The sequence below is a fragment of the Aeromicrobium panaciterrae genome (genome assembly GCF_031457275.1).
GTDB lineage: Bacteria > Actinomycetota > Actinomycetes > Propionibacteriales > Nocardioidaceae > Aeromicrobium > Aeromicrobium panaciterrae_A.
The window spans coordinates 2,542,809-2,653,720 of the sequence record NZ_JAVDWH010000001.1 but is presented as its reverse complement, the minus strand read 5'-3'; the positions used below and the strand labels follow the sequence as shown (position 1 = coordinate 2,653,720).

General features: G+C 63.5%; 124 protein-coding genes and 3 tRNA genes (2 of these 127 cut by a window edge). 95 read left to right on the top strand and 32 right to left on the bottom strand.

The window, feature by feature from the left end; translation table 11 throughout:
• Positions 1-321 carry the 5' portion of a heme-degrading domain-containing protein gene (locus J2X11_RS13600; RefSeq protein WP_309971942.1) on the bottom strand. The gene continues 150 nt to the left of window position 1, outside the view, so the window shows 321 of its 471 coding nt (coding positions 1-321); its start codon is at positions 319-321; its stop codon lies off the left edge, out of view.
• 13 nt (positions 322-334) lie between these two features.
• The gene (locus J2X11_RS13595) at positions 335-889 is read right to left on the bottom strand and encodes a cysteine hydrolase family protein (RefSeq protein ID WP_309971940.1); all 555 of its coding nucleotides are present in this window, start codon (positions 887-889) and stop codon (positions 335-337) included.
• A gap of 54 nt (positions 890-943) precedes the next feature.
• On the opposite strand from J2X11_RS13595, the gene J2X11_RS13590 reads away from it, so the two are divergent.
• The 5 genes from J2X11_RS13590 to J2X11_RS13570 all read left to right on the top strand — a co-directional run bounded on the left by J2X11_RS13590 (position 944) and on the right by J2X11_RS13570 (position 3,564).
• The gene (locus tag J2X11_RS13590; RefSeq protein WP_309971938.1) at positions 944-1,972 is read left to right on the top strand and encodes a quinone-dependent dihydroorotate dehydrogenase; all 1,029 of its coding nucleotides are present in this window, start codon (positions 944-946) and stop codon (positions 1,970-1,972) included.
• Positions 1,973-2,033: 61 nt separating this feature from the next.
• Positions 2,034-2,106, top strand: a tRNA-Thr gene (locus tag J2X11_RS13585).
• Between the two features lie 51 nt (positions 2,107-2,157).
• Positions 2,158-2,231, top strand: a tRNA-Met gene (locus J2X11_RS13580).
• A 51-nt stretch (positions 2,232-2,282) separates the two neighbouring features.
• Positions 2,283-2,453 carry a 50S ribosomal protein L33 gene (rpmG, locus tag J2X11_RS13575; protein WP_309971936.1) on the top strand — a complete coding sequence of 57 codons (171 nt, stop codon included), beginning with the start codon at positions 2,283-2,285 and terminating at the stop codon, positions 2,451-2,453.
• Positions 2,454-2,493: 40 nt separating this feature from the next.
• Positions 2,494-3,564: a UDP-N-acetylmuramate dehydrogenase gene (locus J2X11_RS13570; protein ID WP_309971934.1), complete on the top strand. Its 1,071-nt coding sequence runs from the start codon at positions 2,494-2,496 to the stop codon at positions 3,562-3,564.
• On the opposite strand, the gene J2X11_RS13565 is transcribed toward J2X11_RS13570, so the two are convergent.
• The 3 genes from J2X11_RS13565 to J2X11_RS13555 are packed head-to-tail and all read right to left on the bottom strand — an operon-like array spanning position 3,561 to position 5,321.
• On the bottom strand, positions 3,561-3,944 hold the full coding sequence (locus J2X11_RS13565; RefSeq protein ID WP_309971932.1) for a DUF4190 domain-containing protein: 384 nt from the start codon (positions 3,942-3,944) through the stop codon (positions 3,561-3,563). The two genes, J2X11_RS13570 and J2X11_RS13565, sit on opposite strands and share 4 nt — an antisense overlap.
• Positions 3,945-3,969: 25 nt before the next feature.
• Positions 3,970-4,299, bottom strand: a complete 330-nt coding sequence (locus J2X11_RS13560; RefSeq protein WP_309971930.1) for a DUF4190 domain-containing protein — start codon at positions 4,297-4,299, stop codon at positions 3,970-3,972.
• Positions 4,296-5,321 carry an adenosine deaminase gene (locus tag J2X11_RS13555; protein ID WP_309971928.1) on the bottom strand — a complete coding sequence of 342 codons (1,026 nt, stop codon included), beginning with the start codon at positions 5,319-5,321 and terminating at the stop codon, positions 4,296-4,298. The genes J2X11_RS13560 and J2X11_RS13555 overlap by 4 nt, the downstream gene beginning before the upstream one ends.
• A 141-nt stretch (positions 5,322-5,462) precedes the next feature.
• Between J2X11_RS13555 and J2X11_RS13550 the strand changes: the two genes are divergently transcribed.
• The 20 genes from J2X11_RS13550 (at position 5,463) to J2X11_RS13455 (ending at position 28,595) form a co-directional block, all read left to right on the top strand.
• A tRNA-Trp gene (locus J2X11_RS13550) sits at positions 5,463-5,535 on the top strand.
• A gap of 36 nt (positions 5,536-5,571) precedes the next feature.
• Complete coding sequence (gene secE / locus J2X11_RS13545; protein ID WP_309971926.1) at positions 5,572-5,790, top strand: preprotein translocase subunit SecE; 219 nt, start codon at positions 5,572-5,574, stop codon at positions 5,788-5,790.
• Between the two features lie 18 nt (positions 5,791-5,808).
• Positions 5,809-6,726: a transcription termination/antitermination protein NusG gene (gene nusG, locus J2X11_RS13540; protein ID WP_309971924.1), complete on the top strand. Its 918-nt coding sequence runs from the start codon at positions 5,809-5,811 to the stop codon at positions 6,724-6,726.
• Between the two features lie 50 nt (positions 6,727-6,776).
• The gene (gene rplK / locus J2X11_RS13535; protein WP_309971922.1) at positions 6,777-7,205 is read left to right on the top strand and encodes a 50S ribosomal protein L11; all 429 of its coding nucleotides are present in this window, start codon (positions 6,777-6,779) and stop codon (positions 7,203-7,205) included.
• 82 nt (positions 7,206-7,287) lie between these two features.
• On the top strand, positions 7,288-8,004 hold the full coding sequence (gene rplA / locus J2X11_RS13530) for a 50S ribosomal protein L1 (protein WP_309971920.1): 717 nt from the start codon (positions 7,288-7,290) through the stop codon (positions 8,002-8,004).
• A 273-nt stretch (positions 8,005-8,277) separates the two neighbouring features.
• Positions 8,278-8,964: a 50S ribosomal protein L10 gene (rplJ, locus tag J2X11_RS13525; RefSeq protein ID WP_309971918.1), complete on the top strand. Its 687-nt coding sequence runs from the start codon at positions 8,278-8,280 to the stop codon at positions 8,962-8,964.
• Between the two features lie 53 nt (positions 8,965-9,017).
• Positions 9,018-9,410 carry a 50S ribosomal protein L7/L12 gene (gene rplL / locus J2X11_RS13520; RefSeq protein WP_309971916.1) on the top strand — a complete coding sequence of 131 codons (393 nt, stop codon included), beginning with the start codon at positions 9,018-9,020 and terminating at the stop codon, positions 9,408-9,410.
• 293 nt (positions 9,411-9,703) lie between these two features.
• Positions 9,704-10,663, top strand: coding sequence for an ABC transporter ATP-binding protein (locus J2X11_RS13515; protein WP_309971914.1), 960 nt, complete (start codon positions 9,704-9,706; stop codon positions 10,661-10,663).
• Positions 10,664-10,754: 91 nt separating this feature from the next.
• The gene (locus J2X11_RS13510) at positions 10,755-11,474 is read left to right on the top strand and encodes an MlaE family ABC transporter permease (RefSeq protein WP_309972380.1); all 720 of its coding nucleotides are present in this window, start codon (positions 10,755-10,757) and stop codon (positions 11,472-11,474) included.
• Between the two features lie 3 nt (positions 11,475-11,477).
• A complete protein-coding gene (locus tag J2X11_RS13505; RefSeq protein WP_463675075.1) occupies positions 11,478-12,323 on the top strand; it encodes an MlaE family ABC transporter permease in 846 nt (281 codons plus the stop codon).
• A gap of 3 nt (positions 12,324-12,326) precedes the next feature.
• On the top strand, positions 12,327-13,742 hold the full coding sequence (locus J2X11_RS13500) for an MCE family protein (RefSeq protein ID WP_309971911.1): 1,416 nt from the start codon (positions 12,327-12,329) through the stop codon (positions 13,740-13,742).
• Positions 13,739-14,836 (top strand): MCE family protein, encoded by a 1,098-nt coding sequence (locus J2X11_RS13495; RefSeq protein ID WP_309971910.1) that lies wholly within the window; start codon positions 13,739-13,741, stop codon positions 14,834-14,836. Before J2X11_RS13500 ends, J2X11_RS13495 begins: the two co-directional genes overlap by 4 nt.
• Positions 14,833-15,831, top strand: a complete 999-nt coding sequence (locus tag J2X11_RS13490; protein WP_309971908.1) for an MCE family protein — start codon at positions 14,833-14,835, stop codon at positions 15,829-15,831. The genes J2X11_RS13495 and J2X11_RS13490 overlap by 4 nt, the downstream gene beginning before the upstream one ends.
• Positions 15,828-17,000, top strand: coding sequence for an MlaD family protein (locus J2X11_RS13485; protein WP_309971906.1), 1,173 nt, complete (start codon positions 15,828-15,830; stop codon positions 16,998-17,000). The genes J2X11_RS13490 and J2X11_RS13485 overlap by 4 nt, the downstream gene beginning before the upstream one ends.
• The gene (locus J2X11_RS13480; protein WP_309971904.1) at positions 17,000-18,319 is read left to right on the top strand and encodes an MCE family protein; all 1,320 of its coding nucleotides are present in this window, start codon (positions 17,000-17,002) and stop codon (positions 18,317-18,319) included. The genes J2X11_RS13485 and J2X11_RS13480 overlap by 1 nt, the downstream gene beginning before the upstream one ends.
• Positions 18,316-19,554, top strand: a complete 1,239-nt coding sequence (locus J2X11_RS13475) for an MlaD family protein (protein WP_309971902.1) — start codon at positions 18,316-18,318, stop codon at positions 19,552-19,554. Before J2X11_RS13480 ends, J2X11_RS13475 begins: the two co-directional genes overlap by 4 nt.
• Complete coding sequence (locus tag J2X11_RS13470) at positions 19,524-20,150, top strand: hypothetical protein (RefSeq protein WP_309971900.1); 627 nt, start codon at positions 19,524-19,526, stop codon at positions 20,148-20,150. The genes J2X11_RS13475 and J2X11_RS13470 overlap by 31 nt, the downstream gene beginning before the upstream one ends.
• 82 nt (positions 20,151-20,232) lie before the next feature.
• On the top strand, positions 20,233-20,973 hold the full coding sequence (locus J2X11_RS13465) for a hypothetical protein (RefSeq protein ID WP_309971898.1): 741 nt from the start codon (positions 20,233-20,235) through the stop codon (positions 20,971-20,973).
• A 272-nt stretch (positions 20,974-21,245) separates the two neighbouring features.
• Positions 21,246-24,710 carry a DNA-directed RNA polymerase subunit beta gene (gene rpoB, locus J2X11_RS13460; protein ID WP_309971896.1) on the top strand — a complete coding sequence of 1,155 codons (3,465 nt, stop codon included), beginning with the start codon at positions 21,246-21,248 and terminating at the stop codon, positions 24,708-24,710.
• Positions 24,711-24,770: 60 nt separating this feature from the next.
• Positions 24,771-28,595 carry a DNA-directed RNA polymerase subunit beta' gene (locus J2X11_RS13455; protein ID WP_309971894.1) on the top strand — a complete coding sequence of 1,275 codons (3,825 nt, stop codon included), beginning with the start codon at positions 24,771-24,773 and terminating at the stop codon, positions 28,593-28,595.
• Between the two features lie 57 nt (positions 28,596-28,652).
• Here J2X11_RS13455 and J2X11_RS13450 read toward each other — a convergent pair whose 3' ends face one another.
• Complete coding sequence (locus J2X11_RS13450) at positions 28,653-29,720, bottom strand: acyltransferase family protein (RefSeq protein WP_309971892.1); 1,068 nt, start codon at positions 29,718-29,720, stop codon at positions 28,653-28,655.
• Positions 29,721-29,773: 53 nt separating this feature from the next.
• Here J2X11_RS13450 and J2X11_RS13445 point away from each other — a divergent pair, with 53 nt between their 5' ends.
• Positions 29,774-30,229 (top strand): NUDIX hydrolase, encoded by a 456-nt coding sequence (locus J2X11_RS13445; protein ID WP_309971890.1) that lies wholly within the window; start codon positions 29,774-29,776, stop codon positions 30,227-30,229.
• On the opposite strand, the gene J2X11_RS13440 is transcribed toward J2X11_RS13445, so the two are convergent.
• Entirely contained in the window at positions 30,219-31,355 is a 1,137-nt protein-coding gene (locus tag J2X11_RS13440; RefSeq protein WP_309971888.1) for a hypothetical protein, read from the bottom strand. The two genes, J2X11_RS13445 and J2X11_RS13440, sit on opposite strands and share 11 nt — an antisense overlap.
• 105 nt (positions 31,356-31,460) lie before the next feature.
• Between J2X11_RS13440 and J2X11_RS13435 the strand changes: the two genes are divergently transcribed.
• The 9 genes from J2X11_RS13435 (at position 31,461) to J2X11_RS13395 (ending at position 44,258) form a co-directional block, all read left to right on the top strand.
• A complete protein-coding gene (locus tag J2X11_RS13435) occupies positions 31,461-32,747 on the top strand; it encodes a hydroxyacid-oxoacid transhydrogenase (RefSeq protein ID WP_309971886.1) in 1,287 nt (428 codons plus the stop codon).
• Positions 32,744-35,557, top strand: a complete 2,814-nt coding sequence (locus tag J2X11_RS13430) for an FAD-binding and (Fe-S)-binding domain-containing protein (RefSeq protein WP_309971885.1) — start codon at positions 32,744-32,746, stop codon at positions 35,555-35,557. The genes J2X11_RS13435 and J2X11_RS13430 overlap by 4 nt, the downstream gene beginning before the upstream one ends.
• A 15-nt stretch (positions 35,558-35,572) precedes the next feature.
• The gene (locus tag J2X11_RS13425; RefSeq protein ID WP_309971883.1) at positions 35,573-36,298 is read left to right on the top strand and encodes a maleylpyruvate isomerase family mycothiol-dependent enzyme; all 726 of its coding nucleotides are present in this window, start codon (positions 35,573-35,575) and stop codon (positions 36,296-36,298) included.
• A 242-nt stretch (positions 36,299-36,540) separates the two neighbouring features.
• On the top strand, positions 36,541-36,915 hold the full coding sequence (rpsL, locus tag J2X11_RS13420) for a 30S ribosomal protein S12 (RefSeq protein ID WP_309971881.1): 375 nt from the start codon (positions 36,541-36,543) through the stop codon (positions 36,913-36,915).
• Positions 36,915-37,385, top strand: a complete 471-nt coding sequence (gene rpsG / locus J2X11_RS13415) for a 30S ribosomal protein S7 (RefSeq protein WP_309971879.1) — start codon at positions 36,915-36,917, stop codon at positions 37,383-37,385. Before rpsL ends, rpsG begins: the two co-directional genes overlap by 1 nt.
• A 77-nt stretch (positions 37,386-37,462) precedes the next feature.
• Positions 37,463-39,574: an elongation factor G gene (gene fusA, locus J2X11_RS13410; protein WP_309971877.1), complete on the top strand. Its 2,112-nt coding sequence runs from the start codon at positions 37,463-37,465 to the stop codon at positions 39,572-39,574.
• A 90-nt stretch (positions 39,575-39,664) separates the two neighbouring features.
• Positions 39,665-40,858 (top strand): elongation factor Tu, encoded by a 1,194-nt coding sequence (gene tuf / locus J2X11_RS13405; RefSeq protein ID WP_309971875.1) that lies wholly within the window; start codon positions 39,665-39,667, stop codon positions 40,856-40,858.
• A 139-nt stretch (positions 40,859-40,997) separates the two neighbouring features.
• A complete protein-coding gene (locus J2X11_RS13400; RefSeq protein WP_309971873.1) occupies positions 40,998-41,912 on the top strand; it encodes a cation diffusion facilitator family transporter in 915 nt (304 codons plus the stop codon).
• Between the two features lie 69 nt (positions 41,913-41,981).
• Positions 41,982-44,258, top strand: a complete 2,277-nt coding sequence (locus tag J2X11_RS13395) for a DUF6351 family protein (RefSeq protein WP_309971871.1) — start codon at positions 41,982-41,984, stop codon at positions 44,256-44,258.
• On the opposite strand, the gene J2X11_RS13390 is transcribed toward J2X11_RS13395, so the two are convergent.
• The 10 genes from J2X11_RS13390 to J2X11_RS13345 are packed head-to-tail and all read right to left on the bottom strand — an operon-like array spanning position 44,259 to position 55,535.
• Positions 44,259-46,088 (bottom strand): AMP-dependent synthetase/ligase, encoded by a 1,830-nt coding sequence (locus tag J2X11_RS13390; RefSeq protein WP_309971869.1) that lies wholly within the window; start codon positions 46,086-46,088, stop codon positions 44,259-44,261.
• A gap of 14 nt (positions 46,089-46,102) precedes the next feature.
• Positions 46,103-47,281, bottom strand: a complete 1,179-nt coding sequence (locus J2X11_RS13385; RefSeq protein WP_309971867.1) for an acyl-CoA dehydrogenase family protein — start codon at positions 47,279-47,281, stop codon at positions 46,103-46,105.
• Positions 47,282-47,319: 38 nt separating this feature from the next.
• Entirely contained in the window at positions 47,320-48,423 is a 1,104-nt protein-coding gene (locus tag J2X11_RS13380) for an MlaD family protein (protein WP_309971866.1), read from the bottom strand.
• Positions 48,423-49,556, bottom strand: coding sequence for an MCE family protein (locus J2X11_RS13375; protein ID WP_309972376.1), 1,134 nt, complete (start codon positions 49,554-49,556; stop codon positions 48,423-48,425). Before J2X11_RS13375 ends, J2X11_RS13380 begins: the two co-directional genes overlap by 1 nt.
• Complete coding sequence (locus tag J2X11_RS13370; RefSeq protein ID WP_309971865.1) at positions 49,556-50,653, bottom strand: MCE family protein; 1,098 nt, start codon at positions 50,651-50,653, stop codon at positions 49,556-49,558. Before J2X11_RS13370 ends, J2X11_RS13375 begins: the two co-directional genes overlap by 1 nt.
• Positions 50,650-51,618 (bottom strand): MCE family protein, encoded by a 969-nt coding sequence (locus J2X11_RS13365; protein WP_309971863.1) that lies wholly within the window; start codon positions 51,616-51,618, stop codon positions 50,650-50,652. The genes J2X11_RS13370 and J2X11_RS13365 overlap by 4 nt, the downstream gene beginning before the upstream one ends.
• Positions 51,615-52,631 (bottom strand): MlaD family protein, encoded by a 1,017-nt coding sequence (locus tag J2X11_RS13360; RefSeq protein ID WP_309971861.1) that lies wholly within the window; start codon positions 52,629-52,631, stop codon positions 51,615-51,617. Before J2X11_RS13360 ends, J2X11_RS13365 begins: the two co-directional genes overlap by 4 nt.
• Positions 52,628-53,896 (bottom strand): MCE family protein, encoded by a 1,269-nt coding sequence (locus tag J2X11_RS13355; protein WP_309971859.1) that lies wholly within the window; start codon positions 53,894-53,896, stop codon positions 52,628-52,630. Before J2X11_RS13355 ends, J2X11_RS13360 begins: the two co-directional genes overlap by 4 nt.
• Positions 53,893-54,717, bottom strand: coding sequence for an ABC transporter permease (locus tag J2X11_RS13350; protein WP_309972374.1), 825 nt, complete (start codon positions 54,715-54,717; stop codon positions 53,893-53,895). Before J2X11_RS13350 ends, J2X11_RS13355 begins: the two co-directional genes overlap by 4 nt.
• 2 nt (positions 54,718-54,719) lie before the next feature.
• Entirely contained in the window at positions 54,720-55,535 is an 816-nt protein-coding gene (locus J2X11_RS13345; RefSeq protein WP_309971857.1) for an MlaE family ABC transporter permease, read from the bottom strand.
• A 199-nt stretch (positions 55,536-55,734) separates the two neighbouring features.
• Here J2X11_RS13345 and J2X11_RS13340 point away from each other — a divergent pair, with 199 nt between their 5' ends.
• The 25 genes from J2X11_RS13340 (at position 55,735) to map (ending at position 69,307) form a co-directional block, all read left to right on the top strand.
• Complete coding sequence (locus J2X11_RS13340; RefSeq protein WP_309971855.1) at positions 55,735-56,445, top strand: MerR family transcriptional regulator; 711 nt, start codon at positions 55,735-55,737, stop codon at positions 56,443-56,445.
• A gap of 323 nt (positions 56,446-56,768) precedes the next feature.
• Complete coding sequence (gene rpsJ, locus J2X11_RS13335; RefSeq protein ID WP_012923688.1) at positions 56,769-57,077, top strand: 30S ribosomal protein S10; 309 nt, start codon at positions 56,769-56,771, stop codon at positions 57,075-57,077.
• 14 nt (positions 57,078-57,091) lie between these two features.
• On the top strand, positions 57,092-57,748 hold the full coding sequence (rplC, locus tag J2X11_RS13330; protein ID WP_309971848.1) for a 50S ribosomal protein L3: 657 nt from the start codon (positions 57,092-57,094) through the stop codon (positions 57,746-57,748).
• Positions 57,749-57,753: 5 nt separating this feature from the next.
• A complete protein-coding gene (gene rplD / locus J2X11_RS13325) occupies positions 57,754-58,665 on the top strand; it encodes a 50S ribosomal protein L4 (RefSeq protein WP_309971846.1) in 912 nt (303 codons plus the stop codon).
• The gene (gene rplW, locus J2X11_RS13320; protein WP_309971844.1) at positions 58,662-58,967 is read left to right on the top strand and encodes a 50S ribosomal protein L23; all 306 of its coding nucleotides are present in this window, start codon (positions 58,662-58,664) and stop codon (positions 58,965-58,967) included. The genes rplD and rplW overlap by 4 nt, the downstream gene beginning before the upstream one ends.
• 13 nt (positions 58,968-58,980) lie before the next feature.
• Positions 58,981-59,808 carry a 50S ribosomal protein L2 gene (gene rplB, locus J2X11_RS13315; RefSeq protein ID WP_309971842.1) on the top strand — a complete coding sequence of 276 codons (828 nt, stop codon included), beginning with the start codon at positions 58,981-58,983 and terminating at the stop codon, positions 59,806-59,808.
• A gap of 17 nt (positions 59,809-59,825) precedes the next feature.
• Positions 59,826-60,107 (top strand): 30S ribosomal protein S19, encoded by a 282-nt coding sequence (rpsS, locus tag J2X11_RS13310; RefSeq protein ID WP_309971840.1) that lies wholly within the window; start codon positions 59,826-59,828, stop codon positions 60,105-60,107.
• Positions 60,104-60,562, top strand: coding sequence for a 50S ribosomal protein L22 (rplV, locus tag J2X11_RS13305; protein ID WP_309971838.1), 459 nt, complete (start codon positions 60,104-60,106; stop codon positions 60,560-60,562). Before rpsS ends, rplV begins: the two co-directional genes overlap by 4 nt.
• On the top strand, positions 60,562-61,386 hold the full coding sequence (rpsC, locus tag J2X11_RS13300; RefSeq protein WP_309971835.1) for a 30S ribosomal protein S3: 825 nt from the start codon (positions 60,562-60,564) through the stop codon (positions 61,384-61,386). Before rplV ends, rpsC begins: the two co-directional genes overlap by 1 nt.
• Positions 61,386-61,805, top strand: a complete 420-nt coding sequence (gene rplP, locus J2X11_RS13295; RefSeq protein WP_309971833.1) for a 50S ribosomal protein L16 — start codon at positions 61,386-61,388, stop codon at positions 61,803-61,805. The genes rpsC and rplP overlap by 1 nt, the downstream gene beginning before the upstream one ends.
• Positions 61,805-62,041, top strand: coding sequence for a 50S ribosomal protein L29 (rpmC, locus tag J2X11_RS13290; RefSeq protein WP_396127863.1), 237 nt, complete (start codon positions 61,805-61,807; stop codon positions 62,039-62,041). The genes rplP and rpmC overlap by 1 nt, the downstream gene beginning before the upstream one ends.
• Positions 62,038-62,325 carry a 30S ribosomal protein S17 gene (gene rpsQ / locus J2X11_RS13285; RefSeq protein ID WP_309971828.1) on the top strand — a complete coding sequence of 96 codons (288 nt, stop codon included), beginning with the start codon at positions 62,038-62,040 and terminating at the stop codon, positions 62,323-62,325. Before rpmC ends, rpsQ begins: the two co-directional genes overlap by 4 nt.
• Before the next feature lie 10 nt (positions 62,326-62,335).
• Entirely contained in the window at positions 62,336-62,704 is a 369-nt protein-coding gene (rplN, locus tag J2X11_RS13280) for a 50S ribosomal protein L14 (protein WP_007078626.1), read from the top strand.
• Between the two features lies 1 nt (position 62,705).
• Positions 62,706-63,083 carry a 50S ribosomal protein L24 gene (gene rplX, locus J2X11_RS13275; RefSeq protein ID WP_309971826.1) on the top strand — a complete coding sequence of 126 codons (378 nt, stop codon included), beginning with the start codon at positions 62,706-62,708 and terminating at the stop codon, positions 63,081-63,083.
• Position 63,084: 1 nt separating this feature from the next.
• The gene (gene rplE, locus J2X11_RS13270) at positions 63,085-63,648 is read left to right on the top strand and encodes a 50S ribosomal protein L5 (protein ID WP_309971824.1); all 564 of its coding nucleotides are present in this window, start codon (positions 63,085-63,087) and stop codon (positions 63,646-63,648) included.
• 1 nt (position 63,649) lies between these two features.
• The gene (locus J2X11_RS13265) at positions 63,650-63,835 is read left to right on the top strand and encodes a type Z 30S ribosomal protein S14 (protein WP_056209415.1); all 186 of its coding nucleotides are present in this window, start codon (positions 63,650-63,652) and stop codon (positions 63,833-63,835) included.
• 67 nt (positions 63,836-63,902) lie between these two features.
• Complete coding sequence (gene rpsH, locus J2X11_RS13260) at positions 63,903-64,310, top strand: 30S ribosomal protein S8 (protein ID WP_309971822.1); 408 nt, start codon at positions 63,903-63,905, stop codon at positions 64,308-64,310.
• Between the two features lie 13 nt (positions 64,311-64,323).
• On the top strand, positions 64,324-64,866 hold the full coding sequence (gene rplF, locus J2X11_RS13255; RefSeq protein ID WP_309971820.1) for a 50S ribosomal protein L6: 543 nt from the start codon (positions 64,324-64,326) through the stop codon (positions 64,864-64,866).
• Positions 64,867-65,250 carry a 50S ribosomal protein L18 gene (gene rplR, locus J2X11_RS13250; protein WP_309971818.1) on the top strand — a complete coding sequence of 128 codons (384 nt, stop codon included), beginning with the start codon at positions 64,867-64,869 and terminating at the stop codon, positions 65,248-65,250.
• Positions 65,250-65,870: a 30S ribosomal protein S5 gene (rpsE, locus tag J2X11_RS13245; protein ID WP_309971816.1), complete on the top strand. Its 621-nt coding sequence runs from the start codon at positions 65,250-65,252 to the stop codon at positions 65,868-65,870. The genes rplR and rpsE overlap by 1 nt, the downstream gene beginning before the upstream one ends.
• Positions 65,870-66,055, top strand: a complete 186-nt coding sequence (rpmD, locus tag J2X11_RS13240) for a 50S ribosomal protein L30 (RefSeq protein WP_309971814.1) — start codon at positions 65,870-65,872, stop codon at positions 66,053-66,055. The genes rpsE and rpmD overlap by 1 nt, the downstream gene beginning before the upstream one ends.
• A 1-nt stretch (position 66,056) precedes the next feature.
• Complete coding sequence (gene rplO, locus J2X11_RS13235) at positions 66,057-66,500, top strand: 50S ribosomal protein L15 (RefSeq protein WP_309971812.1); 444 nt, start codon at positions 66,057-66,059, stop codon at positions 66,498-66,500.
• A 124-nt stretch (positions 66,501-66,624) separates the two neighbouring features.
• The gene (gene secY / locus J2X11_RS13230) at positions 66,625-67,932 is read left to right on the top strand and encodes a preprotein translocase subunit SecY (protein WP_309971810.1); all 1,308 of its coding nucleotides are present in this window, start codon (positions 66,625-66,627) and stop codon (positions 67,930-67,932) included.
• Positions 67,932-68,495 carry an adenylate kinase gene (locus J2X11_RS13225; protein ID WP_309971808.1) on the top strand — a complete coding sequence of 188 codons (564 nt, stop codon included), beginning with the start codon at positions 67,932-67,934 and terminating at the stop codon, positions 68,493-68,495. Before secY ends, J2X11_RS13225 begins: the two co-directional genes overlap by 1 nt.
• A complete protein-coding gene (gene map, locus J2X11_RS13220; RefSeq protein WP_309971806.1) occupies positions 68,495-69,307 on the top strand; it encodes a type I methionyl aminopeptidase in 813 nt (270 codons plus the stop codon). The genes J2X11_RS13225 and map overlap by 1 nt, the downstream gene beginning before the upstream one ends.
• Positions 69,308-69,320: 13 nt before the next feature.
• Here the strand turns inward: map and ddaH are convergent, their stop codons facing one another.
• Positions 69,321-70,178 (bottom strand): dimethylargininase, encoded by an 858-nt coding sequence (ddaH, locus tag J2X11_RS13215; RefSeq protein WP_309971804.1) that lies wholly within the window; start codon positions 70,176-70,178, stop codon positions 69,321-69,323.
• Between the two features lie 163 nt (positions 70,179-70,341).
• On the opposite strand from ddaH, the gene J2X11_RS13210 reads away from it, so the two are divergent.
• The 9 genes from J2X11_RS13210 (at position 70,342) to J2X11_RS13170 (ending at position 75,313) form a co-directional block, all read left to right on the top strand.
• A complete protein-coding gene (locus J2X11_RS13210) occupies positions 70,342-70,812 on the top strand; it encodes an Lrp/AsnC family transcriptional regulator (protein WP_396127862.1) in 471 nt (156 codons plus the stop codon).
• 254 nt (positions 70,813-71,066) lie between these two features.
• A complete protein-coding gene (gene infA / locus J2X11_RS13205; protein ID WP_007078610.1) occupies positions 71,067-71,288 on the top strand; it encodes a translation initiation factor IF-1 in 222 nt (73 codons plus the stop codon).
• A gap of 44 nt (positions 71,289-71,332) precedes the next feature.
• Positions 71,333-71,446 (top strand): 50S ribosomal protein L36, encoded by a 114-nt coding sequence (gene rpmJ / locus J2X11_RS13200; RefSeq protein ID WP_008361054.1) that lies wholly within the window; start codon positions 71,333-71,335, stop codon positions 71,444-71,446.
• A 183-nt stretch (positions 71,447-71,629) separates the two neighbouring features.
• The gene (gene rpsM, locus J2X11_RS13195) at positions 71,630-71,998 is read left to right on the top strand and encodes a 30S ribosomal protein S13 (protein ID WP_309971798.1); all 369 of its coding nucleotides are present in this window, start codon (positions 71,630-71,632) and stop codon (positions 71,996-71,998) included.
• A gap of 6 nt (positions 71,999-72,004) precedes the next feature.
• A complete protein-coding gene (gene rpsK, locus J2X11_RS13190) occupies positions 72,005-72,400 on the top strand; it encodes a 30S ribosomal protein S11 (protein WP_309971796.1) in 396 nt (131 codons plus the stop codon).
• 29 nt (positions 72,401-72,429) lie between these two features.
• A complete protein-coding gene (gene rpsD, locus J2X11_RS13185) occupies positions 72,430-73,038 on the top strand; it encodes a 30S ribosomal protein S4 (RefSeq protein WP_309971794.1) in 609 nt (202 codons plus the stop codon).
• A 74-nt stretch (positions 73,039-73,112) separates the two neighbouring features.
• Positions 73,113-74,123, top strand: a complete 1,011-nt coding sequence (locus tag J2X11_RS13180) for a DNA-directed RNA polymerase subunit alpha (protein WP_309971792.1) — start codon at positions 73,113-73,115, stop codon at positions 74,121-74,123.
• A gap of 34 nt (positions 74,124-74,157) precedes the next feature.
• A complete protein-coding gene (gene rplQ, locus J2X11_RS13175) occupies positions 74,158-74,751 on the top strand; it encodes a 50S ribosomal protein L17 (protein ID WP_309971791.1) in 594 nt (197 codons plus the stop codon).
• 73 nt (positions 74,752-74,824) lie between these two features.
• The gene (locus J2X11_RS13170) at positions 74,825-75,313 is read left to right on the top strand and encodes a DM13 domain-containing protein (protein WP_309971789.1); all 489 of its coding nucleotides are present in this window, start codon (positions 74,825-74,827) and stop codon (positions 75,311-75,313) included.
• On the opposite strand, the gene J2X11_RS13165 is transcribed toward J2X11_RS13170, so the two are convergent.
• The 6 genes from J2X11_RS13165 to J2X11_RS13140 are packed head-to-tail and all read right to left on the bottom strand — an operon-like array spanning position 75,310 to position 79,712.
• Positions 75,310-75,900, bottom strand: coding sequence for a class I SAM-dependent methyltransferase (locus tag J2X11_RS13165; protein ID WP_309971787.1), 591 nt, complete (start codon positions 75,898-75,900; stop codon positions 75,310-75,312). The genes J2X11_RS13170 and J2X11_RS13165 overlap by 4 nt on opposite strands.
• A 12-nt stretch (positions 75,901-75,912) precedes the next feature.
• Positions 75,913-76,683 carry an endo alpha-1,4 polygalactosaminidase gene (locus tag J2X11_RS13160; protein ID WP_309971785.1) on the bottom strand — a complete coding sequence of 257 codons (771 nt, stop codon included), beginning with the start codon at positions 76,681-76,683 and terminating at the stop codon, positions 75,913-75,915.
• The gene (locus J2X11_RS13155; RefSeq protein ID WP_309971783.1) at positions 76,680-77,009 is read right to left on the bottom strand and encodes an MmcQ/YjbR family DNA-binding protein; all 330 of its coding nucleotides are present in this window, start codon (positions 77,007-77,009) and stop codon (positions 76,680-76,682) included. The genes J2X11_RS13160 and J2X11_RS13155 overlap by 4 nt, the downstream gene beginning before the upstream one ends.
• Complete coding sequence (gene truA / locus J2X11_RS13150; RefSeq protein ID WP_309971781.1) at positions 77,006-77,797, bottom strand: tRNA pseudouridine(38-40) synthase TruA; 792 nt, start codon at positions 77,795-77,797, stop codon at positions 77,006-77,008. The genes J2X11_RS13155 and truA overlap by 4 nt, the downstream gene beginning before the upstream one ends.
• A gap of 20 nt (positions 77,798-77,817) precedes the next feature.
• Complete coding sequence (locus J2X11_RS13145; RefSeq protein ID WP_309971780.1) at positions 77,818-78,381, bottom strand: hypothetical protein; 564 nt, start codon at positions 78,379-78,381, stop codon at positions 77,818-77,820.
• A gap of 35 nt (positions 78,382-78,416) precedes the next feature.
• Positions 78,417-79,712, bottom strand: a complete 1,296-nt coding sequence (locus J2X11_RS13140) for a citrate synthase (RefSeq protein ID WP_309971779.1) — start codon at positions 79,710-79,712, stop codon at positions 78,417-78,419.
• Between the two features lie 263 nt (positions 79,713-79,975).
• On the opposite strand from J2X11_RS13140, the gene rplM reads away from it, so the two are divergent.
• The 4 genes from rplM to J2X11_RS13120 all read left to right on the top strand — a co-directional run bounded on the left by rplM (position 79,976) and on the right by J2X11_RS13120 (position 83,073).
• Positions 79,976-80,419: a 50S ribosomal protein L13 gene (gene rplM / locus J2X11_RS13135; RefSeq protein ID WP_309971777.1), complete on the top strand. Its 444-nt coding sequence runs from the start codon at positions 79,976-79,978 to the stop codon at positions 80,417-80,419.
• Between the two features lie 21 nt (positions 80,420-80,440).
• On the top strand, positions 80,441-80,953 hold the full coding sequence (rpsI, locus tag J2X11_RS13130) for a 30S ribosomal protein S9 (protein ID WP_309971775.1): 513 nt from the start codon (positions 80,441-80,443) through the stop codon (positions 80,951-80,953).
• Between the two features lie 9 nt (positions 80,954-80,962).
• On the top strand, positions 80,963-82,306 hold the full coding sequence (gene glmM / locus J2X11_RS13125) for a phosphoglucosamine mutase (RefSeq protein WP_309971773.1): 1,344 nt from the start codon (positions 80,963-80,965) through the stop codon (positions 82,304-82,306).
• Positions 82,307-82,380: 74 nt separating this feature from the next.
• Complete coding sequence (locus J2X11_RS13120) at positions 82,381-83,073, top strand: hypothetical protein (protein WP_309971771.1); 693 nt, start codon at positions 82,381-82,383, stop codon at positions 83,071-83,073.
• Between the two features lie 61 nt (positions 83,074-83,134).
• Here J2X11_RS13120 and J2X11_RS13115 read toward each other — a convergent pair whose 3' ends face one another.
• Positions 83,135-83,497 carry a VOC family protein gene (locus tag J2X11_RS13115; protein WP_309971769.1) on the bottom strand — a complete coding sequence of 121 codons (363 nt, stop codon included), beginning with the start codon at positions 83,495-83,497 and terminating at the stop codon, positions 83,135-83,137.
• Between the two features lie 46 nt (positions 83,498-83,543).
• Here J2X11_RS13115 and J2X11_RS13110 point away from each other — a divergent pair, with 46 nt between their 5' ends.
• Together J2X11_RS13110 and J2X11_RS13105 are read left to right on the top strand one after the other, a co-directional pair.
• Positions 83,544-84,512: a GNAT family N-acetyltransferase gene (locus tag J2X11_RS13110; RefSeq protein WP_309971767.1), complete on the top strand. Its 969-nt coding sequence runs from the start codon at positions 83,544-83,546 to the stop codon at positions 84,510-84,512.
• Positions 84,513-84,594: 82 nt separating this feature from the next.
• Positions 84,595-85,263, top strand: coding sequence for a hypothetical protein (locus J2X11_RS13105; RefSeq protein WP_309971765.1), 669 nt, complete (start codon positions 84,595-84,597; stop codon positions 85,261-85,263).
• Positions 85,264-85,266: 3 nt separating this feature from the next.
• Here J2X11_RS13105 and coaA read toward each other — a convergent pair whose 3' ends face one another.
• Positions 85,267-86,208: a type I pantothenate kinase gene (gene coaA, locus J2X11_RS13100; RefSeq protein ID WP_309971763.1), complete on the bottom strand. Its 942-nt coding sequence runs from the start codon at positions 86,206-86,208 to the stop codon at positions 85,267-85,269.
• A gap of 45 nt (positions 86,209-86,253) precedes the next feature.
• Here coaA and glmS point away from each other — a divergent pair, with 45 nt between their 5' ends.
• The 10 genes from glmS to J2X11_RS13050 are packed head-to-tail and all read left to right on the top strand — an operon-like array spanning position 86,254 to position 95,186.
• Positions 86,254-88,098 carry a glutamine--fructose-6-phosphate transaminase (isomerizing) gene (gene glmS / locus J2X11_RS13095; RefSeq protein ID WP_309971762.1) on the top strand — a complete coding sequence of 615 codons (1,845 nt, stop codon included), beginning with the start codon at positions 86,254-86,256 and terminating at the stop codon, positions 88,096-88,098.
• On the top strand, positions 88,095-88,448 hold the full coding sequence (locus tag J2X11_RS13090; protein ID WP_309971760.1) for a holo-ACP synthase: 354 nt from the start codon (positions 88,095-88,097) through the stop codon (positions 88,446-88,448). Before glmS ends, J2X11_RS13090 begins: the two co-directional genes overlap by 4 nt.
• Positions 88,449-88,457: 9 nt before the next feature.
• Positions 88,458-89,891, top strand: coding sequence for a bifunctional ADP-dependent NAD(P)H-hydrate dehydratase/NAD(P)H-hydrate epimerase (locus tag J2X11_RS13085; protein WP_309971759.1), 1,434 nt, complete (start codon positions 88,458-88,460; stop codon positions 89,889-89,891).
• Position 89,892: 1 nt separating this feature from the next.
• Positions 89,893-90,996: an alanine racemase gene (gene alr, locus J2X11_RS13080; protein ID WP_309971758.1), complete on the top strand. Its 1,104-nt coding sequence runs from the start codon at positions 89,893-89,895 to the stop codon at positions 90,994-90,996.
• Positions 90,993-91,970, top strand: coding sequence for an alpha/beta fold hydrolase (locus J2X11_RS13075; RefSeq protein ID WP_309971756.1), 978 nt, complete (start codon positions 90,993-90,995; stop codon positions 91,968-91,970). Before alr ends, J2X11_RS13075 begins: the two co-directional genes overlap by 4 nt.
• Entirely contained in the window at positions 91,967-92,929 is a 963-nt protein-coding gene (tsaE, locus tag J2X11_RS13070; RefSeq protein WP_309971754.1) for a tRNA (adenosine(37)-N6)-threonylcarbamoyltransferase complex ATPase subunit type 1 TsaE, read from the top strand. The genes J2X11_RS13075 and tsaE overlap by 4 nt, the downstream gene beginning before the upstream one ends.
• 9 nt (positions 92,930-92,938) lie before the next feature.
• Positions 92,939-93,574, top strand: coding sequence for a tRNA (adenosine(37)-N6)-threonylcarbamoyltransferase complex dimerization subunit type 1 TsaB (gene tsaB / locus J2X11_RS13065; protein ID WP_309971753.1), 636 nt, complete (start codon positions 92,939-92,941; stop codon positions 93,572-93,574).
• On the top strand, positions 93,571-93,993 hold the full coding sequence (locus tag J2X11_RS13060) for a GNAT family N-acetyltransferase (RefSeq protein ID WP_309971750.1): 423 nt from the start codon (positions 93,571-93,573) through the stop codon (positions 93,991-93,993). The genes tsaB and J2X11_RS13060 overlap by 4 nt, the downstream gene beginning before the upstream one ends.
• Positions 93,990-94,406, top strand: coding sequence for a DUF5709 domain-containing protein (locus tag J2X11_RS13055; protein ID WP_309971748.1), 417 nt, complete (start codon positions 93,990-93,992; stop codon positions 94,404-94,406). The genes J2X11_RS13060 and J2X11_RS13055 overlap by 4 nt, the downstream gene beginning before the upstream one ends.
• Before the next feature lie 9 nt (positions 94,407-94,415).
• Positions 94,416-95,186: a lysophospholipid acyltransferase family protein gene (locus tag J2X11_RS13050; RefSeq protein ID WP_309971746.1), complete on the top strand. Its 771-nt coding sequence runs from the start codon at positions 94,416-94,418 to the stop codon at positions 95,184-95,186.
• On the opposite strand, the gene J2X11_RS13045 is transcribed toward J2X11_RS13050, so the two are convergent.
• Together J2X11_RS13045 and J2X11_RS13040 are read right to left on the bottom strand one after the other, a co-directional pair.
• On the bottom strand, positions 95,183-95,683 hold the full coding sequence (locus J2X11_RS13045; RefSeq protein ID WP_309971743.1) for a mycothiol transferase: 501 nt from the start codon (positions 95,681-95,683) through the stop codon (positions 95,183-95,185). The two genes, J2X11_RS13050 and J2X11_RS13045, sit on opposite strands and share 4 nt — an antisense overlap.
• A 20-nt stretch (positions 95,684-95,703) precedes the next feature.
• Positions 95,704-96,192, bottom strand: a complete 489-nt coding sequence (locus tag J2X11_RS13040; RefSeq protein WP_309971741.1) for a mycothiol transferase — start codon at positions 96,190-96,192, stop codon at positions 95,704-95,706.
• A 24-nt stretch (positions 96,193-96,216) separates the two neighbouring features.
• On the opposite strand from J2X11_RS13040, the gene tsaD reads away from it, so the two are divergent.
• From tsaD to J2X11_RS13025, 3 genes are read left to right on the top strand one after another with little or no spacing between them, the layout of a single operon-like run.
• Complete coding sequence (tsaD, locus tag J2X11_RS13035; protein WP_309971739.1) at positions 96,217-97,260, top strand: tRNA (adenosine(37)-N6)-threonylcarbamoyltransferase complex transferase subunit TsaD; 1,044 nt, start codon at positions 96,217-96,219, stop codon at positions 97,258-97,260.
• Positions 97,261-97,262: 2 nt separating this feature from the next.
• Entirely contained in the window at positions 97,263-98,930 is a 1,668-nt protein-coding gene (locus J2X11_RS13030; protein WP_309971737.1) for a glycoside hydrolase family 3 protein, read from the top strand.
• A gap of 53 nt (positions 98,931-98,983) precedes the next feature.
• On the top strand, positions 98,984-99,556 hold the full coding sequence (locus tag J2X11_RS13025; RefSeq protein ID WP_309971735.1) for an AMIN-like domain-containing (lipo)protein: 573 nt from the start codon (positions 98,984-98,986) through the stop codon (positions 99,554-99,556).
• Between the two features lie 2 nt (positions 99,557-99,558).
• Here J2X11_RS13025 and J2X11_RS13020 read toward each other — a convergent pair whose 3' ends face one another.
• Genes J2X11_RS13020 through J2X11_RS13010 form a run of 3 tightly spaced genes read right to left on the bottom strand, consistent with a single transcriptional unit; the run spans position 99,559 to position 103,272 of the window.
• Complete coding sequence (locus J2X11_RS13020; RefSeq protein WP_309971733.1) at positions 99,559-100,248, bottom strand: hypothetical protein; 690 nt, start codon at positions 100,246-100,248, stop codon at positions 99,559-99,561.
• Positions 100,249-100,284: 36 nt separating this feature from the next.
• Positions 100,285-102,084, bottom strand: a complete 1,800-nt coding sequence (locus tag J2X11_RS13015) for an ABC transporter ATP-binding protein (protein WP_309971730.1) — start codon at positions 102,082-102,084, stop codon at positions 100,285-100,287.
• A gap of 33 nt (positions 102,085-102,117) precedes the next feature.
• Positions 102,118-103,272, bottom strand: coding sequence for a class I SAM-dependent methyltransferase (locus tag J2X11_RS13010; RefSeq protein ID WP_309971728.1), 1,155 nt, complete (start codon positions 103,270-103,272; stop codon positions 102,118-102,120).
• A gap of 193 nt (positions 103,273-103,465) precedes the next feature.
• Between J2X11_RS13010 and groES the strand changes: the two genes are divergently transcribed.
• The 7 genes from groES (at position 103,466) to J2X11_RS12975 (ending at position 110,744) form a co-directional block, all read left to right on the top strand.
• Entirely contained in the window at positions 103,466-103,759 is a 294-nt protein-coding gene (gene groES / locus J2X11_RS13005) for a co-chaperone GroES (protein ID WP_309971727.1), read from the top strand.
• 74 nt (positions 103,760-103,833) lie between these two features.
• Positions 103,834-105,438 (top strand): chaperonin GroEL, encoded by a 1,605-nt coding sequence (groL, locus tag J2X11_RS13000; protein WP_309971725.1) that lies wholly within the window; start codon positions 103,834-103,836, stop codon positions 105,436-105,438.
• A gap of 96 nt (positions 105,439-105,534) precedes the next feature.
• Entirely contained in the window at positions 105,535-106,512 is a 978-nt protein-coding gene (locus J2X11_RS12995) for an ABC transporter substrate-binding protein (RefSeq protein WP_309971722.1), read from the top strand.
• A 57-nt stretch (positions 106,513-106,569) separates the two neighbouring features.
• Positions 106,570-108,081, top strand: coding sequence for an IMP dehydrogenase (gene guaB, locus J2X11_RS12990; RefSeq protein ID WP_309971721.1), 1,512 nt, complete (start codon positions 106,570-106,572; stop codon positions 108,079-108,081).
• A gap of 4 nt (positions 108,082-108,085) precedes the next feature.
• Positions 108,086-109,162, top strand: coding sequence for an NYN domain-containing protein (locus J2X11_RS12985; RefSeq protein WP_309971719.1), 1,077 nt, complete (start codon positions 108,086-108,088; stop codon positions 109,160-109,162).
• Between the two features lie 17 nt (positions 109,163-109,179).
• Positions 109,180-110,277 (top strand): GuaB3 family IMP dehydrogenase-related protein, encoded by a 1,098-nt coding sequence (locus tag J2X11_RS12980; protein WP_309971717.1) that lies wholly within the window; start codon positions 109,180-109,182, stop codon positions 110,275-110,277.
• On the top strand, positions 110,274-110,744 hold the full coding sequence (locus tag J2X11_RS12975; RefSeq protein WP_309971715.1) for a GNAT family N-acetyltransferase: 471 nt from the start codon (positions 110,274-110,276) through the stop codon (positions 110,742-110,744). The genes J2X11_RS12980 and J2X11_RS12975 overlap by 4 nt, the downstream gene beginning before the upstream one ends.
• A gap of 61 nt (positions 110,745-110,805) precedes the next feature.
• On the opposite strand, the gene J2X11_RS12970 is transcribed toward J2X11_RS12975, so the two are convergent.
• A protein-coding gene (locus J2X11_RS12970) for a hypothetical protein (RefSeq protein WP_309971713.1) crosses the window boundary here: on the bottom strand, positions 110,806-110,912 show its 3' portion. It continues 190 nt past the right edge of the window; only the last 107 of its 297 coding nucleotides appear in the window; its start codon lies off the right edge, out of view; the stop codon is at positions 110,806-110,808.

Here is a 110,912-nt window from a genome sequence, read left to right as displayed (position 1 = left end):
GGCAGTGTCCAGGCGCGAATCCGCGTCGAACGACCCGCCTCTGACACGGAACGTCTCACCGACGCGGAGTGACGACTGCCCGTAGCGGTCGACCACGGCGCTCTTGCGAGCGAGCCAGCCATCGTTGTCGGCAGATGCGCCGGGCAACGCAGCGTGGAACAACTCCTGGCCGTTGCGACGGATCGAGATCGCGATCGGCAGTCCAGCCGCCAGACCGGCATCGCGCAGGGCGACGCCGACGGTCCATGCCGTCTGCTCGTCGAAGGCGTCGAACACAAGTCGTCGCTCTTGGTCTTCCAACTCATCGATCAGCCCGGTCATGGGTGTGAGTCTGTCACTTGCCGAAAGAGACGTCCTTGGTCTCCGTCACGGCCGCCTTGCGACCGGGAGCTTCCTGCCACTGCCAATAGAGATTGGTGTGCGCGATGACCTCGGCGGGGGCTGGTGCACCCCATTTGCTCAAGTCGTCCGTCGTGTGTGCGTCGCTGACCAACGTGACGTCATAGCCGCGAGTGAACGCGCCATGGATCGTCGAGCGGACGCACGCATCGGTCTGTGCTCCCGCGACGATGAGGTGACCGATGCCTGCCTTGGCGAGCACATTTTCGAGGTCAGTGCCTTCGAACGAGTCGCCGTAGGACTTGTGGACGACCGGCTCGGATTCGCCGATCGTGAGCTCCGGGACGTACTCCCACTCGGCAGACCCCACGGGCATGTCCTCGTCGGAGTGCTGCACCCACACCACCGGCACGTCTTCCGAGCGGGCCTTGTCGACCAGCGAGTTGATGTTGCCGAGCACACCTGCGCGGTCATGCGCCTCGGCGACGACGCCGACCTGGAAGTCGATCACGACGAGTGCGGTGTTGGGTCGATCCTGCAAGGTGCTCATGGCTCCACGCTAAGCGGCGGCGCTGACAAGTGCACCTGCCGATAGGCTGAGCACGTGGTCTACCGCGCCTTCTTCGACGCCGTGTTCAGCTCCATGGATCCCGAAAAGGCACACGAGCGGGGCTTCGCAGCCATCAAGGCCGGCCGCTTCGCCACCAAGGTCGCACTACGCAAGACCCACGCTCCTCGAACCGTGATGGGCATCGAGTTCCCCAACGCGTTCGGTCTGGCCGCAGGCTTCGACAAGAATGCCCGCGCCGTACCCGGCCTGCTGGCTCTTGGCTTCGGCCATGTTGAGATCGGCACCGTCACGGCTCGTCCGCAACCGGGCAATCCCAAGCCGCGCCTGTTCCGTCTCGTCGAGGACAAGGCGATCGTCAACCGTATGGGCTTCAACAACGACGGCGCAGCAGCAGTCGCGGCCAGGCTCCACCGCCTGCGTCAGAAGTCCGGTCGCGATGCCGTCATCGGGGTCAACATCGGCAAGAACAAGGCAACTGAGGCTGCTGACGCGATCGCTGACTATGTCGAGAGCGCGCGACTCCTCGCGCCGTACGCCAGCTACCTCGTCGTCAATGTGTCCTCGCCGAACACCCCGGGTCTCCGCGACCTGCAGGCGGTCGACGAGCTCCGCCCGTTGCTCGCCGCCGTCAAAGACGTCTGCGACCGGTCACACGGTGGGCGCGTGCCGCTGGTCGTCAAGATCGCACCGGACCTCGCCGACGCGGATGTCGACGCTGTCGCTGACCTCGCGATCGAGCTTGGCCTCGATGGCATCAGCGCAACGAACACCACGATCGCCAGGCCTGACGAGTTGCTGACCCCACGCACGACAATCGAAGCCGCCGGGGCCGGCGGACTGTCTGGGCCGGTGCTCGCCGACCGCTCCACCGAGGTCCTCGTACGGCTTAAAGCTCGCGTCGGCAATCGTCTGGCGATCATCTCGGTGGGCGGCGTGACCGCGCCTGAAGACGTACGTGCGCGGCTCGATGCGGGTGCCGATTTGGTGCAGGGATACACGGGCTTCATCTATGAAGGCCCGCTCTGGCCTTCGCGTCTCGCCGCGGCGTCCAAACCCGCCTGACGCAGGCGTGGACCCGATTTCGAAATAGGGCACCTGACCGTGTATCTTGGGACGTCGGCTTGCCCCTTTAGCTCAGTCGGTAGAGCGTTTCCATGGTAAGGAAAAGGTCTTCGGTTCGATTCCGTAAAGGGGCTCTGGACTCGCAGCACTAAGAGTCCTTCGGACATGAGGCAACTCGTGCCCGCGGCTGGGTAGCTCAGTCGGTCAGAGCACACGACTCATAATCGTGGGGTCGCGGGTTCGAGTCCCGCCCCAGCTACCGCACGACACGCAACACCCGCAGCATCATCGATCAAGAAGAGGCACCCTCGTGGCCAGCAAGAGCTCAGACGTTCGTCCCAAGATCACCTTGGCCTGCACCGAGTGCAAGGAACGCAACTACATCACCAAGAAGAACCGTCGCAACGATCCCGATCGTCTCGACCTCAAGAAGTTCTGCCCGCGCTGCAAGACGCACCAGCTGCACCGCGAGACGCGCTAACTTCCCATAGCCTGAACGACGGCTCCCACGGCTACGGCCGGTGGGAGCCTTCGTCGTTCCCGGGGTCGTTGTGGCTGCTAGCGTCGCCCGCATGGATCTCGCCGACCTGACGACGCTGCGTCTGGGTGGCCCTGCCAAGGCAGTCCTCGAGCCCACGTCCGAGGCCGAGCTGATCGATGCCGTACGGATTGCCGACGAGGCTGCCGATCCGGTCCTGCTGGTCGCAGGCGGCAGCAACCTCGTCGTCGCCGACGAAGGGTTCGACGGCACCGTCATCCGCGTGGTGACTCGCGGCATATCGGTGGACTCTGATGCGTGCAGCGGCGCCATGGTCACAGTCGCCGCAGGTGAGCCGTGGGACGGCATCGTTGACCGGGCAGTCTCTGAAGGTTGGGTCGGCGTTGAAGCGCTTTCGGGCATTCCCGGATCCACCGGCGCGACTCCGATCCAGAACGTCGGCGCTTACGGCCAGGAGGTCTCGCAGACCGTCGCGACCGTGCGGGCGTACGACAGGTTCGATCGCAAGGTGCGCACGATTCACGCTGTTGACTGCGGATTCACGTATCGCTCGAGCCGCTTCAAGGTCGAGCCCCACCGGTATGTCGTGCTTTCGGTCGCGTTCCAGCTGGCACTCGGCGATCTCAGTGAGCCCATCGCGTACGCCGAGCTGGCTCGTACGCTCGGCGTCGAGGTGGGTGAACGCGCTCCAGCGGCCGACGTTCGCAGTGCGGTGCTCGGACTGCGACGCGGCAAGGGAATGGTGCTCGATCCCGCCGATCACGACACCTGGAGCGCAGGCTCGTTCTTCACCAACCCGATCCTGACCGCAGCAGAGGCAGACGCCCTGCCGGAACATGCGCCGCGATTCGCTCAGGCCGACGGGACGGTCAAGACGAGCGCGGCTTGGCTCATCGACCACGCCGGCTACGGCAAGGGATACGGCTCTGGTCAGGCATCGCTGTCGACCAAGCACGCGTTGGCCTTGACCAATCGTGGTGGCGCGACGACGGCAGAACTTCTCACTCTGGCTCGTGAAGTACGCGACGGCGTACGTCAGGCGTACGGCATCACGTTGGTCAACGAGCCCGTGCTCGTTGGCTGCTCGCTCTAGCCGCTGGCGGAGCCAGTCGTCGAGTAGACCAGGAGTCCGGCGACGCCCATCAGGATCACGAAGGCGAGCACGACCAGGAGCGCCGTGCTGATGATCCCCATCACGCGGCCGGCTTGGATCTCGCCCTCGCCGCTGAATGCGGTGGGATTGGCGTCGATCTCCTTCTTTGCCTTGTTGCCCATGACCCAGGCAAAGGGACCAAGAAGCTGGCACAGGACAAGGCTGAGGATCCCGAGCACGAGAACGGTCGTGGCCTGAGGGTGCTTCGGCGCCACGTAGATCGGCTGGTAGCCGTACGGAGGTGGGACTGGACCCGGGGGCGGGGTGAACCCGGGCGCCTGACCAGCGTTGGGTGGAATCTCCTGCGGATCGTCAGTCATGGCGAAACAATCCCACACCCACGTGTCAGGACGAATAGCCGCCTTCAAACGTCAGCAACAGGGCGAGTGAACCCACGATGAGGGCTCCAACTATGACGGCCAGTGCCAGCAGAGCCGTGCCGATGATGCCGCACACCAGACCAGTCGTTGCCTCGCTGCGATTGGACCACTGGGCGGGAGCGCGATCGATCTCACGACGTGCCACCGTGCCGTAGTACCAAGCGAACGGGCTCAGCAAAACCGGAACGAGCAGTACGAAGAAGCCGCACAATCCGATGAGTCCGAGGATCATCGACCGGTTGGCCAGCGGGTGCTGGGGGATCGGAGCCGGGTGCCCCCACGGGTCGGCGGTCATGCTGCCTCCGAAGCGAGCCAGGTGTCGATGCCGGCCAGGGCTGGGGCGGTGATCTCCGGTGGCGCGTACGAGCTGCGGATCGACATCCGAGCCAGCTCGGCGAGCTCGGCATCAGCGAACTCCTGAGCCGCACGCAGTACGGCGTATTGACCGGCCAGGCTCGACCCGAACAGCAGGGGATCGTCGGCGCCAAGCGCGACATTGATCCCGGACGCGATGAGCTTGCGTACGGGCACTTCCTCGAGCGTGCTGAAGACGCCGAGCGAAACGTTCGAAGTGGGACACACCTCGAGGGCAACGCCTGCATTCGCCAACCGATCGAGCAGCGCCTCGTCCTCGGCCGAACGCACGCCATGGCCGATGCGGTTGGGATGCAGGTGATCGAGGCACTCGATGACGTGCTTTGGGCCGAGCAATTCGCCAGCGTGGGGGAGTAGGGCCAGTCCGGCCCGCTCGGCGATCGCGAAAGCGTGGGCGAACTCGGTGGTATTGCCGCGCCGCTCGTCATTCGACAAGCCGAAGCCGAGGACACCGCGACCTGCGTACTGCGCTGACAGCCTGGCCAACGTTCGCGCGTCGAGCGGATGCCGCGTCCGATTGGCGGCCACGACGAGACCTATGCCGATGCCGGACTGCTGGGATGCATCACGTACGGCATCGATCACCAGATCAGTGAACGCCGTGACTCCGCCGAACTTCGCGGCATACCCAGAGGGATCGACCTGGATCTCGGTCCACACGGATCCGTCGGCTGCATCGTCGAGCGCGGCCTCGAGGACCAGGCGCCGTACGTCTCCCTCTGTGCGGAGGACGGAGCGAGCGAGGTCGTAGAGCCGCTGGAAGCGGAACCAGCCCTTCTCGTCTGTGGCGACGAGCTCCGGCGGCCATTCCTCGGTCAACGATGTGGGCAGTCGTATGCCATCGCGCTCGGCCAGCTCCAGCAGCGTGGAGTGCCGCATCGACCCGGTGAAGTGCAGGTGGAGGTGGGCCTTGGGCAACGACGAGATTGTGCGGAAGCCCATGGTCGCCATCCTGCCACCCTTGGGGGTGCTGGCTCAGTTCGACGGCGGCCACACCCACCCCGTACACTTGACTCACCGGTGAAATTTCACGCTAGATCGTCATGCCCTCAACACGGTGTGATCCCAGCGCGAAGTTGACCTAGGGCACTAGCTCAATTGGTAGAGCTCCGGTCTCCAAAACCGAAGGTTGGGGGTTCAAGTCCCTCGTGCCCTGCAACAAGACGACAACGACGACGTACTAAGGAGAACCGTGAGCGAACGGCATGAGGTGACGGGCAAGTCAGGCCGTACGTCACCGACCACGTTCTACCGGCAGGTCATTGCCGAGCTCAAGAAGGTTGTGTGGCCGACCCGTCCGCAGGTCGTCAACTACTTCTGGGTCGTACTCGTTTTCGTGCTCGTCATGATGGCCATCGTTGCTGGACTCGACTTCGGGTTCGGCAAGGCCATGTTCTGGATTTTCGCGTAAGACATCAAAGGATCATTTGTGACTCAAGGCATCGACCCGCAGATCAGCTCTGAGACCGACGAGGTCACCGAGCTGGACGCCGCGACCCCTGAAGCCGACGTCGAGACCGTCGCGGTTGACGCTCCCGTCGACGAGGCGCCCGTTGAGGACGCTCCTGTCGAGGATGTCGTCGCTCAAGACGCACCCGTTGAGGATGTGGCTCCCGTCGAGGACGCGCCAATCGAAGACGCTGCACCGGTTGACGAACCTGTCGCCGAGGACGCAGCCGAAGAGGTTGCCGACGATGCAGACGCTCCCGCCGCCGAAGCAGGCGACGAGCCGGTTGCTGACGCTCTCGCTGAGTTCCGCGAGCGCCTCCACAACCAGATCGGCGACTGGTACGTCGTCCACACCTACTCCGGTATGGAGAAGCGTGTGAAGACGAACCTCGAGAACCGCACCACGTCGCTCAACGCCGAAGACTTCATCTTCGAGGTCGTCGTACCGACCGAAGAGGTCGCCGAGATCAAGAACGGTCAGCGCAAGCTCGTCAAGCGCACTGTTCTCCCCGGCTACGTCCTGGTCCGTATGGACCTCACCGACGAGTCGTGGGGCGTCGTTCGCCACACGCCGTCAGTCACCGGATTCGTGGGCAACTCCCACCAGCCGGTGCCTCTCAGTCTTGCCGAGGTGGAGAGCATGCTCGCCCCGGCAGTGGAGGCAGAAGTTGCTACGGCAACCGACACCCCCGAAAAGCAGCAGGCCAAGGCCTCCAAGGTCGAGTTCACCGACTTCATCGTCGGCGACTCGGTCATGGTCGTCGATGGACCGTTCGCAACGCTGCACGCGACCATCACCGAGATCAACATCGATGCACAGAGGGTCAAGGCCCTGGTCGAGATCTTCGGTCGCGAAACGCCTGTCGAGCTCAGCTTCACCCAGATCCAGAAGGTCTGAGCCAAACCGGCACCCACCACGCAACAACCATTCACACAAGGACCCAAGAAATGCCTCCCAAGAAAAAAGTTGCAGCCATCGTCAAGGTGCAGCTGCAGGCCGGTATGGCCAACCCGGCGCCGCCAGTCGGCACCGCGCTCGGCCCCCACGGCGTCAACATCATGGAGTTCTGCAAGGCCTACAACTCGGCCACAGAATCCATGCGTGGAAACGTTGTCCCGGTCGAGATCACGATCTACGAAGACCGCACGTTCGACTTCATCACCAAGACGCCTCCGGCGGCTGAACTGATCAAGAAGGCTGCTGGTCTGCAGAAGGGTTCGTCTGTCCCGCACAAGGACAAGGTCGGCAAGATCTCGAAGGATCAGATCCGCGAGATCGCCACGACCAAGATGCCGGACCTCAACGCAACCGACATCGATGCCGCCATGAAGATCGTCGAGGGCACTGCGCGCTCGATGGGCGTCACGACGGACTAATAGCAACCAACCCCAGAAGTAGTGGCAGGGCCGGCTGGGCCCGTACAGACCACGACTGGTCAAACAGAGAAGGAACCAGAAGATGGCACAGCACTCCAAGGCATACCGAGCGGTTGCCGACAAGATCGACAAAGACAGCCTTTACACACCCCTCCAGGCCACCAAGTTGGCCAAGGAGTCGGGGAGCAAGAAGTACGACTCGACCGTAGATGTTGCCATCGGTCTTGGCGTCGATCCCCGCAAGGCCGACCAGATGGTGCGCGGCACCGTCAACCTCCCGCACGGCACCGGCAAGACCTCCAGGGTCCTGGTCTTTGCCACCGGCGCGAACGCTGACGCTGCACGTGAGGCCGGAGCCGACCACGTCGGAGCCGACGAACTGGTCGACAAGGTGAACGAGGGATGGCTCGACTTCGACGCCGTCGTCGCAACGCCCGACATGATGGGCAAGGTCGGTCGACTCGGCCGCGTCCTCGGCCCGCGCAACCTGATGCCCAACCCCAAGACCGGCACCGTCACGACGGATGTCGCGAAGGCAGTTGGCGACATCAAGGGCGGCAAGATCGAGTTCCGCGTTGATCGTCACGCCAACCTGCAGTTCGTGATCGGCAAGGCATCGTTCTCCGCCGAGCAGCTCGCCGAGAACTACGGTGCAGCGCTCGACGAGGTCCTGCGCCTCAAGCCGGCCAGCTCGAAGGGTCGCTACGTCAAGAAGATCACCGTCTCGACCACCAACGGTCCTGGCATCCCGGTCGACCCGAGCCGTACCAAGAACTACTCGGCTGAAGAAGAGGCCTAAGCCTCCTAGCTTCATCCCACGATGGCCTGCACCGATCTCGGTGCGGGCCATTTTGGCGTTCGTCCCCGAGTGCCCTATCCTTGAACTACCGAAGACCGCAGGTTGGTGACTCGCAGAGTTGCTCGAAGTGCCCGAAGGGGCGGCCAGCGCAGGTTACGAATTCGCAGTTAACTCAGCGTCCCGTGCCTTGCGCCGGGACGTTTTTTCGTGTCGGTTCCATGCCAGTCATGGGGTCGCAGTCCTCGTACGACCACTGGTGCTGGAAGGAGACACATGGCCAACCCGGAGAAGACAGCCGCCGTAGCCGAGCTTGCGAACAGTTTTCGCGAGTCGAACGGTGCCGTACTGACCGAGTACCGCGGTCTCACCGTGAAGCAGCTGCAGGAATTGCGGCGCTCACTCGGCGAGAACGTGAGCTATGCCGTCGCCAAGAACACGCTGACCAAGATTGCCGCCAAGGATGCGGGAGTAGACCTCGACACGAGCCTGCTCACCGGTCCCACGGCAATCGCCTTCATCACCGGTGACCCGGTGCTGGCGGCTAAGGGTCTGCGCGACTTCGCGAAGGAAAACAAGCCCCTCATCATCAAGGGTGGCTTCCTCGACGGGAAGTCCATCACTGCTGCTGAGATCAACAAGCTGGCCGACCTCGAGTCGCGCGAGGTTCTCCTCGCCAAGCTCGCAGGTGGCATGAAGGCCAGCCTGTCTAACGCCGCATCGCTGTTCAACGCCCCGCTGTCGCAGGCCGCCCGAGTTCTCGGCGCCCTGCAGGCGAAGGCTGCCAGCGATCCGTCAATCCTGGCTGCAGGCGAAGCGCCTGCCGCCCCCGCTGCCGAGGCCCCCGCGGCCGAGGAAGCACCTGTCGAAGAGGCCCCCGTGGCCGAAGCGGCACCCGAAGCCGAGGCAACCGCTGAGGCCGCAGTCGAGGCGTCTACTGACGCCGAGGCAACCGAGGGCTGAAAGCCCGATTCACATCGGGACCCCCTCGGGGTCTCCAACGAAAGGACGCCACCATGGCGAAGCTCAGCACCGGCGACCTGCTGGATGCATTCAAGGAAATGACCCTCATCGAGCTCTCTGAGTTCGTGAAGGAATTCGAAGACACCTTCGACGTCACTGCGGCTGCTCCGGCTGCCGCTGCTGCTGCACCGGCTGCTGCCGGTGGAGCTGCTGCTGGCGCCGACGCTGCTGACCAGGATGAGTTCGATGTCATCCTCGAAGCAGCTGGTGACAAGAAGATCCAGGTCATCAAGGAAGTTCGTACGATCACCGGTCTCGGTCTCAAGGAGGCCAAGGACCTCGTCGAGGGCGCACCGAAGCCCGTCGTCGAGAAGGCCAACAAGGAAGCGGCTGACAAGGCCAAGGAAGCCCTCGAGGCTGCCGGCGCCACCGTCACTGTCAAGTGACGTTCAGCTAAACCAAGTCAGAAGGCGTCCCCTCTTCGGAGGGGGCGCCTTTTGCTATGTCTGGACGACTAGGTGTCCAAATCGGGACGTTTGGGGTGTCGCCCAAAGTCACTCTGAGTTACCTTTGGCAGGCTGCACGCCTACCGGGCAGTAACGAGCAGTTCATCCGCGGTCTTTTACTCGTAACCTCGTGTGCAATTCCTCGTTAGGCAGTGTGTCTCAGATCACCGATCTAAGATGAACCAGTTCTCGTCGGACAAGCCGGCGAACCACGTGTACGAGGAGGGCCGTCCGTGGGCGTTGAAGTCGTCGTCGAAGGCTTGACCAAGAAGTTCGGTAGCCAGACCATCTGGGCAGACGTTTCACTGACGCTTCCGGCGGGTGAGATCTCCGTGATGCTGGGCCCGTCGGGTACCGGCAAGTCCGTCTTCCTGAAGACGCTGATCGGACTCCTCAAGCCCAATGCTGGCCATGTGTTCATTGAGGGCACCGACATCGCCAACTGCTCGGAGAAGGACCTCTACGAGATCCGCAAGCTCTTCGGTGTGCTGTTCCAGGACGGCGCAATGTTCGGTTCGATGGACCTCTACGACAACGTTGCGTTCCCGCTGCGCGAGCACACCCGCAAGTCCGAGTCTGAGATCCGCACCATCGTCATGGACAAGATGGAGCTCACGGGTCTGATCGGCGCGGAGAACAAGCTTCCCGGTGAGATTTCCGGCGGTATGCGCAAGCGCGCCGGACTCGCCCGTGCACTCGTCCTCGATCCCGAGATCCTGCTGATCGATGAGCCCGACTCGGGTCTTGACCCGGTTCGTACGTCCTACATCAACCAGCTCTTCATCGACCTGAACGCGCAGATCGACGCCACGTTCTTGATCGTGACGCACGACGTCAACACGGCTCGTACCGTGCCTGACAACATCGGTCTGCTCTACCACCGCCACCTGGCGATGTTCGGTCCGCGCGAAATGCTGCTGACCTCGGACGAGCCGGTCGTTGCTCAGTTCCTCAACGCGCAGACAGTTGGTCCGATCGGTATGTCCGAGGAGAAGGACGCCGACGAGCTGGCTTCGGAGAAGGGCATCGAAATGCCGCCCCTCCCGCCTGTTCCACTGCAGCTCGAGCCGTCGGACGGTCGTCCGCGTCGTGCGCAGCGCGAGGCTGGCGCCTGGTGCCGCGAGAACGGTGTGACAGCGCCCGCTGGCTCCTTCGGCGCAAAGGTGCCGTTGCGTGCTGGCGGTGCTGCGTGACAGACCCCCATCGTTCGAAAGCTGAGGTGACGGTGTGAGTACGACCGTCATCGCTGGTCCCGCGAGGGTAGCCGGCAACCTGTTCGCCTTCATGCTCGACGTGATCGTCGCGCTGTTCAGGCGTCCATTTCAGCTGAAGGAATTCCTCCTTCAGGCGTGGTTCATCGTCAAGGTGACGATCATCCCCACGGCTTTCGTCTCGATCCCGTTCGGTGCCGTCATCGCTCTGCAAGTTGGCGGCCTGATCAAGCAATTCGGCGCCCAGTCCTTCACCGGTTCTGCCGCAGTCTTGGCCGTCGTACGTGAAGCGGGCCCCATCGCGTGTGCCCTGCTGATCGCCGGCGCTGCCGGCTCAGCCATCGCCGCTGACTTCGGCGCCCGCCGTATTCGCGAAGAGCTCGACGCCATGATGGTGCTCGGCATCGACCCGATCCAGCGCCTCGTCGTTCCCCGCGTTCTCGCCTGCATGCTCGTCGCCGTGTTCCTCAACGGACTGGTCACGGTGGTCGGCGTTGCCGGCGGATATGTCTTCAATGTCGTCCTGCAGGACGGCACGCCTGGCGCCTATTTGGCGTCCTTCACTGCGCTCGCGCAGTTGCCTGACATGTATCAAGGCATGATCAAGGCCCTCATCTTCGGCTTCATTGCCGCAATCGTCGCCTCCTACAAGGGTATGAACGCCAAGGGCGGCCCGAAGGGCGTCGGCGACGCGGTCAACGAGGCAGTCGTCATCACGTTCACGTTGCTGTTCATCGTCAACTTCTTCATCTCGGCGATCTACATCCAACTCGTCCCCCCGAAGGGGATGTGACCGATGTCTGACAAGACAGCTCTGTCCGCAGTGACAGCCATCCCCGGCAAGATCAGTGCGTCGATCGACGACCTTGGTCGCCAGATGCTCTTCTACCTCCGGGTCATCAAGTCGGTGCCTCGTACGATCGCCAACTACGGCAAGGAGATCGTTCGTCTCCTCGCCGAGGTCGCACTCGGATCCGGCTCGCTCGCCGTCATTGGCGGCACGGTCGGCGTCATCACCGCGATGTGCTTCTTCACCGGCACCGAAGTCGGCATCCAGGGCTATGCGGCCCTCGACCAACTCGGCACTGCCGCGCTCACCGGATTCGTCTCCGCCTACTTCAACACTCGCGAGATCGCCCCGATCGTCGCTGGCATCGCGCTAGCCGCAACCGTCGGCTGTGGCTTCACCGCCCAGCTCGGCGCCATGCGCATCAGCGAAGAGGTCGACGCGCTCGAGGTCATGGCGATCCCGTCGCTGCCGTTCCTGGTGACGACCCGAGTCATCGCCGGACTCATCGCTGTCGTCCCGCTCTACATCGTTGGTCTGTTGTCGTCCTATTTCGCGACGAGGCTGACGATCACAAAGATCAACGGGCAAAGTGCGGGCACTTACGACCACTACTTCACGACGTTCTTGCCACCGCAAGACGTCTTATGGTCATTCGCCAAAGTGCTGATCTTTGCCGTCGTCGTGATCATGATCCACTGCTACTACGGCTACTACGCCAGCGGCGGACCCGCCGGCGTGGGCGTTGCCGTGGGCCTCGCAGTCCGTACGTCGATCGTTGCGATCAACGTGGTCGACCTCCTCGCCTCGATGGCGATCTGGGGCACCAACGTGACCGTCAGATTGGCGGGCTGACCCATGGCTCGTACACCCGTGCTCGAACGCGGACTGTCCCTCAAGGTGCTCGGCGCTGCGTTCATCGCGATGCTGATCTTCGTCCTGTGGGTCACCTACGCGTTCTTCACCAAGGCGTTCGTCGACTACGACAAGGTCACGCTCACGACCGACACGACTGGCGTCAACCTGCCGTTGAACGCTGACATCAAGCTTCGCGGTGTGATCGTCGGTGAGGTGCGCGGCGTAGAGCCCGACGGCGCCGGCGTCAAGATGGATCTCGGCATGAACCCTGACCTGATCAAGGACGTGCCCAAGGGAGTCACGGCGCAGCTGATCCCCAAGACGCTGTTCGGTGAGAAGTACATCGCGCTGATCCCGCCCGCCAAGTTGACCGGTGAGTCACTCAAGGCAGGCGACACGATCACCAAGGCGGATGTCCCGATCGAGGTCGAGACCCTGCTCAACGACCTCTACCCGCTGCTCGACGCGGTCGACCCGGCCAACCTGTCCTACACGCTTTCGGCTGTGTCATCGGCCCTCGAAGGTCGAGGCAAGCAGCTCGGCGAGACGCTCGTCCAGGCCAACAGTCTCCTGCAGAAGACCAATCCCGATATCCCAACGTTGGTCGACGACCTGATCAAGTTCGGCAAGGTCGCTGATGGGTACGCCGACGCCATGCCAGACCTGGGTGCGTTCTTGCGCAACACGGTGACGACTGGCAACACGATCGTTGCGAAGAAGTCTCAGCTGACCGCCTTCTTCGACGAGAGCACCAAGTTGTCCAACAGCCTCACCTCCTTCACGAAGGCCAACGGCGAAAACCTGGCAACGCTCGCTAAGGAGAGCCGCCCGATCCTCGAGACTGTCGGCACCTACTCGACCACGTTCCCCTGTTTCCTCAAGGCGATGGGCAAGCTCATCCCGCGACTCGACAGCGCTTACCGCGAAGGCATGCTGCACATCAACGTTGAAGTCATCGCCCAGGCGGATGCCTATGCACCGGGCGAGGAGCTCGTCGGTTCCAAGGAGAAGTTTGATGCGGCGTCGACCGGAGCAGCTGCAAAGAACGGCGACGACATCCGTGCCGACAACGCAGCCGTGCCGTCGTGCCTCGACCTCAATGAGATCAACAAGGGCGATGAGTCATCCTCGAACCAGGGCGATCCGTTCAGCATTCCGGCGTCGGTCTACAAGCTCATTGGAATCAAGTCTGACCACGGCAAGTTCGGCGCTCCATCAGAGTTCAACCGCGCTGCGGCCGTGTCACTCGCCGACTTGGTGCAGCCCAGCGTTATTGGTATCGACTCGGAGAGCGAGCGTTCTGAGCTCAACATCCTTCTCGGTGCTCGACTCGGCATGAACCCGTCGGACGTGCCGGACATCGGTTCTCTGCTGGTCGGCCCGATGCTCCGAGGAGCGGGGGTGTCGCTCTCATGAAGCAGATCGACAGCCAGTCCATCTCCGCAGCCATCAAGCTGGGATTCTTCTTCGCCTTCACTGGCATCTCCACTCTTATTCTCGCGCTGACCCTGAGCAACGGCTCATTCGGTGATCGCGCCGAATACAAGGCGCTCTTCAGTGATGTCACCGGCATGGCCAAGGGCGATGACATCCGCATCGCAGGTGTCGCCGTCGGTTCGGTCAAGAAGGTCGAGATCGTCAACCGCGACAAGGCTCTCGTGACGTTCGGAGTCGACTCCGACGTACCGCTGACGGCCAATACGTTCGCGACGATCAAGTTCCGCAACCTGGTCGGCCAGCGCTACATCTCGCTGACTCAGGGCCCAGATGGTGCCAAGTCGACTCTCAAGCCCGGCAGTGTCATCCCGGAGGAGCGCACGCAGGAAGCGCTCGACCTCAACGTCCTGCTCAACGGTTTCAAGCCGGTCTTCCAGGCGTTGTCGCCGGGCGACACCAACAAGTTCGCGTACGAGATCGTTCAGACGTTCCAGGGCGAGGCTGGCAACGTCAGCAACCTCCTCGAACGCACCTCATCCTTGACCAACACCCTTGCGGGTCGCGACAAGCTCATCGGTGATGTCATCACCAACCTGAGCGAAGTGCTCGACACGGTCGGCAGCCGCGACCAGGAGCTCACGGACACGATCGACACGCTTCAACAGTTCGTCAGCGGCCTCAAGGACGATCGCAACGCGATCCTCAACTCCGTCGACGCGATCTCCGACCTCACCGACGAGACCTCTGACCTGCTGGTGCAGGGACGACCGGCCATCGTTGAGGACATCAAGCAGCTCAATGCGCTGACCAAGAATCTCAGCAGCAGCAAGAACCTGAGCACCTTGGAGAACTCGATCAAGATCTTCCCGATCAAGATCTCCAAGCTCGGCAACGCCGCGTCATCAGGTTCTGAGTTCAACTTCTTCTTGTGCGAGGTACAGGGAAGCATCACGCTCCCTGAGGTCAAGGTTGGTACGACTGTGATCCTGCCCGAGACACACCTCGAGCTCACAGGTGACAGTGGCCTCGCCGTCGGCGGCGAACGATGCAACCAGCCGGGGTACACACAATGACTCCATTCCGTGAGCGCAACCCGGTGACCATCGGCATCATCGGCATTGCTGCCATCGCTCTGATGATGCTGGCGGCGTTCCGCGCTGACCGCCTGCCGATCATTGGCAGCGGCGATACCTACCACGCCCAGTTCGCCGAGATCGGCGCGCTCAAGACAGGCAACGAGGTGCGCGTCGCCGGTGTTTCGGTCGGCAAGGTCAACAAGATCGAGCTTGCCGGCAACAAGGTGCTCGTCACGTTCAAGATCGACAAGGGCACGAAGTTCGGCACCGAGACGGGCGCAGACATTCGCGTACGTACGCTGCTCGGCGCTGAGTACCTCGCCATCACTCCCGAGGGCCCAGGACAGTTGCCGAAGGGCTCGACGATCCCGTTGGAGCGGACGATTGCACCGTACGACGTGGTGCAGGCGTTCTCGGACCTCAGCAAGACAACCGACGCGCTCGATGTCCCGCAGCTTGGCGAGGCGCTCAACACGTTGGGCGAAATCGCCGCCGAGACGCCGGAGGAATTCCGTGGAGCCATCAAGGGCGTCTCGGATCTGTCGGTCAACCTTGCGGCACGCGACGACCAGATCAACACCCTGCTGGTCAGCCTCAAGAAGGTCACTGGTGTCCTCAACTCCCGCAATGACGAGCTCGTGACGTTGTTCAAGGACTCCGACACGCTGTTCAACGCGATCAGCGACCGCCGTGACTCGATCCACCGTCTCCTTGTTTCGACCCAACAGATCTCTACGGAGCTCTCGGCGCTGGTCAAGGGCACGAAGGCTGACCTCAAGCCCGCGCTCGATCAACTCCTGGTTGTCACGGACATGCTTCGCAAGAATGAGGCAAGCCTCGATGAGGCGCTACGCCAGTTCCCGGCATTCCTGCGACTGTTCTCCAACTCGCTCGGAACGGGCCCCTGGTTCGACACCTATCTGGGTGGCGCTGCGTCGGGCGCCGGTATCCGCAAACAGCTCGAAGACGCGATTGCGGGGGCAGGCGGATGAGCATCAACGGATTGGCCCAGCGTTTCGCGGGAGTCTCGAAGGTCCTGACGGCATTTATCGTGCTGGTCCTGCTCGCCGCCGCAGCGATTGTCCTCAACAAGGGCGACGGCAAGCACTATGTGACGGTCGACTTCGAGCAGACCAACTCGGTCTACAAGGGTTCTGACGTCAAGATCCTTGGCGTACCGGTCGGCCGGGTCGAGAAGTTGACTCCACGTGGCGACGTCGTGCGGGCCAAGATTTCCTACGACGGCGATGTGAAGCTCCCCAACGACGTCAAGGCAGTCGTCGTTTCACCCTCGATCGTTGGTGACCGCTTCGTACAGCTCGCGCCGGCCTACAACGGTGGTCCCGTGCTCAAGGACAACGCATTCCTGTCGATCGACCGTTCAGCGGTGCCGATCGAGCTCGACGCGATCTACCAGTCACTCGACGACCTAGCCGTGGCCCTCGGCCCCAAGGGTGCCAACAAGGATGGCGCGCTCAGTCGCTTCATCGGTGACTCGGCCAAGCAGCTCGATGGTCAGGGCGCACAGCTCAACCAGACGATCCAGAACTTCGGCAAGCTCAGCAAGACGCTCTCCAACAACAAGGAAGAGTTGTTCGGCAGTTTGCGTGAGGTCGAGGAGTTCGTGACTCTTCTTCGCACCAATGACGCAACTGTGAGGTCATTCAACGACAGCACGGCCCGCGTCTCGACCGTGCTCGAAGGTGAGCGCGAAGACTTGGCCGCAACGCTCAAAGCGCTGAGCAAGGCACTGGTCAACGTGAACTCGTTGGTCAAGGAGAACCGCGGCGTACTCAAGGACAACATCGAGAACATCGGCTCGCTCGCCGCACTGCTCGCCAAGCACAAGTCCGACCTTGAGGAGATCACGATCAACGCCCCAACAGCGCTGACCAACGTCTCGCTCGCTTACAACAGCCCGTCCGGAACGCTTGATACCAAGAACAACGTCCCTGAGGTGTTGTTCGGCGCGGCCAGCAACCCTGCTGGACTGGTGTGCAACCTGCTCGGAGAGACGGTTGCAGAGGGCGGATTGTGCGCATCGCTTGCCGGACTGTTGGACAACGTGCCTCCATTGCCGCTGCCGCGTGCCGCGGCGGCCTCGGCAGTGACGTCTGACAAGTACAACTCCACCATCGCCGAGATGTTGGCGGTGAACTGATGAAGCTTCTTCGCGTCAGTGCGCTCACGGCGGTTGCAGCGATGGCCCTCAGCGGCTGTGGCTTCTCGCCCTACAAACTCCCACTCCCGGGTGGTGCCGACCTGGGCGACAAGCCCTACACCGTCAAGGTCGAGTTCCGTGATGTCCTGGACCTCGTCCCGCAGAGCGCCGTACGGGTTAACGACATCGCCGTCGGCAAGGTGACAGACATCAAGCTCAACGGTTGGACCGCGCTGGTGACCGTCAAGGTCAACAAGGACACCAAGCTCCCGGACAACGCTGAAGCCACGATCCGCCAGACCAGCCTGCTCGGCGAGAAGTTCGTCTCGCTGGCTGCACCCAAGACAGGCGCATCCGGCACGCTGAGCGACGGCGACGTGATCCCGCTCGATCGTGCTGGTCGCAACCCCGAGATCGAAGAGGTGCTCGGCGCGGCCTCGCTGCTCTTCAACGGCGGCGGCATCGAGAAGACCAACACGATCGTCAAGGAACTCAACCTTGCGCTCGGCGGCAACGAGCCTGAGGTCAAAGAGCTCATCGACTCGACCTCGCAGTTCCTGACACAGCTCGACAACAACAAGGCTGCACTGCTGACGTCGCTCGAGAAGGTCAACAATCTTGCGGTCGAGACCAACAAGCAGAAGGCAGCAATCACTGGCGCGCTGGATGACCTGCCGGAGGCGCTGACAGTCATCAACGGCCAGCGCGACGACCTGGTCAAGCTCCTTGAGTCCTTGCACCGTCTCGGTGACGTTGCGACGGATGTGATCCGTCGGTCGAAGGACGACGCGGTTGCCGACTTCAAGGCGCTCGTACCCACCCTGACCAACCTGGCCAAGGCTGGCGACGACCTCGCCTACGCAACCAAGGCGTTGCTGAGCTTCCCGTTCTCTGACGGATTCGTCGGCAACACGTACGCCGTCGCGTCGGGCAAGTGCATCGACGGCGGTGTCAAGGAAGGCGCCTGCTTCGGTGACTTCGCCAACCTCTCGCTCGGCCTCGACATCAGCGCAGAGCAGCTGACCAACATCCTCAACGGCTATGCACCGGAGGCTCCGACCCCGTCTCCCACGCAGCCCCTCCAGGATCTGGTCAATCTCGTCACGGGCCTCGTGCCAGGTGGCGTTGACATTCCTACGATTCCGGGACTGCCGCAGGCGACACCGACAGCCGGCTCATCGTCTGGCTCTGACACGACATCAGGCGGTCTTGGGTTGCCCAGCTTCTGCTCGCTGCTTGGACAGTGCCGCGCTCCCGTTGCGTCAGCTGATGACGCCAAGCTTGCACAGCTCTTGATCGGATCGGTGGTGACGTCATGATCTCCAGACTGACCAAGATCCAGCTCGTCATCTTCGCGATTGTCACACTGCTCGGCGGAGCCTTCGTGGGTGGTCGCTACGCCCAGATCGACCGGTTGTTCGTTGATCGCAGCTTCCCGGTCACGGCACAGTTCACCGACTCGGGCGGAATCTTTGCCGGCGCCCAGGTGACCTACCGCGGCATTCCCGTCGGCAAGGTCGGCAAGCTCGAGTTCAAGGACAACGGCGTCCAGGCGACTCTCGACATCGAGAACAGCGCCCCCAAGATCTCCGCGGACGTCCTCGTCATCGTGGCCAACAAGTCGGCGATCGGCGAGCAGTTTGTCGACCTCCAGCCGCGCGGCAACTCCAAGCCGTATCTGGCCAAGGGCTCAGCCATCTCGGTCAAGAACACTCGCATCCCGATCGACACCACCACACTCCTGGTCGACACCAATGACCTCGTACGGTCGATCAACACCGACGACCTGCGAACTGTCGTTGACGAACTCGGTCAGGCTTTCGAGAGCACCGGCACCGATCTGGCGACGATCCTCGACACCTCATCGGCGTTCATCAAGGAAGCTGACGACAACATCGACGTGACGAGAGCCCTCATCCAGGGTTCCGGCACCGTTCTGCAGACACAGATCGACAAGCAGGGTGCGCTCAAGACATTCTCCAAGAACCTGCGGCTGTTCTCAGACAGCTTTGTCGAGGCAGACCCAGACTTGCGCCGCCTGCTCGACAAGGGCAGCGTCAGCGCGACGAACCTCCGGAAGGTCGTCGACGAGAACTCGGAGACGTTGGGCAAGGCAGTCAACGACCTGGTCACCGCAAACCGCCCACTTTCGGAGAACGTGCTCGGCCTTCAGGCGATCTTCATCCTTTACCCCTACTTGGTCGAGGGCTCGTTCTCTGTGCTGACTCCCAAGCAGGAGGGTGGCAAGACGGTCTACAACGCGGCGTTCGGATTGCAGCTCACCGACATGACGGCTCCTTGTAGTTATGTCGAGGATGGCGGAGAAGCGTCCGGCTATCGCGAGCGTCGCGAAGAGGCGATCATCAGCGACCGAGAGTTCGATACGAACCTGGACTGTAAGGTCGATCCCAACCACATTGTGCGACAGGCATCGAAGACTGTCCTCAAGCGTTCGGCCGTGACCAGTGATTCTGGTTCCTACGCGGCTGAAGGCCCCACGGCATCAGGAAAGGACTCCTGGAAGTGGCTTCTGCTCGGACCAGCAACACGCTGAACCCTGATCCTGAGACCTCTTGGTCGAGCCGCACTCGAGTCGTTCGAATTCTCGCCGCTCTCGCGGCGACCGGCCTCGTGCTCGGCCTGCTCGGAGTATTTCTCCCCAAAGCCTTTGGCGATGACGACACCTACGGTGGCGCCGACCGCGAACGCGTGATCTCGCGTGCCAACGACTTCGCCACGGCCTACAACACGTACAACGTGGCGGAGCTCGACGACTACCAGAAGCGCCTCAAGGGTCTGCTGACGCCGAAGTACGACGAACAGTTCGTGCAAGTCACCAATGCCGTGTTCGAAGCGCTGAAGGACAAGAAGCAGAAGAGCGGCGAAGCGAAGGTACGCGGTGTCGCGATCGAAAGCATTGACGAGGATTCCGCTGAGGCGATCGTCGCCGTGGATGCCACGATTTCCAACACGGACAACAAGGCTGCCGTCGTACGCCACTTCAGGTGGAAGGTGTCGTTCACGAAGACTGGCACCGAATGGCTGGTGTCCAACTTTGAGAGCGTTGCCGCCGTGACTGCGACCGCTGGCGACCCGAGCGCCACTGCGCCCACACCGACACCGACTGCGACCTCGACGGAGGGCAACTAATGAGCGAGCGCCAGCGAGCTCATCGTGAGGCAGGGATCATGTCGTTGCCTCCGTACGCTTCTTCTCTCACGGAGGTGACGACATGAGCGACTCCAACGGCCCCGTCAACCGCCGTCGCATCGCCGGCGAAGGCACAGCGAAGAAGGCCGTCGCCAAGAAGGCACCGGTCAAGAAGGCAGCCGCCAAGAAGGTGGTCAAGGCTCCAGCAGTCAAGGCGCCGGCCAAGAAGGTTCCCACCGTCAAGCCCAAGGCAGCTGTCGTCGAGAAGGCGCCCGCTCCGCGTACGCCTGTCGCGTCGGCCAACGGCCCCGGACCGACCCGTCGCGACCTGAAGTGGCTCATCCCGTCGATTGCGGCAGCGCTTGCCGCACTGATCGTCGGCGTCTGGCTTGCCGTGGATGGCATCCAAGATGTCAGGAACAACGACGGCGATCGTGCGTCGACGGAGAAGGCGGCATCCTCAGCCGCAAGTGCAGCGGCCGAAACGATCTTCTCCTACCAGTACGACAAGCTCGACGAGCACCTGACGGATTCCAAAAAGCTCATGACTTCCAAGTTCGCGAAGGACTTCGAGAAGATCGCGCCGGCGCTCGACGACATCGCACCACAGCGCCGTGTGCAGGTGGAGGCTGTCGGCCGCAACGCCGCCGCGCTGAGCTGCGGCGACGAGTGCTCACCCGGCACGGTCAACGTGCTGATCTTCCTGGACCAGGCGCGATTGATTGACGGTTCCAAGGAGCCTGATGTGATCGGCAATCGCATCACCATGAAGATGGTGCACCGCGACGGACAATGGCTGGTGGACGATATCCGCGCCGTTTAGGCGGCTAGCTGGAGCATGTACGCGCTCCAAATGCAACGAAAAAGCAAAATCTTCGTGGCAAAAAGCCAAATAGCGTCCCCTACCGAATGGCGATTGTCAAGACCCGCCCTTGCTTTCGGGGTGTCGAGAGGGTTACTATGAACTTTCGCGTTCGCCTCGCTATGCCCTCCTTCAAATGCTGGTTGGAAGGCGCCCCTTGACCGGGGTCGATTGGCGTGCGCGGAGCACCCCTCACTGAGCCACCCGCCTGCGAGCCCTTGGAAGGACCCCTCTTGGCCGCCTCGCGCACCACAGCACCTGTTCAGCCCCGCCGCATCTCATTCGCCAAAATTGCAGAACCTCTCGAGGTCCCAGAGCTCCTTGCTCTTCAGACCGACAGTTTTGCTTGGCTGATTGGCGATGACTCCTGGAAGGCCGGAGTCGAGCAAGCGCTCGCCGCCGGTCGCACTGATATCTCGACCAAGTCCGGTCTTGAGGAGATCTTCGAGGAGATCTCCCCGATCGAGGACTTCTCCGAGACGATGAGCCTCTCGTTCCGCGATCACCGCTTCGAGCCCCCCAAGTACTCCGTTGAGGACTGCAAGGATCGCGACGTCACATACGCCGCTCCGTTGTTCGTCACCGCGGAGTTCATGAACAACGAGACTGGCGAAATCAAGAGCCAGACCGTGTTCATGGGCGACTTCCCGCTGATGACCGACAAGGGCACCTTCATCATCAACGGCACCGAGCGTGTCGTCGTGTCCCAGCTCGTCCGCTCGCCGGGTGTCTACTTCGAGCGCACGCCCGACAAGACGTCCGACAAGGACATCTACACCGCCAAGGTCATCCCTTCGCGTGGTGCGTGGCTCGAGTTCGAGATCGACAAGCGCGACATGGTCGGCGTCCGTCTCGACCGCAAGCGCAAGCAGAGCGTCACCGTTCTGCTCAAGGCGCTCGGTTGGACCGAAGCTCAGATCCTCGAAGAGTTCGGCCAGTACGAGTCGATCCGCCTGACGCTGGAGAAGGACAACACCACCACTCAGGACGAGGCGCTCCTCGACATCTACCGCAAGCTGCGTCCGGGCGAACCGCCGAGCCGCGAAGCTGCACAGACGTTGCTGGACAACTACTACTTCAACGCCAAGCGCTACGACACCGCCAAGGTTGGTCGCTACAAGATCAACAAGAAGCTTGGTGCTGACGAGGCCTTCGATCAGCAGACGCTGACGATCGACGACATCGTTTCGACGATCAAGTACATCGTTGCTCTGCACAATGGCGACACCGAGCTGGACACACCGGCAGGCAAGACCATCGTTGAAGCCGATGACATCGACCACTTCGGCAACCGCCGTATGCGCACCGTGGGCGAGCTGATCCAGAACCAGCTCCGCACCGGTCTTGCGCGTATGGAGCGCGTCGTACGTGAGCGCATGACGACTCAGGACGTCGAGGCCATCACGCCGCAGACCCTGATCAACATCCGCCCCGTGGTTGCTGCGCTCAAGGAGTTCTTCGGAACGTCGCAGCTGTCGCAGTTCATGGACCAGAACAACCCGCTCGCGGGCCTGACGCACAAGCGTCGTCTGTCGGCCCTCGGACCGGGCGGTCTGTCACGTGAGCGTGCCGGCTACGAAGTTCGTGACGTTCACCCGTCGCACTACGGTCGTATGTGCCCGATCGAGACGCCTGAAGGCCCCAACATTGGTCTGATCGGCTCGCTCGCTTCGTACGGTCGCATCAACTCGTTCGGCTTTGTCGAGACGCCTTACCGCAAGGTCGTCAAGAACAAGGTCACGACGCAGATCGACTACCTGACCGCAACGGACGAAGACCGCTTCATCATCGCGCAGGCAAACTCGCTGCTCGATGAGAAGAGCAACTTCGCCGAAGACATGGTCTTGGTTCGTCAGAAGGGTGGCGAGGCCGAGCTTCGCCCCGCCGCTGACGTCGACTACATGGACGTTTCGCCTCGCCAGATGGTGTCAGTCGCAACCGCGCTGATCCCGTTCCTCGAGCACGACGATGCAAACCGTGCCCTCATGGGCTCCAACATGCAGCGTCAGGCCGTCCCGTTGATCCGCAACGATGCGCCTCTCGTCGGCACCGGCATGGAATTCCGTGCCGCCGTCGACGCCGGAGACGTCACCGTCGCCAAGGCTTCGGGTGTCGTCAAGGAGGTCTCGGCCGACGCGATCGAGATCACCCAGGACGACGGTTCGGACTTCACCTACCGCCTGTCGAAGTTCAAGCGCTCCAACCAGGGCACGTGCACCAACCAGCGTCCGCTGGTCGTCGAAGGTCAGAAGGTTGTCGTGGGCACTCCGCTCGCCGACGGTCCCTGCACCGACGAGGGCGAAATGGCGCTCGGCACCAACCTGCTCGTTGCGTTCATGCCTTGGCAGGGACACAACTACGAAGACGCGATCATCCTGTCGCAGCGTGTTGTCCAGGACGACCTCCTCACCTCGATTCACATCGAGGAGCACGAGGTCGATGCCCGTGACACCAAGCTCGGCCCTGAGGAGATCACTCGGGACATCCCGAACGTCTCCGAGGAGATGCTCGCTGACCTCGACGAGCGCGGAATCATCCGCATCGGTGCTGAAGTCGGCAACGGCGACATCCTCGTCGGCAAGGTCACGCCCAAGGGCGAGACCGAGCTGACCCCCGAGGAGCGCCTGCTGCGCGCCATCTTCGGTGAGAAGGCGCGCGAAGTGCGCGACACCTCGCTGAAGGTTCCGCACGGCGAGTCCGGCACCGTCATCGGCGTCCGCGTGTTCGACTCCGCTGAGGGCGATGAGCTTTCACCCGGTGTCAACCAACTCGTACGTGTCTACGTCGCTCAGAAGCGCAAGATCTCCAACGGTGACAAGCTTGCTGGCCGCCACGGCAACAAGGGCGTCATCTCCAAGATCCTGCCCGTCGAAGACATGCCGTTCCTCGAAGACGGCACTCCCGTCGACATCGTGCTCAACCCGCTCGGTGTTCCTGGACGAATGAACGTCGGTCAGGTGCTGGAGACCCACCTCGGTTGGGTCGCCAAGACCGGTTGGCAGATTCCGGACGACGAGAAGGACGAGTGGGCAGAGACCCTTCGCAAGATCGGTGCTGACAAGGCTGAGCCGGCGACCAACATCGCCACTCCGGTCTTCGACGGCGCGCGCGAGGACGAGATCCAGGGACTCCTGGCCTCGACCCTGCCCAACCGTGACGGCGCTCGCATGGTCAAGCGTGACGGCAAGGCGATGTTGTTCGACGGTCGTACCGGCGAGCAGTTCCCCGATCCCGTTTCGGTCGGCTACATGTACCTCCTGAAGCTGCACCACCTCGTCGACGACAAGATCCACGCACGCTCCACGGGTCCCTACTCGATGATCACTCAGCAGCCGCTCGGCGGTAAGGCCCAGTTCGGTGGCCAGCGCTTCGGTGAGATGGAAGTGTGGGCACTTGAGGCGTACGGCGCCGCATACGCACTGCAGGAGCTTCTGACGATCAAGTCGGATGACATCCTCGGCCGCGTCAAGGTGTACGAAGCGATCGTCAAGGGCGAGAACGTACCGGAGCCGGGTATCCCCGAATCCTTCAAGGTTCTCGTCAAGGAGATGCAGTCCCTGTGTCTCAACGTAGAGGTGCTTTCCAGTGACGGATCGCCCGTCGAGATGCGCGACGCAGAAGAGGATCTCTTCCGCGCCGCCGAAGAACTCGGCATCGACCTGTCCCGCCGTGAGCCCAGCAGCGTCGAGGAAGTCTGAGCACCCGCTCAGACTCCCCGACGCCCACGAATTCAAGAACAGTAAGGAAAGAAGACCAACGTGCTTGACGTGAACTTCTTCGATCAAATCCGGATCGGTCTTGCGACCGCCGACGACATCCGCGGATGGTCGTTCGGCGAGGTCAAGAAGCCCGAGACGATCAACTACCGCACGCTCAAGCCTGAGCGTGACGGCCTCTTCTGCGAGAAGATCTTCGGTCCCACCCGGGACTGGGAGTGCTACTGCGGCAAGTACAAGCGCGTGCGCTTCAAGGGCATCATCTGTGAGCGCTGTGGCGTTGAGGTGACCCGCTCGAAGGTCCGTCGTGAGCGCATGGGCCACATTGAGCTGGCCGCACCGGTCACGCACATCTGGTACTTCAAGGGTGTTCCCAGCCGCCTGGGCTACCTCCTCGACCTGGCACCGAAGGACCTCGAGAAGGTCATCTACTTCGCTGCCTACATGATCACCAAGGTCGACGAGGATGCTCGTCACAAGGACCTGTCGAGCCTCGAGACCAAGATCGACCTCGAGCGCAAGCAGCTCGAGAGCCGTCGTGACAACGAGGTCAACGAGCGCATGCAGAAGCTCGAAGAGGACCTCAAGGCACTCGAGGACGAAGGCGCCAAGGCTGACGCCAAGCGCAAGGTCAAGGATGCTGCCGAGCGCGAAGCCAAGCAGCGTCGCGACCGTACGCAGCGCGAGATCGATCGTCTCGACGAGGTCTGGAACCGCTTCAAGTCCCTCAAGGTCCAGGACCTCGAGGGTGACGAGCTGCTCTACCGCGAAATGACTTACCGCTTCGGCAAGTACTTCGAGGGCTACATGGGCGCCACGGCGATCCAGAAGCGCCTCCAGGACTTCGACCTCGACGCAGAGGCTGAGTCGCTGCGCGAGATCATCGCCACCGGCAAGGGCCAGAAGAAGACCCGTGCGCTCAAGCGCCTCAAGGTCGTTTCGGCGTTCCTCGGTAGCAACAACCACCCCTCGGGCATGGTTCTCGACGCTGTTCCGGTGATCCCGCCGGAGCTTCGTCCGATGGTCCAGCTCGATGGTGGACGTTTCGCCACCAGCGACCTGAACGACCTCTACCGCCGCGTGATCAACCGCAACAACCGCCTCAAGCGTCTGCTTGATCTCGGTGCTCCGGAGATCATCGTCAACAACGAGAAGCGCATGCTGCAGGAAGCTGTCGACTCGCTGTTCGACAACGGCCGTCGTGGACGTCCGGTCACCGGACCGGGCAACCGTCCGCTGAAGTCGATCTCCGACATGCTCAAGGGCAAGCAGGGTCGCTTCCGTCAGAACCTTCTCGGCAAGCGCGTCGACTACTCCGGCCGTTCGGTCATCATCGTCGGCCCGCAGCTCAAGCTGCACCAGTGTGGTCTGCCCAAGCAGATGGCACTCGAGCTGTTCAAGCCGTTCGTGATGAAGCGTCTGGTTGACCTCAACCACGCGCAGAACATCAAGAGCGCGAAGCGCATGGTCGAGCGTGCCCGTCCCGTCGTCTGGGATGTCCTCGAAGAGGTCATCACGGAGCACCCGGTGCTGCTCAACCGCGCACCCACGCTGCACCGACTGGGCATCCAGGCATTCGAGCCTCAGCTCATCGAGGGCAAGGCCATCCAGATCCACCCGCTCGTCTGCTCGGCTTTCAACGCCGACTTCGATGGTGACCAGATGGCTGTGCACCTGCCGCTGAGTGCGGAGGCACAGGCTGAAGCCCGCGTGCTGATGCTGTCGACCAACAACATCCTGAAGCCGTCTGATGGCCGCCCGGTCACCATGCCGACCCAGGACATGATCATCGGCCTCTACTTCCTCACGCTCGAGCGTGAAGGACACGTAGGCGAGGGTCGCGCGTTCAGCGCGGTTCCCGAGGCTGTCATGGCATTCGAGCGTGACGAGATCTCGCTCCAGAGCCACGTCAAGATCCGCATCGATGGCGAGATCAAGGAAACGACCCTGGGCCGCGCGATCTTCAACGAAGCGCTTCCGGAGGACTACCCGTACGTCAACCACCAGGTTGGCAAGAAGGAACTCGGTGTGATCGTCAACGATCTCGCCGAGCGTTACTCCAAGGTCGACGTCGCCAACTCGCTGGACAACCTCAAGGACACCGGTTTCCACTGGGGCACGCGCTCCGGTGTGACCGTGTCGATCGAGGACGTCATCACACCTCCCGGCAAGCAGGCCGTCCTCGACAAGCACGAGGCCCTGGCTGCCAAGGTTCAGACTCAGTTCGACCGCGGTCTCATCACCGAGGACGAGCGTCGTCAGGAACTCATCGAGATCTGGACCCAGGCCACGGCCGAGGTTTCGGGCGAGATGGAAGGCCTCTTCCGGGCCAACCCTGACAACCCGATCTGGATGATGGTTGACTCCGGCGCCCGCGGAAACATGATGCAGGTTCGCCAGATCGCCGCCATGCGTGGTCTTGTGGCCAACCCGAAGGGCGAGATCATTCCTCGCCCCATCAAGGCCAACTTCCGTGAGGGTCTGTCGGTCGTCGAGTACTTCATCGCGACCCACGGTGCCCGCAAGGGACTCGCCGACACCGCGCTGCGTACGGCTGACTCCGGTTACCTGACGCGTCGTCTCGTCGACGTCAGCCAGGACGTCATCATTCGTGAAGACGACTGTGGCACCGAGCGCGGTCTGCGCCAGGTCATCGCGACGAAGCTCGACGACGGCCGCCTGGTCGCCGCTGAGAACGTCGAGACCTCGGCCTACTCGCGTACGGCAGCCGGTGACGTCACTGACGCCAAGGGCAAGACGCTGATCCCCAGCGGCAGCGACCTCGGCGATGTCGAGATCGAGCAGCTCATCGCTGCTGGTGTCGAGGAGATCAAGGTCCGTACCGTCCTCACCTGTGAGGCCAAGGCTGGTACGTGTGCCAAGTGCTACGGCCGCTCGCTCGCGACCGGCAAGCTCGTCGACATCGGTGAGGCCGTCGGTACCATCGCGGCCCAGTCGATCGGTGAGCCCGGCACGCAGCTGACCATGCGTACCTTCCACACCGGTGGTGTGGCTGGAGACGACATCACGCACGGTCTTCCGCGCGTCGTGGAGCTCTTCGAGGCACGTCAGCCCAAGGGTCGTGCGCCGATCACTGAGTCCGCTGGTCGCGTTGCGATCGACGACTCGGACAAGACGCGCAAGCTCGTCGTCACACCTGACGACGGCTCGGAAGTCCTCGAGTACCCCGTCACGAAGCGTTCGCGCCTGCTGATCGCCGATGGCGATCACGTTGAGGTCGGACAGCAGCTCACGCACGGTACGCCGGATCCGCAGGAAGTTCTGCGTATCCTCGGTGTCCGCCGCGCGCAGGAGCACCTCGTTGACGAGGTCCAGGAGGTCTACCGCTCGCAGGGTGTGGCCATCCACGACAAGCACATCGAGATCATCGTGCGGCAAATGTTGCGGAGAGTCACCGTCATCGAGCAGGGTGCGTCCAACCTGATCCCGGGTGACCTGGTCGACCGTGCCAAGTTCGAAGAAGAGAACCGTCGCGTCGTCGCCGAGGGCGGTACCCCCGCTTCCGGTCGTCCGGTGCTGATGGGTATCACGAAGGCCTCGCTGGCCGTCGAGTCGTGGCTGTCGGCCGCCTCCTTCCAGGAGACGACCCGCGTCCTCACCGACGCAGCCATCCATGGCAAGTCGGATGCCCTGCGCGGTCTGAAGGAAAACATCATCATCGGAAAGCTCATCCCGGCTGGTACTGGTCTCGACCGGTACAAGAACATCCGGGTCGAGCCCACCGAGGCTGCACGTCAGGCCGCCTACGCCGTCACCGGCTATGGCGACTACGACTACGGATTCGGCTCAGCTGACGCCGCTCCCGTACAGCTCGATGACTTCGACTTCACGTCTTACGACAACTGAGTCATAGCGAAGAAGGGCCCCACCGCGAGGTGGGGCCCTTCTTCTTTGTCTTCAGCTTCAGCTTGAGCTCGCTGCTGCCTTCTTCTCCTCCGCCTCACGGAAGAGCGCCTTGAGCTTGGGTTCGAAGATGGGCCGGAAGGCAACCGACACGGGCTTGGTCATCAGCAGGTTGGCCAGGATGAACGCGCCAATGATGCAGGCGATCACGGCGTTGACGCCGTACTGATCGATCTTGTCGAACAGGTCGAACTGCAGGTCCAGCAGAAGGATGACGTAGCCATGCAGGAGGTAGCAGTAGAACGTGCGACCGCCAAACCGTGTCGTCCACGACCTGCCTCGTGGCACCAGGGATAGTGCCGCAAACGTCAGCACGAAGCCGATGACGAGCAGCTCCGCTCGTTGGGTGATGCCTTCCATGGCCGTTGCCCGGAGAGGGCTCTCGTCGTAGCGCTGCTTCCAGAGCAACCAGTCGGTTGTCCAGTTCTTTGAGTAGACGTAGCAAATGATCAGTGCGGCGCCGAGGATCGCGGCTGACGCGATGCGGATGGGCTTGGCGCTCAGCCGCTCGAACACCTGGCGGTTCATGTGCATGCCGACGACGTAGAACGGCAGGAACCCGAGCACCTTCGGCAGGGCGAGCACGTTGGGGACCTCGATCAGTCCCACAGCCAGCGAGATGATGATCGACGTGGTGATCGGGTAGCGCAGCGCACGCCAGATCGGTGTCGTGAGGCGCCAGATGAACAGGGCTGCCAAGAACCAGGCGAGCCACTGCGGCGACAGGATCCTGAGCGGATCCGGCCCTTCGCCGTAGTGGCGAGTGATCAGCTGCAGCGAGGTCTCGACTATCAGGTACGGCACGACGAGGGTGCTGACGATCCGTCGCACCTGGCGTGCGTCGCCGACATAGTTGCGAGCTGTGTAGCCGGAGATCAGCACGAAGAACGGCATGTGGAATGAGTAGATCCACACGTACACGCCCCGAGCGGAGTCCATCTCGGTGAACTGCGTCAACACGTGGCCGATGACGACCAGCAGCATGACCCAGTAGCGCGCGTTGTCGAGGTACGCCACCCGCTCCTTGGGCGGAGCAGTGGTCAGTGGCAACGGCTCGAGTGAAGTCATTGTGATTGACTCTAGTAGCCGCTGCTGAAGACCACCTGTTGGAGGAATGAGTCGTGCCTGAGCCCACACGTACGCAGCGACTCGGCGCGTACGCCGTGGTCACGGATGGTGAACGCATCCTTCTGACTCGCATCTCCGCCGTGGGATATCCGACCGGATGGTGGGGACTTCCGGGCGGCGGCGTGGATCATGGGGAGTCGCCGAACGTGGCCGTACGGCGCGAGCTGTACGAGGAGACAGGACTCAAGGCGCTCTCAGCACGTCTGATGGACGTGCACGACATCCACATCGTCGAAGTCGGCCGCGGCGACATGTACGAGGACTATCACGGCGTACACCTGCTCTACGCCGTCGAGATCGAGCCGGGCACTGAGCCGCATGTCGTCGAGCTGGACGGCACGACGGACGACGTCCGGTGGGTTGCGTTCGCCGACGTCGGATCGGCCGTTGAACCCGTATTGCCGGTTGTCACGTACGCGGTCGAGAACCTCGGTCAGTTCACTTCTTAGTGGCGGGATACGAGAACAGCATCGTGTAGCTGCCTCGCGCTGTGAGCACGTTGGTCGCGCGCACTGTCGCACCGTCCGCGGCCACGGCCGTGTAGGTCGTGCTGACCTCGTTGAGGTCTTCAGACACGTCCTTGGTGAACTCGCCCTTGACGCCGGCATCGATCACGAACTGCTGGGCGATCTGGTCGCCGTCCGTGGCTCGGTCGGTCGTGAAGATGACGAAGCCGGGATCGAAGCCGCTGAGGATGATCGTGGCGGCCTGGGGTGCAACCCACTTGCGCAGCAGCGGGGTGTCACCGGGTGCGTCTTCGTCCATGCGCGGGAAGATCAGGCCCGAGGTGTCGCCACCAGACTTGATGTCCGGCACGTCCTTGAGCTCATTGGATTCGCGGGTCAGCTGGCCTGTACGCGGATTGCCTACGTATTGGATCTTCAGCGTCATGACGGGCCGAGTCTGAGCCGCCGGCGGGGAGGTGCGGGTTTTGACGTTGCCGGGGTCGACAGTCATGGTGACGCGAATGTCGCGCTCATCGGCCGTCAATCCGCGGACCGTGAGCTGGCAACCGGTGATGCGGCGGTCAGTCGACGAGCAGTACTTCGACAGATCGGTGGTCGACACGTCCGCTGCGGGAAGAGCTGCCGAAATCTGGGCAAGCATGCGGCGTACGACGTCAGATGGCTTGCCGTCGATACGCATCAACGAGATCGTCGTGTCGGGCTTCGGTGGGTCCTCGATGGCCTTGAAGGTGTCGTCGCTCGGGGGCGTGTCGATCGGGGGCACTTTGGAGGGGAGCGGGGTGCCTTCGCGCTCGGCCTGGGCCTCCTTTTCTTTGTCCTCGGCCTCACGCTGGGCGATTGCAGCATCGAGCTCAGGCTTGTAGGCAGCGATCAGCTTGGCGCTGCGGAAGCGTGCCAGCGGGCCGAGCTGCGTCGCGCCCTTCGGCACCTTGAACCCGTACGTGATGGGGCTGTCCGGTCCGGCCTCGTGCTCTTCGACATCTGCCGGCTGAGTGGTCTTGATCGTCGAACTGGGAGTCGGAGAGGTGTCCGACGGGTCCGACTCGCAGCCTGTGAGCACCACAAGAAGGGCGCACGTCACTACTGCAAATGTTGCTGATCTGCTCATGGGACCCCTTCAGTCGCTCGCCCAGCCTAGGACACGGCTCCCACCGCAAGGCTGGAGGCGGCGTACGCCGTATTCTCAGCACTGTCGATCAAGGAGTCTCACGAGATGGCGTTCCGCCCCGATCAGCCCGAAACTGTCTTCACCTATGGTGCACCCGGACTCAAGTTCGGCGTCGGTGCGCGCCATGAGATCGGTTTCGACCTCGGACAGCTTGGTGCCCGTCGGGTTCTCATCGTCACTGACCCGGGCGTCGCCGCTACTGGCGCGCCGGCCGAGATCGCCGAAACGCTGAAGGCTGCCGGGATCGAAAGCGTCGTGTTCGACCGATCCCGGGTCGAGCCGACTGACGCCAGCATGATCGAGGCGATCGAGTTCGGTCGCTCAGAAGGACCGTTTGACGCGATCGTCGCTGTCGGTGGCGGCAGCAGCATCGACACGGCCAAGGCCGTCAACCTGCTCACGACCAACGAGGGCGAGTTGATGGACTACATCAACGCTCCGGTCGGGAAGGCCAAGCCTCCGACCTCGCCACTTCTCCCGCTGATCGCCGTACCGACGACAACCGGAACCGGCAGCGAGAGCACCACGATCTGCGTGCTCGACGTGGTCAGCCAGCACGTCAAGACCGGCATCTCCCACGCACGACTCCGTCCCACCCTCGCGGTCGTCGACCCGGAGCTGACGCTGAGCCAGCCGGCCGGTGTCACCGCCGCTGCGGGTCTCGACATCCTGTGCCACGCGCTCGAGAGCTACACGGCTCGCCCGTACGAGTCGTACGAGCACAAGACCGCCGACCAGCGCGTGCCTTACTGCGGCTCCAACCCGATCGCCGACATGTGGTCCGAGAAGGCGCTGAGCCTGATGGCGATGTCATTTCGTACCGCGGTCCACGACGGCGGCAACCTGGCGGCCCGTACCGAGGTCGCCATGGCGGCGACCTTCGCTGGCCTCGGCTTCGGCAATGCGGGAGTGCACATCCCGCACGCGAACGCTTATCCGATCGCCGGCCAGGTGCGCGACTTCCGCCCCGACGACTACGACGCCGACCACGCGATGGTCCCGCACGGTATGGCGGTGTCGCTCACGGCGCCGGCAGCGTTCAGGTTCACGTTCGATGCCTCCCCGGATCGTCACGTACGAGCTGCTGAGCTGTTGGCTCCCGGCGCCACGCGACCGGACAACGCAGCCGAATTCCTGCCCCAGGTGCTGACCGAGTTGATGCGAGACGTCGGCATCCCGGCGGGCATTGGAGCGGTGGGATTCGGCGAGGGCGACATCAACTCACTGGTCGAAGGCACCATGAAGCAGCAGCGACTCCTGGCGACCGCGCCCGTGGAGGTCACCGAGGACGATGTCGCGCACATCCTCGACGAGTCGATCGAGCTCTGGTGACCGTATTTGAGACCAAGACGACCCACGACGTCGTCGGTGAACTGAAGCGTCTGGGAGTCGAGGATGTGGACGACTCGGCGCTGGCGCGTGCGCTCTACAGCACCGACGCCTCGCTCTATCGCGTCATCCCGCAGGTCGTCGTACGCCCGCGATCCGTCGAGGAGGTGCTCGCGACGATCGATGCCTGTCGCGCGACCGGTACGCCGTTGACCTCCCGCGGCTCTGGTACGTCGATCGCCGGCAACGCCGTGGGCACCGGAGTGGTGCTCGACTTCTCACGTCACCTCAACCGCGTGCATGAGATCGATGTCGAGGCACGTACGGCACGTGTCGATCCGGGTACGGTGCACGCCGTGCTGCAGAAGGCTGCCACGGCTCAGGGCCTCCGGTTCGGGCCCGACCCGTCCACGCACACCCGATGCACGGTCGGCGGCATGATCGGCAACAACGCGTGTGGCTCACGTGCTTTGGCGTATGGCCGGACCTCCGACAACGTCGTCGCCCTCGACGCCGTGACAGCAGCGGGGGAGCGGCTCACCCTTGGCGCTGACCAGGAGATGTACCCGGTGCTGGATCGACTCAAGGCAGTCGTCGCCGACGGCCTCGGCACCGTGCGTACCGAGTTCGGGACGTTCGGCCGTCAGGTCTCGGGCTACAGCCTCGAGCACCTGCTCCCCGAGAACGGCTTCGACGTCGCCACCTTCATGGCTGGTACCGAGGGCACTCTCGCGACGCTGACCTCGGCCACAGTTCGCCTGGTCGAGGATCCGGCGCACCGCCTGATGCTCGTGCTCGGGTACGGCTCGATGGCCGAAGCAGCGGACGACGTACCGGCACTTCTCGATTTCTCGCCAACGGCGTGTGAGGGTCTCGACTCCCGCATCGTCAACGTGGTGCGCGACAACGGTGGGTCGGTCCCGGATCTGCCGCGCGGCCAGGGCTGGCTGTTCGTCGAGATCTCGGGCGCCGACGAGCGAGAGATCGCCGACTCGGTCAACAAAGCTGTGGCAGCGTCCGCGGCACTCGACAGTCGCATCGTGACCGACTCGCGTGAGCAGGCTGTCCTGTGGCGAATTCGCGAGGAAGGCGCCGGACTCGCGACTCGTACGCTTCCGCGCAAGGCCCTCTCAGGCTGGGAGGACGCAGCAGTGCCGCCGGACCGTCTGGGCACCTACCTGCGCGAGCAGGATGTACTGCTCGCCGAGTACGGCCTTGATGGTGTCCCGTACGGCCACTTCGGTGATGGCTGCGTTCATATCCGCATCGACTTCCCGCTCGACGATCCCGGAGGGCACGACGTCTTCCGCAACTTCCTCGTCGAGGCGGCCACCTTGGTGTCATCGCTCGGCGGCTCGCTGTCGGGCGAACACGGCGACGGTCGGGCCCGCTCGGAGCTGCTTCCGCTGATGTATTCGGACGAGGCAATCGACCTGTTCGCCAAGGTCAAGGGCGTATTCGACCCGGACGATCTGCTCAACCCGGGTGTTCTCGTACGACCGAGTGCGATGGATGCCGATCTGCGCGGACCTGAGTCGTCGAAGGGGCGCCTCGACCAGCGTCTGGGTCTGCGACTCCTCCACGACGAGGGTGACTTCGGCAAGGCCGTTCATCGTTGCACCGGCGTCGGCAAGTGCCTGGCCGACAATCATGGCTCGAACGGCGTCATGTGCCCCTCGTTCCAGGCGACGCGCAATGAGAAGGACTCGACCCGCGGCCGTGCTCGGGTTCTGCAGGAGATGATCGACGGCCGTCTCGTCAAGGGCGGCTGGCGTTCACCGGAAGTCCACGAGGCGCTCGACCTCTGCTTGTCGTGCAAGGGCTGCGCCAACGATTGCCCGACCGGTACGGACATGGCGACCTACAAGTCCGAAGTGCTGCACCAGTCGTACAAGGGCCGCATTCGCCCCCGCAGCCACTACATTCTTGGCCGCTTGCCGTTCTGGGCTCGGCTCAGTTCGCGGATCGCCTGGCTCGCAAACCTCGGGCTCAGCACGCCGGGCGTACGTTCTCTGGCTCGCTGGGCAGCGGGTGTCGACCAGCGCCGCAGCTTGCCGATGTTCGCGCGGGGAAGCTTCAGTCGCTGGGCCCGCAAGCGGCCCGCGCTTGGCGCGGGCCGGCCCAAGGTCCTGTTGTGGGCGGACTCCTTCACGGACTTCTTCTCGACAGTGGCTGGTAAGTCCGCGGTCAACGTCCTGGAGTCGGCTGGCTATCAGGTCGAGTTCCTAGCCCGCTCTGCCTGCTGCGGACTGACCTGGATCACGACGGGTCAGCTCGACAAGGCGCGGTCGATCGTTGGCGACGCCGTCGCGCAACTCCACCCGTACGTGACTGATGGAGTGCCGATCGTCGGTCTTGAGCCGTCCTGTCTCGCGGTGCTGCGATCGGACGCCGTCGAGCTTCTCGACGATCCGCGCGCGGTCGACGTGGCGCAGGGCGTATTCACACTGTCTGAGCTGCTGCAACGTACGGACGGATGGGTCGCGCCCGACCTGACTGGCACGACTCTTGTCGTTCAACCGCACTGCCACCAAGCCTCGGTGTTCGGCTTCGAGGCTGACCTGGCGATCCTCGAATCGACCGGTGCAACGATCGACAGGTTGTCCGGCTGCTGTGGACTTGCGGGCAACTTCGGAGTCGAGAAGGGGCACTACGAGGTCTCGGTCGCCGTTGCCGAGCTGCAGCTGCTGCCAGCCGTGCGTAACGCTCCACCCGGCGCAATCGTTGTCGCAGATGGATTCTCCTGCAGAACCCAGCTCCTAGACCTGGCTGACCAGCCTGCAGTGCACCTTGCCCAGCTCCTCGATCAATGACCGGAAAGATGCCTGATGGATCATCTGCTTGAGCTCGGCTCCGGTATGGCTCGCTTCACCGAGCTCGCGTCAAGGGCGACGGGCGACGAACCCGTACCCAACTGCCCCGACTGGACGACACGCGACCTGATCCAGCACCTGGGCACAATTCACCGCTGGGCTGGGGCGATCGTGCTGAGCGGACAGCGCCAGGACCTGCCCAAGCCGATCTACGGCGAGGACCTCGTCGAGTGGTACGCCGGGACTGCCGCAGCTCTTCTGGCCGCGCTCCAAGCCGTCGATGTCGACGAACCGACCCCGAACTTCTCATTGATCGACGAAAAGGCTGGATTCTTCCATCGCCGGCAGATGCACGAGGTGATCGTTCATACGGTCGATGCCGCTCAGGCGCTCGGTGTGCCCGAGGACGAGTGGCGCATCGCGCCCTTGTTGGCGGCCGACGGTGTTGAAGAGGTCCTCCGGGTGTTTTTCCCGCGTATGACCGCTCGAGGCAAGCGGCCGAACGTACAGTCGCGCATCCGTCTGACGGCGACCGACACCGGTCAGAGCTGGTTGATGGGCCCTGCTGAAGGTGCTGGATTGCCGCCCGTTCTGCTTCATTCATCGTTCGACGCCGACACCACGGTCGAGGGCAAGGCTGCGGATCTGTACCTCGCGCTGTGGCACCGGGTGCCCATGGACCGGCTCACGTTCGACAACGAGGACGGCCGCGCCCTGTTCGATGGGCATACGACGCCGTAAACCTCGCCTTTTGCCCTGAACTCACGAGGTTTCGATCGTCTGGCGGCTTCGCCGCGTTCCACTCAACCTGCCTCAGCGTTCGGCCGTGGACGGCCTCAGCTTCCGCATTTGGAACTTACGCAGGCAGCCCGGTAGTATTTAGGGCTGTGCCTGAAGTCTTCAGGTCGATGCACGCATCCTGCCGGGACACGGCGGCGAGTGCATGACGAATCATGGCTAACACCAGAAGAAGGATGTTTGTAGTGCCCACGATTAACCAGCTGGTCCGCAAGGGCCGCCAGCGCAAGGTCGTCAAGACGACGACTCCCGCGCTCAAGGGTTCACCTCAGCGCCGCGGTGTTTGCACCCGCGTCTACACGACCACTCCCAAGAAGCCCAACTCGGCTCTTCGTAAGGTGGCACGTGTGAAGCTTTCGAGCGGAACTGAAGTCACTGCATACATCCCCGGCGAGGGCCACAACCTGCAGGAGCACTCGATCGTGCTCGTTCGCGGTGGCCGCGTGAAGGACCTTCCCGGTGTTCGCTACAAGATCGTTCGCGGCGCCCTCGACACGCAAGCTGTCAAGGGTCGCAAGCAGGCTCGCAGCCTTTACGGCGCGAAGAAGGAGAAGAGCTAATGCCTCGTAAGGGTCCCGCGCCCAAGCGCGTAGTCGAGACTGACCCCGTTTACGGCAGCCAGCTCGTCACCTCACTGATCAACAAGGTGCTCGTCGACGGCAAGAAGCAGGTTGCCCAGCGCATCGTTTACACCGCTCTCGAAGGCACTCGTGAGAAGTCGGGCACCGATCCGGTGATCACCCTCAAGCGCGCGCTCGACAACGTCAAGCCGTCGATCGAGGTCAAGAGCCGTCGCGTCGGTGGCGCGACCTACCAGGTCCCGATCGAGGTTCGCGCCTCGCGTCAGAACACTCTGGCTCTGCGTTGGCTCGTGAGCTACGCCGGTCAGCGTCGTGAAAAGACCATGGCCGAGCGCCTCATGAACGAAGTTCTTGACGCGTCCAACGGTCTCGGTGGAGCTGTCAAGAAGCGCGAAGACACCCACAAGATGGCCGACGCCAACAAGGCGTTCGCTCACTACCGCTGGTAAGACGTCCCGCCCCCGCCTCTTTGAGGCGGGCGGGGCATCCCAGACTCATTCAAGACTCTTTCTAGGAAAGCTTTCTCGTGGCTACAGAAATCACCACCGACCTCAAGCGGGTCCGCAACATCGGCATCATGGCGCACATCGACGCTGGCAAGACCACGACGACCGAGCGCATTCTGTTCTACACCGGTATCAACTACAAGATCGGTGAAGTTCACGATGGCGGCGCCACGATGGACTGGATGGAGCAGGAGCAGGAGCGCGGCATCACGATCACGTCGGCCGCGACGACTTGCTGGTGGAAAGACAACCAGATCAACATCATCGACACCCCCGGTCACGTGGACTTCACCGTTGAGGTTGAGCGCAACCTGCGCGTCCTCGACGGTGCTGTCGCCGTGTTCGACGGTGTGGCTGGTGTCGAGCCGCAGTCCGAGACCGTGTGGCGTCAGGCTGACAAGTACGGCGTTCCGCGCATGTGCTTCGTCAACAAGCTCGACCGCACCGGCGCAAGCTTCGACTACTGCGTCAAGACGATCCGTGAGCGCCTCGGCGCAACGGCTCTCGTGCTGCAGGTCCCGATCGGTGCCGAGGGTGATTTCATCGGCGTCGTCGACCTGATCGGCAACCGCGCCCTCGTATGGCGTGGCGAGACCGCGATCGGTGAGGACTACGAGGTCGAAGAGATCCCCGCGGACCTCGTCGACAAGGCTGCAGCTGCACGCCAGGAAATGATCGAGACGCTCGCTGACCACGACGACGACTTCGCCGAGGCTTACCTCGACGGCGCCGAGATCACGGTCGAGCTGCTGAAGCCGGCCATCCGTCGCGCGACCCTGGCCGCCAAGCTCAACCCGGTCCTGTGTGGCACCGCGTTCAAGAACAAGGGCGTTCAGCCCCTGCTTGACGCTGTTATCGACTTCCTGCCCTCGCCGATCGACGTTGGAGCCATCACCGGCCTCGACCCCCGCGACGAGAGCAAGACCGACACGCGTGAGCCCAACGAGTCCGAGCCGTTCGCCGCACTGGCGTTCAAGATCGCTTCGGACCCGCACCTCGGCAAGCTGACCTACCTGCGTATCTACTCGGGTCGCCTCGAAGCTGGCTCCACGGTCATCAACGTGACCAAGGGCCGCAAGGAGCGCATCGGCAAGATCTACCAGATGCACGCCAACAAGCGCGCTGAGATCGCTGCCGTCGGCGCCGGTCAGATTGTCGCCGTCATGGGTCTCAAGGACACCACGACCGGTGAGACGCTGGCCGATCCCAACAAGCAGATCGTCCTCGAGTCGATGACGTTCCCGGCTCCCGTGATCCAGGTTGCGATCGAGCCCAAGACCAAGAGCGACCAGGAGAAGCTCGGCACCGCTATCCAGCGCCTCGCCGAGGAAGACCCGACGTTCCAGGTCCACACGGACGAAGAGACCGGTCAGACGATCATCGCCGGAATGGGCGAGCTGCACCTCGACATCCTGGTCGACCGCATGAAGCGCGAGTTCAACGTTGAAGCCAACGTCGGCAAGCCGCAGGTCGCCTACCGCGAGACGATCAAGCGCAAGGTCGAGAACGTCAGCTACACCCACAAGAAGCAGACGGGTGGCTCGGGCCAGTTCGCCAAGGTCATCATCAGCATCGAGCCGACCGGCGTTTCCGTCGGTGGCGAGGGTGGCTACGAGTTCGTCAACAACGTCTCGGGTGGTCGCGTTCCTCGCGAATACATCCCGTCGGTTGGCGCCGGTGCCGAAGACGCCATGCAGTTTGGTGTCCTCGCCGGCTACCAGATGGTCGACGTCAAGGTGACCCTCGAAGACGGCGCGTACCACGACGTCGACTCCTCGGAGCTCGCGTTCAAGCTTGCCGGCTCGATGGCTTTCAAGGAAGCCGCGCGCAAGGCCGATCCAGTGATCCTCGAACCCGTTTTCGCGGTCGAGGTCACTACGCCCGAGGATTACATGGGCGACGTGATCGGCGACCTCAACTCTCGCCGTGGCCAGGTAAACGCCATGGAAGAGGGCATGGGAGGCGTCAAGATCGTCAAGGCGATCGTCCCCCTGTCCGAGATGTTCGGGTACGTCGGCGACCTGAGGTCCAAGACCTCGGGCCGTGCGTCATACTCGATGCAGTTCGACTCCTACGCGGAGGTCCCCAAGGCCGTCGCTGAAGAGATCATCAAAAAGGCCCGCGGCGAGTAGCCAACGACCATCTCATAAGATGGCCTGAGGTTCTCGCGAGTTCGAGGCCAACGGCGTTAACCAGCAACCAATTCTAAGAAGGAGCCCCAAGTGGCTAAGGCGAAGTTCGAGCGGACCAAGCCGCACATGAACATCGGCACCATCGGTCACATCGACCACGGTAAGACGACTCTTACTGCGGCGATCACCAAGGTGCTGCACGACAAGTTCCCCGACCTCAATGAGGCCTCGGCATTTGATCAGATCGACAAGGCGCCCGAAGAGAAGCAGCGCGGCATCACGATCTCGATCTCGCACGTGGAGTACCAGACGGAAAACCGTCACTACGCCCACGTCGACTGCCCGGGACACGCGGACTACGTCAAGAACATGATCACCGGTGCGGCTCAGATGGACGGCGCGATCCTCGTGGTCGCCGCCACCGACGGCCCCATGCCCCAGACGCGTGAGCATGTGCTGCTTGCTCGCCAGGTTGGCGTGCCCGCGATGGTCGTTGCGCTCAACAAGTGCGACATGGTTGACGACGAAGAGATCCTTGAGCTCGTCGAGCTCGAGGTCCGTGAGCTCCTGAGCGATCAGGAGTTCGACGGTGACAACGTTCCCGTCGTCAAGGTTGCCGCTCACCCGGCACTCCAGGGCGATGCCAAGTGGGCCGAGTCGATTCTCGAGCTCATGCAGGCTGTGGATGACTACATCCCCATGCCGGCACGTGACACCGACAAGCCGTTCCTCATGGCCATCGAAGATGTCTTCACGATCACCGGCCGCGGCACCGTCGTCACCGGCAAGATCGAGCGCGGCATCATCAAGGTCAACGAGACTGTCGACATCGTCGGTATCCGCGAAGAGAAGCAGACCACGACGGTCACCGGTATCGAAATGTTCCGCAAGTTCCTCGACTCGGGTGAGGCTGGCGAAAACGTCGGTCTGCTCCTTCGTGGAACGAAGCGCGAAGATGTCGAGCGCGGCCAGGTTGTCATCGCTCCCGGCACCACGACTCCCCACACGGAGTTCGAGGGCCAGGCGTACATCCTGTCGAAGGAGGAGGGTGGCCGTCACACGCCGTTCTTCAACAACTACCGCCCGCAGTTCTACGTGCGCACCACGGACGTCACCGGCGTCGTCACGCTGCCTGAAGGCACCGAGATGGTCATGCCCGGCGACAACACCGAGATGAGTGTTCAGCTGATCCAGCCGATCGCTCTCGAAGAGGGCCAGCGGTTCGCCATCCGTGAGGGTGGACGTACGGTTGGCGCCGGTCGCGTCACCAAGATCAACAAGTGAGCTTGAACTTCTAAGCTTTCTGACAAGCCCCGTCTGCTTCGGCAGGCGGGGCTTTGTCGTTTCCGGGAGTGGTTCCCATTGGCGTCCTTTTGGCGGACACGCTGTCGAGGTTTTCGCAACAGAGCCGTAGCCTTAATGGATGGGACACGACCACGCGCACGGCACCGGAGTGCGTCACAGGGGTCGTCTTGCGCTCGTCCTGGCACTGACAGTTGGTGTGCTGGCGGTTGAGGCGGTCGTCGCGTGGATCACCGGCAGCCTCGCGCTGCTTGCCGATGCGGGGCATCTGCTGGGTGACTCCTTCGGCATCTTGATGGCGCTTGCCGCGATCACGGTCGCTCAGCACGGTGGAGGCCCGGGCTCACGTCGTACGTTCGGCTACCTCCGAACTGAGGTCATCGCGGCCGGACTCAACGGTTTGATCCTTCTTGGACTTGCCGTGTGGGTCGTCTACAGCGCGATTCGTCGGTTCGGCGACTCACCGGAGCTCGAGGCGGAGCCGATCCTCATTGCTGGCGGCATTGGCCTCGTCGTCAACGTCATGGGCCTGCTCTTGCTGCGTGGGGGAGCGCAGGAGAGCCTGAACGTACGAGGCGCCTACCTCGAAGTTCTCGGTGACGCTCTCGGATCGATTGCGGTGCTCGTCTCGGCAGCGGTCATCCTCACCACTGGCTGGGATGCGGCTGACGCCATAGCTTCGCTGGTGATCGCGGCAATGATCGTTCCTCGCGCGATCTCACTGTTGCGCGAGGTCGGCGAAGTGCTGCTCGAGTCGACCCCGCGGGATGTCGACCTGGACGAGCTACGGGAGCACATTCTCGGCGTGGAAGGCGTACGCGAGGTTCACGATCTGCACGTCTGGACGATCACCTCAGGTATGCCCGTGATGAGCGCCCACATCGTCGTCGACGACTCAGTCACCGGCATGGACCACGCGCACAGCGTGCTCGACACCCTTCGCGGGTGCCTGTCAGAGCACTTCGACGTCGAGCACTCGACGTTCCAGATCGAACCCGCAGGTCACGCTGACTCCGAACAGCACATGCACCACTAGTCATAACCTTTGTCTCGCATGCGTCGTTGTTGTCCCGACGGCACGAATTGAGACAAAGGGACAAGTTTGATGCGCATTGCGGGCCCCGTAAGAATTCTTCTTGCTCTGAGCATGCTCACTGCCGGTCTCGCAACAGCTGTTCCAGCAGCCAGCGCCGCGGGAACACTCCCGATCTCGGTGCTGTCGAACCGCGCCGACCTGATCTCTGGAGGCGAGGCGCTCGTCGTCGTCGGCCTGCCAAAGACGGTGAAGGCATCGAAGGTTCGCGTACATGTCGGTTCCCGTGACGTCACCAAGCAGTTCGCGTCTCGTGCCAACGGCCAGTTTGCAGCGCTTCTCAACGGCTTGAAGATCGGCCGCAACACCGTCACAGCCACGGCTCCGGGGTACTCCGGCAAGGTCGTCATCACCAACCACCCGAACGGTGGACCAGTGTTCTCGGGTCCCCAGTCCAAGCACTACGTCTGCCAGGCGGGAGCGGTCGACAAGTCCTGCAACCAGCCCGTGAAGTATGAGCTGCTCTACAAGTCCACGAACCCGCTGGCAGCCGGACTCCAGCCGTATGACGAGTCTGACCCGCCGTCCGACGTTGCCACGACTACGACGGATCGCGGTGTGACTGTGCCATTCGTCGTTCGCCAGGAGACCGGCTATCAGGCGCGCGACCAGTACAAGATCCTGACACTCTTCCGCGCAGGTCAGCCGTGGCAGGCGTGGGCCCCGCAGGAACAGTGGAACCACAAGGTGCTTGTCACCCACGGCGGAAGTTGTGGGGCCTCCATGACTCCGGGCGAGGCGCCTTTGACTGATTTGTCGGGAACGCTTCCTGCACTCCCCGGCGTGGCCAATGTGTATGAGACTGCGCTGGGACGTGGCTTTGCGGTGATGTCGACCGCGCTCGACAACACAGGTCACAACTGCAACCTGGTCGCTGCGGCTGAGTCCCTGGTCATGGCCAAGGAGCGCCTCGTAGAGCGATATGGCCCCATCCGCTACACGATCGGTGTCGGTTGCTCAGGTGGATCGATCGCCGAGCAGACGGTCGCGAACGCCTACCCGGGCATCTATCAGGGTCTGGTGACGGGGTGCACGTACCCCGACGCCATGAGCACCGCGGCTCAGTTCGCTGACTTGCACGTGCTTCGAACCTATTTCGAGGACCCGTCACGCTGGGCGCCAGGCGTTCTTTGGTCGCCCACCCAATGGGGCGCTGTCGAAGGTCACCTGACCCACCTCAACGCGATCACCACCGACGAGCTGTTCTTGAAGGCTGCGATCAATCCATCGGAGCCGTGCCCCGGCAGCAAGCCGACAGTTGCGGGCGATCGCAGCACGTTGTACGACGCGGGGACCAACCCGGGCGGCGTGCGTTGCAGCGTGCCAGAGATGATGAAGAACCCCCTCGGCCCGCGTCCTGAATCGCGCTGGTCTGCCGCTGAGAAGAAGGTGGGCTACGGGTTTGCTGGTCTGCCAGTTGGCAACACCGGTGTCCTGTACGGACTCGGAGCACTCAAGCAGGGCCTGATCACCGCTGACCAGTTTGTTGATCTGAACGTCAAGGTCGGTGGAGTCGACATCGACGGCAAGCACATCGATGCTCGGCTTCAGGCAGACACAACTGCACTGAAGAATTCGTTCCGAACAGGGCTCATCAATGAGTTCCAGAACGTCAGCGGAATCCCGATCATCAATCATGGAGGACCGGATCCGGGAATTGCCCACGACTACGCTCACGCGTTCTGGGTGAAGGAGCGCCTCGTCCGCAGTCAGGGTCACACGCGAAACCGAGTGATGTGGTTCGGCGTCACGCCGTTGATCGGCGACATCGGCTGGGACGACGAGGCCTTCCTGAAGATCGATGAGTGGCTGGCAAACGTCGAGAAGGACAAGCGGAACATCTCGTTGTCGTCGAAGATCGAACGTGACCGTCCGGCTGACGTCGCCGACCGGTGCGCCAACATCCCGGGTCTGGAGATCATCTCCGGTCCCGACGGTCCGCTGTGCCAGTCGCGGCTCCTGCAGACCTATCTGGGAAGCCCTCGCACTGTCGCCGGGGGAGACGAGGCCAATGACCACAACCAGTGCGTCCTGAAGCCACTCGCAGCCGCCGACTTCACGACGAAGTTCACCGATGCGCAGTGGGCCTCCCTGAAATCGGTCTTCCCCAAGGGTGTCTGTGACTGGAATGCGCCGGGTGTCGGTCAGAACCTGCGTAACCAGACATGGCTCACCTACTCAACCGCCGCGGGAAGCGTCATCTATGGAGGAGCGAATCTTCCGGCGCGACCCAGCCGATCGCAAACCGGGTGGGCCAGTGCCGCGTTCAGGCCGCTTCTCGACCAGTGATTAGTCGCCGTACAGGCGACCAATGACGTCCGAGTACTTCGAGGTCACGACGCGACGCTTGAGCTTCAGCGTGGGCGTCAACTCTTCGCTCTCGGCCGTCCACTCACCCGACAGCAGCTCGAATGCCTTGACCTGCTCGGGCTTGGAAAGTCGCGCATTCGCTGCCTCGACGGCCTGTCCGACCACCGCGAGGATTGCCGGGTTCTGAGCCAGCTCGCTGAGACTGCTCGCCTCGATGCCCATCTTCTGAGCGACGAGGGGAGCGATCTCGCCGTCGAGCGTCAGCACGGCGACGACGTACGGACGCCCTTCGCCGATGACCATGGCGTGGCCGACCAATGGTGATTCCTTGAGGTAGTTCTCGATGTTGGACGGAGCGATGTTCTTGCCCGACGAGGTGATGATCATTTCCTTCTTGCGATCGACGACCTTCAGGAAGCCGTCCTCGTCGATCACGCCGATGTCGCCCGTGTGGATCCACTGCTCATCGTCGATCAGCTCGGCTGTCGGGCCGGGAGCCTTGTGATAGCCAGCGGTGTTGATCGGGCCGCGAATCAGGATCTCGCCATCCTCAGCGAGCTCAAGCTCGATTCCGTGCTGCGGTCGACCAACGGTGCCGAGCTTGAACGACGCCGGACCGTTGGAGGTGGCGGAGCCGGTCGTTTCAGTCATGCCGTAGACGTCGAAGATTCGCAGGCCCAGGCCGGCAAAGAAGCGCGCCACATCTTCGGGCATCGGCGCCGCTGCGCTGGCAGCCCACTCGACTCGGTCGAGGCCCAGAGCGCCGCGGAGCGGAGTGAGCACCGCTGCGTCCATGGCCTCGAACTGTGCCTGTAGCTCGGGTGAGGTCGTGCTGCCCGTCTGGGTCGACTCGACCCAGGCCAGGCCAACAGCGAGGGCTTGCTCGATACCGGCCTTGCGAGCGGCATCGGGTTCGGCAGCGAGCTTTGCCGAGACACCCGTACGGATCTTCTCCCAGACGCGCGGGACGCCGAAGAAGCGCGTCGGGCGTACCTCGAGCAGCGACGGAGCGAGCAGCGCCGGGTCACCGATGAGGTGTACGTGGCCGCCCTGGAACTGGGGGATGTAGATGCCAAGGATTCGCTCGGCGATGTGCGCGAATGGCAAGTAGGACAGCGTGACTCCCGGTTCGTGGAGCTCACCGGTATCGAGCGACGTCTGCGACTCGAACAACACGTTGTGGTGTGAAAGCACGACGCCCTTGGGGTCGCCCGTCGTGCCGGATGTGTAGAGGATCGTTGCGGTGGCGTCGGGCGTGACGGCTGCGGAGCGCTCGTCGACGGCACCGGGGTTGGCTGCCCGGTAGGCGCGGCCCTTGGCGATGAAGGCGTCCCAGGAATCGGCGTCCATCGTCACGACAGTCGTCTCAGGAGCGGCCTCGAGGGCAAGAGCCCAACGGGCGAGCTGGTCGGGACCCTCGAGGATCGCGATACTCGGGGAGCTGTGCGCAGCGACGTACCCAACCTGTTCGGGGGCGAGGGTGTTGTAGATCGACATGGGGATGCCGCCCGCGTGGAGCGTCGCGATATCCGCGAGTACATGCTCGGTGCGGTTGGAGCCCATGATGGCCACGGTGCCGCCGGCCGGCAGTCCTGCCTCGATCATTGCGGCGGCGAGGTCAAGTGCGGTCTCGCGTACCTGGGTCCACGTCAGGGTGCGCCATCCGTTCCCGTCGTCACCCAATTTGTCGGAGTAGGCGGGGAGGTCTCCGCGGGTAGCGGCGGTGTCGCGAAGGACATCGCACAGTGTGCGTCCGGCAATCGCGGATTCGACGGCGGCGCGGGCAGCAAGGGTCTGTTCAAGCGTCATGGGGAGTGCCTCTCTCAGTAGCTACGGGGAAGGTTCAACATCTGCGTGCCGATGTGGGCGAGGATGAGCTCCTCAGCGACCGGGATGTTCTTGCCGATGCGTGCATCGCGGAACAGCCGCTCGATGGGGAATTCCTTGGAGTAGGCCATGCCACCGAACGTCTGGAAGGCCTGGTCGGCTGCCTCCCAGGCCACTTGTGCACCCGTCAGCTTGGCGACATTCGTTTCGTTGCCGCAGGGAAGGCCTTGGTCGAAGAGCCACGCGGCCTTGTAGGCCATGAGTCGGCCGAGCTCGGTCTTGGCCTTGATCTGAGCCAACGGGAACTGGATCGCTTGGTTCGCACCGATCGGGCGACCAAACACTTCGCGCTCGCGTGCGTAGTCACAGGCGAGCTGGAGAGCAGCGTCTGCAGCGCCGACTCCGCCGGCAGCCGCCAGAATGCGCTCCGGGTTGAGCACGTCCCACAGCACGCCGAATCCTTGGTCCACTTCGCCGATGACCCGGTGTGCCGGGACGCGTACGTCGTCAAAGAACACCTGGCTCGACGTGACGATGTTGCTGCCCATCTTGGGGATGGGCTGGAACGTCAGCGTGCCGGCCTTGAGTGCTTCCTTGACGTCGACGAGGAACAGGGTGAAACCGGCCGTACGCGGCTTGGCGTCGGCTGCCGGAATGGTTCGGGTGATCGCGACCATCCAGTCGGCCCGGTCCACGCCTGAGATCCAGATCTTCTGACCCTTGATCAGGAAGTCATCGCCATCGCGGCGCGCATGCGTGGTGATGGCCAGAGCGTTGCTACCAGCATCGGGTTCGGTCAGCGCCATACAGAACTGAGTGTCGCCCGCGGCGAGGCCGGGGAGGATCTCCTTCTTCTGCTCGTCTGTGCCGTGACGCGTGATCGTCATGGCACCAAAGCCCGGAGTCAGGATGTAGAGGAACGTGCCTTGGGTCGCTCCGGTCGAGGCGAGAGCTTCGTTGGCAACAGCGAGCTCCAGGAGCCCCTGTCCGCCGCCGCCGTACTCCTCAGGAACCGAGAGGCCGAGCCAGCCGCCCTCGCCGAGAGCGGCCCACGCCTCGTCGGGGAAGCGGTGCTCCTCCTCGAGCCGTGACCAGTACGCGTGGTCGAAGCCAGACATGGCCCTCAGCACGCCTTCGCGTACGGCAACGGCTGTGTCGGGAAGGGTGAAGTCCATCAAGGAGCCTTTCGAGGTAGAGCTAGGGAAGTGTGTTGCTAGGGGACGGGGTCGCCGGGGAGGCGGGGTGCGTACTGCGCGCCGCGCTGCTGTACGCCGGGATCTTCCCGTGTGCAGCGAGCGTCGAGCGGTGCCGGGTCATGCGTCATGACGTACGGATTGACCCGTGGAGGGCCGTACTCGCAGTTGTCGCCGAAGTTCGCCGCGAGGAGTACGTGACCCGAACCGTCGCGTGTGGCGTCAGACATCGCATAGAACTGCTTCGGTGCCCACGTCAGCCAGTGCTGGTAGCCGGGAAGTCGGTCGTCGCCCAGGCGCGCGAACACGTTCCAGCTCTTGACCGTCGATGTCAGGGGAGCGGTGAGCTCCTGGATGGTGCTGGCGAGAATCGGGGTGAGTGTCGCGGTCGAGGAGAGTGTGCGGCGGATCTGAGCGTCGGACTTTTCGAGCTGCGCAGTCACGAGATCGATGTTCGCGGCGAATGACCGCAGATCGTCGCCCGTATCGACAACGGTGCGGAGCGGTACCTGAGCCTGTGTGGTCAGGTGGGTGATCTTGGGAGCCAGCAACTCGAGCATTGACACGACGTTGTCGGCGTCGCGGCCCAGAGTCGCGAGGTCAACCTCGGTGTCCAGCCCTGTTCCGAGTTCCGACGTGATCGTTGTCAGATCCTTCTCGTCGATCTGCCCTGCAACATCGCCGAGGTGCCTGATGATCGTGTCGAACCGACGGGGTACGGCGGAGTTGGCCCGAGAAACGACGTCGCCGTCGCGCAGGTACGGTCCGTGGTCCGTACGCGGGCGGAAGTCGAGTCGCTGCTCACCGATCGCCGAGAGGTTGGAGACAACTGCCTCTGTGTCGGTCGGTACGTCGAACTTGCCCTTGATGTGGAGCTTGACGACTACGCCGTCGTCCTCGAGCTCCACATCATCGACGCGTCCGATGGTGCTGCCGCGGTACGTGACATCGGCGCCCGGGTAGATGCCGCCGCCGGATGGCAGCTGCACCGATACCGAATGCGTCGACGAGAACACGGACGATCCGATCACTCGGTCCCCGAGATACAGCAGGCCGAGGATCGCTATGCCGAGCAGGACAACCTCGGCTAGGCGCGTGTTGCGACGATCGATCAGGCGAGTCATCAGCCACCACCTCCCGCGAGACCGCCGATGAGCTGTCCCACCAGGCCTTCATCGCCGGCAATGTCGGTCACGGTGTCTTGCAGGCCAGTCAGCAGTTCGGCCAGATCGCCTTCGAGGAGAGTCGTGGCATCGGGGGCGATTGGCACATTGCCGAGGGCCGCTGGCAAGGCCGGGATCAGGTTGAACGTGAGGTCGAACATCGCGAAGTCACCCGGAGTCGCGCGATCGAGAGCATCGGCGAATGCGGTGATCCCGGTCATGATGGGTCGGAGCTGGTCCCGCTCAGCGATCACCGCGTCCACGAGAACGCGAGTGTCCTTGAGCTGGTTGCGCAGGCGCCCGCGCATCCCCTCGACGTTCTTGCGGCTGGATGCCTCGATGCGGTCGAGCGCAACGAGGAGCTTGACTGCCTTGTCCTCATGCCCTTGGAGAGTGCGGATTGCCGGGTCGAGCTTCTTGATGGAAGAGGCGATGAGCTCGGTGTCGTCGGCAAGCCCAGCCGTCAGCCGATCCAGCGCGTCGAGACTGGCGTCGATGTCATCGCGGTGTCGGTTGGTGGAGGTGACGAGGTTGTCGACCTCTCGCAGCAGATGTCGGACGGTGGTGGACGAGCCGTCCATCGCAGTCGCCAGCTCGTCAACGACGACCTTCAGGTCCGCGTAGCTGCCACCTGTGACTGCCGCCGAGACTCCGGTGAGCAGATCTGTCGTGTCAGGCGCGGTGTTGGTGTTCTCCAGGCCGATCTTCGTGCCCGCGGCAAGAACACCGGATGTCGGCTCGGCGGGTGGAATGAGGGCCACGAATGCTTCACCCACGGGGGCTGTCAGTCGTACCTCGACTCTGGATCCGGTCGGGATCTTGGTGTCCTTCATGACTTCGAATGACACATGCGCGACGTAGTCGGACGTCGTGACTTCCGTGACCTGGCCGACCGTCCTGCCCTCGAGCTTGACTGGGGACGCAGGCGGCAGGTTGAGCGCTGATTCGAAGTCGGCGCTCAATGAATAGGTCTCGCCCTTGACCTTGCTGGGCAGTGGGACGTCGTACAGGTCCGGCCCGCAGCCGCCCAAGGTGAACGCGGTCGCGAGAGCGACGCCGGCCACGACTACACGGCTGAGCGGACGTGTGCGCATCACGGAATCACTCCGTCCACGAGTCGCGCGAATATGTCGAGGAAACCGTCGAAGAAGACGGCGTTGTCGTCGACGAGGGTCTTGCAGACTCCCAGGTTCTCGGGCACGAACGCATTGCAGAAGGATTCGCGTGCGACCTCGCCGTATGGCGCCGTACGCCGTGCGTCGAGCCTCACCCGCAGGTTCCGCGACGGTGCGTCGTAGGCGCGCGCGATGTTCTCGGCGGCAAGCGGCAGCGTGTTGAAGGCGGACGCGATGGCTTCGCGCTGTTCCGCGATCGTGCCGAGGACATCGGAAGTGCGATCGACCGTACGAGTCATCACGGTCTCGTTGTCCTGGATGAAGTCAGTCATCTTGCGGCTCAGCTGGTCGAGGGTGACCAGCGATTCCGCGATGTCTTCGCGCTGCCCGGCGAACAGCTCTGAGCTGTCGGCGACTGAGCTGGCCAAGGATCGGATCGTCTTGTCGCGCTTGGCGAGCATGGTGACGAGGTCGTCGGCGTCTCCGACGATCGCGGTGAGGTCCTCGTCGGCATCGCTGACGGTTGTGAGCGCGCGGCCCGACTCGTTCAGCAGTGCGGCAAACGCCTCGCCCTTCCCCTCGAGCTGCTCAGCGGTAACTGACAGCAGGTCACCGATGTCCTTGCCGTCCTTGGTGGTGTCTGACACGGCGACCAACAGGTCGTCGACTGCGGCGAAGATGTCGTCGACGTTGGCGGGCGCCTTCGTACGTTCGAGTGGAACGACCGCGCCAGCAGCAAGCTTGGGGCCCTTCGTCCAGGGCGGCGTGAGCTCGACGAATCGGTCGGTGACCAGTGCTGACTGCATGATGATGGCGCCGACATCGGCGGCGACCGGCTCGTCGACACGTACCGTCACGTCGACTCGAGGGCCACGCGGCTCGATCTTCGTGACCTCGCCGATGCGTACGCCGATCGTCTGCACGTCATTGCCCACATAGAGGCCAGTGGTGTCGGTGAACTGAAGGGTGAACGAGGTCGACTGCGAGCTGGGGCGAAGGGCGAACAGCAGGCCTGCGACGACCAGCAGGGTCACCACTCCAGCGGCAACGACTTGGAACAGTCTCGAGCGGATCATGAGCATCCGCCTTCCGGCTGGACCAGCGGGCACCACATGTTGTCGGGCAGCAGGAAGTAGGGGGCGCCGACTTCGAGCCACGGGCCATTTCCGGTCGCGTTGGCGAAGTAGCGGGCAAACGGCGCCGAGGTGCGCAAGGTCTGGCCGAGTTCGTCGGAATGCTCCTGCAGGACCCCAAGCGTGTCATCGAACTGATTCAGCAGCGTCCGCATCGTCGCGTCGTTGTCGTCGGCCATGGTGTCGAGGGTCGTCACAACTTGCTTCCCGTTGCGGACCAGTCGCTCGATCGTTTCGCGGCGCCGCTGGACCAGCCCGGTGACCTTCTCCGCGTTGACCAGAAGTTGCTCGAGCTCGCCCTGTTGATCGCGGACGACTCCGGTGACCCTGCGGGTGTACGTGAGCAGGCGGCCGATCTGCTTGTCCTTGTCACCGATCAGGCGGGCCAATGCGGCCGTGTCTTCCATGGCGCGCTGGGTGAGTTTCGGGTCCTGGTCGAGCTCGGTCGACAAGGTGGCGACGGCCTTGTCTATCGCGTCGAGGTCGAGGTCGTGCAAGAGGTCGTTGCTGTCGGTGAAGACATCGGAGACGGTGTACGAGGGCGCCGTGTGCTCAGTGGTGATTGTGGCCCCGTGGTTGAGCTTCGGGCCCTTGCCGATCGAGACATCCAGGAACGTGGTGCCAAGCATCGATGCGAGCTTGACCCGTGCCTCAGAGTCCGCGTGCAACGTCACGTCGCGATCGAGCTTGAAGTCGATGACGGCCTTGCCCCCATCGAGCGTGATCTTCGAGACCTTTCCGGACTCGATGCCAGCCACGCGTACTTCGTCGCCGGTCTTGATGCCGGAAGCGTGGACGAACTCGGCCCGGTACGAGGCATCGGCTGGCTTGAGCGCGCGCCACGCCAGCAGGACGAGGAGCACGAGGGCAACCCCGACGATGAGTGTCTTGCGTGTCGTGGCAGTCATCGGCAGGGCCTCGAATGTCCAAGCCCGGGGAAGTCAGGGGTCTTGATAGATGAGGCACCGAAGTCCAGGGTGCAGACGTAGGTGTTGAGCCATGACCCGTGGCTCAGCGCGCGGTTGAAGCCCTCAAGCAGGCGCGGCGTGTCCTTGAGCGTGGTCGAGAGCAGGTCGTTGGTCTCGACGATCGTCTTGCCCAGCTCGGCGAACCGGGCGAGTGCCGCGCTCAACGGTCCCGACGACTCGTCGAGCAAGCCGCCGAGCGACCCAGTCATACGGTCGAGAGCCACAACGGCGGAATCGATGTCACCAGAATCGTCAGCCAAATCGCCGACCAACCCGTCCAGCCCGCCGATGACCGAGCGCAGCTCTTCACGGTGTTCCGAGGTCGCCTGCATCACGGTCGTGACGTTGGAGATGACGCGCGAGATGACCTCGTCCCGGTCGGCCAGATGTGCCGTGAGCTGCGACGTCTGTTCCATCAAGTGGGAGAGTCGCGGGCCTTCACCCTGCAAGGTCTGTACGACCTCGGTTGCGATGAGGTTGACGTCCTTGGGATCGAGAGCCTCAAACATCGGTTTGAACGCGTTGAACAGTTCGGTCAGGTCGAGCGCAGGTCGGGTGTTCTCGACACCGAGCGTCGAACCCGCCGGCAGCCGTTTTCCGGTTTTGGAGCCGGCCTCGAGCGCCAGGTAACGCTGGCCCAGAAGGTTCAGGTAGGAGATGCGGGACACCGTGTCAGTGCGTATCGGTTGATCGGAAGCCACGACGAAGTCGATCCGTGCCAGACCGCCGTCAAGCTCTCGTCCCTCGACTCGGCCGACTCGGACGCCTGCAATGCGTACGTCATCTCCGACACGAATGCCCGAGGCATCGGTGAACATCGCGGAGTAGTGGGTGGTGTCGCCAGGATCTCGACGGGCAAGAGTGTTGGCGACGGTCATCGTCATGATCAGGGCGACGATGGTGAACGCCACCAGTCCGGCGATCTCCCAGGTGTATCGGCGCAGAAGGGTCATGGGGTGGTCCTCCCCATGAGCAGCCCGAGGTCGCGAAGGAACGCGAGAAGCCCTTCAGGTTCCTCGGCGTCCGACGGCGTAGCGGGCAATGTCGCGACCGAGCCGCCGACCGGTTTGTCACCGTTGGCCGCAGCTTCCGCCTGCTCGAGCAGGTCCGTGATCTTCGCTGCGAGTCCGCCGATGCCCGTACTGTCTGTCGTTGCCGTAGACGAAGCTTCAGCTGGAACGGGATTGCCGCAGTTCGTTGCGATCAGGGTCGGGCCGTAGCGGGTGCAATCGTCCGCCGTATAGGCATGTGGAATGTCGAGCCCGATCGTGCCGATCATCTGGATGGCGTTGTCGTCCACGCCGGCAGCGCCATTCGTTCCAGTCTTCGCGAAATTGGCCAGAATCTGCTGGACAGACGGTGCGTTGTCGGCGGCGAGGTCGGTCAGTCGCTCGAGACGCTGGACGAAGGGCAGCAGGATGTCCTGGACACCGCTGAGCAGGGTGTCGGCGCGGGCAACAACCTTCGCTGACCCGTTGATGACCGAGCCAATCTTCTTGTCCTGATCGACGATCGTGTCGGTGGTCGTACGCGAATGGTCCATTGCCGACGTGAGGTCAGGCTCGATGTCGGCGATCGTTCCCAGCGCCTTCGTGGCGAGCGTCAAGGTCTCCCACGTGGTGGGGAGGTCCCGGTTGAAGTCGGTGACGACACGGTCGGTGCGCTCCAGGAAGTCCTTGATGTCGTCGCCCTTGCCGGCGAGAGCGGGCGCAAGCTTGCCGGTGATGCGGTTGATGTCTTCGGCATCCACGGCTGAGATCAGCCGCTCGGCTTCATCGAATGATTTCATCAGGCCCAGAGTTGCTTCGGTGCTGTCAGCGGCGAGTACGTCGCCTGACGCGAGATGGGCGCTGCCGGTCGCATCCTTATCAGCCAACAGCTCGACATACTCCGATCCGAAGACAGTGCTCGGGAGGATTCGGGCCGTGGCGTCCGAAGGGATCGACTCCGAATGGCCTTCATTCACCAGCAACTGCAGGCGATAGCCGTCGCCGTGCTCGGACAGTCGCAGCACGCGCCCGACGATGATGCCGTGATAGCGGACCTTGGCTCCGGGCCCAATGGCGTCGCCGAGGCGCTCGACTTCGACCGAGACCTTCGTGTCGCTGGTCCAGACGCCGAAGTAGGACAGTGTGAGCCAGAGGCCGAGGGCCACGGTCGCGACCAGGCCGATGGTGCCGATCACCAGGCGTTGCAAGCGAGTGGGTTCAGTGTTCATCCGGAAATCGTCACTTGCTGGTCAGGGCCCCACAGCGCGAGTGTCAGGGCGATGTCCAACAGCGTGATGCCAATGATGCTGGTGCGAATGGCGCGACCGGTCGCCCGGCCGACTCCCTCAGGCCCACCGGTTGCGAAGAAGCCGTAGTAGCAGTGCACCAACGTCACCATCGTCGTCAGCACGACGACCTTGACTGCAGCCAGCAGCACGTCAGTGAGGGACACGAACGTCGAGAAGTAGTGGTCGTACGTGCCAGCCGACTGGTTGTAGAAGACCGTGACGACCAGGTCAGTCGTGATGTAGGTGCCGACCAGCCCCAGCAGGAAGAGCGGGATCACCATGATGAGCGCCGACACGATGCGGGTCGAGACGAGGTATGGAACGGGCCGGATCGACATGGCCTCGAGGGCGTCGATCTCTTCGCTGATGCGCATGGCACCAAGGCGTGAAGTGAAGCCACAGCCAATACGCGCGGCGAAGGCGAGCGCCACGATGATCGGGGCGAGCTCGCGAGTGTTGGCGTAACCCGACACGAAGCCCACGAGCGGGGCGAGGCCGATGATGTCGAGGCCGTTGTGGCCCTCGAGCCCGACCTCGGTGCCGGTCAGGGTCGACATCAGGAACACGACCCCCACGGCTCCACCGCCGACAACGAGCGCACCGCCACCGAGGCTCACCTCTGCGAGGTGTCGGCCGATCTGGGCGGGGTAGTGGCGGATCGCGAGGGGGATACGAATGATTGCCACGAGGCAGAACCACAGGAAGTCGCCAAGCCGGGTCAGCGGATTCACCACGGTGACGTCGAGGGCCTTCATCAGCATGCTCACGCGACGCCTCCCGGGAAGAGCGTCGCTTGCGTCTGTGAGATGACGAAGTTCGCAGCGAACAGCAGCACGAAGTTGGTGACGACTGCCGAGGTCACGGCGTCGCTGACGCCGGACGGACCGTTCTCCACCTTCAGTCCCTTGTATGAGGCGACGACGGCACAGATGGTTCCGAAGATCCCGGCTTTGACGAAGGACAGAACCATGTCGCTGGGTCGGGCCAGTGTCGCGACCGAAGCCAAGTAACCACCCGCGGACAGGTCCTGCACGGTGATGCTGACCAGCAGTGTGGTCACGATCGAGAAGAACGTCACTACGCCGTTGAGCAACATCGACACGATGACCGTGGCGATGACGCGGGGGAGGACCACTCGTTCAGTGACCCGCACGCCCATGACCTCAAGCGCGTCGATCTCTTCACGGATTCGGCGGGAGCCGAGCTCTGAGCAGATGGCTGAGCCAGCGACGCCCGAGAGCATCAGTGCCGTGATGATCGGCGCGCCCTGGCGTACGACCGCGAGGGTGTTGCCGGCACCGGTGAAGCCGGTGGCACCAACCTCTTGCGCCAGTACGTTGACCTGCAGCGCGAGGATCACGCCGAATGGGATGCACACGGCCAGAGCAGGGAGAGTGCAGACCGTGATGGTGAACCACGTCTGTCGGATCGTCTCTTCGGCGGGGAAGCGTCGGGCGGAGATCGAGGCGGGTATCGCGCGTGCGACACCGAGACCCAGACGGACCATCTCCAGGGCTTCACGCAGCGGGCCAGGACGCTTTGAACGACGTACGGCTGTGGCGGACTCAACCGATGGCACCCGTCACCTCCGTCGTCATGGGCGAGGCATCGAAATCGATCCCCGGTATGTGACGCCGGAACTGTAACAGTGAATCTGGCATCGTCGTCAAGGTCTTCAACGACGCCGCCGTGACCGGGGTCACGGTTGTCTCTTCAGAACTTCACCCAGATTGCAGAAAGAATTGCGCGATCACTGTGACAGTAATATTGTCACCGCTGTGACCGCCCTCTCCGATGCCATCGACGACATGAAGACCGTCGACGAACTTGCCCAGAGCGCAGGCATCTCGGTACGTACGACCCGCTACTACGCGAGCCTGGGTCTTTTGCCCCCACCGACTCGGCGTGGCCGGGTCGCCTATTACGGCGCGGAGCACGCGGCTCGTCTGTCTCTGATTCGCGCGCTGCAGGCTCATGGCTTCACGATGGCCGCCATTGAGAAGGCCATGAGCCGGATCCCCAACGATGCGACGGTCGAGGACATCGCCGTCCAGCGAGCAGTGCTCACCTCGTGGTCACCAAGCGGCCCTGAGGTGCTCGATCGCCAGCAGCTCGATGGCCGTGCGGGCCGGGAGTTGACCCCCGATGAAGTTGCCCTGCTCGTCGAAACCGGCGTGCTCGAGCAAATCGGTCGTACATACTCGCCGCTTCCCGGCTTCGAAATGGGAGTCGAGCTACTCGATGTCGAGATCCCCGTCGACGGCATCACCGAGGCAGGCGCGGCGATCGATCGGCACATGCGGGCTTTGCGTGACGACCTCAATGACATCCTCAATCGCCAGGTGCTCGAGCCCTATCGATCGGTCCCGCGTACAGAGGAACAGTCCGCGCGCCTTGAGCTCACGATCCAGCGCTTGCGCGCCCTGACATTGCAGGCCGTCGTCAGCGGCTTCGAACGAGCGACCAATGCAGCGATCACCCGCTCCTAGCACCAGCGGGGGCGGATTTGTCTTTACGGCGACGTGTCTGTCAGAATAGTTCGGTTGCTCCGGCTTGATCGCTGGGGCGCCGACCGTCCGGCTCTCACGCCGATCATGACGCCGGCGCCGAACCTGAGATCGAGCTTGTCCCGCACGGTGTTGTTTAACCAGTATCTGCGGGTCCAACCACCTAACTCGAGAAGTGTGTGACGTACGCGCCTAGAGCGCCCGCGACACGCCCGACCTCGGGGGTCGGCGGGAGGATGAGTTTTCTCCCTCGAACCCGAGGCGAGACCAAGCGAAGCGGAACGAAGAGAAGGACGAGCGAGAGCATGGCGGGACAAAAAATCCGTATCCGGCTCAAGGCCTACGACCACGAGGTCATTGACTCCTCGGCGCGCAAGATCGTCGACACGGTGACGCGCACGGGTGCCAAGGTCGCAGGACCGGTGCCACTGCCCACTGAAAAGAACGTGTTCTGTGTGATCCGTTCGCCCCACAAGTACAAGGACAGCCGCGAGCACTTTGAGATGCGTACGCACAAGCGGCTCATCGACATCATTGACCCGACGCCCAAGACAGTCGACTCGCTCATGCGCCTCGACCTGCCTGCCGGCGTCGACATCGAGATCAAGCTCTAAGGAGGCCAGCGACCATGAGCACCAGCAGCACTGCCACCGCACGCGGCCTCCTCGGCCGCAAGATCGGCATGACCCAGGTTTGGGACGCCGACAACAAGATCATTCCCGTCACTGTGATCGCCGCTGACACCAACGTTGTCACGCAGATCCGTACGCGCGAGACCGACGGCTACTCCGCCGTTCAGCTCGGCTTCGGTGAGATCGATGGCCGCAAGGTCAACAAGCCGGTATCGGGCCACTTCGCCAAGGCCGGTGTGACGCCTCGTCGCCACATCGTCGAGATCCGCACGGAACTCGTCGCCGACTACACGCTGGGCCAGGAGATCTCCCCGGAGATCTTCGCCGCTGGCGACATCATCGATGTCACCGCGACCAGCAAGGGCAAGGGCTTCGCCGGCGTCATGAAGCGTCACGGCTTCCACGGCGTGGGCGCCTCGCACGGCGCGCACCGCAACCACCGCAAGCCCGGCTCGATTGGCGCCTGCGCCACTCCGGGTCGCGTCTTCAAGGGTCTGCGCATGGCCGGTCACATGGGCGCCGAGCAGGTCACCACGCAGAACCTCACGGTTCACGCGGTTGACGTTGCCAAGGGCGTCATTCTCGTCAAGGGCGCCGTACCCGGCCCCAAGGGCGCACTCGTCGTCCTCCGCTCCGCTGTGAAGGGAGCCTGAACACCATGGCAAAGACCATTGATGCTCAGCTGCCCGTCGACATCTTCGACGTACAGACCAACATCCCGCTGATCCACCAGGTCGTCGTTGCCCAGCTGGCTGCTGCCCGCCAGGGAACGCACAGCACCAAGTCGCGTGGCGAGGTGTCCGGTGGTGGCAAGAAGCCTTACCGCCAGAAGGGCACAGGTCGCGCTCGTCAGGGCTCGATCCGCGCACCTCAGTACAACGGTGGTGGCATCGTCCACGGCCCCAAGCCGCGTGACTACGAACAGCGCACCCCCAAGAAGATGAAGGCTGCCGCCCTGCGCGGTGCCCTCTCCGACCGGGCACGCACTGGCCGTCTGCACGTCATCGACAGCTTCGTCGAGGGTGACAAGCCGTCGACCAAGTCCGCCATCGCAACGCTTGCTGGTCTCACGACTCGTACGCGCATCCTTGTGGTCGTTGACCGCAACGACAGCGTCACCGAGCTGAGCCTGCGCAACGTCACCGACACGGTCATCCTGTCGTTCGACCAGCTCAACACGTACGACGTCCTGCTGAGTGACGACATCGTCTTCACGCAGGCTGCGTTCGACGCATTCGTGGCGGCTCGTTCCGCCGAGGGTGCCAAGACGATCGCGCTGAGCAAGGCCGCAACGGACCCGGACACCAAGCCGGCCGCCAAGGCTCCTGCGAAGAAGGCACCTGCCAAGAAGGCCGCGCCGGCGAAGGCCGTCGAGACCGAGGCTGCACCGGCCGCCAAGAAGGCGCCTGCTGCCAAGAAGGCTGCTGCTGAAACTCCGGCCAAGAAGGCTCCGGCCAAGGCAGCTGCCAAGAAGGCTGCTCCTGCCAAGGCTGCCGCCAAGAAGGCACCTGCAGCCAAGAAGGCGCCCGCTAAGAAGGCTCCTGCGAAGAAGACTGGAGACGACAAGTGAGCACGATCCACAAGGACCACCGCGACATCCTGATCGCTCCGGTTGTCAGCGAGAAGAGCTACGGCCTGCTCGACGACAACAAGTACACCTTCGTGGTGCACCCGGATGCCAACAAGACCGAGATCAAGATCGCCGTTGAGAAGATCTTCGGCGTCAAGGTCACCGCTGTTAACACGCTCAACCGCAAGGGCAAGACCCGTCGTACCAAGACGGGCCTTGGCAAGCGCAAGGACACCAAGCGAGCAATCGTGAGCGTGGCCGCCGGTCAGAGCATCGACATCTTCTCGACGCCGAGCGCCTGAGGACTGAGGACATATGGCTATTCGCAAGTACAAGCCGACAACGCCGGGCCGTCGTGGCTCGAGCGTCGCCGACTTCGCCGAGATCACCCGCACGACTTCTGAGAAGTCGCTGACGGAGCCGCTGCCCAAGAAGGGCGGCCGCAACAACCAGGGACGCATCACCACGCGTCACCAGGGTGGCGGTCACAAGCGCGCTTACCGCATCATCGACTTCCGTCGCTATGACAAGGACGGCGTGCCGGCCAAGGTCGCTCACATTGAGTACGACCCCAACCGCACCGCTCGCATCGCGCTGCTGCACTACGCCGATGGCGAGAAGCGCTACATCGTTGCTCCCGAGGGCCTCAAGCAGGGCATGGCCGTCGAGTCCGGTGTTGGCGCCGACATCAAGCCCGGCAACAACCTTCCGCTGCGCAACATCCCGGTCGGAACGCTGATCCACAATGTGGAGCTGCGTCCGGGCGGTGGCGCCAAGATGGGTCGCTCCGCCGGTGTGAAGGTTCAGCTCGTCGCCAAGGAAGGCGCCAAGGCGCAGTTGCGTCTGCCTTCCGGCGAGATGCGCTACGTCGACGTTCGCTGCCGCGCCTCGATCGGTGAGGTCGGCAACGCCGAGCAGTCCAACATCAACTGGGGCAAGGCTGGCCGTAACCGCTGGAAGGGCAAGCGCCCGACCGTCCGCGGTGTCGCCATGAACCCGGTCGATCACCCGCACGGTGGTGGTGAGGGCAAGACGTCCGGTGGACGTCACCCCGTCTCCCCGTGGGGCAAGCCGGAAGGCCGTACGCGCAAGCGCAAGGCCAGCGACTCGCAAATCGTCCGCCGCCGCAAGTCCGGCCGCTGAGAAGGATTGGTTTACAGATGCCACGCAGTTTGAAGAAGGGCCCGTTCGTTGACGGGCACCTCGAGAAGAAGGTCGACGCGCAGAACGCTGCCGAGACCCACAACGTGATCAAGACCTGGTCGCGCCGCTCGATGATCCTGCCGTCCTTCATTGGACACACGATCGCCGTGCACGACGGCCGCAAGCACGTACCCGTGTTCGTCACGGACTCGATGGTGGGTCACAAGCTGGGCGAATTCGCCCCGACCCGTACGTTCCGCGGTCACGAGAAGGACGATCGGAAGGCGAAGAGGCGATGAGTGCAGCTACCCGTGAAAGCGTGAGCGCGCGCCGCGAGCGCCTGCTCGGCGACGAGCCCGGCTCGTTCGCCGTGGCACGTTTCGTGCGCGTCACCGCGCAGAAGTCGCGCCGTGTTGGCGACCTGATCCGTGGCGAGTCCGTAGACAACGCTCTGGCGATCCTGCAGTTCGCACCGCAGGCCGTTGCCGAGAACTTCTACAAGCTCGTCGACAGCGCCGCTGCCAACGCCGAGACCACTGAAGGTCTCGACCGCTCGCAGCTCGTCATCACCGTCGTCCACGTGGACGAGGGCCCGACGATGAAGCGTTGGCGTCCGCGCGCCAAGGGTGCGGCCAACCGCATCCTCAAGCGCAGCAGCCACCTGACCGTGGTCGTTCAGCCGGCAGAGCTCGTTGCTGCCAAGCGCGAAGCGGCCAACATCAAGAACTCCAAGAAGAAGGGCGGGGCCCGATAGTGGGACAGAAAATCAACCCGCACGGTTTCCGACTGGGCATCTCGACGGATCACAAGAGCCGTTGGTACGCCGACAAGCTCTACAAGAGCTACGTCGGTGAAGACGTGCAGATCCGCAAGATGCTCACCAAGGGCATGGACCGCGCTGGCATCAGCCGTGTCGAGATCGAGCGCACGCGTGACCGCGTACGTGTCGACATCCACACTGCTCGTCCTGGCATTGTCATCGGCCGCCGTGGCGCCGAGGCTGACCGCATCCGCGGCGACCTCGAGAAGCTCACGGGCAAGCAGGTTCAGCTGAACATCCTCGAGGTCAAGAACCCCGAGATGGACGCTCAGCTTGTTGCCCAGGGTGTTGCCGAGCAGCTCTCGGGTCGTGTCCAGTTCCGTCGTGCCATGCGCAAGGCGATGCAGACCACGATGCGCAGCGGTGCCAAGGGCATCCGTATCCAGTGCTCGGGCCGCCTCGGTGGCGCCGAGATGAGCCGCTCGGAGTTCTACCGCGAAGGCCGCGTGCCACTGCACACGCTCCGCGCTGACGTCGACTACGGCTTCTACGAGGCCAAGACGACTTTCGGTCGCATTGGCGTCAAGGTCTGGATCTACAAGGGCGAGGTTGCGGGCACCCGCGCCGAGCGCGAGGCCGAAGCGGCCAAGCGTGCGGCTGCACCCGGCTCCAACCGCCGTCCCCCGGCACGTGGTGGCGCTGGCGCCCCGCGTCGCCCCGCACGTGATGACGCGGCCGCTCCGGCAGCCGAGACCGCCGCACCTGCCGAAGCTCCGGCCGAAGCAGTGGCAGCCGCACCCGCAGGGGAGGCTTCCTGATGTTGATGCCACGTAGGGTCAAGTACCGCAAGCAGCACCACCCCACCCGTCGCGGTGCAGCCAAGGGCGGCACCACGCTGGCGTTCGGTGACTACGGCATTCAGGCGCTTACGCCTGCATACGTGACCAACCGTCAGATCGAGTCCGCTCGTATCGCCATGACGCGCCACATCAAGCGTGGCGGAAAGGTCTGGATCAACATCTACCCGGACCGTCCGCTCACCAAGAAGCCTGCCGAGACCCGCATGGGTTCCGGTAAGGGTTCGCCTGAGTGGTGGGTCGCCAACGTCAAGCCCGGACGCGTCATGTTCGAACTGTCCGGCGTCGACGAAGGCACCGCACGCGAGGCCATGCGCCGCGCGATCCACAAGCTGCCCATGAAGGCACGCTTCATCACCCGAGAGACAGGTGAGCTGTGATGCCGCAGTCGACAGCCGCAGAGCTGCGCACGGTTGGCGCCGAGGACCTGGCGCTCAAGCTTGCAGAAGCCAAGGAAGAACTGTTCAACCTGCGTTTCCAGAACGCAACCGGACAGCTCGACAACACCGCCCGACTTCGGGCAGTGCGCAAGGACATCGCACGGATCTACACCGTCATGCGTGAGCGCGAGCTCGGCATCGTCGAGTCTGTATCGGATGAGGTGGCCAAGGCATGAATGACAAGAAGACGAAGGACGAAGCAGTGACCGACCGCACCGCGCGCAAGACCCGCGAGGGACTTGTCGTCAGCGACAAGATGGACAAGACCGTCGTGGTCAACGTCGAAGAACGCGTCAAGCACGCGCTCTACGGCAAGGTTCTGCGTCGCAACATCAAGCTCAAGGCTCACGACGAAGCGAATGACGCTGGCATCGGCGACCGGGTTCTCATCATGGAGACTCGTCCGCTGTCCGCCACCAAGCGTTGGCGCATCGTCGAGATCCTCGAGAAGGCCAAGTAGGAGACGACAGATGATTCAGCAAGAGTCGCGACTCAAGGTCGCCGACAACACCGGTGCCAAGGAAATCCTTTGCATCCGTGTGCTCGGTGGCTCGGGTCGGCGCTATGCCGGCATCGGTGACACCATCGTCGCCACTGTCAAGGACGCAATCCCCGGCGGAAACGTCAAGAAGGGTGAGGTCGTCAAGGCTGTTGTCGTGCGCACCGTCAAGGAGCGCCGTCGTCCGGATGGTTCGTACATCAAGTTCGACGAGAACGCAGCAGTCATTCTCAAGGCCGATGGCGACCCGCGCGGTACGCGCATCTTCGGTCCCGTTGGGCGCGAGCTTCGCGACAAGAAGTTCATGCGCATCATTTCTCTCGCACCGGAGGTGCTCTGAGATGGCCCGCAACGCAGGTTCCATCAGCATCAAAAAGGGTGACCAGGTCAAGGTCATCGCTGGCAAGGACAAGGGTGTGACTGGTTCGGTGATCGAAGTGATCAGCGAGCAGAACCGCATCATCGTCGAAGGCGTCAACCGCGTGAAGCGTCACACCAAGGCTGGACAGGCCGGTGGCGGAAGCACGGGAGGCATCATCACCAGCGAGGCCCCGATTCACATCTCCAATGTGATGCTGCTCGTCGATGGCAAGGGTGGCAAGACCACTACTCGCATCGGCTTCCGCCGCGACGAGGTCACCAAGTCCCGTCCCGACGGTTCCACCTACTCCGCGCACCGCAGCGTGCGTATCGCCAAGAAGACCGGAAAGGAGATCTGAAATGGCTGACACCGCTACTACAGCACCCCGCCTCAAGGCGCGTTACCGCGAAGAGATCCTTCCGGCCCTCCGCGAGGAGTTCAACTACGCCAACGTCATGCAGGTTCCAGGCCTCACCAAGATCGTCGTCAACATGGGCGTCGGCGAGGCTGCTCGCGACGGCAAGCTCATCGAAGGTGCCATCAAGGACCTGACCGCCATCACGGGCCAGAAGCCGCAGGTCACCAAGGCTCGCAAGTCCATCGCGCAGTTCAAACTGCGTGAAGGTATGCCGATCGGTGCGCACGTCACACTGCGCGGCGACCGTATGTGGGAGTTCCTCGATCGTCTGCTGACGCTCGCACTTCCTCGTATCCGCGACTTCCGTGGGCTTTCGCCCAAGCAGTTTGACGGTCGTGGCAACTACACGTTCGGTCTGACCGAGCAGGTCATGTTCCACGAGATCGATCAGGACAAGATCGACCGCTCGCGTGGAATGGACATCACGATCGTCACCACGGCGACCAACGACGACGAGGGACGCGCGCTGCTCAAGCTGCTCGGGTTCCCTTACAAGGAGAACTGACATGGCGAAGACTGGACTGAAGGTCAAGGCCGCTCGCAAGCCCAAGTTCGCTGTCCGCGGTTACACCCGCTGCCAGCGTTGTGGACGCCCGCGCTCGGTCTACAAGAAGTTCGGCCTCTGCCGCATCTGCCTTCGCGAGATGGCACACCGCGGCGAGCTGCCCGGCATCACCAAGAGCTCCTGGTAATCACCTAAACCCACTGAACGCCACAGGTCCGTTGAGGAAACCGGGGCAGGAATGGAACACCTGAACTATGACAATGACCGATCCGATCGCCGACATGCTGACGCGTGTCCGCAACGGCAATCAGGCATACCACGACAGCGTGAGCATGCCGTACTCCAAGCTGAAGGCCGGCGTCGCCGAGATCCTGAAGCAGGAGGGCTACATCACCTCGATCGACGTGACTGAGCCCAAGGAGGGAGAGGTGAGCAAGTCGCTCACGATCACCCTCAAGTACGGACCTCATCGCGAGCGTTCGATCGCTGGCATCCGCCGCATCAGCAAGCCCGGCCTCCGCGTCTACGCGAAGTCCACTGGCCTGCCCAAGGTGCTCGGCGGACTCGGCGTCGCCATCATTTCCACCAGCCAGGGCCTCCTCACGGATCGTCAGGCAAACCAGAAGGGCGTAGGCGGAGAAGTCCTCGCCTACGTCTGGTAAAGGGAGGTACGACATGTCACGCATCGGCAAGATGCCCGTCGCCGTACCTATGGGTGTCGAAGTGACGATCGAAGGCCAGGACGTTCGCGTCAAGGGCCCCAAGGGCGAGCTCGCGCACACCGTGGCCGAGCCGATCACCGTTCGCAAGGACGATGACGGCACGCTCGCAGTCGAGCGTCCCAACGACGAGCGCAAGAGCAAGGCTCTTCACGGCCTCTCCCGCACGCTGATCAGCAACATGGTCATCGGCGTCACCGAAGGTTACGAGAAGAAGCTCGAAATCGTCGGCGTTGGTTACCGCGTCCAGGCCAAGGGCCCGGCTGCACTCGAGTTCGCGCTCGGCTTCAGCCACCCGGTCCCGGTCCAGGCTCCCGAGGGCATCACGTTCTCGGTCGAGTCACCCACCAAGTTTGCCGTGCACGGCATCGACAAGCAGGCCGTCGGTGAAGTCGCAGCCAACATCCGCAAGATCCGCAAGCCTGAGCCTTACAAGGGCAAGGGCGTGCGCTACGCCGGCGAGCACGTTCGTCGCAAGGTCGGAAAGGCCGGTAAGTAAATGGCAATCTCGATCAAGCACGCCAAGCACACAGCGCCTCGCACTGCGTCGCGTCTGCGTCGTCAGGTGCGCGGACGCAAGAAGATCGAAGGCTCGGCTGACCGGCCGCGTCTCGTCGTCACGCGCTCGAGCAAGCACATCGTCGCTCAGGTCGTCAACGACCTCGAAGGCCGCACCCTGGTCTCCGCATCGACGATGGAAGCTGATCTGCGTGGACTGGCTGGCGACAAGTCGGCCAAGGCCAAGCGCGTCGGTGAGCTCGTAGCGGACCGCGCCAAGAAGGCCGGCATCTCGACCGTCGTCTTCGACCGCGCTGGCAACAAGTACGCAGGACGCGTCGCGGCACTCGCCGACGGCGCCCGTGAAGCAGGACTGGAGTTCTGATGAGCACCCAACAGCGCCGCGGAGGCGGAGCGGGCGGACGGGGTCGCGGCAATGAGCGCGGCGCCGAGAAGTCCCAGTACATCGAAAAAGTCGTCACGATCAACCGTGTCGCCAAGGTCGTCAAGGGTGGTCGTCGCTTCAGCTTCACCGCTCTCGTGATCGTCGGCGACGGCGACGGACAGGTCGGCGTCGGCTACGGCAAGGCCAAGGAAGTTCCCACCGCGATCGCCAAGGGCGTCGAAGAGGCCAAGAAGTCCTTCTTCCGCGTTCCGCGCATCCAGGGCACCATCCCCCACCCGGTGCAGGGCGAGAAGGCGGCTGGCGTCGTCTTCCTGCGTCCCGCATCGCCCGGTACCGGCGTCATCGCCGGTGGCCCGGTGCGTGCAGTGCTCGAAGCTGCGGGCATCCACGACGTTCTGTCGAAGTCGCTGGGTTCCTCGAACGCGATCAACATCGTTCACGCGACCGTGGCAGCACTCAAGCTGCTCGAATCGCCGGAGATGGTTGCCGCGCGTCGTGGCCTCACGGTCGAGCAGGTCGCCCCGGCGGCTCTGCTTCGTGCCGGCAAGGAAGGCATTGCCGAGGCGAAAGCCAAGGCTGAAGCCGGAGCAGGTGTCTGATGGCCAAGAAGCTTCAGGTAACCCAGCTCCGTTCGGCCATCGGCCGTAAGCCCAAGCAGCGCGAAACTCTGCGTTCGCTGGGTCTCAAGCGCATCGGCGATGTCGTCGTCAAGGAAGACCGTCCAGAGATCCGTGGCATGGCTGAGTCCATTCCGCACCTCGTGGACCTCAAGGAGGTTGACTGACATGGCGCTCAAGCTGCATCACTTGCGCCCGGCTCCCGGAGCCAAGACTGCCAAGACCCGCGTTGGTCGTGGTGAGGGCTCGAAGGGCAAGACCGCTGGTCGCGGTACCAAGGGAACGAAGGCTCGTTACCAGGTACCGGTTGGCTTCGAAGGTGGCCAGGTCCCGATTCACATGCGTCTGCCCAAGCTGAAGGGGTTCAAGAACCCGTTCCGCGAGGAATACCAGGTCGTCAACCTCGATCGCATCGAGGAGCTCTTCCCCAAGGGTGGCTCCATCGACGTCGAGGCTCTGGTTGCCAACGGTGCTGTCCGCAAGGGCCGCCCCGTCAAGGTCCTCGGACAGGGCGAGATCACTGTCAAGGTCCAGGTCACGGCGAACAAGTTCTCCGGCTCGGCCAAGACCAAGATCGAAGCAGCCGGCGGCAGCGTCACCGTCCTCGGCTGATGATCACCGGAGCGGGACATATGTCCTGCTCCGGTGATTTTCTTCACTGTTAGAGTTCTAGCGCGGGCGAAAGCCCGCTTTTGTCGGTCATACACACGCACATCAGTGCACGAGGAGGCTCGCGGTGCTCAGCGCCTTCGTCAACGCGTTCAGGACGCCTGACTTGAGGAAGAAGCTTCTCTTCGTCCTCTTCATCATCGTCCTGTTCCGACTGGGATCGACTACGCCTGCCCCCGGCATCAACGTCGCCAACGTCCAAGACGCTGTCACGGCGGCATCCACGGGTGAGAACAGCGGACTGTTCTCCCTGATCAACGTCTTCTCAGGCGGCGCACTGCTGCAGCTGACGGTCTTCGCGCTGGGCATCATGCCTTACATCACGGCGAGCATCATCCTGCAGCTGCTCGTCGTCGTGATCCCTCGTCTGGAGGCCCTCAAGAAGGAGGGTCAGGCGGGACAGACCAAGATCACGCAGTACACCCGCTACCTGACGCTGGGCCTCGCAATTTTGCAGGCGACCGGCATCGTGGCGCTCGCCCGCAGCGGCAACCTCTTCGGTGGTGCTGACAGCGGCAAACCCCTCCTCTACAACAACGACAGCATCTGGTCGTTCCTGTTGATCGTGCTGACCATGGTGGCCGGTACCGCCGTGATCATGTGGCTCGGTGAGCTCATCACTGACCGCGGCGTCGGCAACGGTATGTCGATCCTCATCTTCACGCAGGTCACGGCAACGTTCCCCGGAGCGATGTGGGGTATCCAGCAGTCAAAGGGCTGGGCGACCTTCGTCCTCGTGGTGCTCGTCGGTCTCGTGATCGTCGCGGCCGTCATCTTCATCGAGCAAGCTCAGCGCCGCATCCCGGTGCAGTACGCCAAGCGCATGGTCGGGCGTCGCATGTTCGGTGGCTCGTCGACGTACATTCCGCTCAAGGTCAACCAGGCCGGCATCATCCCGGTCATCTTCGCCTCGAGCCTGATGTATCTCCCCGCTTTGCTTGCTCAGTTCAACCCTGACGCGCCCTGGTCCAACTGGGTCGTCGCGCACTTCGTCAAGGGCGATCACCCCTATTACATGGCGTCGTTCTTCCTGCTGATCGTGTTCTTCACGTACTTCTACGTCTCGATCACGTTCAACCCCGAAGAAGTCGCCGACAACATGAAGAAGTACGGCGGGTTCATCCCGGGCATCCGAGCAGGCCGCCCGACGCAGGACTACCTCGCATACGTCTTGAGCCGCATCACTCTTCCGGGTGCTCTCTATCTGGGGTTGATCGCGCTCATCCCGTCGATTGCCATTGCCCTGCTCAACGCCAACCAGAACTTCCCGTTCGGTGGCACCACGATTTTGATCATCGTGGGCGTCGGTCTTGACACGGTCAAGCAGATCGAGAGCCAGCTGCAGCAGCGCAACTACGAAGGCTTCCTCAAGTAATGCGGCTGCTGATCATGGGACCCCCCGGCGCGGGCAAGGGCACCCAGGCTGTTGGGCTCGCGACACTGCTCGGTGGTGCCCACATTTCGACCGGTGACATCTTCCGCGCCAACGTGTCGCAGCAGACGGAGCTGGGCCAGGCGGCGCAGCGCTACATGGACGCCGGCGAGTACGTACCCGACGAGATCACCAACGCCATGGTCAAGGACCGGCTGGCGCAAGACGATGCTCGCGACGCGTTCATCCTCGACGGTTACCCCCGAACGGTCGATCAGGTATCGACCCTTGACGGAATCCTTGAATCGCTCGGCACCAAGCTCGACGGCGTGATTGAGCTTGTCGTCGATCCCGAAGAACTCATTCAGCGTCTCCTCAAGCGTGCAGAGACCAGCGGCCGGGCAGATGACACCGAAGACGTCATCCGTCACCGTCAAGAGGTCTACACGAACGAGACGGCACCGCTGATCGAGATCTACGGCGGCCGCGGTCTGCTGATCGAGGTTGACGGCATGGGCGAAGCCGACGAAGTCGGCCAACGGATCGTCGACGCGCTGCCTCGCTGATGTTCGACCGCGGGATCGAGATCAAGACCCCGGCTCAGATTGAGTCGATGCGCGAAGCCGGCCTGGTGGTCGGTTCGACGCTTGAGCTCCTACGCTCCACCGTTCAGGCCGGTATGACGACCGCCGAGCTCGATGCCCTGGCGCACGATCACATCCGCTCCCAGGGCGCGACGTCCAACTTCCTCGGCTATCACGGGTTCACGGGTGTCATCTGTACGTCAGTCAATGACGAAGTTGTGCACGGGATCCCTGGCACTCGGACGCTGCAGGATGGCGACATCATCTCGATCGACTGCGGCGCGATCATTGACGGTTGGCACGGCGACGCGGCGATCACGGTTGCGATCGGCGACGTACCCGACGAGGTCACCGAGCTGATGCGCGTTACTGAGCAGTCGCTGTGGGATGGCATTGCCGCCGCTCGGCTCGGCGGGCGGGTTTCCGACATCAGCCACGCCGTCGAGACTTCCGTACGCGCCCAGGGTGACTACGGGATCGTCGAGGGCTTCACCGGTCACGGGATCGGATCGGCAATGCATCAGCCACCCAACGTGCCCAATGTGGGTCGACCGGGTCGCGGCGTCAAGCTGGTCAAGGGACTAGCCCTTGCGGTTGAGCCGATGGTCACCCTCGATACGCCCAACACTCGTACGCTCGCCGACGACTGGACCGTTGTGACGACCGACGGTTCATGGGCAGCCCATTACGAGCACACCTTCACGCTCACGGACACGGGTGCGTGGGTGCTCACCGCACTCGATGGCGGCAAGGCCAGGCTCGAAGCTCTTGGCGTGCCGTACGGCGGCCACTGAGCCTCGCCGTGATTTAGCGGTGCATCTCCATGGTGCAGCACTTCACACTGCCGCCTGACTTGAGGAACTCGCTCAGGTCGACCGGCACCGGGTTGTAGCCACGCTCGCGTAGCTGCTCACTGAATCGCTCAGCAGCGGACGGTACGACCACGTTGCGTCCGTCGCTCACGGAGTTGAGGCCCAGGACAAGGGCGTCAGCTTCGGTGCAGAGGATCGCGTTCGGGAACAGGTCGCGCAGAGTGCGCTGGCTGTGCCTGCTGAACGCGCCGGGGAAGTAGGCGATTTCCGCGGGGGAGTCGCCGTGGCCGTCGTCGAGGATCGCGATCGCGGTGTCGAGGTGATAGAACCGCGGGTCGACGAGTTCGAGCGAGACGACGGGGCGGTCGAGGGCGTTGGCGGCCTCGATGTGCGCCTCGAGAGACGTACGGAAGCCGGTGCCGGCGAGGATCATCTTCTTGAGGGCCAGGAAGTCGCCCTCACCCTCGTTGATCTGCGCGGGCTGGAAGACGTCGATACCGAACTCGCTCAGCCATTCGCCGTAGGCGACGCCTTCGGCCGTGCGCTCGGGGAAGCGGAACTTCGCTCCATAGGCACGCTTGCCGACCACGAGGCCGCCATTGGCGGCGAACACCATGTCGGGCTGCCCGGCCATGGGCTCGATCAGCTCGACCGTGTGGCCGAGGCTCAGATAGGTGTTGCGAAGGACTTCCCATTGCACATGAGCGCGCTCGACATCGACGGGTACCTGCGTATTCATCCACGGATTGATGGCGTACGTGACCTCGAAATGCTGAGGCGGGCACATGAGGTAGTGCCGGGTACGGGCCGTCCGTTGGGGCGCGGTCTGCGTGCGTGTGTCGATGACGGTCAATGTGGCCTCCGGCAGTGTTCATCGAGAAAAATGTGAACTCCCTTGCAATGAATCAATGTTAGTTGCGCGGGTGGCGCACTGGCGAAGTCGAAACTGTGCATTGACCCGTAGATTTGTTGTGCGATTTGCCCATGTGTGACGATTTCTTGCGAAGATGTTCAACATGGACAACATCGACCGCCAGCTCATCAGCTGTTTGCTCGAAGACGGGCGCGCCAGTTATGCCGCGATCGGCGACAAGATCGGCCTTTCCGCGCCAGCTGTGAAGCGTCGGACCGACCGATTGCTTGCCGATGGCGTCATCAGCGGCTTTACCGCCGTGCTCGATCCGGACCTGGTCGGTTGGAGCACCGAGGCGTACGTCGCGGTGCATTGCAAGGGCGCCATCTCGCCTGACGAGCTGCGCAACGCGTTCTCGCGCGTACCCGAGGTTCATTCGGCCGCCACGATCTCAGGTCAGGCCGATGCGATGCTCCGTATCGTCGCCAAGGACGTACGAGACCTCGAACGAGCGCTGGAGCGGGTGCGGACTGAGACGTCGGCGATTGACCACACCGAGACATCTATCGTCCTGTCGCGGCTGATCGATCGGCACGGACTCTCGACTCAGGGCGATTTCGACGTCTCCGGCTGACTCCCCTTGGGCGGTGATCTCGCCTGGTTTCGACCTTCCTGGCAGCTTCGCCGCGGTTCGCTCAACCCACCTCGACGTTCGGCCGCGGGCGGCCTCAGTCTCGGCGATTTGAGTCTGCCGCCTGTGTGCGCGTAGAATTGGGAGTCGGCCTTTTCAGGTCCGTATTCCCATGCCACGGCTTCCGCTTCGGCGGTGTGGTTGGGGTGCGCCGGACAGGGCTGACACACAGTAGACAAGCAACCGAAGAAGAGGTTATGGCGAAAAAAGAAGGCGTCATCGAGATGGAAGGCGCTGTCGTTGAAGCGCTGCCCAACGCGATGTTCCGCGTCGAGCTCGCCAACGGGCACAAAGTACTCGCCCACATCAGCGGCAAGATGCGCCAGCACTACATCCGAATCCTCCCTGAGGACCGGGTCGTGGTGGAGCTTTCGCCGTATGACCTCAGCCGCGGACGCATCGTCTACCGCTACAAGTAAATAGCAACACCTACACACGTTCAGATCCCAAAGAGAGAATCTCGATGAAGGTCAACCCGAGCGTGAAGAAGATCTGTGACAAGTGCAAGGTGATTCGTCGCCACGGCCGCGTCATGGTGATCTGCGAAAACCCGCGTCACAAGCAGCGCCAGGGCTAAGCAAGCACAACTTCTTCACAGCACAAGCAACATGCAACATCTGATAGCTCCCGTCTCAGCAGCATCGAGGCGGGTTACCCCCGGAAGCGTAGGCCGGGGCCCGACTCAGAACCGCCGAAGGTTCTGGAGGCAGTTGGGATGCATCAGGTGGCCATACCTCGCCGAACGGAAGGAACTGCCTACATGGCACGCCTCGTTGGAGTAGATCTCCCGCGCGAAAAGCGCATTGAGATCGCACTCACGTACGTATTCGGGATCGGTCGCACCCGCGCCGCCCAGACACTCGCTGCAACCGGCATCAGCCCGGACAAGCGCGTCCACGAGCTCGACGACAATGACCTCGTCGCACTCCGCGATCACATCGAAGCGAACTACGAGACCGAAGGCGACCTGCGTCGTACGGTCACGGGCGACATTCGCCGCAAGATGGAGATCGGCAGCTACCAGGGCCGTCGCCACCGTGCGCACCTGCCCGTTCGTGGCCAGCGGACCAAGACCAACGCGCGTACCCGCAAGGGCCCCAAGCGCACCGTTGCCGGAAAGAAGAAGTGATAGCGCATGCCTCCTAAGACAGCCGGCAAGAAGACTCGCCGCAAGGAGAAGAAGAACGTTGCTGCGGGCGAAGCCCACATCAAGAGCACGTTCAACAACACACACGTGACGATCACGGACCCCACGGGTGCCGTCATCGCATGGGCCTCTGGCGGAACCGTTGGATTCAAGGGTTCGCGCAAGTCCACGCCGTTCGCCGCAGGTATGGCCGCTGAGTCGGCCGGACGCCAGGCGATGGAGCACGGGATGAAGAAGGTTGACGTTTTCGTGAAGGGCCCCGGTTCGGGCCGCGAAACCGCAATCCGGTCGCTGAGCGGAGTCGGCCTTGAGGTCGGCACCATCTCCGACGTGACACCCAGCCCCCACAACGGCTGCCGTCCCCCCAAGCACCGTCGTCTCTGACGCTCACCTTTCTTTAGGAGTTATCCATCATGGCCCGTTACACCGGACCTCTCACCAAGAAGTCGCGCCGCCTCGGCATCGACCTCGTCGGTGGTGACGCTGCATTCGAAAAGCGTCCTTACCCTCCCGGCCAGCACGGCCGCGCCCGGGTCAAGGAGTCGGAGTACCGCAACCAGCTGCTCGAGAAGCAGAAGGCGCGTTACACCTACGGAGTGCTCGAGAAGCAGTTCCGCAAGTACTACGAGCTCGCATCGCGTCGTCCCGGCAAGACCGGTGACAACCTGCTGCAGATCCTCGAGTCTCGTCTCGACAACGTTGTCTACCGTGCAGGCTTCGCCCGTACGCGTCGTCACGCCCGCCAGCTCGTCAACCACGGTCACTTCGTGGTCAACGGCGTCAAGACCGACATCCCGTCGTTCCAGGTGAGCAAGCACGACATCATCGACGTCAAGACCAAGTCGCTGGAGAGCACGCCGTTCATCGTGGCGCGCGAGACCTTCGACAAGGACACCGTTCCTGCCTGGCTCGATGTTGCGCCCGATCGCGGCCGCATCCTCGTCCACGCCCAGCCCGTACGCGAGCAGATCACCGTTCCGATCCAGGAACAGCTGATCGTGGAGTTCTACTCCAAGATCTGATCCCCAACCGTCTCTGCAAACAGAGAACAACCCGGACCTTCAAATAGAGGTTGGTTCGGAAAGGAAAGAACACAATGCTCATTGCCCAGCGCCCCGCCCTGTCAGAAGAGGTCGTTGACGAGTTCCGTTCGCGGTTCGTCATCGAGCCCCTCGAGCCCGGCTTCGGCTACACCCTCGGCAACTCGATCCGCCGTACGCTGCTCTCGTCGATTCCCGGCGCCGCAGTTACGTCGATCAAGATCGACGGTGTCCTGCACGAGTTCTCGACCATCCCCGGTATCACCGAGGACGTCACCGAGATCATCTTGAACCTGAAGGAACTGGTCGTCTCCTCGGAGAACGACGAGCCCGTCGTGATGTACGTCCGCAAGGAAGGTGCCGGCGCGGTCACCGCTGCCGACATCCAGCCTCCCGCTGGCGTCGAGGTTCACAACCCCGAGCTGCACATCGCAACGCTCAACACCAAGGGCAAGATCGAAATCGAGCTCGTTGTCGAGCGTGGCCGCGGCTACGTCTCGGCCGTGCAGAACAAGTCCGGTGACGAAGAGATCGGCCGCATGCCGGTCGACTCGATCTACTCGCCGGTCCTCAAGGTGACCTACAAGGTCGAGGCAACTCGTGTCGAGCAGCGCACCGACTTCGACAAGCTCGTCATTGACGTCGAGACCAAGAAGTCGATCCTGCCCCGTGACGCGATCGCGTCGGCCGGTTCGACCCTGGTCGAGCTCTTTGGCCTGGCCCGTGAGCTCAACGTCGAGGCCGAGGGCATCGACATCGGTCCCAGCCCGGTCGACGAGCAGCTCGCTGCTGACCTGGCTCTGCCGATCGAGGACCTCAACTTCACCGTGCGGTCCTACAACTGCCTCAAGCGCGAGGGCGTCCACACCGTGGGCGAGCTCATCACGCGCTCGGAGCAGGACCTGCTCGACATTCGTAACTTCGGTTCGAAGTCGATCGACGAGGTCAAGGCCAAGCTCGCTGAGATGGGTCTTGCACTCAAGGACAGCCCGGCTGGTTTCGACCCGTCGGCCGTCATCGACGCCTATGACGACGACGCAAGCTTCGCCGAGGACGAGCAGTACTAACTGCTCGCCTGACTGATCTGAAACTGGAGAAATCATGCCTACGCCCACCAAGGGACCCCGCCTCGGCGGCAGCCCAGCGCACCAGCGGCTGATCCTTGCCAACCTTGCTCAGAACCTGTTCGAGCACGGCAAGATCACGACGACTGAGGCCAAGGCGCGTCGTCTGCGTCCGTACGCGGAGTCGCTCATCTCGAAGGCCAAGAACGACACGGTGGCCAACCGCCGCCAGGTCGTGAAGGTCATTCGTGACAAGAGCATCCTGCACACGCTGTTCACCGAGATCGGTCCCGCCATGGCGACCCGTCCCGGCGGATACACGCGCATCACGAAGGTCGCGCCGCGCAAGGGCGACAACGCCCCCATGGCCGTCATCGAGATCGTTGAAGCCAAGACGTTCGCCGCTCAGAACCAGGCCCCCAAGAAGCCCAAGCCCGAACCGAAGGCAGCTGCCCCGGTTGAGGCTCCGGCTGAAGAGGCTGAGGTTGTCGAAGCAGACGTCGTCGACGAAGCACCTGTCGAAGAGGTCGCAGTCGAGGCTGAGGCTCCGGCAGAGGCCGAAGTCGTTGCTGAGGCTGAGGTCGCCGAGGAAGCTCCCGCTGAGGAAGCTGCCGAGGACGACGCCAAGTAGGCAAACATTCGTTCAGAAGGCCCGTCACCGCAAGGTGGCGGGCCTTCTGCGTTGCCCGACCTAGACTTCCCAGATGAAGCGGTTGATTCTCGCGGTCGTTGCGGTGGCGCTGGTCGGCGCCGCATTTGTCTTCGAGCCATGGACGGGCTTCACCAACAAGACGATTGACGAACCCGTGCCGACCCGTTCTGCTCCGACGCCAACTTCGACCGAGATCCTGCCGATGGAGATGGCACGCGGCACGTTCGTCAGCCAGGAGCACGACACCTCGGGTGCTGCCCAGATCCTTCGACTGGCCGATGGGTCGCTGACCCTGCGCCTCGAGGGCTTCGAGACAACGAACGGGCCCGATCTGCACGTGTGGCTGTCCGATCGCGCTGCCGGCGGAAGCTGGTTCAAGTACGACGAGGGCAACCGCATCGAGCTGGGGGAGCTCAAGGCCAACAAGGGCAACCACAACTACGCGATTCCCGCCGATGCCGACCTCGACGACATCAAGAGCGTTGTGATCTGGTGCAAGCGATTCCGCGTTGCGTTCGGCTCAGCGGCTCTGGAGATCTAGGGCCGAGTCACTCGTAGGATCCGGAAGCCTTTTGCGCTGGCCAGTCGTTCGGTGGGCCACCCTTGGTCTCCCAGCCACGCCTGCAGTGAATCTGCGCCGAGATTCTTGGCGACCACCAGGTGAGCCGAGCCATCTGGTGAAAGGCGCGGGAGCCACTGCAGCAGCAGCTCGTGGAGTGGCGCCTTGCCGATGCGGATCGGAGGGTTGGACCAGATCTCGTCGAACACGAGGTCGGCCGGGACGCTCTCGGGCAGCGCAGCGTGCACCGCGACGCCGAGCCGCTCTGCGTTCGTACGCGTGAGGTCGAGCGCGCGCTCGTTCGTGTCGACGGCCCATACGGTCGCGTCCGGTGCTGCAGTTGCGATGGCGCAAGCGATGGGTCCCCAGCCACAGCCGAGGTCGAGGATTGTGCCGCCGCTCGGCGGCGTGCTGTGCTGCAGGAAGACCGCAGTGGCCTTGTCGAGGCCCTCCTGGGCGAAGACGCCACTGGAGGTTGTGAAGGTCATCTCGCGGTCCCAGATGCGAGTGGTGATCTCGCGACGCCGGTCCTCAGAGCCTGGCTGCCCGCTGAAGTAGTGGTCCGTCACTGGATCAGTCTTTCAGCACGTCCGATAGATGTACGAGGGGTCGTCGCGCGGTACGACATCGAGGTCGCGGCGGATGATCGAGATCTTGCCGGCGCGCGCAGCGCAGGACGTCTTGAACGGCTTGTTGGCGTACTCGATCTCTATGACGTGACCGCCGTACGCCTTGGTGTAGACCCCGCACTCGTCGTACACCTGGCACTCCTCTGCCACGGCGAAGTCGAAGCCGATCTTCTTGCTGGACCACTCGGCGGCGTTCTTCTGGGCAATCGCGAGCCCACTCCCGTGGGCGCGAGCCACGAGTTGCTTGGCGAATGCGAGTGCTTCGGACTGCTTGATCAGACCTTTGGAGCGGGTCCACGAATCGAGGTTGTCCGGTTCGATGGCATTGAACCCGTCCTTGGCGCATCCGTCGAACCATGTGCCCATGACATCGGCGGCCGCTCGACGCTTGGCAGCGGTGCGGATGTCGAGCAATACCTCGTCAGGCCAGTTGGCGTCGATCACCAACTTGCCCTTGTGTCGAAGCAGGAGTGAGGGGTGCTTGGACTTCCAGAAGGAGAGTTCGCCTGGCTGAGTCTGGAAGGCGTTGACGTAGCAAATGTTGTAGCGACCGGCCTCAGGCTGTTCGGTCCGGTCACGAGTCACGATTTCGACGTTGTCGGCGGGCGGATACGCGCCTCCGAGCTGATAGTCAGCGACGCCGGCGGTCGGCGGTAAGGCGACATCGGTGAGTCCCAGCGCGATCGAGATGAGTGCGGCGACGGCGGCCAGGAAGGTATTCATGCGTTCCGCTGGGCTCTGACCTTGGCGGGGGCCGCGATATGCCATGCGTCATCGATGAGCTCGGCCATTTCGTCAGCGTCCGCGAGCTCGAGGTTGATCAAGATGTAGTTGTAGCCGTCGTAGTGCGGAGTCGTGAAGTACGCCGGGTCGTCATTGGCGACCAGTGCCTCCTTGTCAGAGGTCTTCAGCGCGAATGATCCATCGGAGTCCGTACGCAGGCGCCCCATGAGCTTGCCGGCGACTTTGAGGGCCGGTGTGCCGTACGACGTCGACTCCCCGACCTCAGGCAGCTCGGTCGCAATTGCGACGACCTCTTCCCACTTCATTCGTCACGCCGCCTACGAGCCTCTTCGGCCCTGACGGCCAGGCCAGCCGCATCGGGGTAGATGACCTCTTCGAGCACCAGTCCGTGTGGCGGGAGGACCGTCACCCGAGCATTGCGCTCAGCGTGGGCGAGCACTTCGCCAGCCCAGGTCGGCTCGAAGCGACCTTCACCGACCGCGACAAGCACGCCCATCAGCGACCGCACCATCGAGTGGCAGAACGCGTCCGCCCGCACCGTTGTCTCGAGCATCGAGCCGTTGCGGACGGTGTGAAGGTCGAGCAGCGTACGGATCGTGGTTGCGCCCTTGCGCTTCCTGCAGAACGCTGCGAAGTCGTGATGCCCGAGCAGGTGCGTCGCGGCGGAGTTCATCGCGTCCACGTCGAGATGGCGTTGCCATCGCACGACTGTGCCCCGCTCGAGCGGATCTGGGCCGGTGGGGGAGTCGGTGAGGCGGTAGATGTAGCGCCGCTCGAGAGCCGCGAACCGGGCGTCGAACCCGTCTGCGGCCACGGTCAGCGCCTTCAGGCTGATGTCTTCAGGGAGCAGGCTTCTCAGGCGTCGCTCAAGTGAGATCGGATCGACCTTGTCGAGGTCGACATGAGCCACCTGACCGCGAGCATGAACTCCGGCGTCGGTGCGTCCAGCACAGGTCAGCGACGGATTCTTGGGCAGACGCAGGATCGTCGCCATCGCGGTCTCGATCGTGCCCTGGACCGTGCGTAGGCCGGGTTGGACGCCCCAGCCCTTGAAGTTGGCGCCGTCGTACGAGAGATCAAGCCGCAGACGCATGGGACCACGCTATCGGGCGGTCACGTCCACGAGTTGAAGGACCACACGCCCAGGGCCGCTCCCACGATGCCGAGCGCGGCATAGATCGCCAGCCATGTGTTGCGCCCCGCGCCTTGTGCCTTGCCCACGCCGTCGTACGAGTCCTTGCTGTAGTCAAACTTGGTCATGAGCCACAGCGCGGGCGCCGCCATCAGCCAGAACACGACGCCGCACACGATCCAGGAGATGACTTCTCCGCCCTCGCTGTTGAGGCCGTAGTCGAAGAAGTTCCAGCCCAGCGAGCCGAACAGGCCCACCCAGAACGGGAACAGGAGCGTCGGCGCCTTGAGCATGACGGCGAAGATTGAACCGGCGAACATCGCGATCAGCGCAACCGGGATGCCGAGCACCAGGAGTCCCGAGCCATCGGGGCAGGGTTGGGCGCTGACGTAAGGCCCGCCCTCAGCGCACGAGCCGCCGACGTCCATGACCGCCCGCATACCGAGGTACGTCCAGGTCAGCGCCACACTCATGACGATGACGCTTATGTTCAGCGCCGGGAGTCGCCACAGCGACGCTCCCGAACGTGTCTCGCCGATACTCATGCGGACACTCTGCCGCAATCAGCGAGAATTCGGGACTAGCTCCAGCGCTTCGCGGCCGGAACGAACTCCAGCTGACGATCGCCCGTGTAGATCTGCTTCGGGCGAGCGATCTTCTGCTCCTTGTCGTCCACCAACTCGAGCCACTGGGCGAGCCAGCCGGCCGTACGAGGGATGGCGAACAGCACGGTGAACATCTCAGGCGGGAACTTCAGCGCCTCGTAGATCAGGCCGGAGTAGAAGTCGACGTTCGGGTAGAGCTTGCGGCTGATGAAGTACTCGTCCTCGAGCGCGATGCGCTCCAACTCCTGCGCAATCTCCAGCAGCGGGTTGACGCCGGTGACCTCGAAGACGTCATCGACGGCCTTCTTGATGATCGTGGCGCGGGGGTCGAAATTCTTGTAGACGCGGTGACCGAAGCCCATGAGCTTCTCGTCACCCTTCTTGACGCCCTCGATGAACGCGGGGATCTTGTCGGGCGTCCCGATGCGCTTGAGCATCTTGAGTACGGCTTCGTTGGCGCCACCGTGCAGCGGTCCGTAGAGCGCGGCAACACCAGAGCTGACGGCCGAGTAGGGATCGACCTGCGAGGAGCCGACCGCGCGTACGGCGTTGGTCGAGCAGTTCTGCTCGTGGTCGGCGTGCAGGATGAACAGCACTTCGAGGGCCTTGGCCAGGCGCGGGTCCGGGTTGTACTTCTGCTCGCTCATCTTGAAGAGCATCGACAGGAAGTTCTCCGTGTAGGAGAGGTCGTTGTCGGGGTAGACGTACGGCTTGCCCTGCGCGTGACGGAACGACCAAGCGCCGAGAGTCGGCATCTTGGCGATCAGGCGTACGACCTGGTCGTGGCGGACCTTGGGGTCGTGGATGTTGCGTGCCTCGGGGTAGAACGTCGACAGCGCGCCGACGCTCGACAGCAGCATGCCCATGGGGTGCGCGTCGTAACGGAAGCCCTGCAGCTGCGACTTGAGGTTCTCGTGCACGAACGTGTGGAACGTGATCTCGTGCACCCACTTCTCGTGCTGCTCCTGTGTGGGCAGCTCGCCGTGGATCAGCAGGTAGGCAACTTCGAGGAACGTCGAGTTCTCAGCAAGCTGCTCGATGGGGTAGCCGCGGTACTCGAGGATGCCCTTGTCGCCGTCGATGAACGTCACGGCGCTACGGGTCGAGGCGGTGTTGAGGAAGCCGGGGTCATAGACCGCGAGGCCGGGCGTGTCTTCGCCCTTCCCGATCTTGCCGAAATCGGCTGCGCGTACGGTGCCGTCGACGATCGGGAGCTCGTACTCCTCGCCCGTGCGGTTGTCGCGTACGGTCAGGGTCTGGTTGTCGGTCACGATGGGTCTCCTGTGACGTGTGGCTCTGTTTGCCCCAAGATGGGCGGCGCCGCGGGGTAGTGCAGCACCTCTAAACTTAGTGCGGTCATTGAGATCCGCTGTCTGTGGGGTCATGCGGACAGCCCCGTTTTGACCCAAGTACGCCTCGGCAGTTAACCTTGGGTGTTGTGTCTCCACTGGCTGATGCCGTGGGATCGACCGCCGCAGAACTCATTCAAGCAATATCGAATCAAGACTCAATCCAAGAACGAGAAGGTCACGCCGTGCGCACGTTCAGCCCCAAGCCGTCTGACATCACCCGTCAGTGGCACGTCATCGACGCCGAGGACATCGTCCTGGGTCGTCTCGCCGTTCAGGCTGCGACGCTGCTCCGCGGCAAGCACAAGCCGACCTTCGCCCCTCACGTTGACGGTGGCGACTTCGTCATCATCATCAACGCCGAGAAGGTGGCACTGTCGGGCAACAAGCGCACCGACAAGCTCGCCTACCGTCACAGCGGTTACCCGGGTGGACTCAAGTCCATCGCTTACGGTGACCTGCTCGAGAAGGATGCCCGCAAGGCGATCGAGAAGTCGGTCCGCGGCATGCTCCCCAAGAACCGTCTGGGTGATCAGCTGATCACGAAGCTCAAGGTCTACAGCGGCCCCGAGCACCCGCACAGCGCCCAGAAGCCCCAGCCGTTCGAGATCACGCAGATCTCCCAGTAAAGAAGAGACTCAAGGCGCATCGTGACTGAAACCACCGCAGAAGTGACCGAGAACGAGACCGAAGACTTCGTGCCCAACGAAGACGGTGTCGCTTACACCTCCGAGACCGCTGGCTCGTCGGTCACCCCCGACAAGCCCGCGACGATCGCTCCGGGTGCTGCCACTGGTCGCCGCAAGGAGGCTGTTGCGCGCGTGCGCATCGTCCCCGGCACCGGCGTGTGGACCGTCAACGGCAAGCCGCTCGAGGAGTACCTTCCCAACAAGTTGCACCAGCAGATTGCCAAGGAAGCCTTCGCCGAGACTGGTCTCCAGGACCGCTTCGACGTCATCGCTCGTGTCACCGGTGGTGGCATGACTGGCCAGGCCGGCGCACTGCGTCTCGGCGTTGCTCGTTCGCTCAACGCGATCGACGAAGAGGTCAACCGCCCGCTGCTCAAGAAGGCCGGACTCCTGACGCGCGACTCGCGCATCAAGGAGCGCAAGAAGGCTGGTCTCAAGAAGGCACGTAAGGCTCCGCAGTACAGCAAGCGCTGAGCCAGACTTGTGGGCATCTTTGGCACGGATGGCGTTCGCGGAGTCGCGAATCGTGATCTGACCGCCGAGCTCGCCGTAGACCTTGCGGTCGCGGCGGCCCACATTCTCGGTGAGGTTGGCGCATTTGCCGACACTCGCCCCACAGCAGTCGTAGCCCGCGATCCCCGCGCCTCAGGAGAATTCCTGGAGGCTGCGGTGGTCGCGGGTCTTGCGTCTGCCGGTGTTGATGTTCACCGCCTCGGCGTCGTGCCGACGCCCGGTGCGGCGTACCTGACGGCGTTCCTCGAAGCCGACATGGGCGTCATGATCTCCGCGAGCCACAACGCGATGCCGGACAACGGCATCAAGTTCCTGTCCCGCGGCGGCCTCAAACTCGACGACGACCTCGAGAAACTGATCGAGCAGCGCCTCCAAGAGCCCTGGGATCGCCCGATCGGTGCAGGGGTCGGGCGCATTGGCGACAGCCATGCAGGTGTCGGTGCCTACATCAAGCACCTCGTCGCATCTGCTCCTGGACGCCTCGACGGGCTCACCATCGTGCTCGACTGCGCCAACGGCGCTGCCTACGAAACTGGACCCAAGGTGTTCGAGGAGCTCGGCGCGAAGGTCATCGCGATCCACGCCGAGCCCGACGGACTCAACATCAACCTCAATTGCGGCTCGACACATATCGAGGACCTGCAGCGAGCTGTCGTCGAGTACGGCGCCGACGCCGGATTCGCCTTCGATGGCGATGCCGATCGGTGCCTCGCCGTGGACGCGAAGGGTGAATTGGTCGATGGCGACCAGATCCTGGCGATCCTGGCGCTCGCTGCCCGTGATGCCGGAACGCTGACGGACAACACCGTCGTGGCGACGGTGATGAGCAACCTCGGATTCGTTCAGGCACTGACCGCCGCCGAGATCACCGTGATTCAGACGTCGGTCGGTGACCGCTACGTTCTTGAGGCGATGCGCAGTGGCGGTTACAACCTTGGCGGCGAACAGTCGGGTCACGTCATCATGAGCGACCACGCCACGACCGGCGACGGTGTGCTCGCGGCTGTGAACGTTGCCGCGCGCATGGTCATGACCGGTGAGTCGCTGGCCTCGATGGCGTCAGTCATGAAGCGCCTCCCGCAGGTGCTCGTCAACGTTCCGGATGTCGACAAGGCGCGGGCCGACACCGACCCGGTGCTCCGCGGCGAGGTTGCGATTGCCTCAGCGAAGCTCGGAGACACTGGCCGAGTGCTGCTGCGTCAGTCAGGCACCGAGCCACTCGTACGCGTGATGGTCGAAGCCGCGACGCATGAGGAAGCGACGGCAGTAGCCGAGCACCTCGCCGAGGTAGTTCGCACCAACCTCGCGCTCTGAACAATCTCTCCGGTTTGAGCATATTGATCGCCGATCAGCCGTATTTTCGACTCAATCCAATTTGAGGAGAAATCATGCGTGCTTTGCGCTTGCTCGGGGTCGCCATCCTGGCGATCAGCGGATTCGTCGTCGTGGGCTCCACGACAGGTGGCGCAGGCGCCGCCGACAGCTCCAAATACCTGACCGCGCAGTTCCACGCGAAGGTCATGGCGAACGAAGAATTCACGCTCGCCGGAAACGTCAAGACGCACTTCGAGCGACTTGTCCGCCTGCAATACAAGAGCGGCGACACCTGGAAGACCATCCGTACGGTGACCGAGGCCGCGGATGGCGACGGGTTTGAGTTCACCTTGGTGACGACGAGCAAGACTCGGTACTACCGCTACTACGCGCCCAGCACGACTGGAAGTGGTGGAGAGAGCGGCGCCAAGATTGTCGGCTATGCCAAGAAGGTCACTGTTGTGTCGCAGAAGGCGACGTACTTCGGTCTCACGCCCTCGCAACAGTGCACGGACGATATTCACAACGTGACGTTGTATGCCCAGTTCTACCCGGCGCGCCCGGGCCGTCAAGTCGTGGTCGAGACGCACACGGGTCCCAAGTTCGGCCCACAAGATCGCAGGGGAAGTGTTGCGATCACGTTTAACCCAGGCACGTCGATCATCTCTGAATACAACTTGCAGGCCAAGGCCCAGCCATTGGCGGGGGCGTCCGCCAAGTTCTCTGGCCCGGTCAGCTACAGCCAGGGCGTGTGCTTTGACTTCTGATCGGTAGTCGAAGGAGCGCTCCCCGGAACATGTGGTCCGTGGAGCAGTCGGGCCCGGGTAGCTAAGCCTCTGACCAGACTCCGAGCTCATTGCCGCTCGGATCGGTGAAGTGGAATCGGCGGCCGCCCGGGAACTCGTACGGGCCGTTGACGACCTCGCCGCCGGCAGCTTGGACGGCCTCGACTGACGCGTCGAGGTCGTCCGAGAACAGCAGGATGAGAGCGCCGTCGCGGCTCGGCGTGCCCTGCGGGTTGAGACCGCCGATCTCGGGATCGGTCGCGCTGGCGCCCTGGATCCCGGCGTAGTCGGGCCCGTAGTCGTTGAAAGCCCAGCCAAAGGCATCCGCGTAGAACTGTTTGGCGCGCGGGATGTCGGTCGCTGCGAGCTCGATGTAGTTGATGCGGTGATGTTGAGGTGTGCTCATGACGCCCATGCTGCTCCTTGTGTCCGACACTTCATAGACTCGTCGGATGACCACCGTGGTGCGGATCGATCCAGCCGAGTCGGCGGTCTTCAGTGAGTTCTACGACGCGTACCGGCGATCGTTCAATCGTGAGTTCGACCAGCCCTACACGGCCGTCGAGCTGGCGATCGACATGGTTCCGGACGACTACAACTCAACGGTCGCCGTTTTGGCTCGCGACAGCGAAGGTGTTGTCGTCGGAGGTGCGTGGGCTGAATTGCCGCTCAAGGACAACCTGACCTTCGCGTATGGCGAGGTCTTCGTCGTGCCTGAGCAGCGGCGGCACGGGCACGGTTCGGTGCTGGTCGAGGCACTGGCGGATGCCTGCGCCGGCGCCGGTCGATCGACACTGCTCTGCGAAGGTGCGTGGGGTGTCGATGATCAGGAGGCGCCGGCCAAGCAGTTCGCAGAGCAGGCCGGATTCACCCTCGAGATCATGGACGCCCATCGCGAGCTGCTCCTGCCGGCGAAGCTCCCGGCGTTGGTGATCGACTCCGCCTACGAGATCCGTAGCTGGCGCGGTGCGTGCCCTGACGAGCTGATCGACGGCTACGCCGATGTACGCCGACTGATGGTGCAGGAGGCCCCGAGCGGTGACGCGGGGCTTGAGAACGAGCACTGGGATGCTGCCCGCGTACGTTCGGAAGAAGCCAAGTGGGAGAAGTCGGGTCGGGTGCCGCAAGTCAGCGTCGCGATCGCAGGTGACGGATCAGTCGTCGGCCACACCCAGCTGATCTTCCCGAGGGACAGCGTCGAGGTCTATCAATGGGACACGCTCGTACTGTCATCACACCGCGGCCACGGGCTTGGTCTGGCGCTGAAGGTGTTCACAATGCACGAGGCCGCAGATCTGCTCGATGGGCGGCGCCGCATTCATACCTACAACGCCGCCAGTAACCAACACATGATTGCCGTCAACGAGACTATGGGCTTCCGCCAGGTTGCCTGGCTCGCTGAGTACATACGCACGATCTGAGGATGACCAAGCTGATTTGCTGAACGGTCCGCGCAGCGTCGCTGACAGGAGTACGGTCGGGGCACCGAATGAGAGGCCCATCGTGCGCGCCATCCGTCTGTTGCTCCTTGCACTCTTCGCCTTCACTGCGATTGCCATCGTGGTCGAGCCCGCCAATGCTGCCGGCTCCAAGACTTTGCAGATCTATCACCCGAAGCCGATGAAGAACGAGGACTTCTCTGCGTACGGCACGCTGACAACCCCGGTGGCCCGGCAAGTCAAGCTGCAGTATCGCAACAAGAACTCCGGCTCATGGACGACGACGCTGTCGACAACGTCAAGCACATACGGAACCTTCGAGATGGTCACTCACTCGTCCAGGAGCCGCTACTACCGCTACTACGCACCCAGCACGACAGTCGGGGGCCATGCGTACGCCAAGATCGTCGGCTACTCCAAGCACGTCGTCCTGGCTTCGCAGAAGGTCGAGTACGCGGCGCTGACTCCCAACTTTGTGTGTGACTACGACACCGGTCCGCTGACGGTTTTCGTCGACTTCTCGCCGGGCAGACAGGGTCGCGATGTGAGCTTCGCGACTCCAGACGGGACATTCTTTAGGAAGGAAGACGCCAATGGCCGCGTGACATTCACGTATACGCCGTTGCAGGGTGTCGGGACGTATCACGTCACGGCAACAGCGTTCGCCTACGAAGGAGCAGCGGGCAAGTCGACCTCGGATCTCCAGTTCTCAATCATCGACTGCTTGGACTGACGGTCAGAGCTTGCGGAGGCGGACCCAGCTGACCTGATGGTCGGGTCCCTTCCGCAGCACCAACGACGCGCGGCCGCGGGTCGTCTGGATGTTCTCGCGGAGGTTGGGCCAGTTGATCGTGTCCCACAGCTCGCTGGCGCGGGTGACTGCCTCGTCGTCCGTCAGCGCGCTGTAGCGGTGGAAATAGGACTCCGGATTGGCGAACGCCGTCTTGCGTAGCGTGAGGAACCGTTCGACGTACCAGCGCCGGATGTCCTTGCTCGAAGCGTCGACGTAGATCGAGAAGTCGAAGAAGTCGGCGATTGCGAGCCCGGGGGAGCCGTCGCCACGAGCACGGGCCGGCGCGAGAACGTTGAGGCCTTCGACGATGACGATGTCGGGTTCCTTAAGGGTGACGACCTCGTCGGTGCGGTCGTACGTCAGGTGCGAGTAGACCGGGGCCGTCACGACCTCCACGCCTGACTTCACGTCGACGATGAATCGCAGGAGTGCCTTGCGGTCGTACGACTCAGGGAAGCCCTTGCGCTCGAGGATGCCTCGACGCTCGAGCTCGGCGTTCGGGAACAGGTAGCCGTCGGTCGTGACGAGCTCGACATGAGGATGCCCGGGCGCTTTCGCCAGCAGCTCCTGGATCAGGCGCGCGGTGGTCGACTTGCCGACCGCGACGGATCCGCCGATGCCGATCACGAATGGTGTGCGCTTCGGCTGCGGGCGGCCGAGGAACTTGTCAGTGGCCCGGTACAGGCCCGCCGCGGCGCGTACGCGCAGGCTGATCAGCTGCGTCAACGGGAGGTAGACCTGACGAACTTCCTCGAGGTCCAGCTCGTCGCCAAGACCACGGACGCGCTCGATTTCGTCAGGGTTGAGAGGCTGCGGGGCGTCTCCGGCGAGCTCAGCCCACGCAGAGCGCTCAAGCTCGACATACGGAGACTGGTCGCGCGTCATGCCGCCATTCTCCCCGCATGGTCCCTCGCCGGTATCGTTGACCCTATGTGCGGAATTGTCGGGTACGTCGGAGAGCGCTCTGCTGAAGACGTCGTCATCGGCGGTTTGAGGCGTATGGAGTACCGCGGATACGACTCTGCAGGCATCGCGCTCGTGCTGGACGGCAAGATCGTGTCGGCCAAGAAGGCCGGCAAGCTCACCAATCTGGACGCCGAGCTGGCCGCGCATCCGCTGCCGCAGGCGAACACTGGCATTGGCCACACGCGGTGGGCCACGCATGGCGCGCCCAACGATCGCAATGCACACCCGCACCTTGACCAGACCGGCCAGGTCGCCGTCGTGCACAACGGCATCATCGAGAACTTCGCCAAGCTCCGCACCGAGCTCGAAGGCCTCGGCTACGAGATGGTGTCCGAGACGGACACTGAGATCGTTGCCCACCTGCTGCAGGAAGCGCTCAAGTCGACCGACGACCTGTCGGACGCCGTACGCGCCGTGTGCCGCCGCCTCGAGGGTGCCTTCACGCTGGTCTTCTGCGATGCCCGCCACCCCGACGTCGTCGTCGGAGCGCGCCGCAACTCGCCGCTGGTCGTCGGCCGCGGCGAAGGCGAGAACTTCCTGGGCTCAGATGTCGCGGCCTTCATCGAGTACACCCGCGAGGCGATCGAGCTCGGCCAGGACCAGGTCGTCACGATCACGCCCAACGACATCGTCGTCACGGACTTCAACGGCAATCCCGCGGAGACGAAGGACTACCACGTCGACTGGGACGTCTCGGCTGCCGAAAAGGGTGGATTCGACTGGTTCATGCTCAAGGAGATCGACGAGCAGCCGCGAGCTGTCGCCGACACCCTCCTGGGTCGCCACTCCGTGGACGGTCGTCTCCAGCTCGACGAGATGCGCCTGTCCGACGACGAGCTGCGCGAGGTCGACAAGATCATCGTCATTGCGTGTGGCACGTCGTTCTATGCCGCGATGGTCGCCAAGTACGCCATCGAGCACTGGACCCGCATCCCGTGCGAGGTGGAGCTTGCTTCGGAGTTCCGCTACCGCGACCCGATTCTCGACAAGAGCACGCTGGTCGTCACGATCAGCCAGTCCGGCGAAACCATGGACACGATCATGGCGATTCGGTACGCCCGCCAGCAGCGCGCCCGAGTCCTCTCGATCTGCAACACCAACGGCTCGACGATTCCGCGTGAGTCTGACGCGGTGCTCTACACGCACGCCGGACCGGAGATCGCCGTCGCTTCGACGAAGGGCTTCTTGTCGCAGATCGTCGCGTGTTACTTGCTGGCGCTGTACGTAGCGCAGGTCAAGGGCACCAAGTACGGCGACGAGATCGCGTCCATCCTGGCCGAGATCCAGAAACTGCCTGCAGGGATCCAGCGGATGCTCGATGAAGGCGACCAAGTGCGCAAGCTCGCCACCGAGCTCGCCGGATCGCGGTCGATCCTATTCCTGGGTCGCCATGTCGGTTACCCAGTCGCACTCGAGGGCGCACTCAAGCTCAAGGAGCTCGCATACATCCACGCTGAGGGCTTTGCCGCTGGCGAGCTCAAGCACGGTCCGATCGCCCTGGTCGAAGAAGGCCTTCCCGTATTCGTGGTGGTGCCGCCCAAGGGTCGCGACCAATTGCAGGAGAAGACGGTCAGCAGCATCCAAGAGATCCGCGCCCGTGGCGCTCGTACGATCGTGCTGGCTGAGGACGGCGACGAAGACGTGGTGCCGTACGCCGATCACCTGATCCGGTTGCCCAAGGTTCCAACTCTGTTGCAGCCGCTCGTGGCGACGGTGCCGCTGCAGATCTTCGCGTGCGAGTTCGCCAACCAGCTCGGTCACGACATCGACCAGCCCCGCAACCTCGCGAAGTCAGTCACAGTCGAATGAGCATCTTGGGTATCGGAGTCGATGTCGTCGACCTTGCACGTTTCAAGGAGACCCTCGAACGTACGCCGACGATGCGCACACGTTTGTTCACCGACGCCGAGCGGGACCTGCCGCTCGAATCCCTGGCGGGCCGATTCGCCGCCAAGGAGGCGCTCGCCAAGGCGATGGGTGCCCCGGCTGGACTCTCCTGGCAGGACTTCGAAATCGTCAACGACTCCCATGGCGCGCCAACATTCAAACTTCATGGGGCCGCACCCGAGCGCCTCGCCTCACTGGGCATCGAGACGATTCACCTGTCGATCTCGCACGACACCAGCATCGCGACGGCGTTCGTCGTGACAGAGCGCTGAGGCTGCACCATGCTCACGGCGCACCTCGTCGCTGACATTCGCGCGGCCGAAGAGGCCCTCGCAGCGACGCTGCCCGAGGGCGAACTCATGCGTCGGGCGTCGAAGGGTCTCGCCGAGCGCGTCGACTTCATCCCCGCGGGCGAGGTCGTCGTGATGCTGATCGGACCGGGCAACAACGGGGGCGACGCGCTGTATGCCGCCGTGCACCTGCTCGATCGGGGAGTACGCGTCGACCTGTGCCTGCTCGACGAGACCAAGGTGCACGCTGATGGACTCGCCGCAGCGCAGGCTGGTGGCGCGCAGATCGTCGAGGAGCCGAGCGGCCAGCGCTGGTGCCTCGACGCAATCTTTGGCATCGGGGCCCGACCCGGCCTCAGCGGCAAGGCAGCGGAATGGGCCGAGTGGATCGCCGAGAACGACCCCTACACGGTGGCGGTTGACGTACCTTCTGGAATCGGTGTCGACACCGCGACGCTGTCCTCCATGTACGTGACAGCCGACTCGACCATTGCGTTCGGCACGTACAAGAACGCGCTCCTCGCGACTCCTGCCGAGTCAGCCTCCGGCTTTCCCGAGCTTGTCGACATAGGACTCGGTCCGCACCTCTCCGAGCCTTCCTTGGAGGCCCTTGAGGGCGACGACGGGGACCTGATGGCCGAGTGCTTTGCCTGGCTGGATGATCCCGCGAGCCACAAGTACTCGCGCGGTGTTGTCGGAATCGCTGCCGGTTCGGAGGAGTACGCCGGTGCGGCTCACCTCTGTGTCGCGGGCGCACAGGCCGGGATGGCGGGGATGGTGCGCTTCGCTGGCTCTCAAGCGCTGTCGGCTCGTGTTGTCGACCGTGCGCCTGAGGTTGTCGCAGCTCCGGGACGTGTGCAGGCTTGGGTAGTCGGCCCAGGCGGTGGCGACGACGTCGGAGCACTGATCACGGCAGCGCTTGCCGACGGCGTGCCGGTAGTGCTCGATGCCGCGGCACTCGAGCTCGAGTACCTGCCCGGGTCGTTCGACGTGCCCGCGCTCCTCACTCCGCACGCTGGTGAGCTGGCGAGATTGCTCGACACGGATCGAGAGAACGTTGAGGCCGATCCTCTCAGTCACGTCACCAGGGCAGCCGAGCGCTGGAATGCGACTGTCCTGCTCAAGGGACCCAGAACCTTGGTGGCGACTCCGGGTCGCGCGACTCGTGTCAACCTGACGGGATCGTTGTGGCTCGGCACCGCCGGCGCTGGCGATGTGCTCGCCGGGCTCGCTGGCTCCCTGCTGGCTGCCGGAGCAGATCCGCACGATGCTGGCTCGTTTGCAGCGTTCCTCCACGGTGCCGCCAGTGTGCACGCCAATCCGGGTGGTCCAGTGACCGCTTCGGACGTGGCCGCGGCATTGCCGGTCACGATCGCCGACTTCATCGCCGGAACGCTCGACGACGTACGCGACTGGAGGGACTGACGTGCCTCCTCAGGCCGAAGCCATTGTCGATCTCGACGCGTACCGCGCTAATATCGCGACCCTAGCGGCGTACGCGCCCAACTCCGCGCTGATGGCGGTCGTGAAGGCCGATGCGTATGGCCACGGGATGCCGCAGTGTGCCCGGGCCGCTCGTGAGGCTGGTGCCGCCTGGCTTGGAGTCGCCACAATCGTCGAGGCGCTCGCTCTACGTGCGGATGGCGACACCGGCGACGTGCTGTGCTGGCTGGCAAGCCCCGGCGCCGACTTCGCATCAGCAACTGCCGCAGGCGTTGAAGTCACTGCCTCATCGGCAGAGCAGCTTGCCGAGATCATCGCTGCAGGAGCGCGACCCAAGGTGCAGCTCAAGGTCGATACCGGCTTGTCGCGGAACGGCGCATACGGAGATCAATGGACTGCGCTCGTCGCCGCTGCGGCGGCCGCTCAGTCGGCCGGCACCGCTGAGATCACGGGCGTCTGGTCGCACTTCGCCTGCGCGGATGAGCCAGCGCACCCCGCCAACGACGAGCAGGAGCGCGTGTTCACGGAAGCCGTCGCCGAGCTCGCTGCTGCCGGAGTCACGCCTGCACTGCGCCACCTCAGCAACTCCGCGGCCACTCTGACTCGGCCCTCGGCTCACCTTGACCTCGTACGGGTGGGCATCGCGTCGTACGGCATCAATCCTGACCGCAGTCTCGTTCATGACGCCACGCTGTTGCCCGTGATGACGCTGCAGGCAGAGCTCGCAGCCGTGAAGCGCGTGCCGGCTGGGACCAGCGTCTCGTACGGGCACACCTGGACTGCCGAACGAGAGACAACGCTCGGGCTCGTGCCGATTGGCTATGCCGAGGGCATCCTGCGCACCGCGTCCAACAAGGGCCAGGTCGCGTATGGAGATCAGCGCGCACCTGTCACCGGAACTATCTGCATGGATCAGTTCGTCGTCGACCTCGGCGACGCGAGCGCCCAGCGTGGCGACGTCGTGACAGTGTTCGGGCCTGGCGGACCGACGGCTGATGACTGGGCGATCGCAGCCGGAACGATCGCGTACGAAGTGGTCACTCGCCTTGGCGGACGTATCGAGCGCACCTTCCGGGGTGAACGATGAACAAGTCAACGCGCGTCGCCACGACCGCTGGGGCCTTCGTTGCCGCTGGTGTGGCTGCCACGCTGCTCAATGGTCGTCAGCGGCACAAGCGGCAGCTCCGCCGTGGCGAAGAGGTCGAGTTCGGCTCGGTCCATAGCGCCAAGCTGACTGTGACAGCGAGCGACGGCGTCAAGATTCATGCTGAGGTCGACGAAGGTCCTCGCAAGACGCCAACAGTCGTATTCATCCATGGTTGGGTCGAGACGCTCGATGTATGGCACTACCAACGGCTCGCGCTGCGCGACAAGGTGCGCATGGTCTTCCTCGACCAGCGTTCCCATGGCTTGTCGGGCCGCTCGCATGTCGACAACTCGTCGATCGATCAGCTGGCCGATGACCTCAACACTGTGCTCTCCGAACTGGTCCCGAGGGGCCCGATCATCCTCGTCGGTCATTCGCTCGGGGGTATGGCGATCATGGAGCTCGCTGCCGCGAAGCCCGAACTCTTCGGCAAGCGGGTGAAGGGTGTTGCGTTGATTGCGACCAGCAGCGGCAGGCTGGCGCGTGGCAGCCCGGCGTTGCGCAGGCTGTTGCCGCTCGTGCGCGTCGCATCCCCAGTCCTCGACTGGGGTCGCGCGTTCAACAGCTACTCGATCATCCGGCGTTGGGGACTCGGCCCGAACGCCCTCGAACGCCACGTCGACATGACGAACGAAATGATCCTGCAGGCACCGACGCATGTGCTGATGGACTTCTCGCCGCTGTTCATCGACCTCGACCTTGAGCACACACTCAAGACGGTCGGCAAGGCGTCGACGATCGTCATCGGTGGCTCCCATGATCTGTTGACCCCGCTCAAGCACAGCCGCAGGCTGGCGAACCACATCCCGGGAGCGCGACTGGTAGCGATCGAGGACGGCGGCCATATGCTCCCGTTCGAAGCGAACCAGCAGGTGTCCGAGGCAATCGAGAGTCTTGTGGAGGAGCTGCGATGACCGCCCTCAATGTCATCGAAGCCGGACCTGAGCACGCCAAGCAGGTCGTGGACATCATTCACCGGTCGTTCGGTTCACGACCGGCGCTTGATCCGCCCTCGACCGCAATGGACGAGACGGAGGAGTCAGTAGCGGCCGTACTTGCGGGCCCAGGTGGTCTGCTGGTCGAGCGCCGCGGACTGCCCATGGGCGCGTTGCTGTTCGACGAGTCGCGTCCGGGTCTGCTCGGTCTACGCCGCGTCGCAGTTGACCCTGACCTGCAGGATCGCGGTGTGGCCTCAGCGATGGTCGGTGTCGCAGAAGACACGGCCGAGGAACGCGGCAAGGACGGCATCTGGCTCCACGTACGCGAAGAGCTGCCGGAGACCGTGCAGTTCTGGACGCGTCGTTTCTATCACCCACATGCGCAGGACGGATCGACGATCGAGTTCGGCAAGACGCTGTGGCTGTCGCGTGAGATTCCGACCGCCGATGACATGAAGGCCTTTGCCGGTCGCCTTTCGACGCTGCTGCACGCAGGCGATCTGCTGGTGCTCTCGGGCGACCTCGGAGCTGGCAAGACCACGTTCACGCAGGGATTGGGCGATGGCCTCGGCGTTCGCGGTCCCGTGACCTCGCCGACATTCGTCATTGCGCGTACGCACCCGTCGCTGGTCGGCGGTCCACCGTTGGTGCACGTCGACGCGTATCGGTTGGGCGACGCTGCAGAGATTGATGACATCGATCTGGACGCAACCACCGACGACGCGGTCACGGTCGTCGAATGGGGCGACGGTCTCGCTGAGCAGCTCAGCGACAGCTGGCTCCACGTACGGATTGAGGTGCGCGGGGCACGCCCCGGCGATCCTCTCGGCACTTCGGTCGACACCGACGGAGACGAAACGCGCGTTGTCACGGTCAAGCCCCACGGCCCGCGTTGGGTCGGCGTACCGCTCCGATCCACGCTGCTCGGGGAATAGGGTCGACTCGTGCTTCTCCTTGCGTTTGATACTGCGACTCCGGCCATCACGGTCGCGGTCCACGATGGCTCGACCGTCGTCGGCGAAGCGACTGGCCATGGAGCGATGGCACACGGTGAGCTGCTGGCCCCGGCGATCCGCGATGCAATGGAGCAGGCTGGTGCGGCGATGGCTGATCTCACCGATGTCGCGGTCGGCGTTGGCCCCGGGCCGTTCACCGGCCTGCGCGTAGGCGTTGTCACTGCGCTGACTCTCGGCTCGACTCTCGGTCTCGTTCAGCATGGTGTCTGCTCGCTCGACATTGTTGCCGCCGACGTCCACGCTGACACGGAATTTCTCGTGGCCACAGATGCTCGGCGCAAAGAGGTCTACTGGGCTCGCTACGGTGCTGACGGCGCACGGCTCGATGGACCGCACGTCTCGTTCCCGGCTGATCTGGCGAACCAACATCCGGACTTGCTCACGTACGGGCGTGGGGGAGACCTGTACGCCGACGTGCTTCGACCGGCAGGCGAGGCCCAGGACCCGCGCGCATCTGCACTCGCATCAGCCGTGGTTGCTGGCCGGGTCATCGAGCTGCCGCTGGAGCCGCTCTACCTGCGCCGCCCAGATGCCGTGCCAGCGATCGTCAACAACCGCGCATGATTCGGCCCGCGACCGAGGCTGATGTCGCGGTGATCGTCTCGATCGAAGCCGAGTGCTTCGGTGCTGCGGCCTGGAGCGAACAACTCGTACGCGAACACCTGGCTGCCGATCATCGGATCGCGCTGATCCACGACGACGTCGCGTACGGCGTTGTCTCTGTCCTGGGCGACGTGGCCGATCTTGATCGCATCGCCGTGGTCCCCTCAGTCCGCCGAGGTGGACTAGCTCGCGAGCTGCTGGACGTGCTCGTCGCCGAGTCGAGCGCCGAACGCATGCTGCTCGAGGTCGCTGCCGACAATGAAGCAGCGATCGGACTGTACGAGTCGTTCGGCTTCTCGACGATCAGCACCCGCAAGGGTTACTACCCGGGCGGGATCGACGCACTCATCATGGAATTGCGTGGCACTCTGGAGCCATGACGCAGACGCCTGATGGGTTGCCCGACGAGTCCGACAACCTGGACCAGCTCCAGCCAGAGGACACGTTGGTCGATCGCGGGGTCGACGACATTCTCGATGAGGGCTATTCGCCCGCCGAGAAGTGGTCGGCTGGCGAGGGATTCGGCACGACGGCCGAAGAGGCGCTGCAGGGCGAGAACCTGGATCAGCGCATCGCGCAAGAAGAGCCCGACATCGACCCGTACGCAGAGGTGGATGGTGAGGACCTCGACGACGGAGAGGTTGGTTCAGCGCGGGCTGGCCGCCTCGTCTCCCCGGACGAGGGTCTCGGTGAGGACATCGACTCGGAGCTCTTCGGTGAGGATGTCGGGATTGATGGTGCAGGAGCCAGTGCCGAGGAAGCGGCCGTACACGTGATCGAGGACGGCGACTAGGCTCTCCGGATGCGCGACATCACGTACCCGCCGGTCATTTTCACCGCCAAGACGCTGTTCAAGGTCCTCGGCATGAAGTTCCAGATGTCAGGCACCGAGAACATCCCGCGTGAAGGTGGCGCGATCCTGGCCGCCAACCACATCGGCTATGTCGACTTCGTGTTTGACGGTTTCGCAGCGCACCCCAACAAGCGGCTGGTGCGGTTCATGGCCAAGAAGGATGCGTTCGACAACAAGATCTCCGGGCCGATCATGCGATCGCTGCACCACATCTCGGTCGACCGTGAGCACGGTGTGGAGTCGTACGACCAGGCTGTTGAGTACGCGCGCAACGGCGAGATCGTCGGCATCTTCCCCGAGGCCACGATCAGTCGCTCCTTCGAGATCAAGGAGCTCAAAACCGGCGCCGTACGTATGGCTGCCGAGGCTGGCGTTCCGCTGATTCCGATGGTCACGTGGGGCACTCAGCTGCTCAAGACCAAGGACCACGAGTCCGACCTCAAGGGCCGCGGCAAGACGATCGGCCTGCATGTCGGCACCCCGATTGAGGTGACCGGTGAGGATCCCGTCGCCGAGACCGAGAAGTTGCGTCAGGCCATGAGTGCGCTGCTCGACAAGGCAATCGCGGAGTACCCGATCAGCCCCGAGGGACAGTGGTGGGCGCCGGCTCGCCACGGCGGTACGGCTCCGACCCCCGAGCAGGCCAAGAAGCTGGACGAGGAAGAACTCATTGCTCGGGCCGCGCGCCGCGCCGCCAAGGCCGAGGGCAAAAAGGCCTAGTCCCCGACGGAACCGTCGGCCATCTCACGGAGCAAGTCGAGATGTCCGTTGTGGCGGGCCGTTTCCTCGATGAGGTGCAGGACGACCCAACGCACGTTGGGATGGAAGTCCTTGAGCACCTTGTCGGCTTCGGTGTCGAAGTCGAGATCTGCGAGCAACGTACGAGTCAGCTGGACCTGCTCTGAGTAGCCGTCGATGACTTCCTGCAGCGGGACCTCAAGCCCTGCTTCGAGCTCGCCGTCGGGGTGCTCCTCGCTCCAGGGCGCGCGGTCCTCGCCGCCGAGGATGACGACCTCTACCCAGTAATGCTCGTTCCACCGCAGGTGATTGAGCAGCGATGCCGGGTTGGTCAGCGGCGATGTCGAGATCGGAGCCGTACGGGCGAGTTCTTCGGACAGACCTCGAACCTTGAACAGCGCGGTCTGTTGGACGTACTCCAACATCTGCATCATCACGGAGCGTTCGTCGCCGGCAGGAGGAGTGTCAGTACGGACCATGGACTCACCCTGACACAGGACTAGCCGACTGAGCCGTCGGCCATCTCGCGCAGGATGTCGAGGTGTCCGTTGTGGCGAGCGGTCTCCTCGATCAGGTGCTGCAGGATCCATCGGGCGGTCAGCGGGTGGTCGCTGAGCGTGCCCTGCATGAGCATGTCCAAATCGACCTCAGCAAAGACCTCAAGCGTCGCGGCAGCCTGCTCCTCGTAGAGCCGGATCACATCTTCTAGTGGCAGTACGGAGCCCTCACCGAAGGACGAGCCAGTCGCTGGCTCTTGCGTGCGCGTCTTGCCGTACAGATCCTCGTGGATCCATGACCACTCGACCCAGCGCAGGTGGTTGAGGATGTTGGCCGGAGACATCTTGGGCGACGTCGGCAGCGGTGCCGTACGGGCGAGCTCCTGGCTGAGCCCGCGCACCTTCCCAACTGCAGTCTCCTGCGAATAGCGGAGCATCTGCAGGAGGATGCTGCGCTCGTCGAACGATTCCGGTGTATCGGTTGGAGTCACCCTTCACCCTGACACAATGACTCGGTGAGCGAACCTCTTGTACTCGGGATTGAGTCGTCGTGTGACGAGACTGGTGTCGGCATTGTCCGTGGCACCGAGCTGCTCGCGCATGCGCTCTCATCGAGCATGGAGGAGCACGTACGTTTCGGCGGCATCGTGCCCGAGGTGGCCAGCCGTGCTCACCTCGAAGCCATGGTTCCGACGCTCGAGCAGGCGTACGCCGAGTCGGGCGTACGCATCCAGGACGTTGACGCGATCGCAGTGACCAGCGGCCCGGGACTGACCGGCGCTCTGCTGGTCGGCGTCGCTGCCGCCAAGGCACTCGCGTTGGCGCACGACAAGCCGCTCTACGGCGTCAACCATCTCGCCGCTCACGTGGCCGTGGACCAGCTGGAACATGGTCGCTTCGATGGACGTATGGCCGCGATGCTCGTCAGCGGCGGACACACCGAGATCCTGCTTGTCGACGACATCGCCACGGACATCACGCTGCTTGGCCAGACGATCGACGACGCAGCGGGGGAGGCCTTCGACAAGGTTGCCCGCCTGCTCGGGCTGCCCTATCCCGGCGGACCCCACATCGATCGGGTTGCCCGCGATGGTGACGGCACTGCGTACGACTTCCCGCGCGCACTCACCGGTCGCGACGCCGAGAAGTACAAGTACGACTTCTCGTTCTCCGGGCTCAAGAGTGCAGTCGCTCGACTCGTTCAACACGAGGAGCGCATGGGTCGTACGTTCAACGTGGCCGATGTCGCGGCCGCGTTCCAGGACTCGGTCTGCGATGTGCTGACCAAGAAGACCATCGCGGCCTGCAAGGACCACGACGTCGACACCCTGATCATCGGCGGAGGTGTCGCCGCCAACGCGCGGCTGCGCCACTTTGCCGAGGAGCGTGCGGCCAAGGCCGGCATCACCGTTCGGGTGCCGCGGCTCGGTCTGTGCACCGACAACGGCGCGATGGTGGCTGCGCTCGGAGCCGAGGTCGTACGCAGGGGACTGCCGCCTTCATCGCTGGATCTGCCCGTCGACTCCAGCATGCCTGTGACGCAGGTACTGGCCGCCTAGTCATGCCCAGCCATAGGGCGAGCCACCGCGCGCCTCGAAAGTCGCACTGGCGCCGCAACCTCTCTGTTGCACTCTCGGTGGTCATCATCGGTGGCACGGCTGTCTGGTGGCTGAGTCGCGCCGATCCGATCGAGACCCCGGTGGCAACGACTTCGGACGCGGCCAGTACTACCTCGCCGTCCGCAACCAAGAAGGCGATGAAGTGGTCGCCGACATCAATCGAGAGCGCTGCCGCCAAGACTCTCGCCAACGACCTCAGCCTCGAGGACCTCGCGGGTCAGCTGATCATCGCCCGGCACCGCAACAATGCCGCCTCGCTCGCCCTCGTACGCGACAAGCACTTTGCGGGCGTGATGGTCACCAGTCCGCAGATCCTTGATGTCTCGACAAACGACCCGCTGAGCCAGATCAAGGCGTTCAACGCCGACATTCAGGAAGCAGGCGGTGAGCGCGACTACCCCGTGATGGTGCCGGTTGATCAGGAAGGCGGCCTGGTCACCAGGCTCAAGCGGCCAATGACACCGTTCCCGACGTTCATGTCGGCTGGTGCGGCGATAGCCGGAGATCCGAAGCAGGGCGCGCAAGCGGTCGCCGGGGCGACAAAAGCCTCTGGCGCTGAGTTGCGAGCCGCAGGATTCAACACGGTATTCGCGCCCATCGGAGACGTGACGATCGGTGCGGCCGACCCGATCATCGGCACCAGATCCGCCGGCACTGATCCCGCGATCGTTGCCAAGTCGGTAGTTGCAGCAGTCACTGGCTATTCGCAGGCAGGGCTCATTTCCGCGGTCAAGCACTTCCCAGGCCACAACGTCTCCGCTGACAGTCACAGCGCTCTACCGCTGTTGGCGAGCGACAAGAAGCGCCTTGCCGATCACGACCTCGTACCGTTCAAATCGGCCATTGCTGCGGGCGCGCCCAGCATCATGACGGGTCACCTCAACGTCTCGAGCATCGATCCGGGCGTTCCGGCGTCAATGTCGCGCAAGGTGATCACCGGCGTGCTGCGCAAGGAGCTCGGCTACGACGGCCTTGTCGTCAGCGACTCGCTCGGCATGGGGGCTGTGGTGAAGCGCTATCCGGGAGGCGAAGCGGCAGTACAGGCGATCAAGGCTGGCAGCGATCTGGCGCTCATGCCGGCAGACAACGATCGGGCGTACCTCGCGGTCCTGGCTGCCCTGAAGTCCGGCGAGATTCCCGAGAAGCAGGCCCGAGCGTCGGTGGCACGCGTGATCGCGCACCTGCTCCACGCCGACGCGGCACCACAGCTGAACGGCGATGCGGGGAGCCACGCGATCGAGTCACAGGCACTCAGCGCTGCCGCCATCACCATGGTCAGCGAGGTGTGCGGCGCGTCGGATCCAGTCACGGCCGTACGACCGAGTGGCTCATCCGCAGCGGTGGCCAACTTCAAGGCCGCCGCCAAGGAGGCGGGGCTGTCGACGAGCGGCGGCTCTTCGCTTGCCTTCACCAGTTCTCGGAGCGCGTACGCCGACATCGTCGTGTCGACCGATCGTCCGTACGCGCTGGCGAACAGCACGGCACCCACCAAGATCGCCCTGTACGGCACGGAGCTACCGGCGATGCGCGCGTTGGTGGCCGTGCTCACCGGCAAAGCAGAGGCCCGCGGCAAGCTTCCCGTCGACGGGATCGCCGTCAAGCAATGCTAGTCCGCCCTCCCATGACTCGATAGGCTTCGAACCCCGGCAGAACGGTGGTTGTCATGAAGAACTCCTTGCGGCTGGCGACAGCAGCGATTGCGATGGCGGCTCTTCTGAGCGCCTGTGGCGATGACGCTCCATCTGAGCCCACCGAAACGACATCGGCACCAACGCCGTCAGCGACTGAGACTCCGTCCGACTTTTCGACGGATGACGTCAGCGAGGAGTCGGAGGACTTCGGCCAGCTCGTGGCGGTCAGGGTTGGGGCTCACCCGGGGTTCGATCGAGTCGTACTCGAGTTCTCCGAAAGCGTGCCCGGCTACACGGTGAAGTACGTCGAGCTTCCCGTCCTGGCGGACGGATCGGGCGAACCGATCGACCTGCCGGACGCCGAGACCGCGGTCCAGATCGTGCTCACTCCGTCCTCGGGATTCGACATGGAGGCAGGTGAGGAGACCTACACGGGTCCCAATACCGTCACCAACGACAAGACCTCTGAAATCACGGGCGTCGTCAGTGCGGGCGACTTTGAGGCCGTGCTCAGTTGGGCGGTTGGACTGCGCAACGAAGTGCCGTTCAAGGTCACAACTCTCGACAACCCGGCACGCCTGGTCGTCGACTTCCAGACCGACTAGGTCTACTTCAGGAAGTTGTCGAGTGCCTCGGTGATCAGGGCCGCTGGGCTGACGCCGCGTTCTTTGGCTGCCGTCGCGATGCGGGACTCGATGGCGGCAGTCAGCAGTGCTGGCTCGCCCTCGGGCTTCTGGTCGCGGCCGAATGCCTTCATCGCAGCGATCACGACGGTGCCGAGCACGTCGAGAATGGCGACCACGCCGAACGTCCGCCAAAAGCCGTCGCCGAGATCGGCTCCGTCGACGATGGCGAGCGAGATCATGCCGGCGACGATGACAATCGTGGCGAGCGTCGAGACAAGCAGCCAATCGAACTTCTTGCGCTCCGCCATGGCAAGCAACAGGCACGCCTGCGCGATCGATGCAGCAATGGTGACGCCGACCCCGAACGTCTGCCACACGGCTTCGTCATCGAGGCCATCACCTTCGAGCCAGGTCAGCCAGAGAGCGAGACCGAAAGGCACGAGGGACACCAGCCCACCCAGGATGCCGACGATTGCCGTTGGTCGACCTGCCACGGAGAGGTAGCAGAGTACAGCGATCGACTCGACGCCGACGATCACTGTCGTGAGCAGGACCTTCGCCTCTGCCTCACCGAAGGTGCCACCAGCGAGCAGGGCAACGATGCCCAGCAATGCGGCGACTGAAAACGAGCCGATGATGAGCCAGATGACGAGCTTGCGCAGATCCTTCATGCGCTGCATCTTTGCGTGACGCGGGCGTCGAAGCAATCAGGCTGACGGCTCGTCGAGCGCCAGTTCGCCCGTCTGAACCCGCCACAGAGCGGCATAGGCGCCGTCAGCGGCGATCAGGTCGTCGTGGGTGCCGGACTCCGCGACGCGTCCGGCGTCGAGGACCCAGATTCGGTGGGCATGGCGGACCGTGGACAGCCGGTGGGCAACAACCAGCGCCGTGCAGCCCGCGGTCGCCACGCGCAGCGAACGTTGGATGGCTGCCTCGGTCTCGTTGTCGACGGCGCTGGTTGCCTCGTCGAGAACCAGCACGCTCGGCTCGCGAAGCAACGCTCGAGCCAGCGCGAGTCTCTGGCGCTGTCCGCCTGACAGGGTCACACCGCGTTCGCCGACCCAGCTGTCGAAGCCATCGGCCGTGGCGTCGATGAAGTCACGGGCCGCGGCTGCCTCGGCAGCTGCCTCGATCTCGGCTCGAGTCGCGTCCGGGCGCCCGTACGCGATGTTGTCGGCGATGGTGCCAGCGAACATGTAGACGTCCTGGGCGACGTATGCCATCGACCCACGCAGGGAGTCCCAGTCGAGATCGCGGATGTCGGTTCCATCGAGTTCGATCGTGCCTGCCCGCGGATCGTCGAATCGGAGCACCAATCTCAGAAGCGTAGATTTGCCGGCTCCCGTCGTGCCTACGATCGCGTGCGTCTCTCCGGCTGGAACCACCAGATCGAGGTCGTGGATGACGTCAGGACCGTCGGCATATCCAGCGCGAACGCCGCGGAGCTCGATGCGTCCCTGAACCGGCTTGGCCAGGACGGTCGTGCCGGCAGGGACAGTGATCGGCACAGCAAGCAGGGTCAGGATCCGCTGCGTCGACGCGCGACCGCGCTGATAGAGGTCCAACACGGTGGCGACGTCGGTGAGCGGCCACAGCAGGCGCTGGGTCATGAAGACGAGCACGGAGTAGAGGCCGACCTCGAGGTCGCCGCGGAGCACAGCCCAGCCGCCCAGGAGCAGCGTGCACGTGAAGCCCGCGAGGATCGCCATCCGGACCAAGGGCACAAAGGCGGCCGACGAACGAATCGCGTCGGTGTTCGCGGTCCGGTACGCGGTCGACACGGCGGCGATCCGGTCACGCTCGCGGTCCTCAGCGGTGAACGCCTTGATCGTGGCAATGCCGGCGAGGTTCGCACTGAGGGCGCTCGAGAGATCGGAAACAGCCTCGCGTACGCGGTCGTAGAGCGGCTCGAGACGGCGCTGGAAGACCAGGGATCCGACGACGATCACCGGGATCGGTGTGAAGGCGAACAGCAACAGAGTCCAGGACGACAGGGCGAAGACCGCGCCGACGAGAACCACGTTCAGGAACGTCTGGATGATCGCTGGGGCGCCGATGTCGAGGAAGCGTTCGAGCTGGTTGACGTCATCGTTGAGCGTCGCCAACGTTGATCCGCTCGGTCGCGACTCGTGCCACGACATGTCGAGATGCTGGGCATGGTCGTACGCCTCCACGCGCAGGTCGTGCTCGACACCCTGTGCCAGGCCGCGCCAGAGGACGTCGGCGACGTATTGGCTCGCCGACTCGATGATCCAGACCACGACGTTGATCGCGGCAAGCCAGCCGAGCTGGGAGTAGCGGGACTCGACGCCCAGGATCTCGCCGACGAACGACGCGTCCCCACGTACGACGACGTCGACTGCGGCACCTATCAGGAGCTCAGGCACGACATCGGCGACCTTGTTGATCGTCGACATGGTCACCGCGAGGATGAAGCGCCGGCGATAGACGCGGTGCCGCTTCCACAAGGAACGCAGGGGCTGTTCGGCTGCAGGGATGACGTTCACTCAGGACACCCTAAGTGCACCTACGGACGTCAGTTATGCCCGTTCGACGAGGAAGGCCCGCCCGTCGCCGCGTACGCGGGTCATGATCACGGTCGCCGGATTGGGCCCCTTGAGCTTGAGTCGCTTGATCAGCTCCTCGGGGACGATGTCGACGCCCCGCTTCTTGACCGTCAGCGTCCCGATGCGGCGCACCTGCAGGGCGGCCTTGAGCGGCTTCTCACGGAAGGGAAGCTCGTCGATGACCCGGAAACCGCGTGCCAGTGGAGTCGTCACGGCACGGTCGGAGCTGACGTACGCAATGCGCGTATCCATCAGCCAGCCGCCGATATCTCCGGCCAGCTCGCCGACCAGCCCCGACCGTATGACGGCGTCGTCGGGTTCGTAGATGTAGGCACCGGGCTGGGCGAGAGCCGCCAGCTCGCCGATCGAGACCAGTCCCTGTCCCGACGGGAGGACGGTGGCACGGCGCGTGGCCGTGGCGAAGGGTGCGCCCCACAGGCAAGCCTCGACCAGATCGCCGCCATCGCTGACCCACTCAGCCTCGACGCCTTGCGGCACCGCGTCATGTGCGAGTCCTGGCATCACCTTCGCCACCGCGCGACCTTCCAGCAGCCGGCACACCCATTCCCACGGCGGTTGCAGGTCGGAGGTGGAGAACGTACGACCGCGCCCATCGCGTCGAGCCGGATCGATGAACGCCACCTCGTCCTTGCCGATCTCAACCTTGCGTACGTCCGCGGTGATGACCTCACCGTCGAGACCCAGCGCGTGCAGGTTGGCCTCTGCGACTGCGGCTCGTACGGGATCCAGCTCGACGCCGCGTACACGGAGCCCAGCACGGGCAAAAGCGATCAAGTCGCCGCCGATGCCGCACCCCAGGTCGACCACAGACTCGGCGCCTGTCGAGGCCAGGCGAGAAGCTCGATGGGCAGCGACCCGTTGGCGGGTCGACTGCTCCAGAGCGTCGTGGGTGAAGTACATCCGGCTGGCGTCTTCGCCGAACTTGGCGATCGCTTTGCCGCGCAGGTGATTCTGCGTCACAGCGGCCGCGACGAGGGCCGATGCGTACGTCTTGCGGAGCCGGGTGCCGAGGGCCAGGTCGGTCTCCTTGCCGGCACTCTGGGCGACCTCGTCGAGCAGCAGCTGACCCGCGGGGGAGAGCAGCTTCTCGAACGTCACCAGATCCATGCATGGATTCTGCCGTGTGCCCCCAGCGGAGAGTTCAGCGGAGCGCGAACACCCTTAGCACTCTCGCACTGCGAGTGCTAGGTTTCGTATTGGCGCTCTCGCTATGAGAGTGCCAGCAAAGGTGTGCATGACCCCCGCGACGGCGTGCTCACCAGCGTCCAGAGTTCCACCGCCTGAAAGGGGAGGTCGACACGTGTCGGTCACCATCAAGCCGCTCGAAGATCGTCTGGTCATCCAGGCTGTCGAAGCCGAGCAGACCACCAAGTCGGGTCTGGTCATTCCAGAAACCGCCAAAGAGAAGCCGCAGGAAGGTCTTGTCGTTGCAGTAGGCCCCGGTCGGGTCGACGACAACGGCAACCGCGTTCCGATCGATGTCGCCGTTGGCGACAAGGTCATCTTCAGCAAGTACGGCGGAACCGAGGTCAAGTACGACGGCGAGGAGTACCTCATCCTCTCCGCTCGCGACGTCCTCGCTGTCGTTTCGTGATGTGACGCCCCGGCCCCCTCGTGGGAGCCGGGGCATCCCACGAAAACCCACAACTTTCGAAAGAAGTCACCTGCATGCCCAAGATCCTCGAATTTGACGAGAACGCCCGCCGCGCGCTCGAGCGCGGCGTCGACAAGCTCGCCGACACCGTCAAGGTCACGCTCGGCCCCAAGGGCCGCTACGTCGTGCTCGACAAGAAGTGGGGCGCCCCCACGATCACCAACGACGGCGTGACCGTCGCCCGTGAGATCGAGCTGGACGACCCGTTCGAGAACCTCGGCGCCCAGCTCGCCAAGGAAGTTGCCACCAAGACCAACGACATCGCCGGTGATGGAACGACCACCGCGACCGTGCTCGCGCAGGCCATGGTCCACGAGGGACTCCGTGCGGTTGCCGCCGGATCCAACCCGATGGGACTCAAGAAGGGCATCGAGGCGGCTGTCGCGGCTGTCGTCGAGCAGCTTCACAAGCAGGCCCGCCCGGTCGACGACGTCAAGGACATGACCGACGTCGCCACCGTCTCCTCGCGTGACGCACACATCGGCGAGCTCATCGCCGAGGCGTTCGACAAGGTCGGCAAGGACGGCGTCATCACCGTCGAAGAGTCCAACACGATGGGCACCGAGCTCGAGTTCACCGAGGGCATGCAGTTCGACAAGGGTTACCTGTCGCCGTACATGGTCACGGACACCGAGCGCATGGAAGCCGTGCTCGACGATCCGTTCATCCTCGTCAACCAGGGCAAGATCTCCTCGGTCAGCGACATCCTCCCGCTGCTGGAGAAGGTCGTTGCTGCTGGCAAGACGCTGTTCATCATCGCCGAGGACATCGACGGTGAAGCGCTCTCGACGATCGTGGTCAACAAGATCCGCGGAACGTTCACCTCGGTTGCCGTTAAGGCTCCCGCGTTCGGTGACCGTCGCAAGGCCATGCTGCAGGACATCGCCACGCTGACCGGTGCAACCGTCGTCACGCCTGACGTTGGCCTCAAGCTCGACCAGGTTGGTCTCGAAGTTCTCGGCACCTCACGTCGCGTCGTTGTCACCAAGGACGCCACCACGATCATCGACGGCGGCGGCGACAAGGCCGAGGTCGAAGGTCGGGTCAGCCAGATCAAGGCTGAGATCGAACTGTCGGACTCCGACTGGGACAAGGAGAAGCTCCAGGAGCGTCTCGCCAAGCTCGCCGGCGGCGTCTGCGTCGTCAAAGTTGGCGCAGCCACCGAAGTTGAGCTCAAGGAGAAGAAGCACCGCATCGAGGACGCCGTCTCGGCCACTCGTGCAGCGATCGAGGAAGGCATCGTCGCTGGTGGCGGTTCCGCTCTCGTACACGCAGTCTCCGTCCTCTCCGACAACCTCGGACTGACTGGCGACGAGGCCATCGGCGTCCGTATCGTGCGCCTCGGTGCCGACGCTCCGCTCGAGTGGATCGCTCGCAACGGCGGCGTCTCCGGCGAAGTTGTGGTCAACAAGGTTCGCGAGAGCGGCCAGGGCTACAACGCGGCAACCGGCGAATACGGCGACCTCGTAGCGCAGGGTGTCCTCGACCCGGTCAAGGTGACGCGTTCCGCGCTCGCCAACGCCGCGTCGATCACGGCCATGCTGCTGACGACCGAGACGCTGATCGTCGAGAAGCCCGCTGAAGAGGCTGCTGACGCTCACGCAGGTCACAACCACTAAGACTGGTTTACAAGTACGCCCGTCCCGAAAGGGGCGGGCGTACTTGCGTTCTGGGGCCCTTCCCGCCGACAGCAAAGATTAGGTTAGGCTGCCCTTATGAAACGACTCCCAGCGGCCATCGCCGCACTAGCCCTCCTGACCCTTGCCGCCTGCGGCTCCTCCGACGACAGCGAGTCCGGACCATGGACGTTCACCGACGACCTCGGCACCAAGATCTCGCTCGACTCTGCGCCCGAGCGACTCCTCGTACAGTCCTCGATGGCGGCAGCCCTGACCGACCTTGGACTTGGCGACGAGATTGTCGGAACGTTCGGTCCGCTCAAGAACGCAGCCGGCGAGCCCGACTCGCAGGTCGCCGGCCTCGACATCGATGACGTCACGGATGTCACCGCTGCGGGTGAGTACGGCTCGATCGACCTGGAGAAGGCGGCAACTCTCAAGCCCGATCTGGTCGTCACCAGCGCCTACCTCGACGACGACCTCTGGTACATCAACGACGCGACCGCCAAAGACCTGAAGAAGCTCGCGCCCATCGCGGTTGTCAGCTTCGATGGCAAGACGCTGCCAGAGCTGCTCGACGGTACGGAGCGGGCTGCCACGGCGCTTGGCGCCGACCTCGATGACGACGATGTCACCGAAGCGCACGACGAGTTCGATGCAGCGGCCAAGCGCGTTGAGGCTGCCGGTGCCGCACTCGGTGACCGCAAGATCCTCGCGGGATCCCCGTCCAAGGAACTCTTCTACGTGTCGAACCCGGCAGTCAGCCCGGACCTGAGCTACTGGCGCGAAGAACTGAACCTGCCACTCGTCGTACCGTCCAACCCTGACCCGGGCGGATACTTCGAGAGCCTGAGCTGGGAGAAGGCCGACAAGTACGACGGCGACGTCTTCCTGTACGACGACCGCACCGGCGAGGCTGGGCTGAAGTTGCTCGACGATCAGCCGGTGTTCCAGACGCTCGCAGCGGCCAAGAACAAGGCGTACATCCCGTGGACGTCGGTCGCACCGCCGAGCTACCAGGCGTACGCCGACCTGATGAACCGACTGGCCGACGACCTCGCCAAGGTCAGCTGACACATCTCACAAGATGTGGGGACCAACCGTCTGCTCCATGACCCGTACAATCAGGTCATGGAGCAGACGGGCATCCCTGACAAGTTCGCCGCCCTTGGGCTGACGTACGACGACGTGCTGCTGCTGCCCGGTCTGTCGGATCTGAACCCCTCCGAGATCGACACCACGGCACGCCTGACCCGAGGCATCAGCCTCAAGGTCCCGCTGATCAGCGCCGCGATGGACACGGTTACCGAGTCCCGCATGGCTATCGCGATGGCCCGCGAGGGTGGCATCGGCGTGCTGCACCGCAACCTCTCGCTCGACGATCAGGCCTATCAGGTCGATCTGGTCAAGCGGACCCAGACAGGCATCATCTCCAACCCCGTGACGATCGGGCCGGACGCGACGCTCGAGGATCTCGACCGCATCTGTGGCGAATACCGAGTCTCTGGACTCCCGGTCGTCGACACCGACAACCGTCTCCTCGGCATCATCACCAACCGCGACCTGCGTTTCACGCCCGTAGCCGAATGGTCGTCGACCAAGGTCGACGAAGTCATGACGCCGATGCCTCTGATCACCGGCCACGAAGGCATCTCTCGCGAGGACGCCACGCTCCTGCTGCGCAAGCACAAGCGTGAGCGCCTGCCGCTGGTCGACGACTCGGGCCGCCTTGTCGGACTCATCACGGTCAAGGACTTCGTGAAGTCCGAGCAGTTCCCGCACGCGTCCAAGGACGCTGATGGCCGCCTCATGGTCGGTGCAGCGATCGGCTACTTCGGCGATGCCTGGCAGCGTGCGACGACCCTCATCGAAGCTGGCGTCGACGTTCTGGTTGCGGACACTGCCCACGGCCACGTACGCATGCTGCTCGAGATCGTCGAGCGGCTCAAGACCGATCCCGCGACCAAGCACGTACAGGTCATCGGGGGCAACGTCGCCACCCGCGAGGGCGCACAGGCGTTCGTCGATGCTGGCGCAGATGCGGTCAAGGTCGGCTTCGGTCCTGGCTCGATCTGCACGACTCGCGTCGTGACTGGATGTGGCGTACCCCAGATCACTGCCGTCTACGAAGCTTCGCTGGCCTGCAAGCCCGCCGGCGTTCCGGTGATCGCCGACGGCGGTCTGCAGCAGTCAGGTGACATCGCCAAGGCGCTCGTCGCTGGCGCCGACACCGTGATGATCGGATCGATGCTCGCAGGCGTCGAGGAGTCTCCCGGCGAGGTCGTCTTCGTCAACGGCAAGCAGTTCAAGGCCTACCGCGGCATGGGTTCGCTAGGCGCAATGAGCAGCCGCGGCAAGAAGTCCTACTCCAAGGACCGCTACTTCCAGGCTGAAGTCACCAGCGACGACAAGATCGTTCCCGAGGGCGTCGAAGGTCAGGTCGCGTTCCGTGGACCGCTCTCGGCGGTCGCGCACCAGTTGATCGGTGGCCTCAACCAGTCGATGTTCTACGTCGGCGCTCGTACGATCCCCGAGCTGCAGGAGAAGGGCCGCTTCGTACGCATCACGTCGGCGTCGCTCAAGGAGAGCCACCCGCACGACATCCAGATGACCGCAGAAGCTCCCAACTACAGCTCGCGCTGAATCGGTGGCCACTCGAAACGTCGCGGTCTTCATCGACGCCGAGAATCTCTTCAAGGGCTACGGCAAGCTCGACATCCCTGACGTGTCGATGGATGACATCCTCGACCAGCTCGAGAAGGCGGCGTCGCGCGAAGCCGGCTCCGGCAGCATCGCGCTCTCGCGGGCATACGCCGACTGGGGGCGGATCGGTCTGGAGGACTACCGCCGCGACGTGGTGCGCAGCGGGGTCGAGACCGTGCAGGTGTTCTCGGTCGGCAAGGCAGAAAAGAATGCGGCCGACATCGTCCTGGTCGTCGACTGTCTACGAGCAGCCGCTGACCTGGACCAGCTCGAGGTCTTCATCCTCGTTTCTGCTGACGGAGACTTCGTGCCGTTGGTCCGACGCCTCCACGAGCTCAACAAGTACGTCATCGGCGCGACCCTCGCCAACCACCCGGTCAACTCCGTGCTGGAGAAGGAAGTCGACCAGTACGTCGCACTCAAGGTGAAGAAGGCGCCACCGGCCGCAGCCTTGCAGCCGGTGTTCTCAGGCGATGCAGCTAAGCCGACCAAGAAGGCTGCTCCGACCAAGAAGGCTGAGCCGGCCAAGAAGGCTGAGCCGGCCAAGAAGACTGCGCCAGCGAAGGTGCCTGCCGAGAAGCCGAAGGTTGAGGCTGCGCCAGCGAAGAAGGTCGCACCGGTTGCAGCCAAGTCATCGGGCAAGGTCAATTGGCACGACATGGCTCAGGAGATCGCCGTCGTCCACAAGGGTCCAGCCAAATCGCCTGAGGACTACAAGGCGATCATCAAGAAGGTGCTGAACGACTCGAAGGTTCGCAGCTTCTGCGACAAGCTCGCCAACCAGGGCGGCACCCTCCCGATCCTCGCGATGGCGCTCAAGGCAGCTGCACCCAAACTGAGCCCGTCGGACGCCAAGGTCAGTTCGCTGTCCCGTGCTCTGCGGTTCGCTCTCGCCGATACCCAGTACGCCTTGGCGCGTGAGAGTGACGACGTACAGCCGGTCCTCGTCCGACGCCAGAGCAACCCCGCTGGCATGCTGTCCGACCTCTCGCTTGATGACATCGCTCGAGGCGTTCAGTAGCCCACTACGCTGTCCCTATGGACATCGAGATCGGCACCGCCAAGCGCGGTCGGCGGGCCTATTCGTTCGACGACATCGCGATTGTGCCGAGCCGTCGTACGCGCGACCCGCAAGAGGTCTCGACCGCATGGCAGATCGACGCCTACCGCTTTGAACTCCCGCTGATCGCCGCGCCGATGGACTCGGTGATGAGCCCGGACACCGCGATTGCCCTCGGCAAGCACGGTGGCCTCGGCGTACTCGACCTTGAAGGCCTCTGGACTCGCTACGAAGATCCCGAGAAGCTCCTCGACGAGCTGGCAAATGGCCCGGCCGACACCAAGCGCCTCCAGGAGATCTACGCCGAGCCGATCAAGGCCGAGCTGATCAAGGCTCGACTTCAGCAGGTACGCGACTCGGGAGTGACCGTTGCAGGAGCGTTGTCGCCACAGCGCACCAAGCAGTTCGCCTCGACCGTCGTTGAGGCCGGAGTCGACCTGTTCGTCATCCGCGGCACCACGGTCTCCGCGGAGCACGTGTCGGGCAGCGCGGAGCCGCTCAACCTCAAGGAATTCATCTACGAGCTGGACGTGCCCGTCATCGTCGGTGGCTGTGCGACCTACCAGGCAGCGCTGCACCTCATGCGTACTGGCGCTGCGGGCGTACTCGTCGGCTTCGGCGGCGGAGCCGCACATACGACTCGCTCCGTGCTGGGCATCTCGGTGCCGATGGCATCGGCTGTCGCCGATGTGGCAGCAGCGCGTCGTGACTACCTCGACGAGTCGGGCGGCCGCTACGTCCACGTCATCGCCGACGGCTCGATTGGTCGCAGCGGCGACATAGCCAAGGCCATCGCCTGCGGTGCGGACGCTGTGATGATCGGTTCGCCCTTTGCTCGCGCCGCAGAGGCGCCGGGTCGAGGCGTCCACTGGGGCGCGGAGGCATGGCACGCAGAACTGCCCCGTGGTGAGCGCGTCGAGATCGGCACGGTCGGCGACCTGCAGTCGGTGCTGTTCGGCCCCTCGTCCGTCCCCGACGGCACGATGAATCTGATCGGGGCGCTGCGACGTGCCATGGCGACGACTGGTTACAGCGACCTCAAGGAATTCCAGCGGGTCGAGGTCGTCGTCGGTTGACCGTCCCCGCGAGGGTCGAGTGGGACGACGCGGACGCCGTACGACTGCGCGACGCCATGCAAGCCGAGATTCGGGGGATGTACGCCGATGACCCGACGTCGCAGAACCGCGACGGCCGACTCGAGATTGATCCGGGTTCCATCGTGTTCACCGCGGTGATCCGCGATGGTGACGAGCCGATCGGTCACGTCGCACTGCGACGCCTGGGCGATGACCTTGAGATCAAGCGGATGTACGTCGTTCCCGAACGACGCGGTGGCGATCTGGCCGAGCGATTGCTGGCCGAGGTGGAACGTGAGGCCCGGTCGCTGGGTGCACCTCGGCTGATCCTGCACACGGGAGGTCGGCAGCAGGCGGCGTTGGCGTTTTACGAACGGCACGGCTACACGCCGATCGACATCTACCCGCCGTACGAGCAGCTGGTCTACTCGCTGTGCTTCGAGAAGGTGCTGACCAGTCCGAACTAGACCACTGACGGACGACCAGGACCCGACTCCGCCACGGAGTCGGGTCCCGGTTTTCTGGAGTTCAAGCGGCGACGAGTCGGCGACCGTGGCGCTTGGATCCGAGCCTGTGGCCGAGGGCCACGAGACCGAACCCGACCGCGAAGATTGCCGCGGCAACCAGACCGTACG

Excerpts from the sequence above, each read along its gene's own strand:
- J2X11_RS13595 (WP_309971940.1), bottom strand. The coding sequence starts at position 889 with ATGAGCACCTTGCAGGATCGACCCAACACCGCACTCGTCGTGATCGAC.
- J2X11_RS13565 (WP_309971932.1), bottom strand. The coding sequence starts at position 3,944 with ATGACTGACGATCCGCAGGAGATTCCACCCAACGCTGGTCAGGCGCCC.
- J2X11_RS13560 (WP_309971930.1), bottom strand. The coding sequence starts at position 4,299 with ATGACCGCCGACCCGTGGGGGCACCCGGCTCCGATCCCCCAGCACCCG.
- J2X11_RS13555 (WP_309971928.1), bottom strand. The coding sequence starts at position 5,321 with ATGGGCTTCCGCACAATCTCGTCGTTGCCCAAGGCCCACCTCCACCTG.
- rplK (WP_309971922.1), top strand. The coding sequence starts at position 6,777 with ATGCCTCCCAAGAAAAAAGTTGCAGCCATCGTCAAGGTGCAGCTGCAG.
- rplA (WP_309971920.1), top strand. The coding sequence starts at position 7,288 with ATGGCACAGCACTCCAAGGCATACCGAGCGGTTGCCGACAAGATCGAC.
- rplJ (WP_309971918.1), top strand. The coding sequence starts at position 8,278 with ATGGCCAACCCGGAGAAGACAGCCGCCGTAGCCGAGCTTGCGAACAGT.
- rplL (WP_309971916.1), top strand. The coding sequence starts at position 9,018 with ATGGCGAAGCTCAGCACCGGCGACCTGCTGGATGCATTCAAGGAAATG.
- J2X11_RS13510 (WP_309972380.1), top strand. The coding sequence starts at position 10,755 with ATGCTCGACGTGATCGTCGCGCTGTTCAGGCGTCCATTTCAGCTGAAG.
- J2X11_RS13505 (WP_463675075.1), top strand. The coding sequence starts at position 11,478 with ATGTCTGACAAGACAGCTCTGTCCGCAGTGACAGCCATCCCCGGCAAG.
- J2X11_RS13500 (WP_309971911.1), top strand. The coding sequence starts at position 12,327 with ATGGCTCGTACACCCGTGCTCGAACGCGGACTGTCCCTCAAGGTGCTC.
- J2X11_RS13495 (WP_309971910.1), top strand. The coding sequence starts at position 13,739 with ATGAAGCAGATCGACAGCCAGTCCATCTCCGCAGCCATCAAGCTGGGA.
- J2X11_RS13490 (WP_309971908.1), top strand. The coding sequence starts at position 14,833 with ATGACTCCATTCCGTGAGCGCAACCCGGTGACCATCGGCATCATCGGC.
- J2X11_RS13485 (WP_309971906.1), top strand. The coding sequence starts at position 15,828 with ATGAGCATCAACGGATTGGCCCAGCGTTTCGCGGGAGTCTCGAAGGTC.
- J2X11_RS13480 (WP_309971904.1), top strand. The coding sequence starts at position 17,000 with ATGAAGCTTCTTCGCGTCAGTGCGCTCACGGCGGTTGCAGCGATGGCC.
- J2X11_RS13475 (WP_309971902.1), top strand. The coding sequence starts at position 18,316 with ATGATCTCCAGACTGACCAAGATCCAGCTCGTCATCTTCGCGATTGTC.
- J2X11_RS13465 (WP_309971898.1), top strand. The coding sequence starts at position 20,233 with ATGAGCGACTCCAACGGCCCCGTCAACCGCCGTCGCATCGCCGGCGAA.
- J2X11_RS13450 (WP_309971892.1), bottom strand. The coding sequence starts at position 29,720 with ATGACTTCACTCGAGCCGTTGCCACTGACCACTGCTCCGCCCAAGGAG.
- J2X11_RS13440 (WP_309971888.1), bottom strand. The coding sequence starts at position 31,355 with ATGAGCAGATCAGCAACATTTGCAGTAGTGACGTGCGCCCTTCTTGTG.
- J2X11_RS13435 (WP_309971886.1), top strand. The coding sequence starts at position 31,461 with ATGGCGTTCCGCCCCGATCAGCCCGAAACTGTCTTCACCTATGGTGCA.
- J2X11_RS13425 (WP_309971883.1), top strand. The coding sequence starts at position 35,573 with ATGGATCATCTGCTTGAGCTCGGCTCCGGTATGGCTCGCTTCACCGAG.
- rpsG (WP_309971879.1), top strand. The coding sequence starts at position 36,915 with ATGCCTCGTAAGGGTCCCGCGCCCAAGCGCGTAGTCGAGACTGACCCC.
- J2X11_RS13400 (WP_309971873.1), top strand. The coding sequence starts at position 40,998 with ATGGGACACGACCACGCGCACGGCACCGGAGTGCGTCACAGGGGTCGT.
- J2X11_RS13395 (WP_309971871.1), top strand. The coding sequence starts at position 41,982 with ATGCGCATTGCGGGCCCCGTAAGAATTCTTCTTGCTCTGAGCATGCTC.
- J2X11_RS13390 (WP_309971869.1), bottom strand. The coding sequence starts at position 46,088 with ATGACGCTTGAACAGACCCTTGCTGCCCGCGCCGCCGTCGAATCCGCG.
- J2X11_RS13385 (WP_309971867.1), bottom strand. The coding sequence starts at position 47,281 with ATGGACTTCACCCTTCCCGACACAGCCGTTGCCGTACGCGAAGGCGTG.
- J2X11_RS13380 (WP_309971866.1), bottom strand. The coding sequence starts at position 48,423 with ATGACTCGCCTGATCGATCGTCGCAACACGCGCCTAGCCGAGGTTGTC.
- J2X11_RS13375 (WP_309972376.1), bottom strand. The coding sequence starts at position 49,556 with ATGCGCACACGTCCGCTCAGCCGTGTAGTCGTGGCCGGCGTCGCTCTC.
- J2X11_RS13370 (WP_309971865.1), bottom strand. The coding sequence starts at position 50,653 with ATGATCCGCTCGAGACTGTTCCAAGTCGTTGCCGCTGGAGTGGTGACC.
- J2X11_RS13365 (WP_309971863.1), bottom strand. The coding sequence starts at position 51,618 with ATGACTGCCACGACACGCAAGACACTCATCGTCGGGGTTGCCCTCGTG.
- J2X11_RS13360 (WP_309971861.1), bottom strand. The coding sequence starts at position 52,631 with ATGACCCTTCTGCGCCGATACACCTGGGAGATCGCCGGACTGGTGGCG.
- J2X11_RS13355 (WP_309971859.1), bottom strand. The coding sequence starts at position 53,896 with ATGAACACTGAACCCACTCGCTTGCAACGCCTGGTGATCGGCACCATC.
- J2X11_RS13350 (WP_309972374.1), bottom strand. The coding sequence starts at position 54,717 with ATGCTGATGAAGGCCCTCGACGTCACCGTGGTGAATCCGCTGACCCGG.
- rpsJ (WP_012923688.1), top strand. The coding sequence starts at position 56,769 with ATGGCGGGACAAAAAATCCGTATCCGGCTCAAGGCCTACGACCACGAG.
- rplC (WP_309971848.1), top strand. The coding sequence starts at position 57,092 with ATGAGCACCAGCAGCACTGCCACCGCACGCGGCCTCCTCGGCCGCAAG.
- rplD (WP_309971846.1), top strand. The coding sequence starts at position 57,754 with ATGGCAAAGACCATTGATGCTCAGCTGCCCGTCGACATCTTCGACGTA.
- rplB (WP_309971842.1), top strand. The coding sequence starts at position 58,981 with ATGGCTATTCGCAAGTACAAGCCGACAACGCCGGGCCGTCGTGGCTCG.
- rpsS (WP_309971840.1), top strand. The coding sequence starts at position 59,826 with ATGCCACGCAGTTTGAAGAAGGGCCCGTTCGTTGACGGGCACCTCGAG.
- rplV (WP_309971838.1), top strand. The coding sequence starts at position 60,104 with ATGAGTGCAGCTACCCGTGAAAGCGTGAGCGCGCGCCGCGAGCGCCTG.
- rplP (WP_309971833.1), top strand. The coding sequence starts at position 61,386 with ATGTTGATGCCACGTAGGGTCAAGTACCGCAAGCAGCACCACCCCACC.
- rpmC (WP_396127863.1), top strand. The coding sequence starts at position 61,805 with ATGCCGCAGTCGACAGCCGCAGAGCTGCGCACGGTTGGCGCCGAGGAC.
- rpsQ (WP_309971828.1), top strand. The coding sequence starts at position 62,038 with ATGAATGACAAGAAGACGAAGGACGAAGCAGTGACCGACCGCACCGCG.
- rplN (WP_007078626.1), top strand. The coding sequence starts at position 62,336 with ATGATTCAGCAAGAGTCGCGACTCAAGGTCGCCGACAACACCGGTGCC.
- rplX (WP_309971826.1), top strand. The coding sequence starts at position 62,706 with ATGGCCCGCAACGCAGGTTCCATCAGCATCAAAAAGGGTGACCAGGTC.
- rplE (WP_309971824.1), top strand. The coding sequence starts at position 63,085 with ATGGCTGACACCGCTACTACAGCACCCCGCCTCAAGGCGCGTTACCGC.
- J2X11_RS13265 (WP_056209415.1), top strand. The coding sequence starts at position 63,650 with ATGGCGAAGACTGGACTGAAGGTCAAGGCCGCTCGCAAGCCCAAGTTC.
- rpsH (WP_309971822.1), top strand. The coding sequence starts at position 63,903 with ATGACAATGACCGATCCGATCGCCGACATGCTGACGCGTGTCCGCAAC.
- rplF (WP_309971820.1), top strand. The coding sequence starts at position 64,324 with ATGTCACGCATCGGCAAGATGCCCGTCGCCGTACCTATGGGTGTCGAA.
- rplR (WP_309971818.1), top strand. The coding sequence starts at position 64,867 with ATGGCAATCTCGATCAAGCACGCCAAGCACACAGCGCCTCGCACTGCG.
- rpsE (WP_309971816.1), top strand. The coding sequence starts at position 65,250 with ATGAGCACCCAACAGCGCCGCGGAGGCGGAGCGGGCGGACGGGGTCGC.
- rpmD (WP_309971814.1), top strand. The coding sequence starts at position 65,870 with ATGGCCAAGAAGCTTCAGGTAACCCAGCTCCGTTCGGCCATCGGCCGT.
- rplO (WP_309971812.1), top strand. The coding sequence starts at position 66,057 with ATGGCGCTCAAGCTGCATCACTTGCGCCCGGCTCCCGGAGCCAAGACT.
- J2X11_RS13225 (WP_309971808.1), top strand. The coding sequence starts at position 67,932 with ATGCGGCTGCTGATCATGGGACCCCCCGGCGCGGGCAAGGGCACCCAG.
- map (WP_309971806.1), top strand. The coding sequence starts at position 68,495 with ATGTTCGACCGCGGGATCGAGATCAAGACCCCGGCTCAGATTGAGTCG.
- J2X11_RS13210 (WP_396127862.1), top strand. The coding sequence starts at position 70,342 with ATGGACAACATCGACCGCCAGCTCATCAGCTGTTTGCTCGAAGACGGG.
- infA (WP_007078610.1), top strand. The coding sequence starts at position 71,067 with ATGGCGAAAAAAGAAGGCGTCATCGAGATGGAAGGCGCTGTCGTTGAA.
- rpmJ (WP_008361054.1), top strand. The coding sequence starts at position 71,333 with ATGAAGGTCAACCCGAGCGTGAAGAAGATCTGTGACAAGTGCAAGGTG.
- rpsM (WP_309971798.1), top strand. The coding sequence starts at position 71,630 with ATGGCACGCCTCGTTGGAGTAGATCTCCCGCGCGAAAAGCGCATTGAG.
- rpsK (WP_309971796.1), top strand. The coding sequence starts at position 72,005 with ATGCCTCCTAAGACAGCCGGCAAGAAGACTCGCCGCAAGGAGAAGAAG.
- rpsD (WP_309971794.1), top strand. The coding sequence starts at position 72,430 with ATGGCCCGTTACACCGGACCTCTCACCAAGAAGTCGCGCCGCCTCGGC.
- J2X11_RS13180 (WP_309971792.1), top strand. The coding sequence starts at position 73,113 with ATGCTCATTGCCCAGCGCCCCGCCCTGTCAGAAGAGGTCGTTGACGAG.
- rplQ (WP_309971791.1), top strand. The coding sequence starts at position 74,158 with ATGCCTACGCCCACCAAGGGACCCCGCCTCGGCGGCAGCCCAGCGCAC.
- J2X11_RS13170 (WP_309971789.1), top strand. The coding sequence starts at position 74,825 with ATGAAGCGGTTGATTCTCGCGGTCGTTGCGGTGGCGCTGGTCGGCGCC.
- J2X11_RS13160 (WP_309971785.1), bottom strand. The coding sequence starts at position 76,683 with ATGAATACCTTCCTGGCCGCCGTCGCCGCACTCATCTCGATCGCGCTG.
- J2X11_RS13155 (WP_309971783.1), bottom strand. The coding sequence starts at position 77,009 with ATGAAGTGGGAAGAGGTCGTCGCAATTGCGACCGAGCTGCCTGAGGTC.
- truA (WP_309971781.1), bottom strand. The coding sequence starts at position 77,797 with ATGCGTCTGCGGCTTGATCTCTCGTACGACGGCGCCAACTTCAAGGGC.
- J2X11_RS13145 (WP_309971780.1), bottom strand. The coding sequence starts at position 78,381 with ATGAGTATCGGCGAGACACGTTCGGGAGCGTCGCTGTGGCGACTCCCG.
- J2X11_RS13120 (WP_309971771.1), top strand. The coding sequence starts at position 82,381 with ATGCGTGCTTTGCGCTTGCTCGGGGTCGCCATCCTGGCGATCAGCGGA.
- J2X11_RS13115 (WP_309971769.1), bottom strand. The coding sequence starts at position 83,497 with ATGAGCACACCTCAACATCACCGCATCAACTACATCGAGCTCGCAGCG.
- J2X11_RS13110 (WP_309971767.1), top strand. The coding sequence starts at position 83,544 with ATGACCACCGTGGTGCGGATCGATCCAGCCGAGTCGGCGGTCTTCAGT.
- coaA (WP_309971763.1), bottom strand. The coding sequence starts at position 86,208 with ATGACGCGCGACCAGTCTCCGTATGTCGAGCTTGAGCGCTCTGCGTGG.
- glmS (WP_309971762.1), top strand. The coding sequence starts at position 86,254 with ATGTGCGGAATTGTCGGGTACGTCGGAGAGCGCTCTGCTGAAGACGTC.
- J2X11_RS13090 (WP_309971760.1), top strand. The coding sequence starts at position 88,095 with ATGAGCATCTTGGGTATCGGAGTCGATGTCGTCGACCTTGCACGTTTC.
- J2X11_RS13085 (WP_309971759.1), top strand. The coding sequence starts at position 88,458 with ATGCTCACGGCGCACCTCGTCGCTGACATTCGCGCGGCCGAAGAGGCC.
- J2X11_RS13075 (WP_309971756.1), top strand. The coding sequence starts at position 90,993 with ATGAACAAGTCAACGCGCGTCGCCACGACCGCTGGGGCCTTCGTTGCC.
- tsaE (WP_309971754.1), top strand. The coding sequence starts at position 91,967 with ATGACCGCCCTCAATGTCATCGAAGCCGGACCTGAGCACGCCAAGCAG.
- J2X11_RS13060 (WP_309971750.1), top strand. The coding sequence starts at position 93,571 with ATGATTCGGCCCGCGACCGAGGCTGATGTCGCGGTGATCGTCTCGATC.
- J2X11_RS13055 (WP_309971748.1), top strand. The coding sequence starts at position 93,990 with ATGACGCAGACGCCTGATGGGTTGCCCGACGAGTCCGACAACCTGGAC.
- J2X11_RS13050 (WP_309971746.1), top strand. The coding sequence starts at position 94,416 with ATGCGCGACATCACGTACCCGCCGGTCATTTTCACCGCCAAGACGCTG.
- J2X11_RS13045 (WP_309971743.1), bottom strand. The coding sequence starts at position 95,683 with ATGGTCCGTACTGACACTCCTCCTGCCGGCGACGAACGCTCCGTGATG.
- J2X11_RS13030 (WP_309971737.1), top strand. The coding sequence starts at position 97,263 with ATGCCCAGCCATAGGGCGAGCCACCGCGCGCCTCGAAAGTCGCACTGG.
- J2X11_RS13025 (WP_309971735.1), top strand. The coding sequence starts at position 98,984 with ATGAAGAACTCCTTGCGGCTGGCGACAGCAGCGATTGCGATGGCGGCT.
- J2X11_RS13020 (WP_309971733.1), bottom strand. The coding sequence starts at position 100,248 with ATGAAGGATCTGCGCAAGCTCGTCATCTGGCTCATCATCGGCTCGTTT.
- J2X11_RS13010 (WP_309971728.1), bottom strand. The coding sequence starts at position 103,272 with ATGGATCTGGTGACGTTCGAGAAGCTGCTCTCCCCCGCGGGTCAGCTG.
- groL (WP_309971725.1), top strand. The coding sequence starts at position 103,834 with ATGCCCAAGATCCTCGAATTTGACGAGAACGCCCGCCGCGCGCTCGAG.
- J2X11_RS12995 (WP_309971722.1), top strand. The coding sequence starts at position 105,535 with ATGAAACGACTCCCAGCGGCCATCGCCGCACTAGCCCTCCTGACCCTT.
- guaB (WP_309971721.1), top strand. The coding sequence starts at position 106,570 with ATGGAGCAGACGGGCATCCCTGACAAGTTCGCCGCCCTTGGGCTGACG.
- J2X11_RS12980 (WP_309971717.1), top strand. The coding sequence starts at position 109,180 with ATGGACATCGAGATCGGCACCGCCAAGCGCGGTCGGCGGGCCTATTCG.